This is a genomic window from Pseudomonas sp. WC1 (genome assembly GCF_050586565.1).
GTDB lineage: Bacteria > Pseudomonadota > Gammaproteobacteria > Pseudomonadales > Pseudomonadaceae > Aquipseudomonas.
Genome location: NZ_JBOBDQ010000003.1, coordinates 57,500 through 172,842, shown reverse-complemented (window position 1 = coordinate 172,842; position 115,343 = coordinate 57,500). Strand labels below are relative to the sequence as shown.

Sequence of the window (115,343 nt, the reverse complement as noted above, 5' to 3'; positions counted from 1 at the left end):
CGCAACCTGGTGAAGATCGGCCTGCCCCTGGCCGAGGCCTCCGCGCGCCTGTCCCGCTACCCCGCCGATTACCTCGGTATCGCCGACCGTGGCCGCCTGCAACCGGGCGCCTGGGCCGACGCGGTGCTGCTCGATCGCCAACTGAACCTGACCGCCGTGATGGTCGAAGGAGAAACCGCATGAGCTCAAGGATGCTCGAAGAAGCCCGCAGCTGCGCCGATGTCGTCGAACGACAGAACCAGGCGCTGGACCCGCGCCTGGAAACCCTGAGCGAACAGCTGCGCCGGCTCGACCCGCAGGTGGCGCTGACCGTGGCCCGCGGCAGTTCGGATCACGCCGCCAGTTACTTCGCCTATGTCGCCATGCAGCAACTCGGCCTGCCAGTGGCCTCGCTGCCGATGTCGGTGGTGACCTTGCAGCAGGCGCCGCTGCGGGTGCGCGGCCAGGTGGCGCTGGGCTTCTCGCAGTCGGGGCAGAGCCCGGACCTGGTCGACAGCCTGCGTCGCCTGAACCAGTGCGGCGCGACCACCGTGTCGCTGGTCAATGCCGAGGGCTCGCCGCTGGAGCAGGCCTGCCAGCACCACCTGCCGCTGGGCGCCGGCCCCGAGCTGTCGGTGGCGGCGACCAAGAGCTTCGTCGCCACCCTGAGCGCCAGCGCCCGCCTGGTCGCCCATTGGTGCCAGGACCGCGCCCTGCTGGCAGCCGGCCTTGCCCTGCCCGCGCAATTGCGTGAAGCCGCCGCCCAGGACTGGAGCCCGGCCCTCGACACCTTGCGCGATGCCGAACGGCTGATGGTGATCGGCCGTGGCGCCGGCTTTGCCATCGCCCAGGAAGCGGCGCTCAAGCTCAAGGAAACCTCGGTGATCCAGGCCGAGGCCTTCAGCAGCGCCGAGGTGCGCCACGGCCCCATGGCGCTGATCGACGCCCAGTACCCGCTGCTGGTGTTCGCCCCGCGCGGCGTCGAGCAGGCCGGCCTGCTGCAACTGGCCGCCGACATGCGCCAGCGCGGCGCTCATGTGCTGCTGGCGGCGCCGGCCGATATCGCCGGGCGCGACCTCACCCTGAGCTGCGCCGAACACCCGGCCCTGGACCCGCTGCTGGCGATCCAGAGCTTCTACGTCATGGCCGCGGCCCTGGCCGAGGCCCGTGGCCTCGACCCCGACCAGCCGCGCCACCTGAGCAAAGTGACCTGCACGCAGTGAAGCCGCGAGGAACAACGCATGCCCGACAATAACAAGATCATCCTCCATGCCCCGCTCGCCGGACCGCTGGTGCCGCTGGAGCAAGTGCCGGACCCGGTGTTCAGCAGCGCCACCCTCGGTGACGGCGTCGCCATTGACCCACTCAACGACGTGCTGCACGCCCCGTGTGCCGGCGAGGTGGTGCAACTGGCCCGCACCGGCCACGCGCTGACCCTGCGCGCAACCAACGGCGCGGAAATCCTCCTGCATATCGGTGTCGACACCGTGCAACTGCAGGGCTGTGGTTTCTCGCCGTTGGTGGCGCTGGGCGACCAGGTCAGCCAAGGCCAGCCGCTGGTGCGCTTCGACATGGACCAAGTGGCGCAGCACTGTGTCAGCCTGGTTACGGTGATGCTGATCAGCAATGGCCCAGGCTTTGGCCTGAAGCGACTGGAGGCAGGCAATGCGCAGCTCGGCGCGGCGCTGCTGGAGGTCGACGCCACGGGTCGTGAAGCGAATGCCCGGCCGGTCAGCCATGAAAGCGCGCGCGGTCATGCCCGGGTCGCTCATCACGGTGGCCTGCACGCCCGCCCCGCCGCCTTGCTGCGCCAGACTGCGCAAGGTTTCCAGAGCCGCGCCATGCTGCGCTTCGCCGAGCGCGAGGCCGACCTCGACAGCCTGGTGGCGGTCATGGGCCTGGGTGTTGGCGAAGGTGCCGAAGTCGAACTGATCTGCACCGGGCCGGACAGCCAGGCCGCGCTGCAGGCGTTGATCGCCGCCGTGCAGACGGCCTCGGTAGGTGAGCGCCATGCCGCGCATGCGCCAACCAGCACCACCATGGCCAAGCCCGCTGCCGGGCCCGGCATGCTTACCGGTGTCTGCGCCGCCCCCGGCCTGGCCCAAGGGCCACTGGCCCGGCTGGACGGGGTCAGCCTGCCGCCCGACAACGGCGACAACGACCCCGCCGCACAGCACCAGGCGTTGAACACGGCCTTGGCCGAAGTGCGCCACGCCATCGACCGCGACTGGCGCCACCTGCCGCGCGGCCAGGAGGACGCGGCGGCGATCCTCGAGGCACACCTGGCCTTGCTCGACGATCCGGCCCTGCTCGGTGACGCCCGCCAGCATATCGCCAACGGCGTCGCCGCCAGCCATGCCTGGAGCCGTGCCATCGATGCCCAATGCCAGATCCTGCGTAGCCTGGGCAACCCGTTGCTGGCCGAGCGCGCCAACGACCTGTACGACCTGCAGCAGCGTGTTCTGCGGGCCTTGCTTGGTGAAACCCGGCAACTGCGCCTGCCGCCCTCGGCCATTGTCGTCGCCCATGAACTGACGCCCTCCGACCTGCTGCTACTCGCCCGCCATGAGGTCGCCGGGCTGTGCATGGCCGCTGGCGGCGCCACCTCGCACGTCGCCATCCTTGCCCGCGCCCGCGGCCTGCCGTGCCTGGTGGCCGTAGGCGAAGCGCTGCTGGAACTGCCCACCGGCACGCCGCTGGTGCTGGACGCCGACTTGGGCCGCCTGGAAACCGAGGCTGATGCGCAGCGCCTGGCCGAGGTGCAGCGTCATGTGCAACAGCGCCGCGAAACCCGCCAGCGCCAGCAGGCCGCCGCCCAGCAGAGCGCCCGCACCCGTGATGGCCAAGTGATCGAGGTCGCTGCCAATGTCGCCAGTGCCGAGGAAGCCGCCGAGGCCCTGGCCCAAGGTGCCGACGGCATCGGCCTGCTGCGCAGCGAGTTCCTGTTCATCGACCGCCCCACCGCGCCGGACGAGACGGAGCAGCGCAGCGCCTACCAGGCCGTGCTTGATGCCATGGGCGAGCGTCCGGTGATCATCCGTACCATTGATGTAGGCGGCGACAAGCAGCTCGACTACCTGCCCCTGCCGGCCGAGGCCAACCCGGTGCTGGGCCTGCGCGGCATCCGCCTGGGCCAGGTGCGCCCGGAGTTGCTTGACCAGCAGTTGCGCGCGCTGCTGCAAGTCAGCCCGCAACAGCGTTGCCGGATCATGCTGCCGATGGTGACCGAAGTCGACGAGCTGATCGCCATCCGCCAGCGCCTGGACCGGCTGGCCGGCGAGCTGGGCATCGCGCAACGCGCCGAGCTGGGGGTGATGATCGAAGTCCCCGCCGCGGCGCTGCTCGCCGAGCGCCTCGCCGAACACGCGGACTTCTTCTCCATCGGCACCAACGATCTGTCCCAGTACACCTTGGCCATGGACCGCGACCACGCCGGCCTGGCTGCGCGGGTGGATGCCTTGCACCCCGCCTTGCTGCGCCTGATCGAGCTGACCTGCCAGGGCGCGGCGAAGCACGGGCGCTGGGTCGGCGTGTGCGGCGCGCTGGCCTCCGACCCGCTGGCCACGCCGGTGCTGGTCGGGCTTGGGGTGGCCGAGCTGTCGGTCAGCGCGCCGCAGATCGGCGAGATCAAGGCGCAGGTGCGCCAGCTCGATGCCACCGCCTGCCGCCGCTTCAGCCAAGGCCTGCTGGGCTTGTCCAGCGCCGCCGCGGTGCGCCAGGCCTGCCGCGACTTCACCGCCCAGTCCCACGCCCAACCGGCCGCCGCCGCGGCCCTACAACAATAATCGGAGCGCACCATGTACCAGCACTTCATCCAGGGCCTGCAACGGCTCGGCCGCGCCTTGATGCTGCCCATCGCCATCCTGCCCATCGCCGGCCTGCTGCTGCGCCTGGGCGACACCGACCTGCTCGACATCGCCCTGGTGCACGACGCAGGGCAAGCGATCTTCGCCAACCTGGCGCTGATCTTCGCCGTCGGCATCGCCGTGGGCTTCGCCCGCGACAACAACGGCACCGCCGGCCTGGCCGGGGCCATCGGCTACCTGGTGCTGGTGGCGACGCTGAAGGTGATCGATGCGAAGATCGACATGGGCATGCTCGCCGGGATCATCTGCGGTCTGCTCGGCGGTGGCCTGTACAACCGCTTCAAGGACATCCAGCTGCCGGACTACCTGGCGTTCTTCGGCGGCCGGCGCTTCGTGCCGATTGCCACCGGGGTGTCGGCGGTGTTCCTCGGGCTGCTGTTCGGACTGATCTGGCCACCGATCCAGCATGGCATCAACGACCTTGGCCAACTGATGCTGGAGAGCGGCAGCATCGGCGCGTTCTTCTTCGGTGTGCTCAACCGCCTGCTGATCATCACCGGCCTGCACCACATCCTCAACAACCTGGTGTGGTTCGTCTTCGGCAGCTTCCAGGCGGCCAGCGGCCAGGTGGTGACCGGCGACCTGGCGCGCTTCTTCGCCGGTGACCCGAACGCCGGGCAGTTCATGGCCGGCATGTTCCCGGTGATGATCTTCGGCCTGCCCGCCGCGTGCCTGGCCATGTACCGCCACGCCCTGCCGGCCCGGCGCAAGCTGATCGGTGGCGTGCTGTTGTCGATGGCACTGACCTCGGCGCTGACCGGGGTGACCGAGCCGATCGAGTTCGCCTTCATGTTCCTCGCGCCGCTGCTGTACCTGATCCACGCGCTGCTCACCGGAGTGTCCATGGCGGTCTGCGACCTGCTGGGCATCCGCCTGGGCTTCACCTTCTCCGGCGGCGCCATCGACATGGCCCTGGGCTGGGGGCGCTCCAGCAACGGTTGGCTGGTGTTCCCTGTAGGCCTGCTGTATGCGGTGGTCTACTACTTCGTGTTCGACTTCTGTATCCGCCGCTTCGACCTCAAGACACCAGGGCGCGAGGAGCAACCCGGCAACGAAGCGGCGGCCGGCGCGGATGCGCCCAGGGCGCGGCGCTTTATCGACGCACTGGGCGGCGCCGCCAACCTGCAAGGCGTTGATGCCTGCACCACGCGCCTGCGTCTGGTACTGGCCGATCGCGGCCTGGCCCAGGACCAGGCCTTGAAAGCCCTCGGCGCCATGGCGGTGGTACGGCCTGGCAGCGGCGGCAGCCTCCAAGTGGTGGTGGGGCCGATGGCTGATGCGCTGGCCGATGAGATCCGTGGTGAGCTACCCCATGCGCGGGTGACGGCACCGGTGGCCGAGAAGACCGCCGTGGTCACCGAGGCGGTCGTCGTGGATGAATGGCTGCAGGCCCTGGGCGGGCGCGACAATCTGCTGGAAGCGCGGTGCGTGGCCTCGAGCCGGGTGCGGGTGCAAGTCAGGGATGAGAGCAAGGTGGCACAGGATCACCTGGCCGCCTTGGGATGCCTGGGAGTGAGTCCGCAGGCTGGTGGCGTGTGGCATCTGCTGGTAGGTGGCAAGGCGCCTGCGCTGGGCGCCGCCTTGCAAGGCTGAAAAGCATCGCGGGGCAAGTCGCATCGGCGCACCGCGATGTGATTCAACGCTTTCCTAGAAATCGGCCAGCGGCCAGACCTCATAGGCAGGTGTTTCATACGGGTGGCTCTGCTTGAGCGCAGCGACCACCTGGGCGATCAGCGCATCAGCCACCACCAGCTCCACCTTCCATTCCTCGACCACCTCGACCTGACCGGTCTGCCCGAGGTACGGCTGGCTGCCGTGCAACGGGCGGAACTGGCCCTGGCCGAGGGTCTGCCAGGCGCAGTGGTCATAGTCGCCAATGCGCCCGCCTCCAGCGGCGAACACGGCGGCCTTGACCACTTCGACATGGCTGTCGGGGACGAAGAAGGCGAGCTTGTACACGCCTTAGTTCACCCACACCCGCGCGTTGCGGAACATGCGCATCAGGGCTGCGTCTTCCTGCCACTCATCCGGGCGCCAGGAGTTCTGCACGGCGCGGAACATACGCTCCGGGTGCGGCATCATGATGGTCACTCGGCCGTCGCGGCTGGTCAGGCCGGTGATCCCGCGCGGCGAGCCGTTCGGGTTGGCCGGGTAGGCTTCGGTGACCTTGCCGTGGTTGTCGACGTAGCGCAAGGCCACGCAACCGGACAGGTCGGCTTCCAGCAGTGCCTCTTCGCTGGCGAACTCGGCATGGCCTTCACCGTGGGCGATGGCGATCGGCATGCGCGAACCAGCCATGCCCTGCAGGAAGATCGAGTTGGACTTCTGCACCTCGACCATGGCCACACGGGCTTCGAACTGCTCCGAGCGGTTGCGCACGAAGTGCGGCCAGTACTCGGTGCCCGGGATCAGCTCGTGCAGGTTGGACATCATCTGGCAACCGTTGCACACGCCCAGGGCGAAGCTGTCGGTACGCTCGAAGAAGGCCTGGAAGGCATCGCGGGCACGGGCGTTGAACAGTGCAGACTTGGCCCAGCCCTCACCGGCACCGAGCACGTCGCCGTAGGAGAAGCCGCCGCAGGCCACCAAGCCCTTGAACGCTTCGAAATCGACACGACCAGACAGGATGTCGCTCATGTGCACGTCGACGGCGGCGAAGCCGGCGCGGTCGAAGGCCGCGGCCATCTCGACCTGGCCATTGACGCCCTGCTCGCGCAGGATCGCCACTTGCGGGCGCACGCCTTTCTTGATGTACGGCGCGGCGATGTCTTCGTTGACGTCGTAGCCGAGCTTGACCGACAGGCCTGGGTTGTCTTCCTCGAGCAGCGCGTCGAACTCCTGGTCAGCGCAGTCGGCGTTGTCGCGCAGGCGCTGGACCTGGTAGCTGGTCTCGGCCCACTGGCGCTGCAGCAGGCGACGGTCGCCCTTGAACAGCTCTTCGCCTTCGAACTTGATCAGCACTTCACCGTTGTTGATCGGCTGGCCGATCACCGCGACGCAATCCTCGCCCAGGCCTGCGGCGCTGAACTGCGCCAGCACATCCGGCGTGGCGTCCTGACGGACCTGGATCACCGCGCCCAGCTCTTCGTTGAAGAGGATGGCCGCAACTTTCTCGCGCTTGCTGGTCAGGGTGCCCAGCTCCACATCCAGGCCGCAGTGGCCGGCGAAGGCCATCTCCAGCACGGTGGTCAGCAGGCCGCCGTCGGAACGGTCGTGGTAGGCCAGCAGGTGGCCGTCTTCGTTCAGGCCCTGGATCACCGCGAAGAACGCCTTGAGGTCCTCGGCGTCGTCGACATCCGGCGCCTGGGCGGCCAGCTTGCCGTGGGTCTGCGCCAGGATCGAGGCGCCCATGCGGTTCTTGCCGCGGCCCAGGTCGATCAGGATCAGGTCGGTCTCGCCCTTGTCCATGCGCAGCTGCGGGGTCAGGGTCTTGCGGATGTCGGTGACCGGGGCGAAGCCGGTGATGATCAGCGACATCGGCGAGGTAACGCTCTTCTGCTCGCCCGCTTCGCTCCACTGGGTCTTCATCGACATCGAGTCTTTACCGACCGGGATGGTGATGCCCAGTTCCGGGCACAGCTCCATGCCGACGGCCTTGACGGTGTCGTACAGGCGGGCGTCTTCGCCCGGGTGGCCGGCGGCGGACATCCAGTTGGCCGACAGTTTGATGTCGGACAGCTTCTCGATGCGCGAGGCAGCCAGGTTGGTCAGGGTTTCGCCAATTGCCATGCGCCCGGACGCCGGGGCATCGAGCAGGGCCAGCGGGGTACGCTCGCCCATGGCCATGGCTTCGCCGGTGTAGACGTCGAAGCTGGTGGCGGTGACGGCGCAGTCGGCCACCGGTACCTGCCACGGGCCGACCATCTGGTCGCGGGCCACGAGGCCGGTGATGGTGCGGTCGCCGATGGTGATCAGGAAGCTCTTGCTGGCCACGGCCGGGTGACGCAGCACGCGCTCGACCGAGTCGGTCAGGTCCAGCGTGCTCGGGTCGAACTCATCGCCCAGCTCCGCTTCGCGAGTGACCGAACGGTGCATGCGCGGCGGCTTGCCCAGCAGCACGTCCAGCGGCATGTCCACCGGGGTGTTGTCGAAGTGGCTGTCGGTAACGGTCAGGTGTTGCTCTTCGGTGGCCTCGCCGACCACTGCGAACGGGCAACGCTCGCGCTCGCAGATGGCCTGGAAGCGCTCGAAGTCCTCGGCGCTGACCGCCAGCACGTAGCGCTCCTGCGATTCGTTGGACCAGATTTCGTGCGGGGCCATGCCCGGCTCGTCGTTGGGCACGTTGCGCAGCTCGAAGCGACCACCACGGCCACCGTCGTTGACCAGCTCGGGGAAGGCGTTGGAAATGCCACCAGCGCCGACGTCGTGGATAAAGGCGATGGGGTTCTTGTCACCCAGCTGCCAGCAGCGGTCGATGACCTCCTGGCAACGACGCTCCATTTCCGGGTTCTCGCGCTGCACCGAGGCGAAGTCCAGGTCGGCGGAGCTGGCGCCGGTGGCAACCGACGAAGCGGCGCCGCCACCCAGGCCGATCAGCATGGCCGGGCCGCCAAGCACGATCAGCTTGGCGCCGACGGTGATCTCGCCCTTCTGCACGTGGTCTTCACGGATGTTGCCCATGCCGCCGGCCAGCATGATCGGCTTGTGGTAGCCACGGACTTCCTCGCCGTGCGGGGTGTTGATGCCCTGCTCGAAGGTACGGAAGTAGCCGGTCAGGGCCGGGCGACCGAATTCGTTGTTGAACGCGGCGCCGCCCAGCGGGCCTTCGATCATGATGTCGAGGGCGTCGACGATGCGCTCGGGCTTGCCGTACGGCTTTTCCCAAGGCTGCTCGAAACCGGGGATGCGCAGGTTGGAGACGGTGAAACCGGTCAGGCCGGCCTTGGGCTTGGCACCACGGCCGGTGGCGCCTTCGTCGCGGATTTCGCCGCCGGAGCCGGTGGAGGCGCCGGAGAACGGGGCGATGGCGGTCGGGTGGTTGTGCGTCTCGACCTTCATCAGGATGTGCACCGGCTCCTGCACCGCGCCGTACTGGCGGGTCTCAGGGTTCGGGAAGAAGCGCCCGGCCACCGAACCGACGATCACCGAGGCGTTGTCCTTGTAGGCCGACAGCACGCCTTCGTTGTGCATCTGGTAGGTGTTCTTGATCATGCCGAACAGGCTCTTCTCTTGCGCCTGGCCGTCGATGTCCCAGCTGGCGTTGAAGATCTTGTGGCGGCAGTGCTCGGAGTTGGCCTGGGCGAACATCATCAGTTCGATGTCGTTCGGGTTGCGCGCAAGGTTCTGGAAGGCGGCGACCAGGTAGTCGATCTCGTCTTCGGCCAGGGCCAGGCCCAGGTCGATGTTGGCCTGGGCCAGGGCGGCGCGGCCACCGGCCAGGATGTCGACCGAGGTCATCGGCTTGGGCTGGGCGTGGCTGAACAGGTCGGCGGCGTCTTCCAGCTTGCCCAGCACGCGCTGGGTCATGCGGTCGTGCAGCTCGGCGGCGATGGCCTGGGCGTCGGCGTCATTGATGTTGCCGGCGACGTAGTAGGCGATGCCGCGCTCCAGGCGCTGGATCGACTGCAGGCCGCAGTTGTGGGCGATGTCGCTGGCCTTGGATGCCCAGGGCGAGATGGTGCCCAGGCGCGGCACGACCAGGAACAGGCGGCCGCTCGGCTCCTGTACCGGCACGCTCGGGCCGTACTTGAGCAGACGGCCCAGCACCTGCTGCTGGTCGGCGGTCAGCTCGCCGTCGACGTCGGCGAAGTGGGCGAATTCGGCATACAAACCAGTAACAGCGGGGACTTTCTGGCTCAGTTGCTCGAGTAATTTACCGTGGCGAAAGGCAGAAAGGGCAGGAGCGCCGCGCAGGATCAACATCGTCGGGACAGCCTCAGGAAGGGGTGTGCTTAGAGGCCGTGCATTCTAGCCTAATTCGCAGGCTTTCGGCACCCGCTCTAAGCCAATGCTGCCGGGCGGTGGAACCGGACTTGCGGGTCAAAAAAATCGCGGGTATTTCATCGTGGGAGCGGGCTTGCCCCGCGATGACACCTACCGGCAAAGAGACTGCCTGAGCGGGCGAATCGCGGGGCAAGCCCGCTCCCACGACCTGCTCCGCCCTGTCGCAGGCACAGTGACGTGCTAGCAGACCTGCCAACCATTGTCGAGATATGGCGCCGGCAGTCCTTTGCGTATACTGCACCCTATGTTCGCCCACACTGCTTTGCGCCAGCGTTGCGCCAAATGGCTCTTCGCAACCGGACTCTTCCTGATGCTCGGTGCCTGCGTTGAAAAACCCAGCACCCTCGAGCGCGTCAAGGAGGATGGCGTATTGCGCGTGATTACCCGCAACAGCCCGGCGACCTACTTCCAGGACCGCAACGGCGAAACCGGTTTCGAGTACGAACTGGTCAAGCGCTTCGCCGACGACCTGGGGGTGAAGCTCGAGATCGAGACCGCCGACAACCTCGACCAATTGTTCGACCAACTGGGCAAGCCCTCCGGCCCGGTACTGGCCGCCGCCGGCCTGGTCAGCAGCGAGCGCCGCGCCAGCCAGGCGAAGTTCTCCCACCCGTATCTCGAGGTGACCCCGCAAGTCATCTACCGCAACGGCCGCTCGCGCCCCACCAATGCCAAGGGCCTGGTGGGCAAAAAGATCATGGTGCTCAAGGGCAGCAGCCACGCCGACCAGCTGGCCGAGCTGAAAAAGCAGAATCCGGGGCTGGAATACGAAGAATCCGACGCCGTCGAAGTGGTCGACCTGCTGCGCATGGTCGACGAAGGCCAGATCGACCTGACCCTGGTCGACTCCAACGAACTGGCCATGAACCAGGTCTACTTCCCCAACGTGCGCGTGGCCTTCGACCTGGGCGACACCCGTGACCAGCGCTGGGCGGTGGCCGCCGGCGAAGACAACAGCCTGCTCAACGAGATCAACGAGTTTCTCGACAAGTCGCAGAAGAACGGCACGCTTCAACGCCTGAAGGACCGTTACTACGGCCATGTCGATGTGCTGGGCTACGTCGGTGCCTACACCTTCGCCCAGCACCTGCAGCAACGCCTGCCCAAGTACGAGAAACACTTCAAGACCAGCTCCAAGGTCGAACAGGTGGACTGGCGGCTGCTGGCCGCGATCGGCTACCAGGAATCGATGTGGCAGCCGGAAGTCACCTCCAAGACCGGTGTGCGCGGCCTGATGATGCTGACCCAGCGCACCGCCCAGGCCATGGGCGTGTCCAACCGCCTGGACCCCCGGCAGAGCATCCAGGGCGGCGCCAAGTACTTCATGCTGGTCAAGGACCAGCTCGACGACAGCATCAAGGAGCCGGACCGCACCTGGTTCGCCCTGGCGGCCTACAACGTTGGCAGCGGCCACCTCGAAGACGCCCGCACCCTGGCCAGGCGCGAAGGCCTGAACCCGAACAAGTGGCTGGACGTGAAGAAGATGCTGCCGCGCCTGTCGCAGAAGCAGTGGTACAGCAAGACCAAGTACGGTTATGCCCGGGGCGGCGAGCCGGTGCATTTCGTCGCCAACATCCGTCGTTACTACGACATCCTCACCTGGGTCACGCAGCCGCAGCTCGAAGGCCAGGTGGCCGAGGGCAACCTGCATGTGCCGGCGGTGAACAAGGACAAGCCAGCGGAGCAAGCGGCGCCGATGTGAGTCTTCAAGGCCACTTCACCGGCAAGCCAGCTCCCCCAATCGCCCTTCTAAAGCCGAGCGCCATCCTGTGGGAGCTGGCTTGCCAGCGATGAGGCCGGCGCGGGTTAGCCCTTGGCCCGCCGAGCCTTGAAAAACTCGCTGAGGATCGCGCCGCATTCCTCGGCCAGCACTCCCCCCTCGTACATCACCCGATGGTTGAGAAAACCCTGGGTGAAGAACTGCCCCTGGCTCTGCACGATCCCTGCCTTGGGCTCCAGCGCGCCGTAGACCACCCGCGCCACCCGCGAATGGACGATCAGCCCCGCGCACATGCTGCACGGTTCCAGTGTCACGTACAGGGTGCTGCCCGGCAGGCGGTAGTTGCTGGCGGACTTGGCCGCAGCGCGGATCGCCACCATCTCGGCATGGGCGCTGGGGTCGCTGTCGAGGATCGGCCGGTTGAAGCCCTGGCCGAGCACCTGGCCGTGCTGCACCAGCACCGCGCCCACCGGCACCTCGCCCAGGGCCGCGCCCTGGGCCGCCAGTTCCAGGGCCAGGCGCATGAATTCCTGATCGCGGCTGCGATCGATGATCTGCGGGCGCATCAAACCACCGCGATCGCGGCCATCAGGCCGGTTTCCATGTGGTCGATGACATGGCAATGGAACATCCAGGTGCCTGGGTTATCCGCCACCAGCGCCACCTGCGCCCGCTCGTTCTTGCCCAGCAGGTAGGTATCGGTGAACCACGGCTCGACGATCTTGCGCCGATTGGAGGCGATCACCTTGAAACTCATGCCGTGCAGGTGGATCGGGTGCTGGTACTGGGTCATGTTCTTCAGCTCGAGGATATAGCTCTTGCCCTTCTGCAGCGTGGCGATCGGCCGGTCGGCACAGGTCTTGTCGGTGATGTCCCAGGCCTGGCCGTTGATCTGCCACAGACTCGGCGGTTTGCCGCTCTCGGTGTTCACCGAAACCTTGCCGACCCATTCGAAATTGAAGTTGAGCTTCTCGGCATTCTCCAGGTCCGGCTCGGCAACCGGGTTCGGCGGCAGCGCCTTGGGCCAGTCACCGGGAGCGTCGCTGCTGGCCACCGAGCGCAAGGTCCCCAGGCGCACGAAGCCGTCACGCAACGAGACCTCCTCGCCCGCCTCGGGAATGCGGATCGCCAGGCAGATGCGCATGCCGGGGCCAAGCCAGTACTCCTCGTCCAGCGGGCGCGGGGTGATCGGGTTGCCATCGAGGGCGTAGATCATCGCCTCGCAGTTGCCTTTGAGGTTCAGGCGGTAGGTCCAGGTGTTGTCCAGGTTCAGCAAGCGCACCCGCACCACCTGCCCCGCCGGCAGCTCCGTAACCGACTCGGCCTGGCCATTGATGGTGATCAACCGCCCGGCCGTGCCGTTGCGCGCCGCCTCGCGGGGGATGCTGAACGGCAGCCAGGCGCCCTGCTCGTCCACGTGCCAGTTCTTCAGGCTCAGCGTGCGTTCGTGCTTGAAACCGGTCGGTTCGCGCTCTTCGACGATCAGCGGGCCAACCAGCCCGCGCCCCAGTTCCTCGGAGCTGCTCACGTGGGGGTGGTACCAGTAGCTGCCGGCATCCGGTACACGGAACTTGTAGTCGAAATATTCGCCGGGCTTGACCGGCAATTGCGACACGTACGGCACGCCGTCCATTTCCAGCGGCAGGCGGATGCCGTGCCAGTGGATGGTGGTCTCGACGGGTAGATGGTTGATGAAGCGCACCCGCAACCAGGTACCCTGGCGCACCCGCAGCTCGGTCCCCGGCGCCGACGGGCCGAAGGCCCAGGCCTCGGTCTTGAACCCCGGCACCAGCTCGACGTCCAGCGGTGCGGCGATCAGCTCGTAGTCGTGCCCGGCGTTGTCGTCCTCGACCTTGCCCAGCCAGTAACGCGCCGCGCCACCGGCGCCCAGGCCTACCACCACAAGGCCGGTCAGGCCCTTGAGCATTTGTCGACGGGTAAAGGACATTGGTGCGGGTACCTCGTTTCTGCGCGATCAGCCTGCCGGCAGGGCCGACGATGAAGGGCGAATACGATACACCTGCATTTGCGAAAGATTAAGTGAAGTCTTGTCGCAGGGCTGTAGGTTGCCGAAGCGACGTGATCGTACACTGCACATATGATAAGTAGAGATTTTCCCAGTCGTCGGACAGTGACCAGCTTCCCTATGGCGTGTGTGCTGATAATCAGCGCACTTCTCATCGCCTGCCAATCGCCGCGCGAGGCACTGCAACAACTGGCTCAAGAACACGGCCGACAATGGGAGGTCCTGTCGGGACAAGACTTCCCTCTCATCATCCTTGCGCCGCGCACCGCAGAAAAAATGACTCGCCTGCGTGTCTACCTGGAAGGCGATGGGCATTCCTGGTCGACGGCCACTCAACCCAGCCTGGATCCGAGCCCGCACAATCTGTTGGTGCCACGGCTGGCGGTCAACGATCCGACGCCGAACGTGTATCTCGCGCGTCCCTGCCAGTTCGTCATGGCTGCAGCGTGTCAGACCGCACTCTGGACCCATCGACGCTACGCCCAGGAAGTGATCGACCGCCTCAACCAGGCGCTAGACCAACTGAAACAACGATATGGCAACAGTGAATTCGAACTCGTGGGATATTCGGGTGGCGCCGCACTGGCATTATTGTTAGCGGCGCAGCGCAATGATATTACCCAGGTGCAAACCCTGGCCGGCAACCTTAGCCCGCGTATGTGGGCGACGATGAAAGGACTGTCGCCACTCCACGGATCCTTGGAACCGCTGGACTACCGAGATCGACTCTCCTTGTTACCTCAGCGTCATTTCATTGGAGACGCTGACTCGATCATTCCGAGTGATTTGGCTGCCAGGTATCAACAGGCACTTGGCTCACCATTATCCCAGTGTATTCATGTCCCTGAAGCGAGCCACGACAGTGGCTGGGAAGCAGCATGGAGCCGATGGGCCAAGACTCCATTGGCACATGAACATCCTTGAACCAGGACGGCCACGGCTTGGGAAAACAACTGAAACGGCGCATTTATTTTTTTCGCCATTAGTTGTTTTCATGATGAATATCCTCACCCGCATCGTGTAGATTCGGCGCGCTTGAAACAGCACTTCACTGACAAGCTGACAGGGATGCCGAAAACAGACGCTGACGCGCGCGTTGCCCCTGTCAGTTTCTACCCTGTAAGGATACGGTTTTGAACATCTCCCACCTGCGCCGCTCGTTGTTGGCGCTGTCCGTCACGGCTGCCACAGTCCATGCCGCACCCGACCTCAACCACGACCTGGGCACAGGGGCATACATCAGCTCCGGCGGTGGTTTCAATAACGCCACCTTTACCGGAACGTCACAAAACGCAGGTGTGACGCTGACCAATGTGACGCTGGCGGGCAGCTTGATCAATCAGGGCAAGATCAACCTGACGGCCGCAACACCCAGTGACGTCCCGTCCGGCATCTCCATGACCCTCAACTCCACCGTCGCTGGCAGTCTGGTCAATCAGGGCGATATAACGGTGAGCGGCACCACTGCTATGGGGCTGGACCTGTATCTGGCGAAAATCGCCGGTGAAGTCAGCAACAACGGCAACATCAGGGTAACAGGCGAAGATGCCAATGGCATGATGATCACCTCGACCCAGGCTCGCATCAATAACTCGGGCACCATCACTGCCAGCGGCGTCGGCTCTGCAGGTATCGAGATAGAAAACGCCAGCTTCACCGGTAAAAACACAGGCGACCCTTTCAAGAGTGATATCAACAACAGCGGGACTATCTCCGCCGAGGGCGTCGGTATCCACTTGGTCAACCTCGACCCCTCCGCCGGCTTCAGCATCTTCTCCATCAGGCAGACCGGTGGCCTGATCGAAGGCGGCACCGCGGCAATTCTGGCGGATGACCATTCCTCCCCTTCTTATTTCTACTGGGAGGGTGGCCAGGTCAAGGGTGACCTGCTGGGCCTGAGTGGGGTACTGGTGCAAGGGGATGCACAATTCGACGGCTCGACCATCCGTGCCGGTTACGTCGATATCGACGGTGGCCGCCTGACGCTGCTTCGCCCACAGACCACGATTGTCGGCAACCTCGACCTGGATAGCGAAACTGCTCGCTTGCGCCTGCTGCTGGATAACAACACACTGCCCAACACGCCGATCCTGACAGTCACCGGCGATACCTACTTCTCTCCAGGCAGCCAGGTCGAACTGCAGGCTCGCTCCGACGATTTCCGCACCTCGGCCCAGGGCAACCGCTACACCCTCATCAATTCCGGCACGTGGGAAGATCCACAGAACCTCTCCGTGGTTTCGTCCTCGGCGCTGCTTGAAGTGAAAAGCTTTGGCATTGAAGGCCAGGATGTAAAAGCAACGGTTGCGACCCGCAGTGATGAGGCAGTAACGCAAGACCTGCTGGGCGCCCATGGTTCGCGCAATGCGGTGAACGCCATCCAGCCGCTCAAGAACACAGTCCTGGGCCAGATGGACGAAAGCGACCCGGTATTCCAGCATTTTGCCAACGCCGGCAACCCCGAAGATCTGGCGAAACTGGCCGAAACCTTGGCCCCGGACGTCAGCCGTGGGGTCATCAACGCCGCCACCAACAGCCAAAACCTGGTCGCAGGTGCCATCGAGCACCGCGCCAGCAAAGCACGCAGCGGCCTGTCGTCGGGCGACGTCCTGGCAGAACAAGGGGTATGGCTGCAAGCGCTGTCCAGCGATGCCAACCAGGATAGCCGCCACGGTATCGGCGGCTTTGACGCCAACACCCAAGGCATCGCCTTGGGTGCCGACGGCAAGCTCAACCCCAATACCACCGTGGGCCTGGCGTACAGCTACCTGACCAGCGACGTCAAGTCGGACCTTGGCAACAAGACCGACGTCAGCGGCCATGCACTGACGCTGTACGGCAACTGGGCCCGTGACAACTTCTTTGTCGACACCTCGCTGACCTATGGCTGGAACGACAACGAGTCCAGACGCTACATCGCCGGTACCCGCGCCAAGGCCGATTACGACAGTGCAATCTTCGGCGTCAAAGCACTTGCAGGCTACACGTTCCGGCTAGACAAGCATTGGCTGCTGGAGCCACAGGTCGGTGCGCGTTATGCCAAGGTTTCGATTGATTCGTACCATGAGAAAGGCAGCTCAGCCGCCCTCAACGTTGGCAGCCAGCGCTATGAAATTGGCGAAATGGGCCTGGGCGCCCGTCTGGCGGCCGCTTTTGACGTCGGCGTGGGCAGCCTGGAGCCGGAAGCCAAGCTCATGGCCTGGCACGATTTCATCGGTGACAAGGCCAGCACCACCTCGACCTTCGTGCTCGGCGGTACCCCCTTCACCACCCAAGGCGCCACCCCCGCGCGCGACAACTACGAGCTGGGACTGGGTGCCAACTACCGGGCAGGCGCCTGGAGCGTGGGAGGGATGTACAACTACCTGGCTAGCAGTGGTTTCAACGCCGACACCTTCACTGCCAACGTGCGTTACGACTTCTGACCAACGTCTGCGCGTCAAACAACAAAACCCGCATTGGCGGGTTTTGTTGTTTGGGGCTGAGGGTGAAGCCCATAAGCGTCTGGCTATTTCACCTGCCCGACTGAATGCCAAAAGCCCGCAGTTATGCGGGCTTTTGGGGTGTTTCCTGCCACTCGCTTCCGGTCTACGCCGGACGCAAGATCATTCCCACTCGATAGTGGCCGGCGGCTTGCTCGACACGTCGTAGGTGACGCGGGAGATGCCGTCGATTTCGTTGATGATACGGCCGCTGACGGTTTCCAGCAGTTCGTACGGCAGGTGCGCCCAGCGCGCGGTCATGAAGTCCACGGTCTCGACGGCACGCAGGGCCACGACCCAGGCGTAGCGACGGCCGTCACCGACGACGCCGACCGACTTGACCGGCTGGAACACCACGAACGCCTGGCTGGTCTTGTGGTACCAGTCGGCCTTGCGCAGCTCTTCGATGAAGATGTGGTCGGCGCGACGCAGGATGTCGGCATATTCCTTCTTCACTTCACCGAGGATGCGCACACCCAGGCCCGGGCCCGGGAACGGGTGGCGGTAGACCATGTCGTACGGCAGGCCCAGTTCCAGGCCGATCTTGCGCACTTCGTCCTTGAACAGCTCACGCAGTGGCTCGACCAGCTTGAGGTTCATTTCCTCCGGCAGGCCGCCGACGTTGTGGTGCGACTTGATCACGTGGGCCTTGCCGCTCTTGGCGCCGGCCGACTCGATCACGTCGGGGTAGATGGTGCCCTGGGCGAGGAACTGGATGTTCTCCAGCTTGCTGGCCTCGGCATCGAACACGTCGATGAAGGTGCGGCCGATGATCTTGCGCTTCTTCTCCGGGTCGGCTTCGCCTTCCAGATTGTCGAGGAACTGCTTCTCGGCATCGGCGCGGATCACCTTGACGCCCATGTTCTCCTTGAACATGGCCATCACCTGGTCGCCTTCGTGCAGGCGCAGCAGGCCGTTGTCGACGAACACGCAGGTCAGCTGGTCGCCGATGGCGCGATGCAGCAGCGCGGCAACAACCGAGCTGTCGACGCCGCCGGACAGGCCCAGCAGGACGTTGGCCGAACCGACCTGTGCACGGACCTGGGCGATGGCGTCCTCGACGATGTTCGAGGCAGTCCACAGGGCTTCACAGCCGCAGATGTCCTGGACGAAGCGCGACAGGATGCGACCGCCTTGCTTGGTGTGGGTCACTTCCGGGTGGAACTGCACGCCGTAGTAGCCCAGGGCATCGTCGTACATGCCGGCGATCGGGCAGCTCGGAGTGCTGGCCAGCACGCTGAAGTTGCCTGGCATCTGGGTGACCTTGTCGCCGTGGCTCATCCACACGTCCAGGCCCAGCACGCCGTCATCGTCGACATGGTCTTCGATGCCGTCGAGCAGGCGGCTCTTGCCGACCACGTCGACGCGGGCGTAACCGAACTCGCGCAGGTCGGAACCTTCGACCTTGCCGCCCATCTGCTCGGCCATGGTCTGCATGCCGTAGCAGATGCCCAGCACGGGTACTTTCAGGTCGAACACGGCCTGCGGCGCGCGTGGGCTGTTGGCTTCGTGGACCGACTCGGGGCCACCGGCCAGGATGATGCCGCGCGGGTTGAATTCGCGGATCGCTTCATCGTCCATGTCGAACGGGTGCAGCTCGCAATACACACCGATCTCGCGCACGCGGCGGGCAATCAGCTGGGTGTACTGGGAACCGAAATCGAGGATCAGGATGCGGTGAGCGTGAATGTCGAGGGCCATGACTCAATCTCGTCAGTGGAAATCGGAAACGACGCGGGGCTGTGTATGACAGCCCCGTTCGGTAATTGCTGGAAGCCTTAGCCTACGCGGTAGTTAGGGGCTTCCTTGGTGATCTGCACGTCATGCACGTGGGACTCGGCCATGCCGGCACCGGTGATGCGCACGAACTCCGGCTTGGTACGCATCTCTTCGATGGTCGCGCTGCCGGTGTAGCCCATGGACGAACGCAGGCCGCCCATCAGCTGGTGGATGATCGCGGCCAGGGCGCCCTTGTACGGCACGCGGCCTTCGATACCTTCCGGCACCAGCTTCTCGGCGCCGGCCGAGGAGTCCTGGAAGTAACGGTCGGACGAGCCTTGCGCCTGTGCCATGGCTCCCAGCGAGCCCATGCCACGGTAGGCCTTGTAGGAACGGCCCTGGAACAGTTCGACTTCGCCCGGCGCTTCTTCGGTACCGGCGAACATCGAGCCCATCATCACGCAGGACGCACCGGCGACGATGGCCTTGGACAGGTCACCCGAGAAACGGATGCCGCCGTCGGCGATCAGTGGCACGCCAGTGCCTTCCAGTGCGGCGGCGACGTTGGCGATGGCGCTGATCTGCGGCACGCCGACACCGGCGACGATACGGGTGGTGCAGATCGAGCCTGGGCCGATACCGACCTTGACCGCGTCGGCGCCGGCTTCTGCCAGGGCCTTGGCGGCGGCGCCGGTGGCGATGTTGCCGCCGATCACCTGCACTTGCGGGTAGGTTTCTTTCACCCAACGCACGCGGTCGATCACGCCTTTGGAGTGACCGTGGGCGGTGTCGACCACCACCACGTCAACGCCGGCGGCTACCAGGGCGGCAACGCGCTCGCCGGTGTCCTTGCCGGTGCCGACCGCGGCGCCGACGCGCAGGCGACCCTGGTCGTCCTTGCTGGCCAGCGGGTAGGCCTTGGCCTTCTCGATGTCCTTGACGGTCATCATGCCCTTGAGGGCGAACTTGTCGTCGACGATCAGGACTTTTTCCAGGCGGTGCTTGTGCAGCAGCTCGCGGACTTCGTTCTTGTCGGCGCCTTCGCGGACGGTGACCAGACGCTCTTTGGGGGTCATCACGTCGCGGACCTTGGCGTCCAGGCGGGTTTCGAAGCGCACGTCGCGGGAGGTGACGATGCCGACCAGGTCACCGTTTTCCAGCACCGGAACACCGGAGATGTTGTTCAGGCGGGTCAGGTCGAACAGGTCGCGCACGGTGGCGTCGGCGTCGATGGTGATCGGGTCCTTGACCACGCCAGCCTCGAACTTCTTGACCTTGCGTACTTCGCCGGCCTGCTGCTCGATGGTCATGTTCTTGTGGATGATGCCGATGCCGCCTTCCTGGGCCATGGCGATGGCCAGGCGCGCTTCGGTCACGGTATCCATGGCGGCGGAGACCAGGGGAATGTTCAGCTCGATGCCACGAGTCAAACGGGTCTTGAGACTGACTTCATTGGGCAGTACCTCGGAGTAGCCAGGTACAAGGAGGATATCGTCGAAGGTCAGGGCTTCTTGGCTGATACGCAGCATCGCGGGGGCTCCCGGGAGGGAAAAATGGAAGCGCGCCATTATACCCATCCATGGCGCGCCGCTCAATGCAAAATAAGGGCCTTCGGTCAGCCTTGCGGCAGTTTTACCTGCACCACCGCCACCGACTGGTCCAGCCAGTCGGCGAAGCTGTCGAGGAAGGCCTGGGTAAACCCGGCCTCGCCCCAGTTATTGAAGATGAACCCCAGGTTGGAAAAGGCACACGGCTGCAAATAGAGAAAGCCATTGATGTCGTCTTCGAAGCCGCACAACGGGCAGGTGAAGTTGTCGCTCACCCCCGGCATCCACTCCTCCAGGCTCTCGAACAGCGGCTCGCCGACCTCGCGCCGGCACTCCGGGCAACCGGCTTCTTCGAGAAAACCGTCGGTGGGGGTGTAGATGCAGCGTTTGAGCATCACTTCCAGGCCGTTGACCTGCTCGCCGAACGGCAACCTCTCGGGATGCAGGGCCACCTTGCGCGCCCCCTCCGCCAGGGCATGGCCCATGCGGTTGCCGGTGCGCCCACAGGTGCTCAACTGTTCCTCGACGATTTTTTCGCGCACCAGCCAGCGCAGGATGGCGCGGGCGCGGGCCTCATGGACGGGCACGGTGGACAGTTTGGGGACGATGATGCTCTGGGTATTCATGCGTGAGGCGGGCCTGGGGACTGCGGTAATGGCGCAATTCTAGCGCCTGCTCAGGCGCTCAGGTAGCGGCCGATAAGCGCCAGGCCGCTAGCCAGGACCAACCAGGTGACCAGGCGGATGAAGGCCTCGCGGGACAGTTTCAAGGTCAGTCGCCGCCCCAGCCAGGTGCCGACGAACATCACCGGCAACAGGCAGGCGGCGAGCAGCAGCAAGCTGCTATCGGCATACACCCCGGCGATCAGGAACAGCGACAGGCGCACCACCGTGCTGCAACTGATCAGGGCGACCTGGGTCGCACGCACCTGTTCCTTGGCCTCCAGGCGGGCGCTGAGGTAGATCGCGTAGAGGAAACCACCACTGCCGAACAAGGCGCCGAACAATCCGCCCACCGTGCCCATGGGCACCGCCCAGGCGCCCGACAGGCTAGCCGGGCGCACCTTGACCGCCAGGCCATAGACCGCATAGGCGGTCACGAAGATGCCCATCAGCAACAGCAGCAGATCGGACTTGAGCCGTAGCAGGAACACCACGCCCAGGGTGCAACCCACGGCCATGAACGGCAGCAGGCGCAGCAACTCGCCGCGCACCACATCGCGCCGCGAAGGCAGCAGGTTGCCGAAGGCGGCGACGAAGTCCAGCAGCACCAGCAGCGGGATGATCCGTGACAACGGCATGAAATGGATCAGCACGGGGCCGGCGACCAGCGCGGTGCCGAAACCGGCGATGCCGAAGACGATGTAGGCCACCCCCACTCCCAGCAGGATGGGCAGCCAGTCGGACGTGGAAAACGACAATTGAGCGAGCATCGCGGCAGTTCCTAGGAAGTCCACTGAAGATTAGCCAGCCACAAGCCATGCCGACTAATATGTCTTTTCGCCGCAAGACATCTCGAAAAGGCATGACATGACCTCTATCCGCCAACTGCGCTACTTCGTCGAAATCGCCGAGGTCGGCAGCTTCAGCGCCGCCGCCGAGCGGTTGTACATTGCCCAGTCGGCCCTCAGCCGGCAGATCAAGGAGCTTGAGCTTCAGCTGGGCACCGCCCTGTTCGAACGCACTGCGCGCCTGCCACGCCTGACCGTGGCCGGTCAGGCCTTTCTCGAGCGCGCCCGATGCCTGCTGGTTGACCTGGGCAAAGCCGAGCGCCTGGCCCACGAGATTGGCCAGGGCTTGCGTGGCAGCCTGCGACTGAACCACTCCAGCACCGTGCCACTGACCGGGCAGCTCCTGCAGCGCCTCGGCGGCTACCTCGAGGACAACCCCGGCGTTTCCCTGGAGATCGCCCAGCAATCGTCGGAAGCACAACTGGAGGATATCGCACAAGGCCGCCTGGAAATTGGCCTGCTGCGCCTGCCGGTGCTGCGCCAGCATGAGGGCGTTGAGCTGCATGCGTTGTTCGATGAGCCCCTGCTGCTGGCTGTGGCGGCGAACCACCCACTGGCCGCGGCAGCCAGTGTTCGGTTGGGGCACCTGCGCGAGGAGCGCTTCATTTCCATACCCCACCGCCAGCGCGGCGGGCTGAGCTACCTGTCGGCGTCGTTATGCATGAACGAAGGGTTCTTTCCCCGGGCGGCGCAGGTGGTGTCGCGCAAGACCACCCAGCTGCAACTGATCCAGGCCGGGTTCGGTGTGGCGTTGCTGCCCCTGAGCATGCGCGAGATCGCCCCGCCCTCTGTCACCTTCGTGCCGCTGGCCGAGGCTTGCCAGAGCACCGTGGCCCTGGCCTGCCGACGCGACGCAGCAGCGCTGTCGAGAAAGCTGCTGGACAGCCTGCGCTCGCCACAGGGCGATCAGGGCATGTAGCGCTCCACCAGCGCAAAGACGATCGCCGCGGTCTCGGCATCCAGCACACCGTCATAGTTGCCTGGCCTGAAATGCAGCTGGAACGCCCTGAGCAACGCGCGCACCTGGGCCGGATCGGGGCGGGTCGGGAAGCTGTAACCGTAGGTACGCAGCTTGTCGAGGACGATCTTGAGCTGCGGCAGGCAACCCGCGAACCGCTGCTCGTAGTGCGCCTTGCGCGCCTCGTCATACCAGGCGCCGATACCGGCCTGGTGCAGGGCCTGCCAGGGAAAAGCGGCGCCCGGGTCGCTCTTGCGGCCAATGGCGATGTCGCTATGACCGACCACCTGGGTCGGCGTGATCTCCGGATAGCGCTGCAGGATCGCCTGGCCCAGCTGGATCAAGGCTTCCACCTGCTGGGGGTGATAGGGCGGGAACATGAACTGGCCGTTGCTCACCGACGCCTGGTTGACGATCTCGATGCCGATCGACGTATCGTTCAGGTTGCTGCGTCCTGCCCAGCCGCTGACCCCCGCATGCCAGGCGCGCTCGTTCTCGTCAACGAGGTTGAAGGTGCGCATCGCGTCAAAACCTGCACTCGCGAAGCTCGGATCGGACGGGTCGGGCACCAGGTAGTGGGCGCTGACCTGGGTGCCGTTGACCAGCGCATTGATCGAGCCGTTGAAATTGATGGCTGTGTAATGCAGCACCAGGAATCGCACCCGTCGGTTGAAAGCCTTGGAGCGGTAAGTGTGGGCGTCTATGGGATACATGGCGAATCTCCTCATGGAATCAAGCGCCCAGACTGCATCGCCGGGTGTCGGGGCCGGCAGCCGGAAATACTCCCAAGGTTGGGCGTACCAGCAGCCGGCACAGTGCATCCGCGCGACGGCTCCTTTATGATGCCGCCATGATCAGAGACCCTTTCGAACGACTCGGCCTGGACCGCGAGGTCCTCACCGTCAGCCAGCTCAACGGCCGCGCCCGCGTGCTGCTCGAGGACGTGTTCCGCAGCGTCTGGGTGGAAGGCGAGATTTCCAACCTCGCCCGCCCGGCCTCCGGCCATATGTACTTCACCCTCAAGGACAGCGGCGCGCAGATCCGCTGCGCGCTGTTCCGGCAGAACGCCGCCCGGGTGCGCCAGGCCCTGCGCGACGGCCTGGCGGTACGGGTGCGCGGCAAGGTCTCGCTGTTCGAAGGGCGTGGCGACTACCAGCTGATCCTCGATACGGTCGAGCCGGCCGGCGACGGCGCCCTGCGCCTGGCGTTCGAGGCGCTGAAGGAAAAGCTCGGCGCCGAGGGGCTGTTCAGCACCGAACGCAAGAAGCCGCTGCCAGCGCACCCGCAACGCATCGGCATCATCACCTCGCCCACCGGCGCGGTGATTCGCGACATCATCAGTGTGTTCGGCCGCCGTGCGCCGCAGGTCGAGTTGAACCTGATCCCCACCGCGGTGCAGGGCCGCGAGGCGATCAACCAGATCGTCCGCGCCCTGCAGATGGCCGATCGGCAAGGCTTCGACGCGCTGATCCTGGCCCGTGGCGGCGGCTCGCTGGAAGACCTCTGGTGCTTCAACGAAGAGGCCGTGGCCCGCGCCGTGGCCGCCTGCGTCACGCCTATTGTCAGCGCCGTGGGCCATGAGACCGACGTGTCGATCAGCGACTTCGTCGCCGATGTACGCGCACCCACGCCGTCGGCCGCCGCCGAGCTGCTCGCCCCCGACAGCAGCGGCCTGCAGCAGCGCCTCGACAGCCTGCAACGGCGCCTGCTGCTGCGCATGCAGAACCGCCTGACCCACGACCGCCTGCGCCTCGACGGGCTGGCCCGACGCCTGCGCCACCCCGGCGAACGCCTGCGCCAGCAGGCCCAGCGCCTGGACGACCTGGACATGCGCCTGCGTCGCGCCTTCATGCTCGACATGAACCAGCGCCAGCAACGCCTCGGCCGCCTCGACACGCGCCTGGCCGCGCAACATCCGGGACGCAGCCTGAAACTGCTCAAGCAGCGCCTGGACAGCCTCGCCGAGCGCCTGCCGCGGGCCATGCGCGAGGTGCTCAAGGACCGCCGCCAGCGCTTCCAGGCACAGCTGCAGACCCTGCAGGTGGTCAGCCCGCTGGCCACCCTCGCCCGCGGCTACAGCATCCTCCTGGATGAGCGCGGCCAGGCCATCCGCAGCGCCGCGCAAACCCACAACGGCCAACGCCTGACTGCCCGCCTCAACGAAGGCGAGCTCAAGGTGCGGGTCGAGGACAACCACCAGACCCCGGTCACCCTCTCGCTACTGGACTGACACATGCCTCGCCTGTTCGCGCCCCTGCTTGCCCTCGCCCTGCTGCTGCCGGTCACGGCCGCCCACGCCAGCTACATTACCCGCGCCCTCAACAAGCCCGTGCCCGGCGGCGTGGCGGTGATCGACCTGGGCCCGGGCGCCAGCGCCCCGACCGCGCGCTTCGATGGCAAACCGGTATTGGTGGTCAGGGAGCAGGACAACTGGCTGGCCATCGTCGGCATTCCGCTTACGCAAAAGCCTGGCAGTGCCGTGCTGACCCAGGGTGGGCGCAACATTCCTTTCAGTGTCGGCAGCAAGAAGTACCCCGAGCAGCACATCACCTTGAAGAACAAGCGCCAGGTCAACCCTGAACCGCAGGACCTCAAGCGCATCGACCGTGAACTGGCCGAGCAGATCAAGGCCTACCGCAGCTTCAGCCCTGTGCTGCCGAGCAACCTGGTCCTCGACAAGCCGGTCAACGGGCCGCTGTCGAGCAAGTTCGGCGTGCGCCGCTTCTTCAATGGCGAGGAACGCAACCCCCATGCCGGGCTGGACTTCGCCGTGCCCGCCGGCACGCCGATCAAGACCCCGGCCAATGGCAAGGTGATCCTGGTGGGCGACTACTTCTTCAATGGCCGCACGGTGTTCGTCGACCATGGGCAAGGCTTCATCAGCATGTTCTGCCACATGTCGAAGATCGACGTGAAGCCGGGCCAGGCGCTGCGCCGTGGCGAGGTGGTGGGCCGCGTAGGTTCGACTGGCCGGGCCACCGGGCCGCACATGCACTGGAACGTCAGCCTGAACGATGCGCGGGTGGATCCGGCGATCTTCATCGGCGCGTTCCAGCCCTGAAATCGCAATCGCGGGGCAAGCCCGCTCCCACGCAGCCAACGCTGGCCCCGCGATTTGCGCAATGAAAAAGCTTAAAGCAATAAAATCTCAACAAACCGAAATTAATGGCCATGAAAACTCTGTAAACTCGTTTTTTTAAGCATTCCTCTCAATTTTCCCGCAATGCTTGCCATCCCCCAACCCACTGGTTAGGGTTGAGCATATGAACATCTTCAGCACCCTCCTCCAACAACACCGCAGCCTCTGCCTGGTCAGCGCCCGACTACCAGGGTGAATCGCGTCGCCTCGCCTTTTCATCTCGTACACGTTCGGCAGGCCCGATCACGGCCGCACATAAAAGGATTGCTTCCATGACCATGCTCAAAGACCCATCGAAGAAGTACCGCGCTTTCCCGACCATCGACTTGCCTGACCGTACCTGGCCGTCGAAGGCCATCACCCAGGCGCCGATCTGGTGCAGTTCCGACCTGCGTGATGGCAACCAGTCGCTGATCGAGCCGATGGATGCCGAGAAGAAGCTGCGTTTCTGGAAGACCCTGGTGCAGGTGGGCGTGAAGGAAATCGAAGCGTCGTTCCCGTCCGCATCGCAGACCGACTTCGACTTCGTGCGCACCCTGATCGAAGACGGCCACATCCCGGACGACACCACCATCCAGGTGCTCACTCAGGCCCGTGAAGACCTGATCGCCCGTACCTTCGAATCCCTGCGCGGCGCCAAGAAGGCCATCGTTCACCTGTACAACGCCACCTGCCCGTCGTTCCGCCGCATCGTCTTCAACCAGGACAAGCAGGGCGTCAAGGACATCGCGGTCAATGCCGCCAAGCTGTTCGTCAAGTACGCGGCGCAGCAGCCGGGAACCCAGTGGACCTTCCAGTACTCGCCCGAAACCTTCAGCGCCACCGAACTGGAATTCGCCAAGGAAGTGTGCGACGCGGTAATCGAGGTGTGGAACCCGACCCCCGAGCACAAGATCATCCTCAACCTTCCGGCCACCGTCGAAGTCGCCACGCCGAACGTCTACGCCGACCAGATCGAGTGGTTCTGCCGTAACGTCAACCGCCGCGACAGCGTGATCATCAGCCTGCACACCCACAACGACCGTGGCACCGGCATCGCCGCCACCGAGCTGGGCCTGATGGCTGGCGCCGACCGTGCCGAAGGCTGCCTGTTCGGCAACGGCGAGCGTACCGGCAACGTCGACCTGGTGACCCTGGCACTGAACCTCTACACCCAGGGCATCGACCCGCAGCTGGACTTCTCCGATATCGACGGCGTGCGCAAGGTCGTCGAGGAATGCAACCAGCTGCCGGTGCACCCACGTCACCCGTACGTCGGCGACCTGGTACACACCGCCTTCTCCGGCTCGCACCAGGACGCCATTCGCAAAGGCTTCGCCAAGCAGCAGGACGGCGAGCTGTGGGAAGTGCCATACCTGCCGATCGACCCGGCCGACATCGGCCGTAGCTACGAGGCGGTGATCCGCGTCAACAGCCAGTCGGGCAAGGGCGGCATCACCTACCTGCTCGAGCAGGAATATGGCATCAGCCTGCCGCGCCGCATGCAGATCGAGTTCAGCCAAGTGGTACAGGGCGAGACCGACCGTCTCGGCCTGGAAATGACCGCCGAGCAGATCTACAAGCTGCTGCAGAAGGAATACCTCCAGGCCAACGCGCCATATGCCCTGGTCAGCCACCGCCTGCAGGAAGAAAACGGCAGCAGCCACGTGCAAGTGGAAGTCTCCGGTGAAGGCGAAACCACCCTGCACTGGCACGGCAAGGGCAACGGCGCCCTCGAGGCACTGGTGGCCGGCCTGCCGATCGCCGTGGAGATTATGGACTACAACGAACACGCCATCGGCGCCGGCACCAATGCCAAGGCCGCGGCCTACATCGAGCTGCGCGTGGCCGGCGGGCGTCCGGTGCACGGCGTGGGCATCGACGAGAACATCACCACCGCCAGCTTCAAGGCGCTGTTCAGCGCACTGAACCGGTCGCTGAGCCAGCAGCAGGCCAAGGCGGCGTAAGCCATCGCTGATGACCGAAGCCCGCATCCTCGATGCGGGCTTTTTTGTTGGTTTTCCGACGCTATCGCGGGCTCGTGGGAGCGGGCTTGCCCCGCGATAGGGCCAGAACCGGTTGCACCCAAATCACAGGCAAAAAAAGGGGCGCCGACCAAGCGCCCCACAAGCCGTGTAGCACACAACGAAATCTGTCAGTCCAGCAGCGCCATCGCCTCGGCGCTGCACGCCTCGATCCGCGCCCAGTCACCGTTCTTGATCCAGCTGCTGTCGAGCATCCAGGTGCCGCCCACGCACATCACATTGGGCAGGGCCATGTAGTTGCGCACGTTGGCCGGGTTGACCCCGCCAGTGGGGCAGAAGCGAATGTCGCCGAACGGGCCGCCGAATGCCTTGATCGCCGCCACGCCGCCACTGATCTCGGCGGGGAACAGCTTGAAGCGGCGGTAGCCCAGGGCGTAGCCCATCATGATCTCCGACGGCGTGCTGATGCCCGGCAACAGCGGAATATCGCTGTCCACGCCCGCTTCGAGAATGTCCTGGGTGATGCCCGGGGTAACGACGAACTGCGCGCCCGCCGCCTCGACGGCGGCGAACATGCCGCGGTCGAGCACGGTACCGGCGCCGACGCACAGTTCCGGGCGCTGCTCGCGCAGCACCTGGATGGCCTTCAGGCCGTGTTGCGAGCGCAGGGTCACCTCCAAGGTGCGGATGCCGCCAGCGGCCAGGGCATCGGCCAGGGGCAGGATGTCTTCCTCACGGGCGATGGTGATCACCGGCAGGATGCGCGCCTTGTTGCAGATCGCGTCGATCCGCGCGGCTTTGTCGGCCATCGAGAGCAAAGGCTGTGGGCGTTCGAGGGTGGTCATGACAATGGATCCTTGGCTCATGGGCACCAGTAGATGTCCAGGGGGTCGTGAAGAAAGGCGCGAATCGGCATTTCGGTTGGGTCTTCGGCCGCCAGCGCGGTGCGCAGGGTGGCAAGCTTGCCCACGCCCTGCACCGACAACAGGGTCAGGCCGGCAGTGGCCAGCAGCGCGCGGGTCATGCTCAGGCGCTGGTGCGGCACGCTGGGCGCCAACATCGGCAGGCAGCGGCGCTCACCGACCTTGGCCAGACCCTGGCGCAGGTTGGGGCTGGCCGGGAACAGCGAGGCTGTATGGCCATCGTCGCCCATGCCCAGCACCAGCACATCGATCGGTGGCAGGTCGGCCAGCACCTGGTCGGCCTGCTCGGCAGCGGCTTCGAGGGTAGCGGCGGGTTGGTAGAGCCCGATAAAGCGCGCCTTGGCCGCCGGCCCCTTGAACAGGTGACGAGCCAGCAGGCCGGCGTTGCTGTCGTCGTGCGCCACCGGCACCCAGCGCTCATCGGCCAGGCTCACGGTGACCCGGGACCAGTCCAGCGCCTCGCCAGCCAGCTTCTCGAGGAAGGGCACCGGGCTACGCCCGCCAGACAGCACCAGGCAAGCCTGCCCCTTGCTGGCGATCGCCTGGCGCAGGCGCTCGGCCACGTCGAAGGCCTGGGTCGCCGCCAGGGTTTTCGGGTCGGCCAGCTGATGAACCTTCACGGTCGCCGGCAGTTGCAGTTCAGATATCGCCATACCAGGCCCTCCCATCACGTGTAATCAATGCAATCGAGCTCATCGGCCCCCAGGAGCCGGCCGCATAGGGCTTGGGCGCGTCACCGCTGGTCTTCCAGCCAGCGATCAGCTGGTCGCACCACTTCCAGGCGTATTCGATCTCGTCCTTGCGCACGAACAGGTTCTGGTTGCCGCGCATCACTTCCAGCAGCAACCGCTCATAGGCATCCGGGATCCGCGCGCTGCGCCAGGTGTCGGAGAAATTCAGCTGCAGCGGGCCGCTGCGCAGTTGCATGCCCTTGTCCAGGCCCTGCTCCTTGGTCATCACCCGCAGCGAGATGCCCTCGTCCGGCTGCAGGCGAATGATCAGCTTGTTGCCGATCTGCAAACGCTGTTCCGGGGCGAAGATGTAGTGCGGGGTTTCCTTGAAATGGATGACGATCTGCGACAGCTTCTGCGGCATGCGCTTGCCGGTGCGCAGGTAGAACGGCACGCCCGACCAGCGCCAGTTGCGGATATCGGCACGCAGGGCGACGAAGGTCTCGGTGTCGCTCTGGGCGTTGGCGTTGTCCTCTTCGAGGTAACCCGGCACCGGCTTGCCGTCACTGAAACCGGCGATGTACTGGCCACGCACCACATGGGTGCTCAAGCCCTCGCCGGTGATCGGCGCCAGTGCCTTGAGCACCTTGACCTTCTCGTCGCGGATGCTGTCGGCCGAGAGGTCGCTGGGCGGGTCCATGGCGATCAGGCAGAGCAGCTGCAACAGGTGGTTCTGGATCATGTCGCGCAGCTGGCCGGCCTTGTCGAAGTAGCCCCAGCGGCCCTCGATGCCGACTTTCTCCGCGACGGTGATCTCCACATGGGAGATGGAGTTCTGGTTCCACTGGGTTTCGAACAGGCTGTTGGCGAAGCGCAGGGCGATCAGGTTCTGCACCGTCTCCTTGCCCAGGTAGTGGTCGATACGGTAGACCCGGCTCTCGGGGAAGAACCGCGCCACGGCGTCGTTGACCCGGCGCGACGACTCCAGGTCGTGGCCGATGGGCTTTTCCAGCACCACCCGGGTACGCGACGCCAGGCCGGCCTTGTCGAGGTTCTCGCAGATCGCGCCGTACACCGCTGCCGCCGTGGCGAAGTAGGCGATCAGCGGCTGCCCGCCCGGTGCCTGTTCGGCCAAGGCCTGGTAGCCCTCGGGCTCGACGAAGTCCAGGTGCAGGTAGCTGAGGCGCCCGAGGAAACGCCCCAGGGAAGCGGCATCGATCTCGGCCTCCGGCACGTGGCGGCGCAGATGGGCTTCGATGTTGTTCAGGTGTTCCTGCACGCTGCCCGGCTCGCGGGCCAGGGCCAGCAGGCGGGTGTCGGGGTGCAGGAGGTCGGCGCGGTCGAGCTGGTAGAGCGCGGGGAACAGCTTGCGCAATGCCAGGTCGCCTAGGGCGCCAAAGAGGGCGAAGGTGCAGGGTTCGACACTGATCGCGGCCATAATGTTGGTTCTTTTATAAATGTTGGACTAGGAATACCGGTTTCAACCCTGCTTTTCAAGGGGTAATGTAGTAAAAACCACAACATCCAATACAGCTATTACAGACAAGTGGTGTGACAATCTTACCGACAGTAGGATACACACCAGCGCAAAAAGCCTGCTTCCCGACCCAAGGACACACCATGGACCGCGTGCGAAACCTCCTGGAACAGATCCAGGGCCGCCTCGACGAGCTGAACAAGGCCGAACGCAAGGTCGCCGAAGTCATCCTGCTCAACCCGCAGCAAGCCACCCGCTTCAGCATTGCCGCCCTGGCCCAGGCGGCCAGTGTCAGCGAGCCGACGGTCAACCGCTTCTGCCGCTCGTTCGGCGTCAGCGGCTACCCCGAGCTCAAGCTGCAACTGGCGCAGAGCCTGGCCAGCGGCGCCGCCTATGTCAGCCGCGCGGTGGAGGCCGACGACGATCCGGCCGCCTACACCCAGAAGATCTTCGGCAGCGCCATTGCCTCGCTCGACAGCGCCTGCCAGGCGCTCGACCCGCAGCAGGTCAGCCGCGCCGTGGACATGATGATCCAAGCCCGACAGATCCACTTCTTCGGCCTCGGCGCCTCGGCCCCGGTGGCCCTCGATGCGCAGCACAAGTTCTTCCGCTTCAATCTCGCCGTGTCGGCCCACGCCGATGTGCTGATGCAGCGCATGCTGGCTTCGGTGGCCCACACCGGCGACCTGTTCGTGATCATTTCCTACACCGGGCGCACCCGCGAACTGGTCGAGGTGGCGCGCCTGGCGCGGGAAAACGGCGCCTCGGTGCTCGGCCTGACCGCCGCCGGCTCGCCCCTGGCCCAGGCCTGCAGCCTGAGCCTGCATATCCCGCTGCCGGAAGACACCGACATCTACATGCCGATGACCTCGCGGATCATCCAGCTCACCGTGCTCGATGTGCTCGCCACCGGCATGACCCTGCGCCGTGGCGTGGACTTCCAGCCGCACCTGCGCAAGATCAAGGAAAGCCTCAACGCCAGTCGCTACCCGATCGAGGACGACGACCTCAACTGAGCCGGTGCGCCTGCAAACGCAGGTGCGCCCGCTCGCCCGGCGCCAGGCTCAGACCCTCGCCACTGCCGCTGGCCGCCTCGACGCAGACGAAGCCTTGGCACTCGCGCCCGCTCACGCCCATCAACGGCCGGTTGCCAGGGTGCCAGACCACAGTGTCGTCGCTGTCGCCGGTGTCGATGCACAGTTCGCGCTGCCAGGCCGGGTCCTGCAATTGCACCCGCGGCGTACCGGGATAGACCCGCTGGCAACCGCCCTTGAGGGTCAGCGCGCCGTCTTCGCGGCAGGCCTGGCGATTGAGACGGTCGTAGCCGTCGATGTCCTCCAGCCCAGACAGCGCTATCTTCGACACGTCGCTGATCCGCCAGTAGGCCAGCAGCGCATGGCTCAGCTGGCACGGTTCGCTGTCCTGGTGCTCGGTGCTCAGGCTCAGTTCCATGCTCGCTCCAAGCCGGGCATGCAGGTCGACCTGCCAGTCGCACAGGTCCAGGCGCCATTTCAGGGTCACCCCCTCCTCGTCCTCGCGGCTGTCCACCAGCTTCCAGTCCAGCAGGCGCGCCCAGCCATGGGCCGGCCACAGGTCCTCGCTGGGATGGCGGCCATACCAGGGCCAGCACACCGGCACGCCTCCGCGGATAGCCCCTACCTGCGGCCACTGCTCGGCGCACCACAACCAGGGTTTCTCACCGGCGGGTTGAAAGTGCAGGAGCTGCCCGCCCTGGCGGCTGAACACTGCCTGGCAGCGAGGGTGGTCGATGATCAGCACATCGCGCTGCTGGTAACGCTCCCACTCGAAGGTCGGCCTGGGCCGTTGCGAGGTGAAGAAGCGATGTAGCGGATGTTCGGGCATGGTTCCAAGCTCTTTTGTTGTTCGAGATAGCGCTGTCTCAGCCCGTGCCCGCTAACCACTGCAGACCAGTGGTTAGCGGGAAGGCCGAAATGGATGGCGTAAATTTACAACAATTTTTCTCAGAATGACGACTGAATCTTCAACCCCGCGACCAGCGCGTTGTCCACTTCATCCACACCGCCCGGGCTCTTGATGTACTGCAGGTTCGGGCGCACGGTCAGCCAGTTGGTGACGTGGAAGCCGTAGTAGAGCTCGGCGTTGTACTCGGTACGCTGCAGCGGCGCGAAGCCTGGGTTGTCATAGTCGTTGATGCCGGACTGGGCATTGAGCAGCTCGGCACGCTTCTTCACATCGTCATTGACGTGGATGCGGGCGATGCCGAAGCCGATGTCGTCCTTGGGCCGGGCATCGAAGGCGCCCTTGTAGACCAGGCCGACCTGCTGGTAGTTGTCGACCACGTTGGTGGCCTTGTCGTGCACGGTGAAGTTGGCGAACAGGCTCAGGCCGCGGTTGACGTCGCCGGCATGGGCGGTGACCTGCTGCTGGGCCACGACCCACCAGCCGTGCTTGCTGGAGTGCGACTTGAACGCCGCGCCGGTCAGCGCCTGCGGGTTGCCGTTGATGTCGTCGTACACGTCGTCGGCCTTGGCGGTGCTGTAGTAGTAGCCCAGGCGGTACTCGCCCGGCAGGCCGTTGACCTTCGGCGACCACACCGCCTCCACCGGCAGTATCGCGCCCTTGGTGCCGCTGCCGCTGAGTTTGAAGCCGTTGCCGGTCTCCAGGTTCGACGGGTTCTGCTCGTAGGCGCCGACCTGGACGAAGAATTCCGGGGTGATGTTGTACTTGACCCGCAGCGCCCACTGGCTGACCGGCCAGTTGTACCAGATGCCGCCGACCCAGTTGCCCACTTGCGAGCCGCAGAAGGCCAGGTTCTGGAAGTCGCAGGGGAAGCTGTTGAAGTCCTCGCCCTCGCCGAAGCGGCCGAATTTCACGTCCAGCGCGCCGTCGAAGTACTTCTGCTTGACCCACATCTGCGTCAGGCGCCAGGTCTGGCCGCGCCCCCAAACCTCCTGCACCGAGCTGAACTGCCCGGCACGCGGGTCGCTGATGCGGTCGTTGGACAGGTTGCGGCCGCTACGCTCGGTGATCGCCAGCTTGAACTCGGTGTCCTTCCAGCCGAAGATCTTCTCCAGGTCCAGGTGCGCGCCCAGGGCGAACTGGTCGCTGTAGCGCGCGGTCTTGTCGTCGTTGTAGCCACCGTGCAGGTTGCCGGCCACTTCGCCAACGTAGTCGAGGGTGAAGTCGTAGCCCTTCTCCAGCAGCTCGGTACGGGTGCCGCCCCAGTCGCCGGTCATCCATTTCGATTCCGACGAGAAAGCCTCGGCGGCCTGGGCCCCGCTGCTGCCGATCAGCGCCAGCAAGGCGAGCGATCCCAGGGTCTTGATGCGATTGCGATGTTCCATCCCTTTGCGTCCTCTTTTCTTGTTATGCATTGTTCTAGACGATTCAACGGCCTTTGAAGCGAGTCACGTTGTCCTTGATGGCAGTGCCGCTGGCGGCGAGGTCGAGACGTTCGCCGCTGCCGGCGTCGAACAGCAGCACCCGCGCCGGGTCGAACTGCAGGTTGAGGCTGTCGCCCACCCGGCACGGCACATCCGGCGCCAGGCGGCAGCAGACCTTGGTCTGGTTGAGGGTGACGAACACCAGCAGGTCCGGGCCGGTGGGCTCGGTGACCTGCACTTCGGCGCGGATCGCGGGCATGCCGTTACCCTCGGCGGCCCCCAGCGAGATTTGTTCAGGGCGCACGCCGAGGATAATCTCGCGCCCTTCCAGCTCGTCCGCCGCCACGCCCAGCGGCAGCTCGCAGCGCGCCTGGCCGCTGTCGAGCAGCGCCAGCACCCGCCCGTCCTGCTTCATCAGGCGCACGGGAATGAAATTCATCGGCGGCGAGCCGATGAAACTGGCGACGAACAGATTGGCCGGGTCGTTGTAGATCTGTTGCGGGGTGCCGAACTGCTGAATGATGCCGTCCTTCATCACCGCCACCTTGTCGCCCAGGGTCATGGCCTCGATCTGGTCATGGGTGACATACACCGTGGTGGTCTTCAGGCGCTGGTGCATCAGCTTGATCTCGGTGCGCATCTCCACCCGCAGCTTGGCGTCGAGGTTCGACAGCGGTTCGTCGAACAGGTAGATCTTCGGCCGCCGCGCCAGCGCCCGGCCCATGGCCACGCGCTGCTGCTGGCCGCCGGACAGCTGGCCGGGCTTGCGCCCCAGCAGGTGCTCGATCTGCAGCAGCTTGGCCACCCGCGCCACCTCCTCGTCGATGGCGGCCTGGGACATCTTGCGGATCTTCAGGCCAAAGGCGATGTTGTCGCGCACGTTCATGGTCGGGTACAGCGCGTAGGACTGGAACACCATGGCGATGTCGCGATCCTTGGGGCTCATGCCGCTGACATCCTCGTCGTCGATGAGGATCGCCCCGCCGCTGATGCTTTCCAGGCCGGCGATGCAGTTCATCAGCGTCGACTTGCCGCAGCCCGAGGGCCCGACCAGGATCAGGAACTCGCCGTCCTTGATCGCCAGCTGGATGTCCTTGAGCGTGTCCGGCAGGCCCGCACCATAGGTCTTGTGCACATTGCGAAGTTCGAGTGTTGCCATGACTTACCCCTTGACCGCGCCGGCGGTCAGCCCGCGCACGAAATACTTGCCCGCAATCACGTAGACCAGCAGCGTCGGCAGCCCGGCGATCATCGCCGCGGCCATGTCGACGTTGTATTCCTTGGCCCCGGTGCTGGTGTTGACCAGGTTGTTCAGGGCCACGGTGATCGGTTGCGAGTCGCCGCTGGAGAACACCACGCCGAACAGGAAGTCGTTCCAGATCTGGGTGAACTGCCAGATCAGGCAGACCATGATGATCGGCGTCGACATCGGCAGGATGATCCGCCCGAAGATGGTGAAGAACCCGGCGCCGTCCAGACGCGCGGCCTTGACCAGCGCCTCGGGGATGCTCACGTAGTAGTTGCGGAAGAACAATGTGGTGAAGGCCAGGCCGTACACCACATGCACCAGCACCAGGCCGCTGGTGGTGCTGGCCAGGCCCAGCTTGCCGAGGGTGAACGAGGCCGGCAGCAGCACGGTCTGGAACGGCAGGAAGCAGCCGAACAGCAGCAGGCCGAAGAACAGCTGCGAGCCACGGAAGCGCCACATCGACAGCACGTAGCCGTTGAGCGCGCCAATGGCCGTGGAGATCAGCACCGCCGGCACGGTGATCAGGATCGAGTTGAGGAAGTAGCCGTTGACCGTGGCCCAGGCCTTGGCCCAGCCAATGCCGGTGAACACCGCAGGCCAGCTCAGCAGGTTGCCGGTGCTGATGTCCTCGGGGGTCTTGAAGCTGGTCAGCAGCATGACCACCAGTGGCACCAGGTACAGCAACACCGCCAGCAGCAGCACCGCGTGGATGGCGATGCGGCTGAGGTTCAGCGCGGGTTTGTCGACAGGACTAGTCATGGCGTTTGCCCCGCAGCTCGGAGTACAGGTAGGGGACGATGATCGCCAGGATCGCGCCCAGCATGAGGATCGCGCTGGCCGAGCCCATGCCCATCTGCCCACGGCTGAAGGTGAACGAGTACATGAACATTGCCGGCAGGTCCGAGGAGTAGCCCGGCCCCCCCGCGGTCATCGCCGCCACCAGGTCGAAGCTTTTGATCGCGATGTGCGCGAGGATCATCAGCGAGCTGAAGAACACCGGGCGCAGACTGGGCAGCACCACGGTCCAGTAGATGCGCGGCAGGCTGGCGCCATCGAGCTGTGCGGCGCGGATGATCGACTGGTCGACGCCGCGCAGGCCGGCGAGGAACATCGCCATGATGAAGCCCGAGGCCTGCCACACGGCAGCGATCACCAGGCAGTAGACCACCCGGTCGGGGTCGATCAGCCAGTCCAGGCGAAAGCCTTCCCAGCCCCAGTCACGCAGCAGCTTGTCCAGGCCCATGCCTGGGTTGAGCAGCCACTTCCAGGCGGTACCGGTGACGATCATCGACAGCGCCATGGGGTACAGGTAGATGGTGCGGATGAAGCCTTCGCGGCGGATGCGCTGGTCGAGCAGCACGGCAAGGAACACGCCGATGGCCAGGGTGATGCCGATGAACAGACCGCCGAACAGCAGCAGGTTCTTGCTCGCCACCCACCAGCGGTCGTTGTCGAACAGCCGGGCGTACTGGGCCAGGCCCGCCCATTTGTAGGTGGGCAGGAAAGTAGAGGTGGTGAACGAGAGGACGAAGGTCCACAGGATGTAGCCGTAGAAGCCCACCAGGACGATGAACATGCTCGGCGCCAGCACCAGTTTCGGCAGCCAGCGCTGCAGCGCGTCCAGGGGGGAGGCCCGCAGGCGGGCGGTTGCTGTAGTCATGATCTGGGTTCCCGATACGAGATTGCCTGCGCGGGCCTTATCGCTGGCAAGCCAGCTCCCACAGGTACAGGTGTGCTCAGGCTGATCGCTGTACCTGTGGGAGCCGCGGTTCGCCGCCGCGACTTGCCGGCGATAGGGCCGTCAGCCCCTTACTTGGCCGCTTTGACAGCTGCGTTCAGCTTCTTCGCCGCGTCGGCCGGATCGGCCTTGGGATCGTTGATGTAGTTGGTCACCACATCGAAGAACGCCCCCTGTACCGCCAGGGTGGTGGCCATGTTGTGCGCCATGCTCGGTTGCAGGCCGCCGGACTTGGCGTCGGCCAGGAAGTCCTTGGCCGCCGTCTGGGCGCAGCTGTCGAAGCCGTACTTGCCCATGTCGGCAAGCATGTCGTTACGCACCGGGATCGAGCCCTTGTTGATGCTGAAGACCTTCTGGAAGTCTTCGCCCAGGACCTTGCGGGCGATGTCCTGCTGGCCTGCCGCGGTTCCCTTGTCCTTTTGCTTGAACACCACCAGCGAGTCGATGTTGTAGAGGAAGGCCTGGTCGGTGCCGGGGAAGGCCACGCACTGGTAGTCCTTGCCAGCGGTCTTCTTCGCCAGGGTCCATTCGCTCTTGGCCCAGTCGCCCATGATCTGCATGCCGGCCTTGCCGTTGATGACCTTGGCCGCTTCAAGGTTCCAGTCCTGGCCCTTGCCGTCCGGGTCCATGTAGGTGGCGACCTTCTTAAGCTCGGTGAGCGCCTTGACCATCTCGGGGCCGGTCAGGGCCTTTTCATCCAGCTCGACCAGGGCCTTCTTGTAGCCCTCGACGCCCATCACCGAGAGCACCACATTCTCGAACACAGTGCTGTCCTGCCACGGCTGGCCGCCGTGGGCCAGTGGGATGAAGCCAGCAGCCTTGAGCTTGTCGGCAGCGGCGTAGAATTCATCGAGGGTAGTCGGGGCCTTGTCGATACCAGCCTTCTTGAACACTTGCGGGTTGATCCACAGCCAGTTGATACGGTGGATGTTCACTGGCACGGCCACGTAGTCGCCGTCGTACTTCACGGTGTCGGCGACCTTCTTGTCGAGCAGGCCGTCCCATTTCTCGTCCTTGGCCACGCCCTTGAGCACGTCGGGATCGAGCAGCCCGGTGGCGGCCCAGTCCTGGATATCCGGGCCCTTGATCTGCGCGACTCCGGGCGGGTTGCCGGCCACGGCGCGGCTCTTGAGCACGGTCATGGCGGTAGAGCCACCGCCGCCGGCAACGGCGCCGTCCTTCCAGGTGAAGCCGTCCTTCTCGACCTGCGCCTTGAGCACGTCGACGGCGGCCTTCTCGCCGCCGGAGGTCCACCAATGGACGACTTCCACGCTGCCTTTGGAGTCGGCGGCCTGGGCACTGAGGGAGAACAGGGAGGCGAAGGAGATCGCGGCGGCGAGACGAAGCGTCGGATGCATGGGATTACCTTTCTTGTTGTTATGCGAGGCAAGACTGTCGCTTGCATGGCATGAAGTGTAGGGAGGTCGCGCCCGGCGCCAGGTAACGAACGGATGCGCGAATGTCATCGTCTGGTTACAAAGCCAGGGCCGTCGCCAAGCTCGGCGCCAGCGGCAGGCGTGGCAGCAGCAGGGCCTGGTAGGCGTGGTAGAGGTCGGGCTTGCCGCCCCAGATGCGCGCACTGGGCAGCAGTGCCGGGTCGAGTTCGTGGTGCCAGCTGCCATGGACGCGGTCGATGAAGTGACTGGCGATGAAGTCCCAGAAGCAGCGGTACCAGTGTTCGTACTGGGCTTCACCGGTACGTCGCAACAGCGCCGCGGCAGTGGCACAGGCCTCGGCATGCACCCAGTGCAGGCGCTCGCGCACCACCGGGCGGTTGTGCCAGTCCAGGGTGTAGACCAGCCCCGGCGCGCCGTCTGCCTGCCAGGCGTGGCGACAGGCGCTGTCGAACAGGCTCCGGGCGGCGGGCAGCAAGGACTCGGGCGCAGGTAGTTGCGCCCTTTGCAGGGCCGCCTCCAGGTGCAACACCAGGCGCGCCCATTCGAAGGCGTGGCCGGGCGTGGTCCCGTAAGGACGGAAGCCATCGGCGGGGTTGTCGCGGTTGTAGTCGGGGAGCGCCTGCCACTGCGCATCGAAATGTTCCGTGACGCGCATACCGTCGGCGGCGGCGTGGGTCAGGATCAAGCGCTCGACGATCCGTTGGGCGCGCAGCAACCACTGTGTGTCGCCGGTCACGTCAGCCACGGCGAGGAAGGCTTCGACGCCGTGCATGTTGCTGTTGGCGCCCCGGTAGGCCTCCGCCTGCCGCCAGTCGCGGGAGAACGACTCGCGCAGGGCGCCCTCCTCTTCGCACCAGAAGCGCTGCGCGATGACCTGGGTTACCGCCTCCAGCAACGCCGACGCCTGGCTGATGCCCACCACCACCGCCGAGCTGGCGGCGAGGGCGACGAAGGCGTGCAGGTAGGCGGCCTTGCCGGTGTCGCCATGACCTTCGGGCTGCGCGTACCAGCCGTCATGTTCCTGGTCGCGCAACGGGCCTTGCAGGGCGCCGACGCCATGCTCGACCAGCTCGCGGCAACCCGGAACGCCCTGGATATGCGCCAAGGCGAAACTGTGGGTCATGCGCGCGGTGTTCATGGTCTCGGCCAGGGCGCAACGGGGCAGGCGGCCTTCGTCATCGAGGTTGCCGAACCCCTGGGGCAGGCGCGAAGCCCTGGCGAAGGCGATCAGGCGCAGGGCCTCGGCGACGAGCCAGGCATGGTGTGTCGGGGAGTCGAGCCAGCTGATGGCCATGGGTGCACCTTCCTTGTTGTTGTCAGCCGATTCTAGTCAGCCATCCTGGCTGGCATGTCACGAAGCCCGGCTCGATTGTCACCGCATCGTTACATCCAAGCCCTTATCGCGGGGCAAGGGCTCATTCGGCTGTACGCGGCAGGTACAAGGTCACCCGCAACCCACCCTCGCGCAGGTTCAACAGGCTCACCTCGCCGCCATGGCTATGGGCGATGTTGCGCGCGATGCCCAGCCCCAGCCCATACCCCTGCTGCTGCCCGGCCAGGCGGAAGTGCGGCTCGAACACCTGTTCCAGGCGCTGTTCCGGCACCCCCGGGCCCTGGTCGTCCACCTGCAGCACGAAGCTCTCGGCGGTATCGATGATGCGCAGCTGCGCCCGCTCGCCGTACTTGATGGCGTTGTCGATCAGGTTGCCGATGCAGCGGCGCAAGGCCAGCGATTTGCCGGGGTACGGTGCCAACGCCTGCCCCTCCACGGTGATGCGCCCATCGCCGAGATAAGGCTCGGCCAGCAGCTCCAGCACCTGATTGAGGTCGATCGGCTCGATATTTTCGTGGATATCGGTGTCCTTGACACATTGCAGCGCACCCTTGACCAGCAGCTCCAGTTCATCGAGATCGCGGCTGAACTTGGCCTGCAGCTTCTCGTCCTCGAGCAGCTCCACTCGCAGGCGCAGGCGCGTGATCGGTGTGCGCAGGTCATGGGAAATGGCGCTGAACAGCTGGGAACGCTCGGTCAGGTAACGGCTTATCCGATCACGCATGTTGTTGAACGCCCGCCCCACCTCGACCACTTCGCTGCCTCCGCCTTCGGCCACCGGGGCCACGTCCGCCCCCAGCGACATTTCCCGCGCCGCCCGTGCCAGGCGTTTGAGCGGCCGGCTCTGCCAGTGCACCAGCAGGCCGATGAACAGCAGCAACAGCACGGTGGTCAGGGCAATGAAGCCGATCTGCTGACGCGGCAAGCGTTCGGCCTCAAGGCTGGTGTAGGGCTCGGGCAGCAGCGAGGCGATGTACAGCCACTCGCCTTCGCCGAGGCGGATCTGGGTCACCAGCACCGGCGGATTGAGCGGCTCGAGGGTCAACGAATAGTGCGCCCACGAGCGGGGCAGCTCATCGAGTTTCAGGCCGCTGTTGAAAATGCGCAGATCGTCGGGGCTGACGAACTCCACGGAAATCTCCATCTGCTGGCCAAGACGCTCGTGCAGCACCTCCTGGAATACGTCGATCACCGCCTGCTTGCGCGGGGTGATCGGTAACACCGGCATTTCCAGAGGCTTGACGTTGAGCGAGACGAAGAAGCGCGTGCCGCCCATGCTGCGCAACTGATCCAATACCATGGGCCGGTAGGCCACCGGCAGCGAGCGGAAGTAGCTGACACTGGCACTCATCGAGTGCGCGAGGCTGCTGGCGCTGGCGCGCAAGCCCTGCAGCTGGCTGGCGCGCAATTGCGCGACCCAGATCACGCTGGACAGGCCCTGAGCCAGCAATACCACCAGCAAGGTAAGCAGCAGCATGCGCCCCAACAGCGAGCGCGGCAGCAGGCGCCAGCGACGCTCGTCAGGCCGGGCAGACATTGGCCGCCAGCAGGTAGCCGCTGCCACGCACGGTGCGGATCAGCCGGGGTGGTTTTTCCGTGTCGCGCAGGCGCTGGCGCAGGCGACTGACCGCCATGTCGACGATACGGTCCAGCGGCATCGGTTCGCGACCACGGGTGGCGTTGCCGATGGTGTCGCGGTCGAGGATCTGCTGCGGGTGATCGAGAAACAGTTTGAGCAGGGCGAAGTCGGCGCCGGAGAGGATCACTTCTTCGCCGTCGCGGTGGAACAGACGGTGGCTGATCGTGTCCAGGCGCCAGTCATCGAAGGCCAGCACCGCACTGGCCAGCGTCGCCTGGCCGAAATCGGCACGGCGCAACAAGGCCTTGATCCGTGCCTGCAGCTCTCGCGGGCTGAAGGGTTTGCCGAGGTAGTCGTCGGCGCCCAGCTCCAGGCCGATGACCCGATCGGCTTCATCGGAACTGGCGGTGAGCATGATGATCGGCACCCGCGCCTGGCGCGGGTGCTGGCGAACCCAGCGACACAGGCTGAAGCCGTCTTCGTCGGGCAGCATCACGTCGAGGATCACCAGGTCGTAGGGGTTGGCGTCCAGGGCGCGGCGAAAGCCCTGGCCGTCAGGTTCGGCGTGCACCTGCAGGCCGCAGCGGGCGAGGTAGGTCTGCAGCAGTTCGCGGATGTCCTGGTCGTCGTCGACCATCAGGATCGATTTGCCGGCAGTGGTCACAATGGTCAGTCCTCTTGTTATGCGCAGATCTTTGTGTCTGCTGTTTGGGGCTGCTGCGCAGCCCTTTCGCTGCGGTTCGTCGCCACGACAAGCCAGCTCCCACAGGGGCCGGGTGGGAGCTGGCTTGCCAGCGAAAGGGCCGCAAAGCGGCCCCAACGATCACCGATCCAGCGCTTGCTGCAGCGCCACCCCCGCCCCCAGCAACCCGGAAAACTCCGCCGTCACCAGCCATACCGGCACCCCGGCGAAGTAGCCGCTCATGCAGCCCTTGTCGGCGAAGCTCGCGGCAAAGCCGCTGCGCAGGAACAATTCGGCGAAACGGGGAATCACGCCACCGACAATGTAGACGCCACCCCGCGCCCCGAGGGTGAGCACATTGTTGCCCGCCACCCGGCCGAGGAACCGGCAGAACTGCTCGACCACCGCCAGCGCCCGTGGCTCGTTGGCCAGCGCCGCGTCGGTGATCTGCGCCGGGGTCTTGTGCGTCGGCGCAGCACCATCGAGCGCACAGATGGCCTGGTACAGGCGCACCAGCCCACCGCCACTGAGCACGGTCTCGGCACTGACATGGCCGATCTGCCGATGGATTTCCTGATGAATCGCCGCTTCGCGGGCATTGCCCACCGGCAGGTCGACATGCCCGCCCTCCCCCGGCAGTGCCAGCCAGTGCTCACCGTGGCGCAGCAAGCTGCCCACGCCGAGGCCGGTACCGGGGCCGATCACCAGCGCCGGGCGCGATGGATCGGCGAGGCCTGCGCAGACTTCACGAAATTCGCCTGCGCGCAGGCGAGTCATGCCCAGCGCCATCGCGGAAAAGTCGTTGATCAGCAGCAGGCGGTCGACCTGCAGCGTCTGGCAGAACGCGCTGCGGCTCAGGCGCCAGTGGTTGTTGGTAAAGCGGAATTCGTCGCCGTCCACGGGGCCTGCCACCGCCAGGCACACCGCCGCCAGGCCGCCACGGGCGATGCTCTGGTCGGCCAGATAGGCCTCGATGGCCTGTTCAGGGCTGGTGTAGTCGGCGGTGGCCAGCACCTGCACCGCCTGCAGTTCATTGTCGCGCCACACGGCAAAACGCGCGTTGGTGCCACCGATGTCGCCGACCAGCAAGGCCTTCATTCGAGGTTCTCCAGGGCCGAGGTGAAGGCGCTCGCGCCTTGCTCGGCGGAACTGAACGCCACACGCATGAAGCCGAACAGCTCACGCCCGCACCCCAGGTCGTTGCCCTTGGGTGGCGCAGGCAGTTCACGGTCGGCCAGTTCCTCGGCCGAGACCATGATCCGCAGCGTGCCTTCGGCACCATCGACGCGCACGATATCACCATCGCGCACCCGCGCCAGCGGGCCACCATCAAAAGCCTCCGGGCAGACGTGGATAGCCGCCGGGATCTTGCCCGAGGCACCGGACATGCGCCCGTCAGTGACCAGCGCCACCTTGAAGCCGCGATCCTGCAGCACGCCGAGGAACGGCGTCAGCTTGTGCAACTCGGGCATGCCGTTGCAGCGCGGCCCCTGGAAGCGCACCACGGCGACGAAGTCCCGCTCCAGCTCGCCGGCCTTGAATGCATCGGCCAGAGACTGCTGGTCGTGGAACACCCGGGCAGGCGCCTCGACCACCCGGTGCTCGGGCGCCACGGCGGAAACCTTCATCACGCCACGGCCAAGGTTGCCTTCCATCACCCGCAAACCGCCCTCGGCGGAGAACGGCCGCGCCACCGGGCGCAGGATGCTTTCGTCGAGACTGTCCTTCGGCCCCTCGCGCCAGACCAGGCGGCCATCCTCCAGGAACGGCTCCTGGGTGTAGCGGCGCAGGCCATGCCCGGCCACGGTATTGACGTCCTCGTGCAGCAGGCCCGCGTCGAGCAGCTCGCGAATGAGGAAGGCCATGCCGCCGGAGGCCTGGAAGTGGTTGATGTCGGCCTTGCCGTTGGGATAGACGTGGGACAGCGTCGGCACCACATCGGACAGGTCGGCCATGTCCTGCCAGGTCAGCTGGATGCCGGCGGCCTGGGCGATGGCCGGGATATGCAGGGTGTGGTTGGTCGAGCCGCCGGTGGCGTGCAGGGCGACGATCGAGTTGACCAGCGCCTTTTCGTCGACGATCTGGCCAATGGGCATGAAGCTGCCACTGGCCTTGGTCATGCGCGTGACCTGGCGCGCGGCCTCGGCTGTGAGGGCATCGCGCAGCGGCGTGTAGGGGTTGACGAACGAAGCGCCCGGCAGGTGCAGGCCCATGACCTCCATCACCAGCTGGTTGGTGTTGGCGGTGCCGTAGAAAGTGCAGGTGCCGGGGCCGTGGTAGCTCTTCATTTCCGATTCGAGCAGTTGCTCGCGGGTGGCCTTGCCCTCGGCGTAGCGCTGGCGCACATCGGCCTTTTCCTTGTTGGAAATGCCCGAGACCATCGGCCCGCCCGGCACGAAGATCGTCGGCAGGTGGCCGAAACGCAAGGCGCCCATCATCAGCCCGGGGACGATCTTGTCGCAGATGCCCAGCATCAGCGCGGCATCGAACATGTTGTGCGACAGGGCGATGGCGGTGGACATGGCGATCACTTCACGGCTGGCGATGGCCAGCTCCATGCCCGGCTCGCCCTGGGTGACGCCGTCGCACATTGCCGGCACGCCGCCGGCGAACTGGCCGACCGAACCGACTTCGCGCAGCGCCTGTTTGATCTGTTCGGGGAAGTGCTGGTACGGCTGGTGCGCCGAGAGCATGTCGTTGTAGGCCGAGACAATGGCCACGTTGGCCGCGTTCATCAGCCGCAGGGTCTGCTTGTCGTCCCCACCGCAGCCGGCCACGCCATGGGCGAAGTTGGCGCACTGCAACTGGGCGCGCATGGGTCCGTCACTGGCCGCCCCACGGATCAGCTCAAGGTAGCGTTCACGGGTACGGCGGCTGCGGGCGATCAGCCGTTCGGTGACCTCAAGGATGCGCGAATGCATGTACTGGACTCCAGGCTAACTGTGGGGCGGCTTTACTGGGGCATTTTCCCTCCAAACGATTGCGACCTAGTCTCTAGGAAAAGGCGCATGGACCGCTCGACAGGGGGATAACCCAACCACTCGTTGTATGTTTAAACAAAATACTGCCAGCAAAAAGGCTTGTTTTCTATCTCTCGGTGAATAATCTTGTAATTCCAACAACAAAACCGTTTCAGTGAAGCTGTCCTTTGTGCCACAGGCTTCACCCGACTGCCAGAGGTAATACCATGACCCTACGCATCGCCATCAACGGATTCGGCCGCATCGGACGCAACGTCCTGCGCGCACTGTACACGCAGGGCTACCGCCAGGACCTGCAGGTCGTCGCCATCAACGACCTGGGCGACAGCGCGATGAACGCCCACCTGCTCAAGTACGACAGCGTCCACGGCACCTTTGACGCCACTGTCGAGGCCGACCACGAAAGCCTCACCGTCAATGGCGACCGCATCGCCGTCAGCGCCATCCGCAACCCTGCCGAGCTGCCCTGGAAGACCTTGGCCATCGATGTGGTGTTCGAATGCACCGGGCTGTTCACCGAACGTGCCAAGGCCGCCGCGCACCTGAGCGCCGGGGCCGGCAAGGTGATTGTCAGCGCCCCGGCCAAGGGTGTCGACGCCACCGTGGTCTACGGGGTCAACCACGATGTGCTGCGCGCCTCGCACCAGATCATCTCCAACGCCTCGTGCACCACCAACTGCCTGGCACCGATCGCCCAGGTGCTGCACCGCGAGTTCGGCATCGAGCAAGGCCTGATGACCACCATCCACGCCTACACCAACGACCAGGTGCTCACCGACGTCTACCATAGCGACCCGTACCGCGCCCGCTCGGCCACCCAGTCGATGATCCCGAGCAAGACTGGCGCCGCCGAGGCCGTCGGCCTGGTACTGCCGGAACTGGCCGGCAAGCTCACCGGCATGGCCGTACGAGTGCCGGTGATCAACGTGTCGCTGGTCGACCTCACCGTCAACCTGCAGCGCGAAACCAGCGCCGAGGAAGTCAACCAGCTGTTCCTCGAGGCCAGCCGTCATTCCCGGGTGCTGGGCTATAACGCCCTGCCGTTGGTGTCGTGCGACTTCAACCACAACCCACTGTCGTCGATCTTCGACGCCAACCACACCCGTGCCAATGGGCGGATGCTCAAGGTACTGGCCTGGTACGACAATGAGTGGGGTTTCTCCAACCGCATGCTGGATAACTGCCTGGCGTTGTTCAACGCACGCTGAGGCAGGGAACACGCCCAGGCGGCATTCGACTTGTGTGGGAGCGGGCCCCCTGCTCCCACAAGCTTTACTCTTTCATGACATTTCCATGCTTGACCTTGGCTAGTGATGATAAGCATTATCATTAACCCCAAAGCGCCCAGGTTCCCCCGTGAGTCAGTCCCGGTTCAACTCAGTGTTCCTCACTCAGCGTCTCACTCTGCTGCGCACGCTGCAGCGCATGGTGGGCAACCCCAGCACCGCCGAGGACCTGCTGCAGGAAACCTACCTGCGGGTCACCCGCGCCCTGGGCGAGCGCCCGATCGAGCACCTGGAACCTTTCGTGTTCCAGACCGCCCGCAACCTTGCCCTGGACCACCTGCGCACGCGCCGGGTGCAGGCGCGCACGCTGGTGGACGACGTGCCCGAGCAAGTCCTGCATAACGTCGCGGCGCCTGCCGCGAGCAGCGAGGACGCCGCCCACGCCGAGCAACTGCTCAAGCACCTGAGCGTCAGCCTCGGCCAGTTGAGCGAACGCCAGCAACGCATCTTCATCCTCAGCCGCCTGCACGGCGCCAGCTACCTGGAAATCGCCGAGCAGTTGAGCGTCTCGGCCAGCACCGTGCAGAAGGAGCTGAAACTGATCATGGCCATCTGCATGGGCGTGGCCGATCGTCACCAGTGACGCGACCGCTCGCCGCGGGTCAGCGCAAAGCCCTTGCCATGGGCAAGGTCTGCACTGATCATGCGCAAAAAATGCCCGATGCAAGGATCCCCCGTGACCGACCACCCCACCCCTCGCCCGTCACCCGCCGAGCCTGATGCCCGCGCCCGTGCCCGCGAAGAGGCGCTGGACTGGTTGATCCGCCTGCAATGCGCCAGCGAAGACGACACCCGCGCGTTCGAGCACTGGCTGGGCGCCGAGCCGGAAAACGCCGAGGCCTATGTCGAGGCCGAAGCGCTGTGGAACGGCGCCTCGCTGCGCCAGGCCGCCGGCCAGTTGCAGCACAGGCGCAAGCGCTCGCTTGCCGGGCGCCTGCGCAGCCACTGGAAACCGCTGGCTACCGCCGCGGTGCTGCTGGTCGGGTTGTTCACTTTCGGCAACCTGCCGGTGCGCCTGCAGGCCGACCACCTGACCGTGGTCGGCGAGCGCCAGCGCCTGGAGCTGGACCACGGCGCCAAGGTGCTGCTCAACACCAATTCGGCCTTTGCCAGCGACGAACGCGATGGCCGCAAGGTTGCCCGCCTGTTGCAGGGCGAGGCGTATTTCCAGGTGTCCAACGCCAGCCAGCCGCCGCTTGAAGTCCAGGCCGGCCCACTGCGCGCCAGCGTGCGCGACACCGATTTCGCCGTGCGCTACCTCGATGGCGAAGCCCAGGTGCGGGTGCAGCGCGGCGACGTCGACCTGCAGGCCGCGAGCGACCAGCGCATCCGCCTGAGTGCCGGTGACAGCATCAGCGTCGGCCCCACGGGCTTCGGTCAGCGCCAGCGCCCCGACATGAGCAAGGACCTGGCCTGGATCGAAGGCCGCCTGGTGTTCGAGAACTGCCCGCTGAGCCAGGTGCTCGCCGAGGTCCGCCGCTACTACCCGGGATGGATCATCAACCGCAACGCGCACCTGGAGCAGGTCGCGGTCACCGGCAACTACCGCCTCGACCAGCCGCTGGAAACGCTACGTGCCCTGGCCCATATCACCTCGGCGCAACTGCATGAGTACCCTGCCGTGGTAATCCTCAACTGACCTTGTATTTTTTTTACGCGATCCCCCTGCCTCGCCCGTCTCGTTATAGCCAATACGATTGATTCTCGTTCGAAAACGAGAACAAACACTGTCTATGACTTACGCGCGACAGGGAGCGCTTTCGATGCCCACAGGTCAAACCCGCCCGTCCTCTTCTTCCCGCCGCCGCGGGCAATTGTCCCTGTTGACCTTGGCCCTGCTCGCCAGCGGCGCCTGCAGCCTGCCCGCGCTGGCCGTGGAACCGGCCCAGGCGAGCAGCCCGCGCATGGGCGACTACCGCTTCGCCATCGCCCAGCAACCGCTGGTCGAGGCCATCAATGCCTTCAGCCAGGTCACCGGCTGGCAGGTCGGCTTCAGCGCCGAGCTGGCCGACGGCGTGGCCTCGCCGGGCGTACAGGGCTCGCTGGCCCCGGAAGCGGCGCTGCAGCGCCTGCTGCGCGGCACCGGCCTGGGCTACCGCAAGATCGGCAACGGCAACGTGGTGCTCGAACGCCAGGCCGCCGGCAACGCCATCGCCCTGCAGCAGGTGACCGTCAGCGCCACCCGTAGCGCCCAGGACGTCAGCCAGGTGCCGAGCACCGTCAGCGTGCAGACCCGCGAGCAACTGGACCGGCAGAACGTCAACGACATCAAGGAACTGGTGCGCTATGAGCCGGGTGTTTCCGTCGGTGGCGTCGGCCAGCGCAGCGGCCTGAATGGCTACAACATTCGCGGCATCGACGGTGAACGCATCTTGACCCAGGTCGACGGCGTGTCGATCCCCGACAGTTTCTTCTATGGCCCCTACGCCCAGACCCAACGCAACTATGTCGACCCGGAAATCGTCAAGCGCGTCGAGATCCTCCGCGGCCCAGCCTCGGTGCTGTATGGCAGCAATGCCATCGGTGGCGCGGTGAGTTACTACACCCTCGATCCCGAGGACATCATCAAGCCGGGCAAGGATGTCGGCGCGCGTCTGAAGACCGGCTACAGCTCTGCTGACGAAAGCTGGCTGACCTCGGCCACCGTCGCCGGTCGCCAGGGCGACTTCGATGGCCTGCTGCACCTGAGCCAACGCAACGGTCATGAAACTGAATCGTATGGCGAACACGGCGGCACCGGCCTGAACCGCAGCAAGGCCAACCCGGAGGACGTACGCACCACCAACGTCCTGGCCAAGCTTGGCTGGAACTACGCCGACGATGCCCGCTTCGGCTTCACCTACGAGCACTACAAGGACGACCGCGACCAGAACATCCTGAGCGCTGTCGGAGGCCCCTTCATTCCGGGCCGCGGCGCCTCGAACATGTATCGGATGCGCCAGGGCGACGACACCGTTACCCGCGAGCGCTTCGGCATCAACCATGAATTCGGCCTCGAAAGCCTGGTCGCCGACCACGTGAAATGGAGCCTGAACTACCAGATCGCCAAGACCGACCAACGCACCGATGAGCTTTATTTCGCCAGTGGCCGCCAGGTGCTCCGCGATCGCCAGACCACCTACAAGGACCGCCAGTGGGTATTCGACGCCCAGCTGGACAAGGCTTTCAGCCTCGGTGCCACCGACCACCTGCTGACCTACGGCACGACGCTCAAGCATGAAAAGATCACCGGTTCACGCAGCGGTACCGGCACCTGCCTCAACGTCGGCGGCAGCTGTACGGCGATCGGCCAGAACAGCCCCGGCGACGGCCAGGTAAGGGTCAGCGACTTCCCCGACCCGACGGTCAACACCTACAGCCTGTTCGCCCAGGACGAAATCCGCTGGAACAACTGGACCTTCCTGCCGGGCGCGCGGTACGACTACACCCGCATGGAACCGAAGATGACCAGCGAGTTCCTGCGCGGGGTCCAGGGCAACGGTGCGGCGCCGGGGGCCATCGACGACGCTGACAAGAAGTGGCACCGCGTATCGCCGAAGTTCGGCGTGACCTATGCCTTCGACGACCACTACACCTGGTACGGTCAGTACGCCGAGGGCTTCCGTACCCCGACCGCCAAGGCCATGTTCGGCCGCTTCGACAACCCGACCCTGGGCTACAGCGTCCAACCCAACCCGGACCTCGAGCCAGAGAAGAGCAAAAGCTACGAAACCGGCCTGCGCGGCAACTTCGAGGCCGGCAACTTCGATGTCGCGGTGTTCTACAACAAGTACCGCGACTTCATCAACGAAGACGCCGTGCAGTCGGCCAACCTGGGTTCGACCTTCCAGGCCAACAACATCAAGCACGCAACCATCAAGGGCGCGGAGTTCAAGGGCCGCCTGAACCTCGACCTCTTCGGCGCTGCCCAGGGCCTGTACACCCAAGGCTCGCTGGCCTATGCCCGCGGTCGCAACGACGACAACGGTCAGCCACTGAACAGCGTCAACCCGCTGACTGCGGTCCTCGGCCTGGGCTACGAGCAACAGAACTACGGGGGCCTGCTGAGCTGGACCCTGGTCAAGCGCAAGGACCGCGTCGACGACTCCACCTTCTTCGCCCCCGATGGCGCCAGCAAGCAGTTCCGCACCCCTGGTTACGGCGTGCTGGACCTGACCGGCTACTACAAGGTGACGGACGACATCACCGTCAACGCAGGCCTCTACAACCTGACTGACAAGAAGTACTGGCAGTGGGATGACGTACGTGGCTACGACGCGCTTGGCGAAGCGGGAGTGACCCAGCCGGCCAATCTCGACCGCCTGACCATGCCGGGCCGCAACTTCGCCATCAACCTGGTGTGGGACATCTGACGGGGCGAGATCGCCATCGCCGGGCAAGCCCATTCCCCCAGGTCGTCTGTGGGAACGGACTTGCCCGGCACTGTGTCGAGCCCTGTGCGAATGATTTCACTTCGCAGGTGAGGTTTTTTTACTGTCCCGCGTCTTCTCCTTCGTCTTGTCACTAGACAGCCCCATTTTCCAAGGATGCCCCCATGACCGCCCCTTCCACCGAACGCGCCAACCTGCGCTCCCAGCGCCTGAACCAGGTCACCCACGCCCCGCACACCGAGCTGGACGCCCTGGTCAAGTCGCACAAGCCGTTCGACAGCCGCGAGAGCTTCGCCCGCTTCGTGGTCGCCCAGTACCTGTTCCAGTCCGAGCTGCAGGCGCTGTACTCCGACCCGCAACTGATCGCCATCGTGCCGGATCTGGCCGAGCGCTGCCGCGCCGAGCAGGCCCGCCTGGACCTGGCCGACCTCGACACCGAAGTGCCCGCGCCCTTCGCCGGCGCCCTGGGCAAGCCAAGCCTGGGCGAAGCCCTGGGCTGGATCTTCGTCTCCGAAGGCTCCAAACTGGGCGCCGCGTTCCTGATCAAGCGCGCCGTGGCCCTGGAACTGTCCGAAACCTTCGGCGCCCGTCACCTGGGCGAACCGGCGGGTGGTCGCGCCGAAGGCTGGAAACAGTTCACCCGCATTCTCGACAGCCTGGACCTGTCGCCCGAGGAAGACGCCGCCGCCGAACGTGGCGCGGTAGCCGCCTTCGAACGCTTCACCGAGCTGCTCAAGCATGCCTATGCCGCCGACGCGGCGCTGGCCTGACACGCTTTACCCGGCCGCCCGCGGGCGGCCGCACCGTTGCAGTGAGACCATGACCCGAATCGCCCGCTCCAAAGTATCCCGCCTGCTCTACGCGATCCTGGCCTACGTCAGCCTGGGGATTGGCCTGGTGGCCATCGTCATTCCCGGGCTGCCCACCACCGAGTTCGTCCTCCTCGCCGCCTGGGCCGCCACCCGCAGCTCGCCGCGCCTGTCCGCCTGGCTGGAGAACCACCGGCTGTTCGGCCCGATCCTTTTCAACTGGCGCAACGGCAAGGTGATCCAGCGCCGCGCCAAGGTCAGCGCCACCCTCAGCATGCTGCTGTGCGCGAGCCTCATGCTGATCGTCCTGGAGCACCACTGGCCCGTGTTCCTCGCCATCGGCGGCATGGCGCTGGGCAACCTGTGGATCTGGTCGCGCCCGGAACGGCCTATTCCTCAAGGCAGCGTCGAACTGCAAAATTGATTCAATCGCGCCCGACATGAGCCGTCAGAGGCTAAGCAACCCCGAATACAGCGCATACGCCGCCAGCCCGGCGCCCACCAGCACCGCCGCGAAAATCAGCTTCTCCCATGTGGTGAACAGCACCTGCCCCTGCTCACGCTTGGCCCGGGCGAACAGGACCACCCCAGGCGCGTAGAGCAACGCCGACAGCAGGATGTACTTGAGCCCACCGGCATACAGCAACCACACCGCATACAACAGCGCGATCACTGCGACCAGCATGTCCTTGCGCCGCAGCCCCGCCTGCCCCTGGTAGCTCTCGCCACGCACGGTCAGCAACACCGCATAGGCTGCCGACCAGAAGTAAGGCACCAGGATCATCGACGACGCCAGGTAGATCAGGCTGGTATAGGTCCCGGCCGAGAACAGGGTGATCAGCAGGAAGCCCTGGATCATCACATTGGTCAGCCACAGTGCGTTGGCCGGCACATGGTTGGCGTTTTCCCGCGCCAGGAACCGCGGCATGGTCTTGTCGCGGGCGGTGGCGAAGAGGATCTCGGCACACAGCAGCGCCCACGACAGCAACGCCCCGATCAGCGACACCGCCAGGCCGATGCTGATCAGCAAGGCGCCCCAGGGCCCGACGATATGCTCCAGCACCGAGGCCAAAGAGGGGTTCTGCAAGCCGGCCAGCTCCGGCTGGGTCATCACCCCCAACGACAACACGTTGACCAGCACCAGCAGCGCCAGCACACCGAGAAAACCGATCACCGTGGCCTTGCCCACGTCCGAACGGTGCAGCGCTCGCCCCGAATAGACACTCGCCCCCTCGATGCCGATGAACACGAACACTGTGACCAGCATCATGTTGCGTACCTGCTCCAGCACACTGCCAAACTGCGGGTTGCTCAGCCCCCAGATGTCGCGGGTGAAGATATCGGCGCGAAAGGCGAACGCGGCGATGACGATGAACATCAGCAATGGCACCACCTTGGCCACGGTGGTCACCTGGTTGATGAACGCCGCCTCCTTGATGCCGCGCAGCACCAGGAAGTGCACCGCCCACAGCAGCAACGAGGCGCAGCCGATGGCCACAGGCGTGTTGCCCTGGCCGAACACCGGGAAGTAGAAGCCAAGGGTACTGAACAGCAGCACGAAATAGCCGACATTGCCCAGCCAGGCGCTGATCCAGTAGCCCCAGGCCGAGGAAAAGCCCATGTAGTCGCCGAAACCAGCCTTGGCGTAGGCATACACCCCCGAGTCCAGCTCCGGCTTGCGGTTGGCCAGGGTCTGGAACACGAAGGCCAGCGCCAGCATGCCCACTGCGGTGATGCCCCAGCCGATCAGCACCGCCCCGACATCGGCGCGTGCCGCCATGTTCTGCGGCAACGAAAAGATCCCCCCGCCGATCATCGAACCGACCACCAGTGCGATCAGCGCGCCAAGGCGCAGCTTCTGTCCCGGTTCGCTCATGGGGCTCCTCGTGCGCGGGTGCGCGTAAACGTATTTGGCAACATGAATGTTACAAGTTTCTTATTGAATCGAGCCATTAAAGCTATAGCACTCATAACCGGACTGTCTATAGCCCGCGACCGATAAAAGTGGCAGTTGCGAACTATCTCAACCCTCACCTAAATGCGTCGCTATTTACTGTGAAAAATTTGCGAAACCCCCAAAAGAGACTAACTTCATGGTTCGCAGGCAGAACGGGGCGTTTGCTCCAGAAGGACATGGAGGTGCCAGCGCACAAGGCCTGCAACGAAGCTGTCGGCATCCTCCAGGAGACGCATGAGGGAATTTTCTTACCTTCATGCTGGCATGAACTGATCTAAGTCAGCGAATGATCCAGGCGTCAGATTTATTCTGAGGTCAACTTTCTCCTGGTACGGAGTCGATAAATGTCTGATTCTCCCGGAAAACTAAAACTGGGTGCGCTTGTTGCACTAGTAGTGGGTTCGATGATCGGTGGCGGGATCTTCTCGTTACCGCAAAACATGGCCGCCAGCGCCGGTGTCGGCGCCGTGCTGATCGGCTGGGCCATCACCGCGGTGGGCATGCTCACCCTCGCCTTCGTGTTCCAGACCCTGGCCAACCGCAAACCCGACCTAGACGGCGGTGTGTACGCCTACGCCAAGGCCGGTTTCGGTGACTACATGGGCTTTTCCTCGGCCTGGGGCTACTGGATCAGCGCCTGGCTGGGCAACGTCGGCTACTTCGTGCTGCTGTTCAGCACCCTGGGCTATTTCTTCCCAATCTTCGGCGAGGGCAACACCCCGGCGGCAGTGATCGGCGCCTCGGTCCTGCTGTGGGCCGTGCACTTCCTGGTGCTGCGCGGCATCAAGGAAGCCGCGTTCATCAACCTGGTCACCACCGTGGCCAAGGTCGTGCCGCTGGCCCTGTTCGCCCTGATCTGCCTGTTCGCCTTCAAGCTCGATGTGTTCACCGCGGATATCTGGGCCGTGGGCACACCGGAGCTGGGCAGCGTGATGAACCAGGTGCGCAACATGATGCTGGTCACGGTGTGGGTGTTCATCGGCATCGAGGGCGCGAGCATCTTCTCGTCCCGTGCGGAAAAACGCTCCGACGTCGGCAAGGCCACGGTCATCGGCTTCGTCACCGTGCTGCTGTTCCTGGTGCTGGTCAACGTGCTGTCGCTGGGCGTGATGACCCAACCCGAGTTGGCCAAGCTGCAGAACCCGTCGATGGCCGCCGTGCTTGAACATGTGGTGGGCCACTGGGGCGCGGTGCTGATCAGCGTCGGCCTGATCATCTCGCTGCTCGGCGCCCTGCTGTCGTGGGTGCTGCTGTGCGCCGAGATCATGTTCGCCGCCGCCAAGGACCACACCATGCCGGAGTTCCTGCGCCGCGAGAACGCCAACCATGTACCGGCCAACGCCCTGTGGCTGACCAACGCCATGGTGCAGATCTTCCTGGTCATCACCCTGTTCTCCAACAGCACCTACCTGTCGCTGATCTACCTCGCCACCTCGATGATCCTGGTGCCTTACCTGTGGTCGGCGGCCTATGCCTTCCTGCTCGCCTGGCGCAACGAAACCTACGAACAGGCCCTGGCCGAACGCAAGAAAGACCTGATCATCGGCGGCATCGCCCTGCTCTACGCGATCTGGCTGCTGTACGCCGGTGGCGTCAAGTACCTGCTGCTCTCGGCGCTGCTCTATGCCCCTGGCGCGATCCTGTTCGCCAAGGCCAAACGCGAGGTCGGCCAGCCAATCTTCACCAGCGTGGAAAAACTGATCTTCGCCGCCGTGGTCGCGGGCGCCCTGGTGGCTGCCTACGGCTTGTATGACGGCTTCCTGACGCTCTGAACCCATGTCTTCGCATTACAGGAGGATTCACCATGTCCACTGAGAAACAGAAATACGGCGTACATTCCGAAGCCGGCAAGCTGCGCAAAGTGATGGTCTGCAGCCCGGGCCTGGCGCACCAACGGCTGACCCCAAGCAATTGCGACGAGCTGCTGTTCGACGACGTCATCTGGGTCAACCAGGCCAAGCGCGACCATTTCGACTTCGTCACCAAGATGCGTGAACGCGGCATCGAGGTCCTGGAAATGCACAACCTGCTGACCGAGACCGTGCAGAACCCCGAAGCGCTGAAATGGATCCTCGACCGCAAAATCACCGACGACACTGTTGGCATCGGCCTGAAGAACGAAGTGCGCAGCTGGCTCGAAGGGCTTGAGCCACGCAAGCTGGCCGAGTATCTGATCGGCGGCGTGGCAGGCGAAGACCTGCCCGACAGCGAAGGCGCGAGCGTGATCAAGATGTACCGCGACTACCTCGGCCACTCCAGTTTCCTGCTCGATCCGCTGCCCAATACCCAGTTCACGCGTGACACCACTTGCTGGATCTATGGTGGCGTCACCCTCAACCCGATGTACTGGCCGGCGCGACGCCAGGAAACGCTGCTGACCAGCGCCATCTACAAGTTCCACCCAGAGTTCACCCATGCCGACTTCGAAGTCTGGTACGGCGACCCGGACAAGGACCATGGCAAGGCCACCCTTGAAGGTGGCGATGTGATGCCGATCGGCAACGGTGTCGTGCTGATCGGCATGGGTGAGCGCAGCTCGCGCCAGGCAATCGGCCAACTGGCGCAATCGCTGTTCGCCAAGGGCGCGGTGGAGAAGGTGGTGGTCGCCGGACTGCCGAAATCCCGCGCCGCCATGCACCTGGACACCGTGTTCAGCTTCTGCGACCGCGACCTGGTCACCGTCTTCCCCGAAGTGGTCAAGGAAATCGTGCCGTTCGTGATTCGTCCGGATAGCAGCAAGCCTTACGGCATGGACGTGCGCCGCGAGAACAAATCGTTCATCGAAGTGGTGGCCGAATCGCTCAACCTCAAGAAACTGCGCGTGGTCGAGACCGGCGGCAACAGCTTCGCCGCCGAGCGCGAACAATGGGATGACGGCAACAACGTGGTGGCCGTGGAGCCCGGCGTGGTCATCGGCTATGACCGCAACACCTACACCAACACCCTGCTGCGCAAGGCCGGGGTCGAAGTCATCACCATCAGCGCCGGCGAACTGGGCCGGGGCCGCGGCGGCGGTCACTGCATGACCTGCCCGATCGTGCGCGACCCTATCGACTACTAAACGTCCATCACCCCGGCCGTGCTCACCCAGCGGCGGCCGGGGGATTACCGAACTCAAGGAGAATCATCATGGCGTTCAACATCCACAACCGTAACCTGCTCAGCCTCGAACACCACACCACCCGCGAGCTGCGTTACCTGCTGGACCTGTCCCGCGACCTCAAGCGCGCCAAGTACACCGGCACCGAGCAGCAGCACCTGAAGGGCAACAACATCGCCCTGATCTTCGAGAAGACCTCGACCCGCACCCGTTGCGCCTTCGAAGTCGCCGCCTACGACCAGGGCGCCAACGTCACCTACATCGACCCCAACTCCTCGCAGATCGGCCACAAGGAGAGCATGAAGGACACCGCCCGCGTGCTCGGGCGCATGTACGACGCCATCGAGTATCGCGGCTTCAAGCAGGAGATCGTCGAGGAACTGGCCAAGTTCGCCGGCGTGCCGGTATTCAACGGCCTGACCGACGAGTATCACCCGACCCAGATGATCGCCGACGTGCTGACCATGCGCGAAAACAGCGACAAGCCACTGCACGACATCAGCTACGCCTACCTGGGCGATGCCCGCAACAACATGGGCAACTCGCTGCTGCTGATCGGCGCCAAGCTCGGCATGGACGTGCGCATCGCCGCGCCCAAGGCGCTGTGGCCGCATGACGACCTGGTCGAGCGTTGCAAAAAGTACGCAGAAGAAAGCGGCGCGCGCATCACCCTGACCGAAGACCCGAAAGCTGCGGTCAAGGGCGTCGACTTTGTCCACACCGACGTCTGGGTATCGATGGGTGAGCCGGTCGAGGCCTGGGGCGAGCGTATCCAGCAACTGCTGCCCTACCAGGTGAACAAGGAGCTGATGAAGTCCACCGGCAACCCGCGCACCAAGTTCATGCACTGCCTGCCGGCGTTCCACAACTCCGACACCAAGGTCGGCAAGCAGATCGCCGAACAGTACCCGCACCTGGCCAACGGCATCGAAGTGACCGATGACGTGTTCGAGTCGCCGGCGTGCATCGCCTTCGAGCAGGCGGAAAACCGCATGCATACGATCAAGGCGATCCTGGTGTCGACCCTGGCTGATCTGTAACCCCCGACCAAGGGCTTTTGTGGGAGCGGCGGTGCGCCGCTCCCACGGGTCCGCCCCATAGTCTTTCTGAAGGACATTCCCCATGCGTATCGTTGTTGCATTGGGCGGCAACGCCCTGCTGCGCCGCGGCGAACCGATGACCGCCGACAACCAGCGCGCCAATATCCGCACCGCCACCGAACAGATCGCCAAGATCCATCCCGGCAACGAACTGGTCATTGCCCACGGCAACGGGCCGCAGGTCGGCCTGCTGTCGTTGCAGGGGCTGTCGTACAAGCCAGATGAAGCCTATCCGCTGGACGTGCTTGGCGCTGAAACCGAAGGCATGATCGGCTACATGATCGAACAGGAACTGGGCAACCTGCTGGACTTCGAGGTGCCGTTCGCCACGCTGCTCACCCAGGTTGAAGTGGACGCCAACGACCCGGCGTTCAAGGACCCGACCAAGTTCATCGGCCCCGTGTACGCCAAGGACGAGGCCGAGCGCCTGGCCAAGGACAAAGGCTGGGTGGTCAAGCCAGACGGCGACAAGTACCGCCGGGTGGTGGCCAGTCCGAAACCCAAGCGCATCTTCGAGATCCGCCCGATCAAGTGGCTGCTGGAAAAAAGCAGCATCGTGATTTGCGCCGGCGGCGGCGGCATCCCCACCATGTACGACGAAAACCGCAAGCTCAAGGGCATCGAGGCGGTGATAGACAAGGACCTGTGCTCGGCGCTGCTGGCCGAACAGCTGGAAGCCGACCTGCTGATCATCGCCACCGACGTCGATGCGGCGTACATCGATTTCGGCAAGCCGACCCAGAAGGCCATCGCCCAGGCGCACCCCGACGAGCTCGAGAAGCTGGGCTTTGCCGCCGGCTCCATGGGGCCGAAGGTGCAGGCCGCCTGCGATTTCGCCCGGCATACCGGCAAGGTCGCGGTCATCAGCTCGCTGGAGAACATCGAGGACATCGTCAAAGGCACCGCCGGTACCCGCGTTTCCACCGCCAAGCCGGGAATCAGCTACCGTTGAACGCAGTTGGCCGGTGCCTGGCACCGGCCGTTTTCAACCTTCCGGAGGACCTCGCCATGGCCCAGTATCAACCCGGTCACGTGCATATCGAGCGCACCGCGCTGAACACCAACGACCACAGCTACGACCTGTGCATCGACTACGAGGCCGTGTCGGATCCCAGCGAAGGCCGCGGCATCCAGTTCCGCATGCATGGCCACATCGAGGGCAAGGCCGTCGATGAGAAGTTCTTCCTGGCCAAGGACCAGGTGCTGCCGAGCTTTCTGATGCAGTTGAGCCGCAAGGCCCAGTCGTACCTGCCAGCGCCGAAGAAGTTCGAGAGTCTCGGTTCGCCGCACAAGCTCTACGACTACATGTTCGAAGACATTCGCCAGAAGCTCGATGTGAAATCAGGCGATTCGATCAAGCCTGAGCATCTGGGCTGAGTCCAATCGCGGGGCTTCGTGGCAGCGGGCTTGCCCCGCGATTGGGTTTAGCGCCCTTCCCAAGGCATACTGGCGCACTCGCTTGGCCACTGCCCCGATCTCCCCATGCGCATCCACGTCAGCTTCATCGACCGCGTCGGCATCACCCAGGAAGTCCTGGCCCTGCTCGGCGCCCGCAACCTCAACCTTGATGCCGTGGAGATGGTCCCGCCGAACGTCTACATCGACGCCCCGACCCTGAGCCCCGCCGTGCTCGAAGAGCTGCACGACGCGTTGTTCGAGGTACGCGGCGTGCAATCGGTGGAAGTGGTCGACATCCTCCCCGGCCAACGCCGGCACCTGCAACTCGACGCCCTGCTCGCCGCCATGAGCGACCCGGTGCTGGCGGTGGACAGTGCCGGCAAGGTGCTGCTGGCCAACCCGGCGCTGATCGCCCTGTGCGGACGTGAGTCCGCCGGGCGTTCGGTGGGCGAGCTGTTCGGCGACCCCGACCTGCTCCAGGCCCTGCTGGACAACAATTTCCACCTGCCCATGCGCGAAATGCAGTTGAACGGCCAGAGCCTGCTGCTCGACGCCACACCGATCACCCATGCCGGCGGCCTGCTGACGCTGTACCCACCGAACCGCATGGGCGAGCGCCTGTCGGCCCTGCACCACGACCACGCCGAAGGCTTCGACGCCATGCTCGGCGACTCCCCGACGATTCGCACCCTCAAGGCCCGCGCCCTGCGCGTGGCGGCCCTCGACGCGCCGCTGCTGGTCAATGGCGAAACCGGCACCGGCAAAGAGCTGGTGGCGCGCGCCTGCCACGCCATCAGCAGCCGCCATGCCGCGCCGTTCCTCGCCCTCAACTGTGCGGCACTGCCCGAGAGCCTGGCCGAGAGCGAGCTGTTCGGCTACGCCCCGGGCGCCTTCACCGGCGCGCAGCGCGGCGGCAAGCCTGGGCTGATGGAGCTGGCCAACCAGGGCACGGTGTTCCTCGACGAGATCGGCGAGATGTCGCCGTACCTGCAGGCCAAACTGCTGCGTTTCCTCAGCGACGGCAGCTTCCGCCGCGTCGGCGGCGACCGCGAGGTGAAGGTGGATGTGCGCATCATCAGCGCCACCCACCGCGACCTCGAGCGCATGGTCGCCGAGGGCACCTTCCGTGAAGACCTGTTCTACCGCCTCAACGTGCTCAACCTGCAGGTGCCGCCACTGCGCGAGCGCGGCCAGGACATCCTGTCGCTGGCGCAATTTTTCATGCAGCAGGCCTGCACCCAGATCCAGCGCCCGCCCTGCCGGCTCGCACCCGCTACACACCCGGCATTACTGGCCAACCCTTGGCCTGGCAACGTGCGCCAGTTGCAGAACGTGATCTTCCGCGCCGCGGCCATCTGTGAAAGCAATGTGGTGGATATCGGCGATCTGGACATCGCCGGCACCTCGGTCGCGCGGGGGCAGGATGGCGAGGTAGCGAGCCTGGAACAGGCAGTGGGGGATTTCGAGCGGGAGTTGCTGCAACGCCTGTATGCCAGCTATCCCTCGACGCGGCAGTTGGCGGGGCGCTTGCAAACCTCGCATACCGCGATAGCCCAGCGCTTGCGCAAGTACGGTATTCCAAACAAGGCCTGATGCCGCTTCGCCGGACCAGTCTTGCCCCCGGAAGCAGGCCGTATTGAAATCATTACATCGTACCGAATTCGCTACACATCCATCTGGGTGCCTGTGCACAAGGGTTTGATCCCACAACGCTTTTGAATCACCCTCCTCCTGTATCGATTTCATTCCACAAAAATGACAAATCGATTGCATTCATAAACTAACTATCTGATTTATAAGTCTTTTTAAGACTGGCCGCATTATTGCTAAGGGAATTCCAACCTTAAGAGCGCGGAACCTACCGCGCCCAACGCCCCTGCTTCCCGAGGAATTCCCATGAGCGAGTTGCGTTTCACCGAAGATCACGAATGGCTGCGCGTCGAAGCCGATGGCAGCGTCACAGTGGGCATCACCGCCTACGCCCAGAACGCCTTGGGTGATGTGGTCTATGTGCAACTGCCGGAGCTGCAGCAGTACGACAAGGGCGCCGAAGCCTCCACCGTGGAGTCGGTCAAGGCCGCCAGCGGCGTATACATGCCACTGACCGGTGAAGTGGTCGCGGTCAACGAAGGCCTCAACGATAGCCCCGAGCTGGTCAACGAAGACCCGCTGGGCGAAGGCTGGTTCTTCCGCTTCAAGCCTGCCGACATGGCTGAAGTCGGAGCCCTGCTCGACCAGAATGCCTACGACCGCCTGCTCAAAGCCAACGACGACGCCTGAGGAATCGCCATGACCATCAACCTCGGCACCGCCAACGAATTCATCGCCCGCCACATCGGCCCACGCGCCGCTGACGAGCAGGCCATGCTCACGACCCTGGGCTTCGACTCGCTGGAAGCCATGACCGCCGCGGTCATCCCCGACAGCATCAAGGGCACCAGCGTGCTCGGCAGCCACGACGGGCAGAGCGAGGCCGATGCCCTAGCCGCATTGAAAGCCATCGCCGGCAAGAACCAGCTGTTCAAGAGCTACATCGGCCAGGGGTACTACAACACCCACACCCCGGCACCGATCCTGCGCAACCTGCTGGAGAACCCGGCCTGGTACACCGCCTACACCCCGTACCAGCCGGAGATTTCCCAAGGCCGCCTGGAAGCGCTGCTGAACTTCCAGACCCTGATCAGCGACCTCACCGGCCTGCCGATCGCCAACGCCTCCCTGCTCGACGAGGCCACCGCCGCCGCGGAAGCCATGACCTTCTGCAAGCGCCTGTCGAAGAACAAGGCCAGCCATGCCTTCTTCGCCTCCGTGCACTGCCACCCGCAGACCCTCGACGTGCTGCGCACCCGCGCAGAACCCCTGGGCATCGAAGTGGTGGTGGGCGACGAGCGCGAACTGGGCGACGTCAGCGCCTTCTTTGGCGCCCTGCTGCAGTACCCGGCCAGCAACGGTGACGTGTTCGACTACCGCGAGGTGGTGCAGCGCTTGCACGGCGCAGGCGCCCTGGTGGCCGTGGCCGCCGACCTGCTGGCCCTGACCCTGCTCACCCCGCCGGGCGAGTTCGACGCCGACGTGGCCATCGGCAGCGCCCAGCGCTTCGGCGTGCCGCTGGGCTTCGGTGGCCCGCACGCGGCCTACTTCGCCACCCGCGACGCCTTCAAGCGCGACATGCCGGGCCGTCTGGTCGGGGTATCGATCGACCGCTTCGGCAAGCCGGCCCTGCGCCTGGCCATGCAGACCCGCGAGCAGCACATCCGCCGCGAGAAGGCCACCAGCAACATCTGCACCGCCCAAGTGCTGCTGGCCAACATCGCCAGCATGTACGCCGTGTACCACGGCCCTTCCGGCCTCAAGCGCATTGCCGAGCGCACCCATGCGCTGACCGCGATCCTCGCTACCGGCCTGACCAAGCTGGGCATCAAGGTCGTCACCGGTGATTTCTTCGACACCCTGACCCTGGCCACCGGTGACAGCACCGGCGCGCTGCACGACAAGGCCCGCGCCCAGGGCATCAACCTGCGCCAGGTCGACGCCGCCCAGCTGGGCCTGTCGCTGGACGAAACCAGCACCCAAGCCGATGTCGAGGCCCTGTGGCAGCTGTTTGCCAACGGCCAGGCCAGCCCTGACTTCACCGCCCTGGCCAACACCGTCGCCGTGCGCCTGCCGGCCGGCCTGCTGCGCCAGTCGGCGATCCTCGAGCACCCGGTGTTCAACCGCTACCACAGCGAAACCGAGCTGATGCGCTACCTGCGCCGCCTGGCCGACAAGGACCTGGCCCTGGATCGCAGCATGATCCCGCTCGGCTCGTGCACCATGAAGCTCAACGCCGCCAGCGAGATGATCCCGGTGACCTGGGCCGAGTTCGGCAACCTGCACCCGTTCGCCCCGGCCGCGCAAAGCCAGGGCTACCTGCAGATGACCAGCGAGCTGGAAGCCATGCTCTGCGCCGCCACCGGCTATGACGCCGTGTCGCTGCAGCCCAACGCCGGTTCCCAAGGCGAGTACGCAGGCCTCCTGGCGATCCGCGCCTACCACCGCAGCCGTGGCGACAGCCACCGCGACATCTGCCTGATCCCGTCCTCGGCCCACGGCACCAACCCGGCCACCGCGCACATGGCCGGCATGCGCGTGGTGGTGACCGCCTGCGACGCACGCGGCAACGTCGATATCGACGACCTGCGCGCCAAGGCCATCGAACACCGCGAACGCCTGGCAGCGATCATGATCACCTACCCGTCGACCCACGGCGTGTTCGAGGAAGCCATCGGCGAGATCTGCGCGATCATCCACGACAACGGCGGCCAGGTGTACATCGACGGCGCCAACATGAACGCCATGGTCGGCCTGTGCGCCCCCGGCAAGTTCGGCGGCGACGTCTCGCACCTGAACCTGCACAAGACCTTCTGCATCCCCCACGGCGGTGGCGGCCCGGGCGTCGGCCCGATCGGCGTCAAGGCGCACCTGGCGCCGTTCCTGCCGGGCCATGCCCAGCTGGAAAACACTCAGGGCGCGGTATGCGCCGCACCGTTCGGCAGCGCCAGCATCCTGCCGATCACCTGGATGTACATTCGCATGATGGGTGGCGCGGGCCTCAAGCGCGCCTCGCAGATGGCGATTCTCAACGCCAACTACATCGCCCGTCGCCTGGAAGAGCACTATCCTGTGCTGTACACCGGCGGCAACGGCCTGGTGGCGCACGAGTGCATCCTCGACCTGCGTCCGCTCAAGGACACCAGCGGCATCAGTGTCGACGACGTCGCCAAGCGCCTGATCGACTTCGGCTTCCACGCCCCGACCATGTCCTTCCCGGTGGCCGGCACGCTGATGATCGAACCGACCGAAAGCGAGTCGAAAGAGGAACTGGATCGCTTCTGCAACGCCATGATCCAGATCCGTGAAGAGATTCGCGCGGTCGAGAACGGCAGCCTGGACAAGGACGACAACCCGCTGAAGAACGCCCCGCACACCGCGGCGGAACTGGCCGGCGAATGGGCCCACGGCTACAGCCGTGAGCAGGCGGTGTACCCACTGCCGAGCCTGGTGGAAGGCAAGTACTGGCCACCAGTCGGCCGCGTCGACAACGTGTTCGGCGACCGCAACCTGGTCTGCGCCTGCCCGTCGATCGAGAGCTATCAGGACGTCTGATCGGGTGGGGCCGCTGCGCGCCCCAATGGGCTTACTGGCCATCATCAGGAGGAAGCAGCATGTCTTTGAGCGTCTTCGACCTGTTCAAGATCGGCATCGGCCCCTCCAGCTCGCACACGGTCGGCCCGATGCGTGCCGCCGCGCGCTTCGCCGAAGGCTTGCGTCGTGATGGCCTGCTGGCCAGCACGGCCACGGTCAAGGTCGAGCTGTATGGCTCGCTCGGTGCCACCGGCAAGGGCCACGGCAGCGACAAGGCCGTGCTGCTTGGCCTGGAAGGCGAGCATCCGGACACCGTCGATACCGAAGCCATCCCCGCACGCCTGCAAGCCATTCGTGAAAGCGGTCGGCTCAGCCTGCTCGGTGAACACGACATCGCCTTCGTCGAAAAGCAGCACCTGGCGATGATCCGCAAACCGCTGGCCTACCACCCCAACGGCATGATCTTCCGCGCCTTCGATGCCGCCGGCCTGCAGATCCGCAGCCGCGAGTACTACTCGGTGGGCGGTGGCTTCGTGGTCGACGAGGATGCGGCGGGCCATGACCGCATCGTCGAGGACAGCACCGTACTGCCCTACCCTTTCAAGACCGGCAAGGAATTGCTCGGCCACTGCACCGCGCAGCACCTGCCGTTCAGCCAGGTGATGCTGGCCAACGAGGCCGCCTGGCGCCCCGAAGCCGAGACCCGTGCCGGCTTGCTGCACATCTGGCAGGTGATGCAGGACTGTGTGGAGGCCGGTTGCCGGCACGAAGGCATCCTGCCTGGCGGGCTGAAGGTCAAGCGCCGGGCTCCGGCGTTGTACCGCCAGCTCAGCCGGCATCCGGAAGCCAGCCTGCGTGATGCGCTGTCGGTGCTCGACTGGGTCAACCTGTACGCCCTGGCGGTGAACGAGGAAAACGCCTACGGCGGTCGCGTGGTCACGGCACCGACCAATGGCGCGGCCGGCATTGTCCCCGCGGTGCTGCACTACTACATGCGCTTCGTGCCCGGCGCCAACGAGGACGGGGTGGTGCGCTTCCTGCTCACTGCCGCGGCGATCGGCATTCTCTACAAGGAGAACGCGTCGATCTCCGGGGCCGAGGTGGGCTGCCAGGGCGAGGTCGGCGTGGCCTGCTCCATGGCCGCAGGCGCCTTGTGCGAAGTGATGGGCGGTACCCCGCAGCAAGTGGAGAACGCCGCCGAGATCGGCATGGAACACAACCTGGGCTTGACCTGCGACCCCATTGGCGGGCTGGTCCAGGTGCCCTGCATCGAGCGCAACGCCATGGGCTCGGTGAAAGCGATCAACGCGGTGCGCATGGCCCTGCGCGGCGACGGGCAGCACTACGTTTCCCTCGACAAGGTCATCCGCACCATGCGCCAGACCGGCGCCGACATGAAAAGCAAATACAAAGAGACCGCCCGCGGCGGTCTGGCCGTCAACATCATCGAATGTTGACCCGAATAAAAACCGAGGAGTCACCGATGTCCGAAACACTGCACAAGACCCCGCTGCACGCCCTGCACCTGGAACTGGGCGCGCGCATGGTGCCGTTCGCCGGCTACGACATGCCCGTGCAATACCCCTTGGGCGTGCTCAAGGAGCACCTGCACACCCGCGAGCAGGCCGGCCTGTTCGACGTTTCGCACATGGGCCAGATCATCCTGCGCGGCAACGACGCCGCCAAGGCCCTGGAAACCCTGGTGCCGGTGGACATCATCGACCTGCCGGTAGGCATGCAGCGCTATGCCATGTTCACCAATGCCGAGGGCGGCATTCTCGACGACCTGATGGTCGCCAACCTCGGCAACGACACCCTGTTCCTGGTGGTGAACGCCGCCTGCAAGGACCAAGACCTGGCCCACCTGCGCCAGCACATCGGCAGCCGCTGCGAGATCCAGCCGCTGTTCGAGGAACGCGCCCTGCTGGCCCTGCAAGGTCCGGCGGCGGTCAAGGTGCTGGAGCGCCTGGCACCTGCGGTGGCGAAGATGACGTTCATGCAGTTCCAACCTGTTCAACTGCTCGGCGCCGACTGCTATATCAGCCGCTCGGGCTACACCGGTGAGGACGGATTCGAGATCTCCGTGCCGGCCGACAAGGCCGAAGCGCTGGCGCGCGGTCTGCTGGCCGAGCCAGAGGTACAGCCAATCGGCCTTGGCGCACGCGACTCACTGCGCCTGGAAGCCGGCCTGTGCCTGTACGGTCACGACATGGACACCACCACCACGCCGATCGAGGCCAGCCTGCTGTGGGCCATTTCCAAGGTGCGTCGGGCCGACGGCGCGCGTGCCGGTGGTTTCCCGGGCGCCGAGACCGTGTTTGCCCAGCAACAGGCAGGCGTGGCACGCAAGCGTGTCGGCCTGCTGCCCCAGGAGCGCACCCCGGTGCGTGAAGGCGCGCAGATCGTCGACGCGGCAGGCGAAGTGGTCGGTGAGGTGTGCAGCGGCGGCTTCGGCCCGACGCTCGGCGCGCCGGTCACAATGGGTTATGTCGATAACGAACACGCCACGCTGGACACCCCGCTGTTTGCAATGGTGCGCGGCAAGCAAGTTGCCATGAAAGTCAGCAAAATGCCTTTCGTGACACAGCGTTACTACCGTGGCTGAATGAGTGGTTTGGGCAGGCTCGACATATTCGTTTTCGAACCTGCCCAATAACTTCTGAACATAGCGCCAGGCCAGGCGCCACGGCGTTTCCGACAAATCGGTCGGTGATCGGAAAAAGCCTGATTTTCGCTCGTCGCGAGGGCTTGTTTTTCGCTCGGCAGTTGGCGTAGAGTCACTGCACTGTGTTTGCATGGGTCGCAACAGTTCGTGACCTGGGCCAGTAGCCGCAATCTGCTACAACCCGTTCGACGTCTCTTACTTTCCTGCAACCCAGCCCAGTAGTCTTTCACTTACAAAAAGTGTGAAAGAAACTGTCATCAATATTTAAGCTTCATAGGAAATAAGACAATGGCTGAGCGTCAGAACGGTACCGTCAAGTGGTTCAATGACGAAAAAGGTTACGGCTTCATCACCCCAGAAAGCGGTGCTGATCTGTTTGTTCACTTCCGTGCCATTCAAGGCAACGGCTTCAAGAGCCTCAAGGAAGGCCAGAAAGTGACCTTCATCGCTGTGCAAGGCCAGAAAGGCATGCAAGCTGACGAAGTCATTCCAGAAGCGTGACTTCCTGAAAAAAGCCCCTGTGTTGACGCACAGGGGCTTTTTTGTGCGCGCAATTCCATAGAATGGGCCTTTGCCATCTGGAGCTGTCATGCATGTCCAAGCCACTGCTCAACCCCCAGGGTGATTTCCCGCCGGTCGGCCTGGGCCGTCGCCTGGCCGCGATGTTCTACGACTTCCTGCTGTGCACCGCCCTGCTGATCGTGACTGCCGGCGCCTACAAGATGATCCAGATGGCGATCATCGGCGAGGCGCGCATGCGCGAGCTGACCGAGGCCGGTGCCTTGGACGGCGACCCGCTGCTGTCGACGATCCTGCTGTTCGCCCTGTTCGGCTTCTTCGCCAAGTTCTGGACCCACGGCGGCCAGACCCTCGGCATGCAGGTGTGGGGCATGCGCGTGCAGAACGCCGATGGCAGCGCCATCAGCCTCTGGCAGGCGTTGCTGCGTTTCGTGGTGTCGATCGCCTCATGGCTGTGCCTGGGGCTGGGTTTCATCTGGTCGTTGTTCGACAAACGTAAACGCAGCTGGCACGACATCTATTCCGAGACCCAGCTGGTACGCCTGCCCAAGCGCAAGAAGTGAGCTGCGCGGGCATCAGGCCTGCGCGAAAAGCACCCATGAAAAAGCCGACCCTGAGGTCGGCTTTTTCATGGGTTCCGGCCTATCAGCCGGCCCGGCGCATCAACCACAAGCCCGCCAGCGCACAGATACCGGCCGGGATCACCACCGCCAGCAGCGGCGGGAAGCCAAACACCTGGCTCGATGGGCCCAACAGCTCCCCGGCAATGCGGAACACGAAGCCCACCAGCACACCGGTGAACACGCGCTGGCCCAGGGTGACCGAACGCAGCGGACCGAAGATGAACGAAATCGCCATCAGCACCAGTGCCGCGGTGACCACCGGCTGCAGGACCTTGGTCCAGAACGCCAGCCAGTAGCGCGCGTTGTTCAGCCCCTGATCGGACAGGTAGTGGATGTAGTCCCACAGCCCGGTGATCGACAGCGACTCCGGTGCCAGCACCACGGTGTTGAGCAGCTCAGGGGTCACCGACACGTCCCACACCTCTTCGGGGCTCTTGACCACTTCGGTATGGTCACCGCGGAAGTAGGTGGTGGCCACGTCGTTGAGCATCCATTTGCCATCGACGTACTGCGCCCGGCGGGCGAAGCTGGAGGTCTGGATCTTGCGCTCGCTGTCGAACCGGTAGCGGGTCACACCCAGCAGCAGGCCATTGGGCTGCACCGAGTTGATGTGCACGAATTCCTCGCCCTGGCGGTGCCACATGCCGCGCTTGGAGCTTTGCGCCTCGCCTCCGCCCTGGGCCAGCGAACGGTCAGCCTGGGCCTTGTTCTCGGTCACCGGGGCCACGTATTCGCCGATCAGCAAGCCGACCAGCATCAGCACCAGCATCGGCTTCATCACCGCCCAGACGATGCGACCGATGGACACGCCGGCGGCGCGCATGATGGTCAGCTCGCTGCTGCTGGCCAGGCTGCCCAGGCCGATCAGGCAGCCGATCAGCGCCGCCATAGGCAGCATGTCGTAGAGCCGGCGCGGCGCGGTGAGCAGCACGAAGCTGCTGGCGTCCATGACCGTGTAGGTGTCGCTCAGGTCGCCCATCTCATCGATGAAGGCGAACAACGAGGCCAGGCCGAGGATGATGCCCAGCACGGCGAGAATGGCCAGCAGCACGCTCTGGCCGATGTAGCGATCGAGTTTAACCACGGGCCACCTCCGCACGGCGAGCGGCGCGCTTGAGACGCAGCGGCTCCCAGTACATCAGCGCCAGGCCGATCAGCAGGAACAGGCCATGGACCCACCAGATACCCAGCGAGAGAGGCAACTTGCCCTTCTCCAGGGCGCCACGCACGGAAATCAGCATTGTCAGATAGGCCATGTACAGGAGAATCGCCGGCAGCAGCTTGAGGAAGCGGCCCTGGCGCGGGTTGACGCGGGACAGCGGCACCGCCAGCAAGGTAACCACGAACACCAGCAGCGGCAGCGACAGGCGCCATTGCAGCTCGGCGCGCTCACGCAGCCCTTGGTGCCCGAACAGGTCGGAGGTCGGGATGGCCTCGCGCTCGGTCACCTCCTCGGCGACCTCCGGCTTTGGCAGCAGCACGCCATAGGTGTCGTACTTGATCGCACGGTAGTCGGCCTGGCCGGGATTGCCGTCGTAGCGGTAACCGTTCTGCAGCACCAGGTAGCGGTTGCCGTCGGCCTGCACTTCCTGGTGGCCCTTCTCGGCGACCAGGACCGAAGGCGCGCGGTCCTTGGTCTTGTCCTGGTTGAAGCGCTTCTCGGAGATGAACACGCCCGCCAGGTTGATGCGGTCATCGGACAGCTGCTCGGTGTAGGTCACCCGGGAGCCATCGCGCAGGGTCTGGAAACGGCCCGGCACCAGGGTGTCGAACTCGGTCAGGGTGTCCTGCTGGGCGATGATCTTCTGCACCTGGGCAACCCCCAGGGGGGCCAGGCTCAGGCTCAGCCAGGCCACCAGCAGGGCGACCAGTGCCGCCGGCACCATGGTCACGGCCAGCAGGCGCTGTTGGCTCATGCCAGTGGCCGAGAGCACGGTCATCTCGCTTTCGAGATACAACCGGCCATAGGCAAGCAGAATACCGAGGAACAGCCCCAGCGGCAGGATCAGTTGCAGGAAGCCCGGCAGGCGGAACCCCATGATCATGAACAGCACGCCCGGGTCGAGCATGCCTTGGGCCGCCTGGGCCAGGTACTTGATGAAGCGCCCGCTCATGATGATCACCAGCAGCACAGCGCTGACGGCGCTCAAGGTCACAAGGACCTCGCGGGACAGATAACGAAAGACGATCAAACCAGACACTCCTGGGTTGTCAGGGGCTCAAAGCCAGACGAACGATTCGGACAGCCAAGACCAATGCCGGTTCGCCAAGGCGAACCTCCATGTAAAAGTGCGCGCATTATCCTGTGATTGACGGCGCCTGTCACTTGGCCGCGCAGCATGGCGCATATCGGGGTTGTCATCGTGGTCGCGGCGGGCTCAAACTGGCAGCTTTTCCGCTGGCAGGCAGCGCCCGTCAGCCGCGAATTCCGAGCGCCTGCGAAAGACAGCGCCCACTGACAGACAGATCATTCGGGGACCCCAGACATGGAATTGGTTGTAAAAAGCGTAGCCGCTGTATCCGTCAAGACCGCGACGTTGGTCGTACCCGTCGGTGAAGGCCGCAAGCTCGGCGCCACCGCCAAGGCCGTCGACCAGGCCACCGAAGGCGCCATCAGCGCGCTGCTCAAGCGCGGCGACCTGGCCGGCAAGCCGGGCCAGACCCTGCTCCTGCACAGCCTGCCGGGCCTGAAGGCCGAGCGCGTGCTGCTGGTCGGCAGCGGCAAGGACGAAGCCCTCGGCGACCGCGCCTGGCGCAAGCTGGTGGCCAGCGTCGCCGGCGTGCTCAAAGGCCTGGGTGGCGGCGACGCCGTGCTGGCCCTGGACGACATCGCCGTTACCGGCCGCGATGGCCACTACGGCAAATACCGCCTGCTGGCCGAGACCCTGCTCGACGGCAACTACGTGTTCGACCGTTACAAGAGCCAGAAGGCCGAACCGCGCGCCCTGAAGAAAGTCACCCTGCTCACCGCCAAGGCCGGCCAGCCCGAGGCCGAGCGCGCCGTCAAGCATGCCAGCGCCATCGCCACCGGCATGGCCTTCACCCGCGACCTGGGCAACCTGCCGCCGAATGTCTGCCACCCGAGCTTCCTCGCCGAACAGGCCAAGGACCTGGGCAAGGCGCACAAGGGCCTCAAGGTCGAGGTGCTGGACGAGAAGAAGATCAAGGACCTGGGCATGGGCGCGTTCTACGCCGTGGGCCAGGGCAGCGACCAGCCTCCGCGGCTGATCGTGCTCAACTACCAGGGCGGCAAGAAGAGCGAAAAACCGTTCGTGCTGGTCGGCAAGGGCATCACCTTCGACACCGGCGGCATCAGCCTCAAGCCCGGTGCCGGCATGGACGAGATGAAGTACGACATGTGCGGCGCCGCCAGCGTGTTCGGCACCCTGCGCGCCGTGCTCGAGCTGCAGCTGCCGATCAACCTGGTGTGCCTGCTGGCCTGCGCCGAGAACATGCCGAGCGGCGGCGCCACCCGCCCCGGCGACATCGTCACCACCATGAGCGGGCAGACCGTCGAGATCCTCAATACCGACGCCGAAGGCCGTCTGGTGCTGTGCGACACCCTCACCTACGCCGAACGCTTCAAGCCGCAGGCGGTGATCGACATCGCCACCCTGACCGGCGCCTGCATCGTCGCCCTGGGCAGCCACACCTCCGGCCTGATGGGCAATGACGACGCGCTGGTCGGCCAACTGCTCGACGCAGGCAAGCGCGCCGACGATCGCGCCTGGCAACTGCCGCTGTTCGATGAGTACCAGGAGCAGCTGGACAGCCCGTTCGCCGACATCGCCAACATCGGTGGCCCGAAGGCCGGCACCATCACCGCCGGCTGCTTCCTGTCGCGCTTCGCCAAGGCCTACCATTGGGCGCACCTGGACATCGCCGGCACCGCCTGGATCAGCGGCGGCAAGGACAAGGGCGCCTCGGGCCGCCCGGTACCGCTGCTCACCCAGTACCTGCTGGACCGCGCCGGCGCCTGATGGCGCGCAGCCGGTGGCGCCCACGCGCCACCGGCTGGCACTGAACAATCATGAGCAAAGTCGATTTCTACATCCTGCCCAGCGACTCGCTGTCGGTGCGCCTGGATTTCGCCTGCAAGCTGTGCGAAAAGGCCTGGCGCCTCGGCCACCGGGTCTATCTGCACTGCCAGGACGAGATGCAGCGCAGCGAACTCGACCTGCGCCTCTGGCAGTTCAAGGGCGAGGCCTTCGTACCCCACGACCATGCCGAACAGCACCCGGACGCCGTTGTCGCGCTGGGTGTCGGCAACGATGCTGGCCAACACCGCGACCTGCTGATCAACCTGGGAAGCGAGGTTCCGGCCTTCGTCGGCCAGTTCGAACGGGTCGCCGAAATCGTCGTCGAGGAGCCGGCCATCCGCCTGGCCGCTCGCGAGCGATTCCGTTTCTACCGCGAACAGGGCTATGCTCTGCAAGACCACCGCTTACAGCGACTCTGACGACGATGGACAAGCAGCTGAACTCCCTCACCCATTCCGCCCACCTGCTCGACGACCTCGAGTCGATCCGCGAGCTGCTGGGCGACGCCGACCTGCAACCGCCCCTGCTCACCGAAACCGTGGAGCAGATTCCCCTTTTGCTCGACGAGCCGAGCGCCGCAGCGCCTGCTGCAGCACCGGCACCGGCACCGACTCCGGCACCTGAAGAGGATGCCCAGACCCGCCGCCAGGACACCCTGCTGCATCTGGACGCCGAACTGCGCGCCGCGGCGCAGTCGATCATGCAAGACGTGATCAACGACTTCACCCCGCACATCGAGACCGAGATCAAGCGCCGCCTCGACGCGCGGCTGGAGCGGTTGCTCAAGCGTTCCGAGTAACCCTTCGTCCGCATCGCGGGGCAAGCCCGCTCCCACCAGCGGGCTTGCCCGCTACACCTGTCTTGAAACGCGCAGCTTGGTTATACTTCCCGGCTTTCCCGAATTAATGCCTAAGGGTCCCGCCGCGCATGGATAAGACCTACCAGCCGCACGCCATCGAAACTTCCTGGTACAACACCTGGGAGTCCGAGAACTATTTCGCCCCACAAGGTGCAGGCGAGTCCTACACCATCATGATCCCGCCGCCGAACGTGACCGGCAGCCTGCACATGGGCCACGGCTTCAACAACGCGATCATGGACGCCCTGATCCGTTTCCGCCGCATGCAAGGGCGCGACACCCTGTGGCAGCCGGGCACCGACCACGCCGGTATCGCCACCCAGATGCTGGTCGAGCGCCAGCTCGAGGCCAAGGGCCAGAACCGCCATGACCTGGGTCGTGAGCAATTCCTGGAGAAAGTCTGGGAGTGGAAGGACCAGTCGGGCGGCAACATCAGCCGCCAGATCCGCCGCCTGGGCTCGTCGGTGGACTGGAGCCGCGAGCGCTTCACCATGGACGACGGCCTGTCCGAAGCGGTCAAGGAAGCCTTCGTGCGCCTGCACGAAGACGGCCTGATCTACCGCGGCAAGCGCCTGGTCAACTGGGACACCAAGCTGCACACGGCGATCTCCGACCTCGAAGTGGAAAACCACGACGAGAAGGGCCACCTGTGGAACCTGCGCTATCCGCTGGCCGACGGCGCCAAGACCGCCGACGGCAAGGACCACCTGGTGGTTGCCACCACCCGTCCGGAAACCCTGCTCGGTGACGTCGCCGTTGCCGTCAATCCGACCGACGAGCGCTACCAGGCCCTGATCGGCAAGTTCGTCAAACTGCCGCTGGTCGGCCGCCTGATCCCGATCGTCGCCGATGACTACTGCGACCCCGAATTCGGCACCGGCTGCGTGAAGATCACCCCGGCCCACGACTTCAACGACTACGAAGTCGGCAAGCGCCACAACCTGCCGCTGCTGAACATCTTCGACAAGAACGCCACCGTGCTGGCCGCGGTGCAGGCGTTCAACCTCGACGGCAGCGTCAACGAGCAGCTCGACACCTCGCTGCCAGCCCAGTACGCCGGCCTCGACCGCTTCGTCGCGCGCAAGCAGATGGTTGCCGACCTGGACGCCCAAGGCCTGCTGGTCAGCATCGACGACCACGCCCTGAAGGTGCCGAAAGGCGACCGCTCCGGCACCGTCATCGAGCCATGGCTGACCGACCAGTGGTACGTCTCTACCAAGCCGCTGGCCGAGCCTGCCATCGCTGCCGTCGAAGACGGCCGCATCCAGTTCGTGCCCAAGCAGTACGAGAACATGTACTTCTCATGGATGCGCGACATCCAGGACTGGTGCATCAGCCGCCAACTGTGGTGGGGCCACCGCATCCCAGCCTGGTACGACGAGGCCGGCCAGGTCTATGTCGGCCGCGACGAGGCCGAAGTGCGCGCCAAGCACAACCTGGGCAGCGATGTGAAGCTGCGCCAGGACGACGACGTGCTCGACACCTGGTTCAGCTCGGGCCTGTGGACCTTCTCCACCCTGGGCTGGCCGGAACAGACCGAGTTCCTGAAGAAGTTCCACTCCACCGACGTGCTGGTCACAGGCTTTGACATCATCTTCTTCTGGGTCGCCCGGATGATCATGCTGACCATGCACCTGATCAAGAACGAGGACGGCACCCCGCAGGTACCGTTCAAGACCGTCTATGTGCACGGCCTGGTACGTGATGGCCAGGGCCAGAAGATGTCCAAGTCCAAGGGCAACGTCCTCGACCCGCTGGACATCGTCGACGGCATCACCCTCGACGCCCTGCTGGAAAAACGCACCAGCGGCATGATGCAGCCCAAGCTCGCCGAGAAGATCGCCAAGCAGACCAAGGCCGAGTTCCCTGAAGGCATCGCCAGCTACGGCACCGACGCCCTGCGCTTCACCTTCTGCTCGCTGGCCTCCACCGGCCGTGACATCAAGTTCGACATGGGCCGCGTCGAAGGCTACCGCAACTTCTGCAACAAGATCTGGAACGCCGCCCGCTACGTGCTGGACAAGGGCGAGGACTGCGGCCAGAACGGCGAGGCCTACGAGCTGTCGCTGGCTGACCGCTGGATCATCTCGCAGCTGCAGCGTACCGAAGCCGAGGTCACCCGCCAGCTCGAGCAGTTCCGCTTCGACCTGGCCAGCCAGGCCCTGTACGAGTTCATCTGGAACCAGTACTGCGACTGGTACCTGGAGCTGTCCAAGCCGGTATTGTGGGACGAGAACGCCCCGGTCGAGCGCGCCCGTGGCACCCGCCGCACCCTGGTGCGCGTGCTGGAAGTGGCGCTGCGCCTGGCCCACCCGTTCATGCCGTTCATCACCGAAGAGATCTGGCAGCGCATCGCGCCGCTGGCCGGCATCGACGGCAAGACCATCATGCTGCAGCCATGGCCTGAAGCGAACGAGAGCCGCATCGACGCCGCCGCCGAAGGCGACATCGAGTGGCTCAAGGAACTGATGGTCGGCCTGCGCAACATCCGCGCCGAGATGAACATCGGCCCGGGCAAGCCGCTGCCACTGTTCCTGAAAAACGCCAACGCCGACGACCAGCGTCGCCTGCAGGAAAACGAAGCCCTGCTCAAGAAGCTGGCCAAGGTCGAGTCGTTCACCGTGCTCGGCGAGCAGGACGAAGCACCGCTGTCGGCCACCGCCCTGGTGGGTGACCTGCAAGTGCTGGTGCCGATGGCCGGCCTGATCGACAAGGACGCCGAGCTTGCGCGCCTGAGCAAGGAGATCCAGCGCTTGCAAGGTGAAGTCCAGCGCGTCGGCGGCAAGCTGTCCAACGCCGCCTTCGTCGACAAGGCCCCGCCTGCGGTGATCGAGAAGGAACGCGCCAAGCTGGCCGAATCGGAGCAGGCCCTGGCCAACTTCACCGAACAGCATGCGCGGATTGCTGCGCTGTAATTCAAACGTGAAGCCATAGGGGGCTGCTTCGCAGCCCATCGCCGGCAAGCCGGCTCCCACAGGTACTGCACTATCCTGCGGGAGCCGGCTTGCCGGCGATGCTTTTTCAGGACCCCACCATGACCCAGAAACCCACCCTGCACCCGCGCAACCGCCACCAGGGCCGCTACGACTTCCCCGCCCTGATCAAGGCGCATCCGGACCTGGCCCGCTTCACCATCACCAATCCCTACGGCAAACCCAGCATCGACTTCGCCAACCCTGAAGCCGTGCGGGTGTTCAACCGCGCCCTGCTCAAGGCCCAGTACGGCATCCAGCACTGGGACATCCCCGCCGACTACCTGTGCCCGCCGATTCCCGGCCGCGCCGACTACATCCATGTGCTGGCCGACCTGCTGGGCGAAGACAACGGCGGCGAAATCCCCCGCGGCGCCCAGGTGCACGCCCTGGATATCGGCGTCGGCGCCAACTGCATCTATCCCCTGCTCGGGCACAGCGACTACCGCTGGCGCTTCACCGGCTCCGACATCGACAGTGTGGCACTGGCCTCGGCCAAGGCCATCGTCCAGGCCAACAAGCTCGACAAGGCCATCGGCCTGCGCCTGCAAGCGGATCGCAAGCACATCCTCAGCGGCCTGCTGCAGGCCGACGAGCGCTTCGACCTGACCCTGTGCAACCCGCCCTTCCACGCCTCGCGCGAGGAAGCCACGCGCGGCAGCCAGCGCAAATGGAAGAACCTCGGCAAGCAGGACCCCAAGCGCAAGCTGCCGGTGCTGAACTTCGGCGGGCAGAATAATGAACTGTGGTGCGAAGGTGGCGAGATCCGCTTCGTCTCCCAGTTGGTCGCCGAAAGCGCGCAGTACGCGGCCCAGGTGCTGTGGTTCACCAGCCTGGTGTCCAAGGCCAGCAACCTGCCGGGTATCGAGGCAGCCTTGAAAAAGGCCGGGGTGAAGGCCCTGCGCATCGTCGAGATGGGCCAGGGGCAGAAGCAGAGCCGCATGGTCGCCTGGAGCTTCCAGGACGATGGCACACGCCAGCAATGGCACGCCCTGCGTAAATCACGGGCATGAAAAAACCGCGCCCGGGCAAGCCGGGCGCGGTTTCGTCAAATCAACAATTACTTGTTGATCGAGTCGGTCAGCACTTTGGCTGGAACGAACTTGACGACTTTCTTGGCAGCGATTTCGATGGCAGCGCCAGTCGAAGGGTTGCGGCCGGTACGGGCAGGACGCTCGGTGACTTTCAGTTTGCCGATGCCTGGCAGGGTGATTTCGGCGCCGTTTTCCAGTTGGTCGGCGACGATCTGGCCCAGTTGCTCCAGGGCGTTACGCGCGGTGGTTTTCGGCGCGTCGATGGCTTCAGCGATATCGGCAATCAGTTGGTCTTTGGTCAGTGCCATGGTGGTGTTCCTTCCCTATCAAATTCAGTGGTTGTGCAGCGTGCTTGGTCGGTGGTCGGGCCAGCCCGGGACAATCCAGAGGCCGCGTCGATCGCGTATGTAGATACGCAAATCGGCGTTTGGTTCGACACCGCGCAAGCGATCTGCCAGCAATGCGCCACCCAAGGGGCGCAAGACCGCGCAAAGCTACCACAGGAATCGATAAATATCCGCTGCCGACCGCGTTTTTGTTCAGGTTTTTCGGGGGTTTTCAGAAAAATCGCAAATATTTGAACAAAAAACGAACAACCGACATATACGCCAACATCTGGCCACTGCACCACCCTCGCCCTGGGTTAAACTGAACGCCTTTTGCAGCGCGGCTTTTCACCGCTCCTATCACCGAGAATTCCATGCCAATCCGTCATTGCATCGTTCACCTGATCGACAAGAAGCCCGATGGCAGCCCCGCCGTGCTCCATGCTCGCGACAGCGAACTGGCGGCCTCCGACGCCATCGAAAACCTGCTGGCCGACCTCAACGACAGTTACAACGCCAAGCAAGGCAAAGCCTGGGGCTTCTTCCACGGCGAGTCCGGGGCCTATCCGTTCAGCGGCTGGCTCAAGCAATACCAGGACGGGGAGAAAGACTTCGCCACCTTCAGCCGCGTGGCCGTCGAGCACCTGCAGAAGCTGATGGAAGAGTCCAACCTGTCCACCGGCGGCCACGTGCTGTTCGCCCACTACCAGCAAGGCATGACCGAATACCTGGCCATCGCCCTGCTGCACCATAGTGAAGGCGTGGCGGTCAACGCCGAGCTCGACGTGACGCCCTCGCGCCACCTGGACCTGGGGCAGTTGCACCTGGCGGCGCGGGTCAACCTGTCCGAGTGGAAGAACAACCAGAACTCCAAGCAGTACATCTCGTTCATCAAGGGCAAGAACGGCAAGAAAGTCTCGGATTACTTCCGCGATTTCATCGGCTGCCAGGAAGGCGTGGATGGCCCGGGCGAGACCCGCACCCTGCTCAAGGCCTTCAGCGACTTTGTCGAGAAAGAGGACCTGCCGGAAGAATCCGCCCGCGAGAAGACCCAGACCCTGGTCGACTACGCCACCACCCAGACCAAGCTGGGCGAGCCGGTAACGCTGGAAGAGCTCTCCAGCCTGATCGACGAAGACCGCCCCGAGGCGTTCTTCGACCATATCCGCAACAGCGACTATGGGCTGTCGCCGGAGATCCCGGCCGACAAACGCACCCTCAACCAGTTCCGCCGCTTCACCGGGCGTGCCGAGGGGTTGTCGATCAGCTTCGAGGCGCACCTGCTCGGCTCGAAGGTCGAGTATGACGAAGAAGCCGGGACGCTGGTCATCAAAGGCCTGCCGACCCAGCTGATCGATCAGCTGAAACGGCGCAAGGACTGAGAAGGTCGGGGGCGCATTGCGCCCTCCGGCGACCAGGGACAGATCGTCTGTTTATAAGACTTTCCCCATTCCCTGTAGTCCATTTCCCAAACATACTTCCAACCCCTTTCAAGCCATTGCGGTGCTCTGGGTTGGCCTCTAGTCTCGGACGGTCGCTGCACATTCAGCGACCGGCTTTGACAGGCCGCTGAGAACCTTCCGCATGGCTCGCTCTATGGCGGTTGTGCGTGGGGCACCTCGTGTGCGCCGGGTCAGGTTCTCTCACCGGTCTGTCAACCCACGCATAGCTGCCACCCACTTGTTTGACAGCAGTTGGTGGTGGCCCTTCTGAGAGAGCCAAGCCAATGCTTAAGATTGTCCCCGATCCACCCCACAACCCTCATTCCCTTGAAGACACCCTCATCCAGGCCACCGAGTACGCCCTGTGCGCCTTGACCGTGGCCCATCATGCCGTGCAGCTAAAACCCAGGTCGCCGGCTGCCGTGCTGATGATGGCGTCGATGCATGAGATGGAGTCGCTGCGTGTGTTGCTCGAAGCGGCGTTGATCCAGGTGCAGATGCCGGCGCAAGCGCCAACGTTGCATTAAGCCCAATCGCGGGGCAAGTCGCAGCGATGGCGCCCGCACAGGCACCGACCATTTCAGGGAGAACAACCATGACCACAGACAACACCCCGACCACCGCCGGCAAGACCAAGTTCTACCAGGGCGAAGGCATGACCGACCCGCTGTTCTGCATCGAGCCCGGCATCCCCTGCCAGCACGCCCGCGACCAGGCCTCGGAACTGATGGGCTGCGTACGCGACCTGACCATCACCGGGATCATGGAAGAAAAGCCCCAGCTGCTCTGGGCGTCGTATTACCTGAGCGCCCTGGCCAAGGCGCTGATGGATGATGCCGAACTCGGCATGAAGCACTAGAAATATCGGGGGCTATGTGGCGCCAGGGGTATGCATGGCCAAGGCCCCGCAACGTGTCATGGGGCCCTGGCGACACCAATATAGGAGGCCACCAACGCCTCCTTCGCCGCCTTGCGCAGTTTCTTCACCAAACGCTCCTGGCGCAGCGCCTCGCCTTTGTCCGGCCACTGCTCCACATACACCAGCGCCTGCGCCGGGCTGGTCTTGAAATACCGCGCGCCCTGCCCTTTCTGGTGCTTGATGAAGCGCCGCTGCGGATCGTCGCTGATACCGCAGTACAGCGAGCCGTTGGCGGCACGCACCAGATAGACGTACCAGGGTTTGCAGTCGGGGGAAGGCGCTGTTTCGCTCACGGCTCGGTTCGGTGCAACGGAAGAAGGCCGCCAGCTTAACGCCTCAGCGCGCCTGCTGGAATGCGCGAAGCCCCTTGAACGCCTGCTGGCGCACCTTGTTCTGCAACATCGGCGACCAGCCCAGCAGCACGCCCGGCATGCCCAGGGCCTGACGCGTCCAGCGCCACAGGTCGAAACTGTCGTCGTGCTGGCAGATCAGCCCGTCACGAATCACGAAGCGCGCCTGGATATCGTTGACCACCACCCGCCCGGTCTGGCTGAACAGATAGGTTGCCACCCAATGCGCGCCGCCGCCGCGTTCGTCACTGCGCACGTTGTCGAAGGTGAGGGTGAAATCCTTGGCGCGGCGGGTGAGCATGCGCCACATGTCCCCGGCATCCTGCCCGCGCAAGGTGCCGAAGACCGGATCGCTGAAAACGATGTCGTCGCTGTAGCAGGCCACCATGGCCTCGGCGTCCAGGCGCTGGAAGGCCTGGTAGAAACGGGTGATCAGGGCGCTGTTGGCATCGCTCATTGGCGGTTATCCATGCTTGGGCTCGAGAAGCGCAAGATAGTCCGGGCCCGGCTTTGGCGCCACAGCCATTTGCGCCATGAATGGTGCCGAAGCCCGAACCAGCTGCCAGTAGACCTCAGACCCGCTCGCTGACCACACCCACATGCAACGCACGCCCGGCACCCAGCCCGAACGCAATGGCGCCGATCCCCAGTACCGCGAAGATCCAGCCCACCGCACCCCAGCCCCCGGTCAGGTCATGCACCAGCCCCACCGCGAACGGCCCCATGGAGGCCAGGGTGTAGCCGACCCCCTGGGCCATGCTCGACAGGTTGGCCGCCACATGGGCATCCTTGGAGCGCAGCACGATCAAGGTCAACGCCAGGGCAAAGGTGCCGCCCTGGCCCAGCCCCAACAGGATCGCCCAGCCCCACAGCCCTTCCAGCGGCGCGTACAGGCAGCCGAACAACCCGCCCAGGGTCACCAGCATCACCACCACGATGGCCAGGCGCTGATCCTTGCCGCGCGTCGCCAGCCATGGCGCGCTCAGCGAACTGACCAGTTGCACGATCACCGAGCCGGACAGCACCAGCCCCGCCTCGGTCGGGCTCAGCCCACGGCCGATCAGGATCGACGGCAACCAGCCGAACACGATGTAGGCCAGCGACGACTGCAGGCCCATGTACAGGGTCACCTGCCATGCCAGCGGGTCACGCCACAGGCCCTGCACCCGGTAGGCCACCTTGTGCACGCCATGCCCCTGGTGGGACTGGGGTAGCCACACCAGCATCGCCAGCAGCGCCGGCAGCATCCAGAAGCCCAGCCCCAGCGCCCAGCTGTCATCGAAGTGGCGGGTCAAGGGCACCGTGGCACCCGCGGCCATTGCAGCGCCCAGGCACAGCGCCATGGTGTAGACGCCGGTCAGGGTGCCTGCATGTTGTGGGAAATCACGCTTGACGATGCCAGGCAGCAGCACGCCGATGATGCCGATGCTCGCACCCGCCATCAGGCTGCCGAGGAACACGCCGGTGGCGCCCAGGGTACTGCGCACCAGGATGCCCAGCGCCAGGGTCAGCAAGATACCGAGGATGACCCGTTCGCTACCGAAACGTCGTGCCAGGACCGGTGCCAGCGGCGCGAAAAGCCCCAGGCACAGCACCGGCAAGGTGGTCAGCAGCCCCGCCTGCGATGCGCTGAGCCCCAGCCCTTCGGACACCTGCCCAAGTACGGGCGACATGCTCGACAGCGCCGGGCGCAGGTTCAGCGCCACCAGCACCAGGCCCAGCAACAACAGCCAGGGCCGGCGCAGCACCACAGGCTGTTGCTGGACTTGCTCATCGTCGGCCTCGGCGTCGATCAGCAGTTCTTCGAGGTCCGCCTCGCGGGGCGCGGTGTTGCGGGTCAGTTGTTCGGCCATGGCCTTCTCGTGGTCAGGATTCGATAAGGGTCCGGCTCAGGTGCTTGGCCCGCTCCGGATCGCGTTGTTCGAGGGCGTCGAGGATCTGCCCGTGCAGGTCGAACACGGCCTGGCAACGGGGGACGGTCGTCATGTTGTGCTGCAGGGCCGCGCCGACCACGCCGGAAAAGTAGCGGTACAGCTCGCTCAAGGCGGGGTTGTGGGCGGCATCCACCAGGCGCTGGTGGAAGACCAGGTCGCATTCGACATAGGCATCCACATCGCCGTGGTAGTGCTGCGCGCTGTGTTGCAGGGCTTCGCGCAGCGCCTGCAGGTCGGCGTCGGTGCGGCGCGACGCGGCCAGGCCGATGGCTTGTGTTTCAAGAATATGGCGGGTTTCGCGGGCGTGTTCGACGGCGCAGCGCGACATCACCTGCACGGCCTGCAGCGGGTCCACGGCGGTGCGCAGGTAGCTGCCGTCGCCCTGGCGGATTTCCACCAGGCCGCTGAAAGCCAGAACGCGCATGGCCTCACGCACGGTGTTGCGGCTTATGCCCAGGTCGCTGGCCAGCTCTGGTTCGGTGGGCAGGCGCTGGCCTACTGACCAGGTGCCCTGAGCGATGCGCGCGCGGAGCTGGTCTACGGCTTGTTCTACCAGGCTGCGTTTGATGAGCGGGGTCACGGGCGGCTTACGTCCAGTCATCGGATGAATTGCTTGACGATAGCGGGTTGGTAAACAGGGAGCAAGGTGCGGTTGTTGTCTTATTGGCTTCAGGGGGCCTTGTGACAGCACCTTGAAGCCCATCCCTTCCAAGGTCTTTCGGGCGCAAAGGTTGTTGAGCGCATCACGGCCGCCAGGTGCCCGCCGTAACTCTTGCAGCGCCTATGAGATCGAGCGCCGCCCGCGCGGCGCATCGCTGGCAAGCCAGCTCCCACATCTGTTTCGGGCCAGTCTGTCCTGTGAAGTCGTCGCTGCCCGCCTTGACGCGTGCCTTGAGACAGGTGGGACATCAATGGTGCCTACGCTGAAACCGCGTCGTACCCACAAGGCGTACAGCCGCGGCGGCGCAGGCATAACTGGCCCGAAACAAATGTGGGAGCTGGCTTGCCAGCGATGCGCCGCGCGGGCGGCGCTCGATCTCATAGGCACTGCAAAGCTCGCGGCGGACACCTGGTGGCCCTGATGCGGTCAACAATCCTCGCATCCAAGGCCGTAAAAGAGATGCCCCTGAAACCGCAACAGGCCGAATCAGGCCTGACGTGCCTTCTTCATCCGGAACGCCACCCACAGCACGGCGATCCACGCCGGGATCAGCATCACCGAGATACGGATTGGCGGGGTGAGGTACATCACCACCAGGATCAGCACGATGAACGCCAGGCACAGGTAGTTGCTCAGCGGGTGCCATAGGCTCTTGTAGAACGGCGTGATGCCGGCCGCCAGCTTGGCCTTGCGGAACTTCAGGTGGGTGATGCTGATGCTCGCCCAGTTGATCACCAGCGCCGACACCGCCAGGGCCATCAGCAGGCCAAAGGCCTCGCCCGGCATCAGGTAGTTGATCAACACGCACAGGCCGGTGGCGAACGCCGATACACCCAGCGCGGTGAGCGGCACGCCACGGCGACTGACCTTGAGCAGCTGGCGCGGCGCGTCACCCTGCGTGGCCAGGCCGAACAGCATGCGGCTGTTGGCGTACACGCAGCTGTTGTAGACCGACAGCGCGGCGGTCAGCACCACGATGTTGAGGATGGTCGCCACCAGGTCGCTGTCCAGTTCATGGAAGATCATCACGAACGGGCTGCCGCCCTGCACCACCTTCTGCCAGGGGTACAGCGACAACAGCACGGCCAGCGCGCCGATGTAGAAGATCAGGATGCGATAGACCACCTGGTTGGTCGCCTTCGGGATGCTCTCACGCGGGTTGGCCGCTTCGGCGGCGGTGATACCCACCAGCTCCAGGCCACCGAAGGAGAACATGATCACCGCCAGGGCCATGATCAGCCCGGTGACGCCATTGGGGAAGAAGCCGCCGTACTGCCACAGGTTGGCGACGCTGGCATCCGGCCCGCCGTGGCCGCTGCTCAGCAGCCAGGCGCCGAAGCCGATCATGCTGACGATGGCCACCACCTTGACCAGGGCGAACCAGAACTCCATTTCGCCATATACCTTCACCTGGGTCAGGTTGATGGCGTTGATCACCACGAAGAAGATCGCCGCAGTGGCCCAGGTGGGGAAGTCCGGCCACCAGTACTGCACATAGATCCCCACGGCCGTGAGTTCGGCCATGCCGACCAGCACATACACCACCCAGTAGTTCCAGCCCGAGACGAAACCGGCGAACTCGCTCCAGTACTGGTGCGCGAAGTGGCTGAAGCTGCCGGCAACCGGCTCCTCGACCACCATCTCGCCCAGCTGGCGCATGATCAGGAAGGCCATCAGGCCGGCGATGGCGTAGCCCAGCAGCACCGACGGGCCGGCCAGCTGGATGGTCTGGGCGATGCCCAGGAACAGCCCGGTGCCGATGGCCCCGCCCAGCGCGATCAGCTGGATATGACGATTCTTCAGCCCGCGCTGCAAGCGCTCGGGCGTGCTCTGGTCTTGCATGAAGTGTCCTTTAGGTGAGGCAGTGTTATTGGTTTTGCTTGCAATGGGCTAGTGTGGTGTTTCACAAATAACGACCATAACTCGCGGCGCTTTTTGCGCTCATGCGGCGTTGTCGCTCCTCGCCGTAGCTGGGCTACGACTCGTCGCGATGCCTTGCCTGAGCGCAAAAATCGCTCGCGATTTATTGGTCGTATTTGCAAAACACCACACTAGATCCATCCACCCCATTGCAAGAAGAAAATCCCGATGTTCGTGGTGACGGCGGCCATCAGTGTAGTGATCACGATGATTGACGCCGCCAGTTCATGGTTACCGTTGGCCTCCCGCGCCATCACATAGCTGGCCGCCGCAGTGGGGCTGGCGATGTAGAGGAACAGGATGCCCAGTTCGGCACCACGGAACCCGCACAGCCAGGCACCCAGGGTGCCCAGCAGCGGCAGCCAGACCATCTTCACCAGGCTGACATCGACGGCCAGCCTGCCGCTGTCGCGCAGGACCGCCAGCGACAGGGTGCCGCCGATGCAGATCAGCGCCAGCGGCAGGGTCATCTGGGCCAGGTAGTCACCGGAGGTCAGCAGCCAGTTGGGCAGCGGCACCTGGCCGTAGGCCATGGGTGTTGCCACCAGCACGCTGAGGATCAACGGGTTGCTGAAGATGCTCTTGCAGATGCTCCACGGGTCGGACTTCAGGTCCGGGCTGTACACCGCCAGTACCACCGCCGACAGCGAGTTGTACATGAGGATCACCAGCCCGGCCAGCACCGCGCCGAGGGATATACCGTAGTCGCCATACAGGCTGGCCGCCAGTGCCAGGCCGATCACGCCGTTGTTGCCGCGAAACGCGCCTTGCGTGTAGACGCCGCGGTCGGCCCGCGGGCAGCGCCAGATCGCCAGGCCCCAGGCCAGGCCGAAGCACGCCAGCGTCGCGCCGACGAAGTAGAGCATCACCCCTGGTTTTACCGCCGACGCCAGGTCGGCGTGGTAGATGCCGAGGAACAGCAGCGCCGGCATGCACACGTTGAACACCAGCTTGGAGGCGACCCGGTTGAAGTTGTCGTCGATCAAGCGGATGCGCTTGAGCAGCACGCCCATGAACAGCATGGCGAATACAGGTGCCGTGATGTTCAGTGTCTGGATGAGAAGGGCGAGCATGCAACGTGGTCCCGGGAAATGCGGTTAGGAGGGCAATCATACGTGAGAGCCGGGGGCTTGCGCCCGCCACAGCTGCCAGATGCCAGCACAAAGGGGGCTTGACGTAGGAAATTTCCTGCATATGATGCATATCACTGTATATATATACAGTATAAAAATGGATTATCCAGACATTGCAAGGAGCAAATCATGTCAGGAATGCAAACAGCGCCTGCGGCCATGAAAGCCCAGGCCACGCTGGTGGTCGCTGACCTCGACCAGTTGTTCGATGAGCACGGCATCGCCCTACCCGGCCCCGACAGCCATCTGGTGCTGGTCATGCACGGCCACCACACCCTCAAGTATCACCGCCCTGCGCCACCGTCGGCTGGCGGCAATGCTGCGCAGCGCGGCCCGGAGCTGTTCTTCGAAGGCGCAGAACACACCGCTATCGGCGACAACACCCTGTTGCGTTACGAGACAGGCCAACCAGGCACCCCCGCCCATCAGTCGCCATTCCCGCTGCCCAACGGCCTGAACCTGACCTATGGCCAGGTGATCGCCCTGGGCGGCGACTTCTATGGGGTGCCCGAGCGCCCGATTGCCGATGGCGGCAACGACGCCGAACGAGTCGAGCGCTTCATCCAGGCGTTCGACTCCCTGGCGCGCCTGCCGGCGGCCAAGGCGGAAGCCGAACAGATCCTCGCGGTCATGCAGGAAGAAATCCGCGCCGCCAACCAGGCCCTCAAGGACGGCCGTCAGCCCCATGAAGCCTATGACGCACTGGGCGACAGCCTGTCGGCACGCTGGAACCGCATCACCGGCGGCGGCAGCTTCGCCTCTGACCTGTTCCCCCTGGGCCGCTACCTGAAGCTGGCCGCCAGCAACTGGGACCACTTCGGCCCCTGGGCGCTGCTGGCCTACCAGGCCGGCCACGCCGCGGCCTTGCAACAGGCGCTGAAAGCCCGCGCCAGCGGCGCCGAACGCGACCTGCAACTGGCCTATGCGATGAACGCCTTCGCCGACCACTTCCTCACCGACCTGTTCTCCGCCGGCCACCTGCGGGTACCGCGCAAGGCCCTGGCCGACACCGTCACGCCGAGCGACGTTGGCTCGCTGATCTCGCGCTTCATGCACGACGAGGACAGCAAGTACGGCCTGGCCGTGCGCAATGCCGAGGGCGAGCAATGGCGCGCCTACGGCGACAAGCGCTACTTCGACAGCGTCGATGTGGCCAACCGTCGTCAAGTGGCGCGCGCCGTGCAGCGCTCGGCCGATGAAGTGTTCCAGGCCTTCGCCGAGGGCCACGTACCCCAGGCCAAGGACTTTTCGGCCCTGCGCCTGGCGCCCGACCTGCACGCCGCCGAACAGGACCTGGTGCCCGGCAACTTCGCCCCGCTGTACTTCCAGGACGGCAAGGCGGTGCTGCGGCGCAAGGACGTCAACGACCTCAACGACCGCAACCGCATCGGCGACTGGTGGGGCTGGAGTACCTACCTGCTGCTCAAGGACTACAAGCCGAACAAGCCCACCGGCTTCATCGATGCCCCTGCCACCTCGCCGGTGATCACCGGCTGGGAGCGTCGTGAACCCGATGGCCTGAACTGGCAACGGGGCAATGCGGTGCGCTATGCCTTCAGCATCACCGACCACCTCAACGAGTCGTACATTGGCCCTTGGAGCGGCTATGCGGAGCTCACCGACCAGTTCTACCCGAGCGTGCAGGTGCCGGCGGACGGCAAGCAACGCGGACGCAACCTGTTCCGCCAGTTCCGCGGAGGTTCACCGGAGCTGATTGCCAGCCTGGACGGCAAGACCACTCTCTATATCGATCGCAACGCGTGACAAGGAGGTCACCGATGAATATCAAGGTCAAACTGGAACTGGCTTCGGGCCAGTCGATGGAAGGCATGCCGCTGGAATTGCTGCGTGATGGCAAGGTGATTGGCCGGGCGAAAGTGCCGGCAGGCGGACAGGTGGCGTTCGAGGCACCATCAGGAGCAGGACAGCTGGCGGTACGGGTTGACCGCTCGGGAGAAAAAGCCTGACAAAACGCAGGGGGCCACTACGTGGCCCTTTCGTCGCGGTTCGTCGCCACGACAAGCCGGCTCCCACAGGGCATCGATGATCCTTGTGGGAGCCGGCTTGCCGGCGATGGGCGCGCAGCGCCCCCAGTGGACTTCAGCGTCGGACCGGACGCTTCTGCAACTTGCGCTGCAAGGTGCGCCGGTGCATGCCCAGCGCCCGCGCCGTGGCGGAGATATTACCCTCGTGCTCGCCCAGCACGCGCTGGATGTGCTCCCACTGCAGGCGGTCCACCGACATCGGGTTTTCCGGCACCAGCGTGTCCAGGTCGGTATGCTCCGAGAGCAGCGCCGCCAGCACATCGTCGGCGTCGGCCGGTTTGCACAGGTAGTTGCAGGCCCCGCGCTTGACTGCCTCGACCGCCGTGGCGATGCTCGAGTAACCGGTCAGGATCACCACGCGCATCTCCGGGTCCAGCTCCAGCAGCTTGGGCAACAGCACCAGGCCCGAGTCGCCCTCCATCTTCAGGTCCAGCGTGGCGTAGTCGGGCAGGTCCTGCTCGGCCAGTTTCAAGCCTTCCTCGGCGGAACCCGCGGTGCTCACACGGAACCCACGACGCGACATCGCCCGGGCCATCACCCGGGTGAAGGTGGCGTCGTCATCCACCAGCAGCAGGTGCGGCAGCTCTTCGCCTTCGACCTGGTTTTCTTCGCTCATCATGCATCTCCTCGCTTGCCATGGGGCAGGCGCAATTCGGTCAGGGTGCCACCCTGCTCATGACTATAGAGTTTCACCGAACCGCCCGCACGCGTCACGCTGGCCTTGCTCAAGAACAGGCCCAGGCCGAAGCCTTTGCCCTTGGTGGTAATGAAAGGTTTGCCGATCGCTTCGGCGATGGCCGGCGGCACGCCGGGGCCATGGTCGCGGATGCTGATGACGATGTCCTGGGCGTCCCAATCCAGGCGCACCTCCAGGTCGTCCGGGCAGGCATCGGCGGCATTGTTCAACAGGTTCAGCAGGGCCTGGGTCAGGTCCGGCGGCGGCGTCAGCCGCGGCACCACGCCGTCGCGCAGGCGCTGGAAGCGGTAGCTGGCTTCCGGGCGCATCAGGTGCCAGCGGTTGAGCGCCTCGTCGAGCCAGGCGGTGACATCCTGCTCAACGATCGCCAGGCGCCGGTTGGCCTCGGCAGCGCGCACCAGTTGCTGCAAGGTTTCCTTGCACAGCTTGACCTGGTCCTGAAGGATCTGCAGGTCTTCCTGCAACAGCGGGTCGGCGTGGTCCTGGCGCATTTCGTTGAGCAGCACGCTCATGGTCGCCAGCGGCGTGCCCAGTTCGTGGGCGGCACCGGCGGCCTGGGTGGCCACGGCCAGCAACTGCTCGTCGCGCAGGCTTTCTTCCCGACGCTCGGCGCGCAGGTTCTCTTGCTGGCGCAACTCCTCGGCCATGCGCGCGGCAAAGAAGGTGATCACCCCGGCGGCCAGGGCGATGCTCAGCCACATGCCGTAGACCTGCATGGTATCGCGCGCCAGCGGCAGCGTTTCCAGCGGGTAGTACTGCACCAGCAACAGGCTATAGGCAACCAGGGCGATGCCCGAGAGCACCAACGAGTAGATCCACGGCAGGGTGACCGCGGCGATGGCCAACGGCACCAGGTAATAGGAGACGAAGGGGTTGGTCGAACCGCCCGAGTAATAAAGCAGGGCACTGTGGATCAGCAGGTCGCAGGCCAGTTGCAGGGCGTACTCTAGTTCGGTGACCGGCAGCGACAGGCGCAGGCGCAGGGCGGTGAACGCGCACAGCAGCGACGACAGGGCCAGCGTGACTGCCAGCGAGAACCACGGCAGCGGCAGCAACTCGGTCCAGTAGGCCACGCCTACCGAGCCGGCCTGGGCCGCCAGGACGAGAATGCGGATGAAGGTCAGGCGCCAGAGGTTCTGGCGTGTGGCGGACAACGGATGTGCGACGGCGAGCATGAGCTCTCCCAATTGAGTGCTCCAGGAAAATCGGCTGGAGTATACCGAAGCCGGGCGCTCCACTGCAGCGATGCGGCAAAGCGCCACACTTTGTCATAGATTCATCATGGCACTTTTGAACCCTCTACACTGTCACCGGTCTGATCGGCCATGCGTGGAACGGATCTGCTCACCACGCCTTACCCTGCCAAGGAGTTCCACATGCACATTACCCGTCGCGGCGCCGCCGCCGTTGCCCTGTCCTGCGGCATGCTCGCCAGCCTGCCGGCCCTGGCGGCCGACGAGCCACGCTACAACCAGGTGTCGCTGCGTGCCGAAGTCAGCAAGGAAGTGGCACGCGACCTGATGGTCGTGACGCTGTACAGCGAAGCGCAGAACACCGACCCGGGCAAGCTGGCCAAGGAGATCACCGAAACCATGAACAAGGCCGTGCAGCAGGCCCGCCAGGTCAAGGACGTGAAAATCAGCCAGGGCAGCCGCAACAGCTATCCGATCTACGACACCAAGGGCCAGAAGATCACCGGCTGGCGCGAGCGCGCCGAACTGCGCCTGGAAAGCGCCGACTTCCCGGCCCTGTCCAAGCTCACCGGTGACCTGCTGCAAGACCTGAAGATGGGCGGCATGGACTTCTCCATTGCCCCGGCCACACGCAAGTCCAATGAAGACGAGTTGCTCAAGGATGCCGTCGCCGCCTTCAAGGCGCGTGCCCAACTGGCCACCGATGCCCTGGGCGGCAAAGGCTACAAGGTGGTCAGCCTGAACCTCAACAGCAGCGGTTACCCGCGCCCTTACCTGCGTAACGCGCCAATGGCGATGATGGCCAAGGGCGCCGCCGATGAATCCGCGCCGGCGCCGGATATCGAAGCCGGAACCAGCGAAGTGAGCATGAGTGCCGATGGCCTGATCGAAGTCCAGGTGCCCTGACTCACTCAACCGGATGTCAGAGGCGGTCAAAACCGTCTCTGACAGCAGTTTCAGACCTTTCCTACGCACCAAACGGGTGCGTCTGCTTGTCACATAAAGTGCGAAATATCCTGAAATTTTCGCCCTTTTCCCCCTCGCAAACGATCAACATTCGCCAAAGTTATATGGATGCGACATCCATGTACGTCCGTACCACGTTTTTGCCGTCAACCATCCTGCTGAGTGTTGCATTGGGAATACCCCCTGCATAAGATCCGCAGGTCGGCTCACGAGGCCGCCTCAATTCGAAAAATGACAACAATGAGGCCACCATGCTCAAACACGCAGTCATTCCGTTCCTGGTAGGTGCAGGCTTGCTAGCCGGCGCTCCCTCCGCCCTCGCCGCATCCAACCTGGTGTTCTGCTCCGAAGGCAGCCCGGCCGGGTTCGACCCGGGGCAATACACTACCGGAACCGACTTTGACGCCTCCGCCGAGACCATCTTCAACCGCCTGACGCAATTCGAACGCGGCGGCACCAAGGTCATTCCGGGCCTGGCCACCAGCTGGGACGTCTCCGATGACGGCAAGACCTACACCTTCCACCTGCGTGAAGGCGTCAAGTTCCATACCACCGATTACTTCAAGCCGACCCGCGACTTCAACGCCGACGACGTGCTGTTCACCTTCAACCGCATGCTCGACAAGGACCAGCCCTTCCGCAAGGCCTACCCCACCGAGTTCCCCTACTTCACCGACATGGGCATGGACAAGAACATCGCCAAGGTGGAAAAACTCGACGACCACACGGTGAAGTTCACCCTCGCCCAGGTCGACGCCGCGTTCATCCAGAACATGGCCATGCACTTCGCCTCGATCCAGTCAGCCGAATACGCCGACCAGTTGCTCAAGCAGGGCAAGCCCGCCGACATCAACCAGAAGCCGATCGGCACCGGGCCGTTCGTGTTCAAGAGCTACCAGAAAGACTCGAACATTCGCTTCACTGGCAACAAGAGCTACTGGAATCCTGAAGAAGTGAAGATCGACAACCTGATCTTCGCCATCAGCACCGACGCCTCGGTGCGCATGCAGAAACTCAAGAAGAACGAGTGCCAGGTGACGCTGTTCCCGCGTCCGGCCGATATCAAGCCGCTGCAGGAAGACAAGAAGCTGCAGATGCCCGACCAGGCCGGCTTCAACCTCGGCTATATCGCCTACAACGTGATGGACAAGATCAAGGGCAGCAACGAAGCGAATCCCCTGTCCCAACTCAAGGTCCGCCAAGCCCTGGACATGGCGGTCAACAAGCAGCAGATCATCGAATCGGTGTATCAGGGTGCCGGCCAGCTGGCGGTCAACGCCATGCCGCCGACCCAATGGTCCTATGACGACACCATCAAGGACGCCGCGTACGACCCAGAGAAGGCCAAGCAACTGCTCAAGGAAGCCGGCATCAAGGAGGGTACCGAGATCACCCTGTGGGCCATGCCGGTGCAGCGCCCCTACAACCCCAACGCCAAGCTGATGGCCGAGATGCTCCAGTCCGACTGGGCCAAGATCGGCATCAAGGCCAAGATCGTCAGCTACGAATGGGGCGAGTACATCAAGCGTTCCAAGGGCGGCGAGCAGGGCGCCATGCTGATTGGCTGGAGCGGCGACAATGGTGACCCGGACAACTGGCTGGGCACGCTCTATGGCTGCGATGCCATGGATGGCAACAACTTCTCCAAGTGGTGCTACAAGCCCTACGACGACCTGATCAAGCAAGCCAAGGCGACCTCGGACCAGGCCAAGCGCACCGAGCTGTACAAGCAGGCGCAACATATCCTCAAGGAGCAGGTGCCGATCACCCCGATCGCCCACTCCACCGTGTATCAGCCCATGAGCGCGAAAGTGAAGGACTTCAAGATCAGCCCCTTCGGCCTGAACTCCTTCTACGGGGTCAGCGTGGACAAGTAACGGTCGTGACCGCCCCGCCAACGTTTGGCGGCGGGGCGGTGACATGATCGGGCGATACGCAGGGCAATTCCCTAGTGTTCGCCGGAACGCTCCCGCACCCAAATCAGTAGCGAACCCTGGTTCCCGCATTCTGGCGCATCTATCGTCAGGACCGGGATGCAGCAGCCGCGTTTTGCCTGCCGCTGCCTGAAAACACGGACAAAGGACCTGCCATGCGCCTGACCACACTGAGCTCCACCCTGCTTGCCCTCGGCCTGCTGAGCCAGGCTCCCGCGAGCCTCGCCAACAACCTGGTGTTCTGCTCCGAAGGCAGCCCGGCGGGCTTCGACACCGCCCAGTACACCGCGGCCACCGACAACGACGCCGCCGAACCGATCTACAACCGCCTGGTCGAGTTCGAGCGTGGCGGCACCGCCGTGCAGCCGGGCCTGGCCACCGACTGGCAGGTGTCCGAGGACGGCCTGAAGTACACCTTCCACCTGCGACCCGGGGTGAAGTTCCATGGCAACAAGGACTTCAAGCCCAGCCGCGACTTCAACGCCGACGACGTGCTGTTCACCTTCAACCGCATGCTCGACAAGGACCACCCCTTCCGCAAGGCCTACCCCACCGAATTCCCGTACTTCATCAGCATGGGGCTGGACAAGAACATCGCCAAGGTCGAGAAGACCGACCCGCTCACCGTGGTCTTCACCCTCAACAAGGTCGACGCCGCGTTCCTGCAGAACATCGCCATGGCCTTCGCCTCGATTCTCTCCGCCGAGTACGCCGACCACCTGCTGGCTGGCGGCAAGGCCAGCGATATCAACCAGAAGCCGATCGGCACCGGCCCCTTCGTGTTCCAGCGCTACCAGAAGGATTCGCAGATCCGCTTCAAGGGCAACAAGGACTACTGGGCACCTGACCGGGTGAAGATCGACAACCTGGTGTTCTCGATCAACGTCGACCCGTCGGTGCGCATCCAGAAGCTGCGCCGCAACGAATGCCAGATCACCCTGCATCCACGCCCGGCCGACCTGCCCGCGCTCAAGGAAGACGGCAAGCTGCAGGTAATGACGCAACCCGGTTTCAACCTTGGCTACATCGCCTACAACACCCAGCACCCACCCTTCGACCGGCTGGAAGTGCGCCAGGCCATGGACATGGCGGTGAACAAGCAGGCGATCATCCAGGCGGTCTACCAGGATGCCGGTCAGACCGCCGTCAACGCCATGCCGCCAACCCAGTGGTCCTACGACAAATCGATCAAGGACGCTCCCTTCGACCCGGAAAAAGCCAAGCAGTTGCTCAAGCAGGCCGGGGTCAAGGAAGACACAGAGATCACCCTGTGGGCCATGCCGGTACAGCGCCCCTACAACCCCAACGCCAAGTTGATGGCCGAAATGCTCCAGTCCGACTGGAGCAAGCTCGGTTTCAAGGTGCGCATCGTCAGCTACGAATGGGGCGAATACCTCAAGCGCATGAAAAGCGGCGAGCATGACATCGCCCTGATCGGCTGGACCGGCGACAACGGTGACCCGGACAACTGGCTCGGCACCCTGTTCAGCTGCGACGCCATCGGCAGCAACAACTACTCCTTGTGGTGCGATTCGCAATACGACGCGCTGGTGAAAAAAGCCAAGCAGGTCACCGACCGAGACCAGCGCACCAGCCTCTACGAACAAGCCCAGCAACGTCTCAAGCAACAGGTGCCGATCACCCCGGTCGCGCACTCCACGGTCAACCAGCCGCTGAGCATCAGCGTGAAAGACTTCAAGGTCAGCCCCTTCGGACGCAACGTTTTCTCCGGCGTCAGCATCGATTGACCCTGCAACGCCCGGACGGGAGTGCGACCCACTCCCGCGCCAGCGTGCAGCCCGGATTTGCCTGGCAACCCCCAGGCAGACACTGCAGTACCGCGTCACCGTGACAAGCCCGGCTCACAAGGCCGGGTGATAACTAGAAAAATATCAGGGAGCTTTCATGTTGATTCGTACCACAACCACCGCACTGGCCTTGTCCGTCGGCGCCTTCTGCGCCCTCGCCCAGGCCGAACCCGCAAGCCAGGACTTCGTGCCGTTCGCGCTCAAGTCCAGCAGCGAACAGGCCGAAGCCAAAGGCTTCATCGATGGCCAGAGCCTGTCCGGCAGCACCCGCAACTGGTATGCCCGCGAACGCGCCACCCGCGCGCCGCTGTGGAAATACACCAAGGGCGACGGCACCCGCCACGACACCCACAGCCGTGACAACTGGGTGCAGGGCACCATCCTCAACTACAGCTCGGGCTTCACCGAAGGCACCGTCGGCTTTGCGGTGGAGGCCGCCGCCTACAATGCCATCGCCCTCGAGCAGGGCCGCGCCGCCGTGGCCGGCCCGAACAACCGTACCCTGACCCACAGCGACGGCGACCCGATCGGCCAGTGGAGCAAGATGGGCCTGGGCAACGTCAAGGCGCGCATCTCCAACACCACCCTGACCGTCGGTCGCCAGTCGGTCGACACGCCGATGATCGCCTACATCGGTAACCGGGCCTTGCCATCGAGCTTCCAGGGCGCGTTCCTGCACAGCGCCGAGTTCGAGAACCTGTCGTTCGACGTGGGTACCTTCGACCGCGTCTCGCCGCGTACCGAGCAGAGCCTGAGCAAGTTTCGCAGCGAATACGGCGCCGCCGGGGTCGAGACCGACCGAGCCAGCACCGTCGGCATCAACTACCAGCCGCTCAAGAGCCTGACCACCAGCCTCTACGCGACCAAGGTCGACGACTTCTGGAACCAGTACTACTTCGGCGCCAACCACGTGCTGGGCGACAGCGCGGTGCTGAGCCTGACCACCGGTCTGAACTACTACAAGACCGTGGACGAAGGCAGCAAGAAGATGGGCGAGATCGACAACGACACCTACAGCCTGTCGTTCGGCCTGACCCACCAGGCCCACACCCTCACCGCCTCCTGGCAGCAGGTCAACGGCAACGAGTACTTCGACTACCTGCATGAGACCAACGGCATCTACCTGGCCAACTCCCTGCTGTCGGACTTCAACGGCCCGAACGAGAAATCGCTGCAGATCAGCTATGTGCTGAACATGGCGCCCTATGGCGTGCCAGGCCTGAAGTTCAACGTCTACAACGCCCGCGGCTGGGATATCGACGGTACCCACTACAAGGGCACCGCCTATGACGTCCGGGGCCAGGACGGCGAGAACCACTACGAGTGGGGCATCGGCACCAGCTACGCGGTGCAGAGCGGCATGCTGAAGGACACCACCATCCGCGCCACCTATACCGCCCACCGTGCCAGCAAGGCGCAGAGCGACGGCAGTCTCGACGAGTTCCGTGTCGTCACCACCATTCCGTTCAACATCCTCTGACCGTTGGCGCCACGGCCCGCCTCCCCACGGGCCGTGGCGGCTACGCTGGAACTAGCACTGCAGGGAGGTTCCATGAAATCGCTACCGCTACGCGCTGCCCTGGCAGCCGTCATCCTGGGCGCCGCATCGAATCTGGCGGCCAAGCCGCTGGTGGTGTGCACCGAAGCCAGCCCGGAAGGCTTCGACATCGTCCAGTACACCACCGCCGTCACCGCCGACGCCACGGCCGAGGCCATCTTCAACCGCCTGGTCGACTTCAAGCCCGGCACCACCGAGATCCAGCCGGCCCTGGCCACCAGTTGGGACGTCAGCCCCGACGGCCTGGTCTACACCTTCCACCTGCGCGAAGGCGTCAAGTTCCACACCACCGACTACTTCAAGCCCACCCGCGACTTCAATGCCGATGACGTGCTGTGGAGCCTGAACCGTCAGCTGAAGAAAGACCATCCGTGGCACGACAAGACCAGCGTCGGCTACCCCTACTTCGAGAGCATGGCCTTCAAGGACCTGCTCAAGTCGGTCGAGAAGACCGACGATCACACCGTGGTGATCACCCTGACCCGCCCGGAAGCGCCTTTCCTGCGCGACCTGGCCATGGCCTTCACCTCGATCTACTCCGCCGAGTACGGCGACCAGCTGCTCAAGGCCGGCAAGACCGGCGACCTCAACAGCAAGCCGGTCGGCACCGGCCCGTTCGTGTTCCAGCGCTACAACAAGGACGCCAACGTCCGCTACAAGGCCAACCCGGACTACTTCCGTGGCAAGCCGCCCGCCGACGCGCTGATCTTCGCCATCGCCACCGACAGCAACGTACGCCTGCAGAAACTGCGCGCCAACGAATGCCAGATCGCCTTGTATCCCAAGCCTGACGACGTGCCGGGGATCAAGACCGACCCGAAACTCAAGGTCGCCGAGATCGAGGCGCTGGTTACCGGCTACATCTCGATGAACACCCAGCACAAGTACCTGAGCGATGTGCGCGTGCGCAAGGCGATCGACATGGCCTTCGACCGCCAGACCCACGTCGACCAGCTGTTCGGCAAGGGCAACGCCCTGGTTGGGGTCAACCCGTATCCGCCGACCATGATCGGCTACAACACCGACAACAAGAACCCGCCCCACGACCTCGACAAGGCCCGCGCCCTGCTCAAGGAAGCCGGTGTGCCGGAGGGCACGGTGATCACTCTGTTCACCCGCAACGGCGGTGGCCCGACCAACCCCAACCCGCGCCTGTCCGCCGAAATGCTGCAGTCGGACCTGGCCAAGATCGGCATCAAGCTCGACATCCGTGTGATGGAGTGGGCCGAAATGCTGCGTCGCGCCAAGAAGGGCGAGGCCGACCTGGTGTCGGCGGGCTGGGCCGGCGACAACGGCGACCCGGACAACTTCCTCACGCCGATGCTCAGCTGTGACGCGGTGAAAAGTGGCGAGAACTATGCGCGCTGGTGCAACCAGAAGTTCCAGGACCTGATCACCCGCGCCCGCGAAGTGATCGACAACGACGAACGCGCCAGGCTCTATAACGAGGCCTTGGCGGTGTACGATGAAGACCAGCCGTGGATCAGCATGGCCCACCCGAAAATGTTCACCGCCATGCGCGAGAACGTCGAAGGCTATGTGATCAACCCACTGACCAACAACAACTTCGCCACCACCAAGGTGAAGTAGAACAACAACAGCCGCCGGACCTTGTGCAAGAGGCCCCGGCGGCGCGCCGTTTCCGGCTGATGAGGTACCCCTGACAATGTTGAGTTTTATTGCCCGACGCCTGGGTCTGCTGATTCCGACCTTCTTCGGTATCACCCTGCTGACCTTCGCGCTCATACGCCTGATCCCCGGCGACCCCGTCGAAGTGATGATGGGCGAACGCCGGGTCGACCCCGAAATGCATGCCCAGGCCATGGAGCGCCTGGGCCTGAACAAACCGCTGCCGGCCCAGTACCTGGACTATGTCGGCAAGCTCGCCCAGGGCGACCTGGGCGAATCCCTGCGCACCCGTGAAAGCGTATGGAACGAATTCCTCACCCTGTTCCCGGCCACCCTGGAGCTGGCCATGGCCGCCCTGCTGTTCGCCGGGGTCATCGGCCTGCTGGCCGGGGTGATCGCCGCGCTCAAGCGCGGCTCGCTGTTCGACCACGGGGTGATGGGCATCTCGCTCGCCGGCTACTCGATGCCGATCTTCTGGTGGGGCCTGATCCTGATCATGTTCTTCTCGGTGAGCCTGGGCTGGACGCCAGTCTCCGGGCGCATCGACCTGCTCTACGACATCGAACCGAAGACCGGCTTCATGCTCATCGACACCCTGCTCAGCGACGAGGAAGGCGCGTTCAAGGACGCGGTGATGCACCTGATCCTGCCGGCCATCGTGCTGGGCACCATTCCGCTGGCGGTAATCGCCCGCATGACCCGTTCGTCGATGCTTGAGGTGCTGCGTGAGGACTACATCCGTACCGCCCGCGCCAAGGGCCTGTCGCCGTCGCGCGTGGTGTTCATCCACGGCCTGCGCAACGCGCTGATCCCGGTACTCACCGTGTTCGGCCTGCAGGTCGGCACACTGCTGGCCGGCGCCGTGCTCACCGAAACCATCTTTTCCTGGCCGGGCATCGGCAAATGGCTGATCGAGGCCATCGGTGCCCGTGACTACCCCGTGGTCCAGAACGGCATCCTGTTGATCGCCTGCCTGGTGATCCTGGTCAACTTCGTCGTGGATATCCTCTACGGCCTGGCCAACCCACGCATCCGTCATCAGCGCTGAGGACTACGCCATGACCAGCCCGATTCCAAAATCCGTCACCCCGCCCAGCGTGGTCGACCAAAGCTTGCTCTACCCCTCGCCGTACAAAGAATTCTGGCAGGCCTTCTCGCGCAACAAGGGCGCGGTGGCCGGCCTGGCGTTCATGTGCCTGGTGGTGTTCTGCGCCCTGTTCGCCCCCTGGGTGGCGCCGCACAACCCCAGCGAGCAATACCGCGACTTCCTGCTCACACCGCCGGTATGGCTCGAAGGCGGTACCTGGCAGTTCATCCTCGGTACCGACGAACTGGGCCGCGACCTGCTCTCGCGGCTGATCCAGGGCGCCCGACTGTCGCTGTTGATCGGCCTGTCGTCGGTGGTGATGTCGCTGATCCCAGGCATCCTGCTGGGCCTGCTGGCCGGATTCTTCCCGCAGATCCTCGGCCCCTCGATCATGCGCCTGATGGACGTGATGCTGGCGCTGCCCTCGCTGCTGCTGGCCGTGGCCATCGTCGCCATCCTCGGCCCAGGCCTGATCAACACCGTGATCGCCATCGCCATCGTCTCGCTGCCGTCCTACGTGCGCCTGACCCGCGCCGCGGTGATGGGCGAACTGAACCGCGACTACGTCACCGCCGCGCGCCTGGCCGGTGCCGGGCTGCCGCGGCTGATGTTCGTCACCGTGCTGCCCAACTGCATGGCGCCGCTGATCGTGCAGGCCACCCTGAGCTTCTCCTCGGCAATCCTCGACGCTGCGGCCCTGGGCTTCCTCGGCCTCGGCGTGCAGCCGCCAACCCCCGAGTGGGGCACCATGCTGGCCTCGGCCCGCGACTACATCGAACGCGCCTGGTGGGTGGTGAGCCTGCCCGGCCTGACCATTTTGCTCAGTGTGCTGGCAATCAACCTGATGGGCGACGGCCTGCGCGACGCGCTGGACCCGAAACTCAAGAACGCCGCCTGAGGAGATCGCCATGTCACTGTTGCAGATCAACAACCTGAACGTGCGCTTCGGCGACGCCAATGCCGTGCCCGTGGTGGACGGCCTCGACCTGAGCGTGGATGCCGGCGAGATCCTCGCCATCGTCGGCGAGTCGGGCTCGGGCAAGTCGGTGACCATGATGGCCCTGATGGGGCTGATCGAAGCCCCCGGGCGCATCACCGCGGACGTGCTCGACTTCGCCGGCACCAACATGCTCAAGCTCAGCGGCCGCCAGCGCCGCAAGGTGGTGGGCAAGGACATCGCCATGGTCTTCCAGGACCCGATGACCGCGCTCAACCCCAGCTATACCGTGGGCTACCAGATCGAGGAAGTGCTGCGCCAGCACCTGGGCCTCAAGGGCAAGGCAGCGCGTCAGCGCGCGCTGGAGCTGCTGAAGAAGGTCGAGATCCCGGCAGCCGAAAGCCGCCTCGACGCCTACCCGCACCAGCTGTCCGGCGGCATGAGCCAGCGCGTGGCCATCGCCATGGCCATCGCCGGCGAGCCAAAACTGCTGATCGCCGACGAACCGACCACCGCGCTGGACGTGACCATCCAGGCGCAGATCATGGAGCTGCTGGTCAACCTGCAAAAAGAGCGCAACATGGCGCTCATTCTCATCACCCACGACCTGGCCGTGGTCGCCGAAACCGCCAAGCGCGTGTGCGTGATGTACGCAGGGCAAGCAGTCGAAGTCGGCCAGGTGCCGGAGCTGTTCGACATCCCCGCCCACCCGTACAGCGAAGCGCTGCTGGCGGCCATTCCCGAGCACAGCATCGGCGCCGAACGCCTGGCCACCCTGCCCGGCATCGTCCCGGGGCGCTATGACCGCCCGCAGGGTTGCCTGCTGTCGCCACGCTGCCCCTATGTGCAGGAAAACTGCCGCCGGCAGCGCCCGGCCCTTGATCCCCAGGCCCACAGCCTGGTGCGTTGCTTCTATCCGCTGAACCAGGAGGTGGCGTGATGGCCGTCGTACTTTCCGCTCGTGAGCTGACCCGCCACTACGAAGTCTCCCGCGGCCTGTTCAAGGGCCATGCGCTGGTGCGGGCGCTCAACGGCGTGTCGTTCGAACTGGAGGCCGGCAAGACCCTGGCCGTGGTCGGTGAATCCGGCTGCGGCAAGTCGACCCTGGCGCGTGCCCTGACCCTGATCGAGGAGCCGTCCTCAGGTTCGCTGCAAATCGCCGGCCACGAGGTCAAGGGCGCCAGCAAGGACCAGCGCAAACAGCTGCGCCGTGACGTGCAGATGGTGTTCCAGAGCCCCTACGCCTCGCTCAACCCGCGGCAGAAGATCGGCGACCAGTTGGCCGAACCGCTGTTGATCAACACCTCGCTGAGCAAGACCGAACGCCGCGAGAAAGTGCAGAAGATGATGGAGCAGGTGGGCCTGCGCCCCGAGCACTACCAGCGTTATCCGCACATGTTCTCCGGCGGCCAGCGCCAGCGTATCGCCCTGGCCCGGGCGATGATGCTGCAACCCAAGGTACTGGTGGCCGACGAACCCACCTCTGCGCTGGACGTGTCGATCCAGGCCCAGGTGCTGAACCTGTTCATGGACCTGCAGAAGGAATTCAACACCGCCTACGTGTTCATCTCCCACAACCTGGCGGTAGTGCGCCATGTGGCGGACCAGGTGCTGGTGATGTACCTCGGCCGGCCGGCGGAAATGGGGCCCAAGCAGGACATCTACGACAAGCCGCTGCACCCGTATACCCAGGCGCTGCTATCGGCCACCCCGGCGATCCACCCGGACCCGCTGAAGCCGAAGATCCGCATTGCCGGTGAGTTGCCCAACCCGTTGAATCCGCCGGACGGTTGCGCGTTCCACAAACGTTGCCCGTACGCGACCGAGCGATGCGCCAAGGAAGTACCGGCGTTGCGCCAAGTGAGTACGCGGCAGGTGGCGTGCCACTACGCCGAGCAGTTCCTGTAGCTGTATGCGCCAATGAAAACGCCGCCCTTTCGGGCGGCGTTTTCATTTCTCAGTGCATGAACAATGCAATCAGGATGATCACCGGAATAGGGACCCCGAGCATCCACAGCAATAATGAGCGCATGACAATTCTCCTTGTTCCTGTGCGGGTTATCGGATCGGTGCAGAGGCGTGGCGCGGGTTGTAGTCCGCCGGACTGGCTTCGAGCCACTGCACCCGATCACGCTGCCGGCCGCCGAACAGTGCCGCCAGGCTGGCGAAGAAGGCGCCGCAAAGCAGGGCGACGAAAGTCCACAACGCCGTCCAGGCGGCGGCCTTGGTCGCAGCGTCCGCGGCTTGCTTGGCCTCGACCTTGGCCTGCTGCAGTTGTGCATAGACCTGATCAACGCGTGCTTCGGCCTCGGGCTGTGTCAGGCGAGTGCGCTGGGCCACTACCTGGGCCAGGTAGGTCCGGTCCTCCGGCGAGAGCGCGCCGCCCTGGGCCAGCGAGCGAGTCAGAATGCGGGCTGCCACACCATTTGCCGCATCGTCACTGACCGCCACCGGGCCTTGACCGCGGAACAGGCTATCGACGAAGTAGCCCATCGGGTTCTTGCCCTGGCTATCGCTGCCAGCCACACCAGCAGCCGCGGTGGTAGCCACCCCGGACGCAGCGGTGGCGCCGGCACCCAGCAAGTTGCCAGCGGTACCCAGCACCAGCATGGCGGCCACTAGCGTGGCAACCGCCCAGGCCAGGAAGCCATGGGCAGTGTCCCGGAAATACACTTCGTCACCGTGCAGGTTGGCCCATTTCACCCGCAGGCGACCGGCGATGTAACCACCCAGGCCCGAGGCCAGTATCTGTGTGATCAGTAGCCAGATGATGGTCGAAATCCCAAGCGCCTTGGCGCTCGCGCCTTCGTCGGCCCAAGGCGAGGTAGCGGCCAGGCCCAACCCTGTCCCCAGTACCACCAGGATCAGGGACAAGGCCGCCGCCGCTGCTGCGCCTGCGAAGATCGCGGCCCAGGAAACTCCGGAGCGATTGGGGTCGTTGGTGGGGTAGTCGGCAGGTGTGATCATGATTCGACGCCTTTATCTGAGGGGGAGGTCCGTTCTCAGGTAAGGCCGTGCAGGGGCTGTGCCACTTTGTGTCAAAACATGACTTCCTTATAAATCAGTCGGTTGGCTTGTAGACAACGTCTGAGCATCATGCAAAATGCCAGATCGGTGCGGAAACGGCAGGGCCTTCTGCAACCCGGGATGCGGCCTGTGCGCACGGGCAGGTTCTTGTCAGACCGGGACATGACGAGGCACCATCCACGGCATGTCTATCGCCACCGTCCCCGACGGCCCCGGGCAAACCCCGCTCACCGCCGCCACCGTCATGCGCTACCACCTGTGCTGGAAGCATCGCGACCTGGACGGGGTGATGGCCCTGTACCACCCGGATATCCAGTACCACGACTTCTTCCAGAACCGCGTGCTCGGTTTCGACGAGCTGCGCGACTACGTGCGCGCAAGCTTGCCCCATGAAGCCGGCGAGGACATCGTCCACAGCGACCGCATCCGCGTCGATGGCTGCACCGCGTTCATCCAGTACCAGGTCACGGTGCAGGGTGGCGACGGGCTGGTGGCGTTCCAGTCCAGCGAGGCGATCACCGTGCTGGACGGACTGATCTGGCGGGTCAACGAGTACGCCACGCTGGTCCATGGCAACGGAAAGGGCCTGCGCTCCAGCGGGCCGCGCCCAGCCACCAGTCGGCTCGGCCTGTCTCCCCGCCAGCTATCGACCATGGCCCAGGACCTGGAGCATTATTTCCAGGCCCAGCGCCCGTACCTGGACCCCGAGTTGGACCTGCAGCGGGTCGCCGACGAAAGCGGCTACAGCCGCAACCAGATTTCCTACCTGCTCAACCAGGTGCTTGGCCAGAGCTTCTACCGCTACGTCAACCAGGCACGCCTGCAACACCTGATGAGCAGCCTGGACAATAGCTGCGTCGCGGCGCCCGTCGATGAACTGGCGTTCAACGCCGGCTTCAATTCGCTGTCGGCGTTCTACAAGTGCTTTCGCGAGCATACCGGCCTGTCGCCCAAGGCTTACCTCAAGCAAATTTCCCTGCGTGCACGCACGTAAGACAGCCCACGCCACGCTTCACTAGGATCGCCACAGACCCTCAGTGGATGTGGAGCACGACCCGATGCAACCTTTGCGCACGATCAGCCTGTGGATGGACCAGCTCGACGAGCCGTTGTGCGCGCGCCCGGCCCTGCGCCAGGACCTGGACCTCGACGTGTGCATCATCGGTGCCGGCTATACGGGGCTGTGGACGGCCTACTACCTCAAGCGCCAGGCGCCGCAGCTGAACATCGCGGTGATCGAGGCCAACATCGCCGGCTTCGGCGCCTCCGGACGCAATGGCGGCTGGCTGATGGGCAACCTGCTGGGCGAGGACCACCTGCTGGCCACGCTCTCGCCGCAGCAACGGCGTGAAAGCATCGACCTGCTGCACGGCATCCCCGACGAAGTCCACGACGTGCTCCTGCGCGAAGGCATCGCCTGCGACTACCGCAAAGGCGGAGTGCTCTACTGCGCCGCCCGCTACCCGGAACAGGAACGCAGCCTGCGCGCCTGGCTCGACGACCTCTACCGCCAGGGCATGAATGAAGACGATTACCGCTGGCTGCGCCCCGAACAACTGGATGCCCAGCTGAAGGTAAGCAACCCCTACGGCGCCCTCTACAGCCCGCACGTCGCCACGATTCAACCGGCCAGGCTGGTGCGTGGCCTGGCACGGACGGTCGAGGCCATGGGCGTGCCGATCTACGAGAACACGCCAGCCATTGACTGGCAGACCGGCGAAGTGCGCACCCCGTTGGCACGTATCCGCAGCCACTGGGTGGTGCCGGCCGTGGAAGGCTACGCCGCCAGCCTGCCACCGCTCGGGCGGCACCAGCTGCCGGTACAGAGCCTGCTGGTGGCCACCGAGCCGCTGCCGGAGTCGACATGGGAGCAGATCGGCCTGAGCCAGGGCCAGGCCTTCAGCGAAAACAGCCGCCAGGTCACCTATGGCCAGCGCAGCGCCGACAACCGCCTGGTGTTCGGTGCCCGCGGCGGCTACCGCTTCGGTGGCCGCCTGCGCGAGGACTTCACCCTGACCACCGACGAGGTGGAGCTGCGCCGCTACCTGTTCGGCGAACTGTTCCCACAGCTCAAGCACGTACGCATCACCCACTCCTGGGGCGGCAACCTCGGCATGGCCCGGCGCTTCCGCCCGCACATGCTCTGCGACCGCCAGCGCGGTATCGCCCTGGCCGGCGGTTATGGCGGCGAAGGCGTCGGCGCCACCAACCTCGGTGGACGTACCCTGGCCGCGCTGATCCTCGGCCAGCACAACGAACTGACCGCGCAGCCCTGGGTGCACGACAACCGCCCGCTGTCGAGCTTGGCCAGCTGGCCGCCCGAGCCGTGCCGCTGGCTGGGCTACAACGCGATCATCCAGAGTTTCGTCCACGAGGACCGGACCCTCGCCAACCCGACCAGCGCCCCCTGGCGGCGGCGCCTGGCCAGTGGGTTGGCCGATTTCATGGAAGGCTTCATGCACTGACTTCCCCTCACCACCACACAGGATACACCGGTCATGAGCATCACCCAGTTCAAACACACCGACAGCGTCATCCTGGACATCAGCACTCCGGTCGCCGTGCCCCTTGGCGAGCCGGTCGCAGTCACCTCGGTCACCTGCGTCGAGCGCAGCGACGGCGTCGAGACCGGCATCTGGGAATGCACCCCGGGGCGCTGGCGGCGGCAGATCGTGCAGCAGGAGTTCTGCCATTTCATCAAGGGCCGCTGCACCTTCACTCCCGACGGCGGCGAGCCCCTGGTCATAGAAGCCGGAGACGCCCTGATGCTACCGGCCAACAGCCTCGGCACCTGGGATATCCAGGAGACCGTGCGCAAGACCTACGTCCTCATTTTCTGATCCGCTGATCGCCTGCCTTCGATAACAACAGACAAAGCAAGGTAACCCCGACATGCGCACCCTCCTTCTCGCTCCCCTGATGCTGGCCGCCGGCATGGCCAGTGCCGCCGACTCGGTGAAGATCTACAACTGGTCGAGCTACATCGCCCCGGACACGCTGAAGCACTTCCAGCAAACCACCGGCATCAATCCCACCTACGACGTGTTCGACAGCAACGAGACCCTCGACGGCAAGCTGATGACCGGCAACTCCGGCTACGATGTGGTGTTCCCCTCCAACCACTTCATGGCCCGGCAGATCCAGGGCAAAGCCCTGAAGCAGCTGGACAAGTCGCAGTTGCCCAACTGGAAGAACCTCAACCCGGTGTTGCTCAAGGCCCTGGAGGTCAACGACCCGGGCAACCAGTACGGCTTCCCGTACCTGTGGGGCAGCACCGGCATCGGCTACAACATCGACAAGGTCAAGGCGGTGCTCGGCGACAATGCGCCCATCGATTCGTGGGACCTGTTCTTCAAGCCCGAATACCTCGCCAAGCTCAAGAGTTGCGGCGTGGCGGTGCTGGACAACGGCCCCGAGCTGCTGCCGATCGCCCTGCACTACCTGGGCCTGCCGCACCATAGCCAGAACACGGCGGACTACGACAAGGCCAAGGCGTTGCTGATGAAGGTGCGCCCGTACATCAGCTACTTCCACTCCTCGAAGTACACCGGCGACCTGGCCAATGGCGACGTGTGCCTGGTGGTGGGTTTCTCGGGCGACGTGCTGCAGGCGAAGAACCGTGCCGAGGAGGCGAAGAACGGGGTGAAGGTGGGCTACTCGATCCCGAAGGAAGGCGCGCCGATGTGGTTCGACATGGTGGCCATGCCGGCCGATGCGCCTGACGAGAAAGCCGGATATGCGTACATGAACTACCTGTTGCAGCCGGAGGTGATGGCCAACATCAGCAACTTCGTGCAGTACGCCAATGGCAACCAGCAGGCGGATGCGCTGGTGGACCCGGCGCTGAAGGGCAACACGATGATCTACCCGAGTGACGACGTGATGGGCAAGTTGTATGCGCTGGAGGCCATGCCGGCGAAGATCGACCGCATCAGGACGCGGATCTGGACCAGCATAAAAGCCGGCAACTGACACTCGGCAGTTACACGCTTGAAGCTGCAAGCGACAAGAAAAAGGCGGGCCTTTCCGGGCCCGCCTCTTCTTGAAGCTCGCAGCTTGCAGCTGCTCTTAGTGGTGCTCGCGGGTCGCGCGGAATTTCACATCCGGCCAGCGTTCTTCCATCAGCGCCAGGTTGACCCGGGTCGGGGCCAGGTAGGTCAGGTGACCACCGCCGTCGATGGCCAGGTTCTCCACCGCCTTGTTCTGGAATTCCTCGAGCTTCTTCTTGTCGTCGCAGCTGATCCAGCGCGCCGACCAGACGGTGATCGGCTCATAGGCGCACTCGACCTTGTACTCTTCCTTCAGGCGGCTGGCGACCACGTCGAACTGCAGCACACCGACCGCGCCGAGGATGATGTCGTTGCTGCGCTCGGGGAAGAACACCTGGGTCGCGCCCTCTTCGGCCAGCTGCTGCAGGCCCTGGCGCAGCTGCTTGGATTTCAGCGGGTCCTTCAGACGCACGCGGCGGAACAGCTCCGGGGCGAAGTGCGGAATACCGGTGAAGCCCAGCGCCTCGCCTTCGGTGAAGGTGTCGCCGATCTGGATGGTGCCGTGGTTGTGCAGGCCGATGATGTCGCCGGCATAGGCCTCCTCCAGTTGCTCGCGCTCGGAGGAGAAGAAGGTCAGGGCATCACCGATGCGCACGTCCTTGCCAGTGCGCACGTGGCGCATCTTCATGCCCTTCTCGTACTTGCCCGAGCAGATACGCATGAAGGCGATACGGTCACGGTGTTTCGGGTCCATGTTCGCCTGGATCTTGAACACGAAGCCGGTGAATTTCTCTTCCACCGGTTCCACGGTGCGCTCGTGGGCGACACGGGCCAGTGGGCGCGGCGCCCAGTCGACAACCGCGTCGAGCACATGGTCGACACCGAAGTTGCCCAATGCGGTACCGAAGAACACCGGGGTCAGCTGGCCATTGATGAACGCGTCCTGGTCGAACTCGTGGCAGGCGCCCTGCACCAGCTCGAGTTGTTCGAGGAAACGGTCGTATTCATCACCGAGGTGGGCGCGGGCTTCATCGGAGTCGAGCTTCTCGATGATCTTCGCTTCGGTGCGCTCGTGGCCATGCCCAGGCGTGTAGACGATGATGTAGTCGCCGGCCAGGTGATACACGCCCTTGAAATCACGGTAGCAACCGATCGGCCAGGTGATCGGCGCGGCCTTGATCTTCAGCACCGCCTCGATTTCGTCGAGCAGTTCGATCGGGTCGCGGATGTCCCGGTCGAGTTTGTTGATGAAGCTGACGATCGGCGTATCGCGCAGGCGGCACACGTCCATCAGGGCAATGGTGCGCGGCTCGACGCCTTTACCGCCATCGAGCACCATCAGCGCCGAGTCCACCGCGGTCAGGGTGCGATAGGTGTCTTCCGAGAAATCTTCGTGGCCGGGGGTGTCGAGCAGATTGATCATATGCTCGCGGTAGGGGAACTGCATCACCGAGGTAGTGATGGAGATGCCGCGCTGCTTCTCCATTTCCATCCAGTCGGAGGTGGCGTGGCGGTCGGACTTGCGCGACTTCACGGTACCGGCGACGGCAATGGCCTTGCCCATCAGCAGGAGCTTCTCGGTGATGGTGGTCTTACCGGCGTCGGGGTGGGAAATGATTGCGAAAGTGCGGCGCTTCGCGACTTCGGCGGCCTGGTTGGTCATGGGAAATCGCCTGACTGGGGATTCAAAAAGGGGCGATATCATACCTGAAGTCGGGGCAGGGGCCAAAATCTGCTGGTGCATGGCGGAAATCTTGTGGCGCCTTTGAGATCGAGCGCCGCCCGCGCGGCGCATCGCTGGCAAGCCAGCTCCCACATCTGTTTCGGGCCAATTATTCCTGTGAAGGTACCGCTGCCCGCCTTGGTGCATGCCTCAAGTCTTGCGAGAGGTCAGCAATGCCCACCTCGAAACCGCGTCATGCCAACAAGGCGGACAGTGGAGATAGGCCAGGAGCGACTGGCCCGAAACAGATGTGGGAGCTGGCTTGCCAGCGATGCGCCGCTCGGGCGGCGCTCGATCTTGAGAACACCGCTAATTTCTCGCCCTACACCTGGCCGTCCGTACTCAATATCAAAAATGCACCTTGCGGCCATCACACACTTGCGAGCGTGTCGAAGCTGAAATCACGATTTGATTACTCAAAATCCCCTCCTGTATCAGCTCGCGGCCTCGCGCTTCCGCTTTCGCTCTGCGTTCCGGCGACAGACTGGCCATGACTTCTTCGAGTGTCTTCACGATTTTCTCCTCTTTGAACGAATTTCCCTGCGCGATCTTGATCGTGCCGACAAACGCCTCGATAGCAGGTACTTCAACGTCTCAACGTAATATTCAAGCTTGATTTTCGCGTGAAATTTCCTACACACCAGTGATTAACACTGGCCAAATGCCGCCCCAGATGGGAACCTTTACGTCCACGGAGACGTCCACTCCCCTGCAAGCCGCTTCGCTTCAGGGCTGGTTTCACTGCTTCACGAGCCCGACGGGGTTCGGCTCATGGCCTGATGCCGCGCATCGGGCTGCTACTCGCGACCACGCTGCCCGCCGCCAGGAATGGCCGGCCGCACGGGGGGTGATCGCCGACTATAAAAAAGGAGTCCGCCTGTGGCTGCACGCTACGGAAAAGGGCTGTTGGGATGGGCCGCCGTGCTCGTCATCCTGGCCCTGCTGATCCACTGGATCGGCATCGACACGATCGCCCGCTACCGCGACGATCTTGGGTTCTACCTGCAAGCGCACCTGGTCCTGGTGCTGGCTTCGATGGCGGCGGCGCTGGCCGTGGGCATCCCCGCCGGCATTGCCTTGAGTCGACCGCACCGGGTCGACAAGGCCGAGCGCTTCATGCAGTTGTTCAACGTTGGCAACACCATTCCTCCCCTGGCCGTTCTGGCCATCGCCCTGAGTATCCTGGGCATCGGCGCAGGTCCTGCGATCTTCGCACTGTTCCTCGCCTCCCTCCTGCCCATCGTGCGCAACACCTACGAGGGCCTGAAAAACGTCCCTGCCTCGCTCAAGGAAGCCGCCACCGGTATCGGCATGACCCCGCGCCAGCAACTCTGGCAGGTAGAGCTGCCAAACGCCGTGCCGATCATCGTCGGCGGCGTGCGCGTGGCCCTGGCACTGAACGTGGGTACCGCGCCCCTGGCGTTCCTGATCGGCGCCAACAGCCTGGGCAGCCTGATCTTCCCCGGCATCGCCCTGAACAACCAGCCGCAGCTGCTGCTCGGCGCCGCCTGCACGGCGTTGCTGGCCCTGGCGCTCGATGCGTTGGTGAGTTTCTCCAGCAAGCGCTGGCTGGAACGTGGCCTGGCCCAATAAGAAGAGGCAAAGCATGAAGAAGACAATCGCCTTGTTCCTGGGCGCGGCCCTGCTTTGCGCAGGCGTTGCCCAGGCCGCGGAAAAACCACAGATCCGCATCGGCGCCCGGGTGTTCACCGAACAGACCGTGCTCGCCGAGATCACCGCCCAGCACCTGCGCGCCAACGGCTTCGAGGTGCGGGTGACTACCGGCCTGGGCAGCAACATCGCCCGCCAGGCCCAGGAAACCGGCCAGCTCGACCTGATGTGGGAATACACCGGCGTATCGCTGGTCTCGTACAACCATATCGACGAGCGCATGCCCGACGCCGCAGCCACCTATGCGCGAGTGAAAGAGCTCGACGCGAAAAAGGGCCTGGTCTGGCTGACTCCGTCGAAGTTCAGCAACACCTACGCCCTGGGCCTGCCAAAGGCAGTCGCCGCGGCCTACCCGCAGATCAACTCGATCAGCGACCTCAACCAGGTGCTGCATGACGAAGCCGACCGCAACCACCTGGTGGCGCTGGACACCGAGTTCGCCAACCGCCCGGATGGCCTGGTTGGCCTGCGCGAGCTGTACGAGCTGCCGCTGGACCGGCGCAACATCCGCCAGATGGACGGAGGCCTGGTGTACACCGCCATGCGCAACAACCAGGTGTTCGCCGGCCTGGTCTACACCACCGACGGGCGCCTGAACGCGTTCGACCTCAAGCTGCTGGAAGACGACAAGCACTATTTCCCCGACTACACCGCCGCCCCGGTGCTGCGCCAGGCCGTGCTCGACGCCCATCCTCAGCTGGCCACCCTGCTCAAGCCGCTGGCCGAACAGCTGGACGACGAGACCATGCGCCAGCTCAACGCCAAGGTCGATGTCGAGCACCAGAGCCCGACGGTGGTGGCCGCCGCGTTCCTGCGTGAGTACCCACTCAGCGAGGTACAGCCATGAACCTGCTCGACACCTTCGTCCACCTCGACTGGGCACAGGTCCTGCAACTGACCTGGCAGCACATCATGCTGGTCGGCATCGCGGTGGGCCTGGCGATCCTTGTCGGCGTGCCGCTGGGCATCCTGATGACCCGCTTCCCGGTGTTCGCCGGCCCGCTGCAGGCCAGCGCCACCGTGCTGCTGACCATCCCCTCGATCGCCCTGTTCGGCTTGCTGCTGCCGTTCTACTCGAAGTTCGGCCAGGGCCTGGGGCCACTGCCGGCGATCACTGCAGTGTTCCTTTATTCACTGCTGCCGATCCTGCGCAACACCTACCTGGCCCTGACCAACGTCGAGCCCGGTATCCGTGAAGCCGCGCGCGGCATCGGCATGACCTTCGGCCAGCGCCTGCGCATGGTCGAGTTGCCCATCGCCGTGCCGGTGATCCTCGCCGGCGTGCGCACCGCCGTGGTGATGAACATCGGCGTGATGACCATCGCCGCGACCATCGGCGCCGGCGGCCTGGGCGTGCTCATTCTTACCTCCATCAGCCGCAGCGACATGTCGATGCTGCTGGTCGGCGCGGTGCTGGTCAGCCTGCTGGCGATCATCGCCGACCTGATCCTGCAAGCCCTGCAACGTGCCCTGACTCCAGAAGGACTGCGCTCATGATCGAACTGAAGAACCTCAGCAAGACCTTCAACGTCAACGGCAAGGACGTCAAAGCCGTCGACGCGGTAAGCCTCACCGTCAACGAAGGCGAAATCTGCGTGTTCCTCGGCCCCTCCGGCTGCGGCAAGAGCACCACGCTGAAGATGATCAACCGCCTGATCACCCCGACCTCAGGGCAAGTGTTCATCAATGGCGAGGACACCACCGGCCTGGACGAGGTGACCCTGCGCCGGCACATCGGCTACGTGATCCAGCAGATCGGCCTGTTCCCCAACATGACCATCGAGGAGAACATCACCGTGGTCCCGCGCTTACTCGGCTGGGACAAGCAGCGCTGCCACGATCGCGCCCGCGAGCTGATGAGCATGATCAAGCTCGAGCCCAAGCAGTACCTGCAGCGCTACCCGCGTGAACTGTCCGGTGGCCAGCAGCAACGCATCGGCGTGATCCGCGCCCTGGCCGCCGAGGCCCCGGTGCTGCTGATGGACGAGCCGTTCGGCGCGGTCGACCCGATCAACCGCGAGATGATCCAGAACGAGTTCTTCGAGATGCAGCGGGCCCTGAACAAGACGGTGATCATGGTCAGCCATGACATCGACGAGGCCATCAAGCTGGGCGACAAGATCGCCATCTTCCGCGCCGGCAAGCTGTTGCAGCTGGATCACCCGGACACCCTGCTGGCACACCCGGTGGACGATTTCGTCAGCAACTTCGTCGGTCAGGACAGCACGCTCAAGCGCCTGCTGCTGGTGCGTGCCGAGGATGCCGCGGACAACGCGCCATCGGTGAGTCCGGAAACACCGGTGAGCGATGCGCTGGAACTGCTGGACGAGCATGACCGCCGTTACGTGGTGGTGACCGATGCGCAGAATCGCGCGCTGGGTTATGTGCGCCGCCGCGACATGCACCGCCAGCAGGGCACGTGCGCGGATTTCCTGCGTCCGTTCAATGCCACGGCGGCGCACGATGAGCACCTGCGCATCCTGCTGTCGCGCATGTACGAGTTCAATCGGGCGTGGTTGCCGGTGCTGGATGCCGAACAGGTGTTCCTGGGAGAGGTGACACAGGAGTCGATTGCGGCGTACCTGAGTTCTGGGCGCTCGCGCGGGGCGAAGACCTCGATCGTGTCGCCGGCCGAGGCAGTGACCTCCTGATAGAAAGCCGGGGGCGCTTTGCGCCCCTTTTCGCCGGCAAGCCGGCTCCCACAGTAGTAGCTGCGGCCAATACCTTGTGGGAGCCGGCTTGTCGTGGCGACGAACCGCGGCGAAAAGGGCTGCAAAGCAGCCCCGGCAATCTTGGATCAGAACCCTACACTGGCCTGCACATAGAACGTGCGCGGCTCACCCACATAGATCCCCGCGTTGTTGTCGCTGGAGCGGGTGAAATACTGCTTGTCGAACAGGTTCTTCACCCCGGCGGCCAGCTTCAGGTTCGACAGCTGCGGCCCGAACGCATAGCCACCCCGGGCATGCCAGGTGACGTAGCCCGGAATGTCGCCATACTGCCCGTCGGCGCTCGGCTGGGTGATGTAGTTGCCGTTGAAGCTGCCATCGGCGTTCATCCCGGTACCCGGCGCGTGCTGCTTCGACTGGGCGTAGGCATCCAGGTTCCAGGTCCAGTGGTTGACCTCGTAGCGCACGCCGGCGGTGGCCACCTGGCGCGAATAGAACGGCAGGTCACGCCCCTTGAAACCAGGGATCTCGCCCTCGTAGGTGGCACGGGTGTAGGTGTAGCCAGCATTCACCGACAGCCCCTGCAGGCGTGGGTCCAGGCCGGACAGGTCGTAGCGCGCCGAGGCCTCGATGCCCTGGTGCTTGGTCGCCCCCAGGTTGGTCCAGCCGACATCGTTGCTGATGTACTGCAGCTCATCGTCGAAGTCGATGTAGAAGGCTGTCAGCTCACCGGCCCAGTTGCCGTTGTCATAGCGCGTACCAATTTCGTAGGTCTTGGCCTTCTCCGGCTCCAGGCCGTTTGCCGTGCTGTCGCCGACGCCGCCCTGGCCCAGCTGGAAGTACTGCAGGCTGCCGAACGAGGTCTCGTAGTTGGCGAACAGCTTCCACGCATCGGACAGGTGGTACATCACGCTCAGCGCTGGCAGCGGTTCGTTGCTGGTGATGCTGCGGTTCTTCTCCGGCACTGGGCGATAGTTGGCGTCCATCACCGGACGGTCGCGCCAGTCGGTGTTGATGTGCTCGAAGCGGATGCCCGGGGTGATGGTCCAGTTGCCGACGTCGATCTTGTCGTCGATGTAGTAGGCGCTGGCCTCGGTGCCACCACTGCGGTCCTGGAACACATGGCCGTCGGAGGTCGGGGTCACGGTCGGCACGTTGTCGACCAGCGCCAGGCGGGTGGACTGCTCGCGCATCGCTTCCTTCAGATAGCGATAGCCGACGCTGACTTCCTGGGTGGTCGGGCCGACGAAGAAGATCCGCGACAGACGTGGCTCGATGGCGAAGGTGTGATAGTTGCGCGGGTACGACGACAGGGTCTTCTGGTCGCGGGCGGCGATGGCGCTGCCACGGAAGCTGTCGGTGTAGTAAGTCAGCACCTCGAACTGGGTGGCGTCGTCGATCTGTCGCTGCCACTTGAACGAGACGTCCTTGCGGCGGCCGCTGAAGTAGTCGTAGTCGCGCACCGACTGGTAGGGGTTGTGATCGTACTGCGCCTGGGTCAGGCCACCCGGCATGTCGGCGCGGCCGTCGTAGTAGTGGAAATTGAGCCAGAACTCGTCGACATCGGTCGGTGCCCAGTGGGTCTTGAGCATCACATCGTCGATATCGTTGTCGTTGTTGCTTTCGCGATAGCCATCGCCATTCACGCCGGTATACAGCAACGCCACGCCCATGCCGTTGTCGGCAGTGCCGCCGACGAAGGCCGACTCGGTGTGCTTCCAGCCGCCATCGCGCGAAGTCTCGAGGGTGGTGGACAGCTCGCCGCTGGCCTTCTCGGGGATCGCCCGAGTGACGAAGTTGATCACCCCACCGACGTTCTGCGGGCCATAGCGCACGGAGCCTGCACCACGGACCACGTCGATGCTGTCGAGGTTGCCCGAGGAGATCGGCGCCATCGACAGCTGTGGCTGGCCGTAGGGGGCGAAGGCCGCCGGAATGCCATCGATCAGCACGGTCGAACGCGGCGACAGGCGCGACGTCAGGCCACGCACGCCGACATTCAGCGACAGGTCGCTGCCACCGGTGCCGTTGGAATCCTGCACCTGCACGCCCGGGATACCGCGCAGGGCGTCACGCACGTTCATCGTGCCCTTCTCCACCATCGCTTCGCGGCGCACCACGGTGCGCGCGCCAGGGTGGTTCTGCACCACGCTCTGGTCGGCGTCGCCCAGCCAGTCCCCGACCACCTTGATATCGGTGGGCGCCAGCTCCAGGCTGCCGGTGGTCAGGGTACCGGCGGCCTGGGCCGGCTTGACCACCACGGTGTCCGCGGACTGCTCGAAGGTCAGCCCGCTACCTTGCAGCAGTTGCTGCAGGGCCTGCTCCGGCGCCAGGTTGCCGGACACCGCCGGGGCCTGCTTGCCGTCCACCAGCTCGGGGCTGAAGAACAGTTGCAGGTTGGTCTGCTGGCCCAATTGCTTGAGTGCGCCCGCCAATGGCTGGGCCTGGATCTGGATGGTATCGGCGTAGCTGTTGCCGGCGGCGGCGCTGACCGCCAGGGCCAGCGCCAGGCGGCGCAGCTGGAGAAGGGGATTATTGTTGTTCACGTCTTCGATGGGTCCTGAGAGTCGGGATAAACGCCAACCGCATGCAAATGGAAATGCTTGGCAGTTGCAGCTGGC

At 64.6% G+C, this 115,343-nt stretch carries 96 protein-coding genes (1 of these 96 cut by a window edge); 57 read left to right on the top strand and 39 right to left on the bottom strand.

The genetic code is table 11. The annotated features are described in order from the left end of the window. The 4 genes in view from nagA to nagE are tightly spaced (at most 18 nt apart) and all read left to right on the top strand, a layout consistent with a single transcriptional unit that may run on beyond the window. A protein-coding gene (gene nagA, locus ACQ4OD_RS02400) for an N-acetylglucosamine-6-phosphate deacetylase (protein WP_198754449.1) crosses the window boundary here: on the top strand, positions 1-183 show its end. It extends 906 nt beyond the left edge of the window; the window shows 183 of its 1,089 coding nt (coding positions 907-1,089); its start codon lies beyond the left edge, outside the window; the stop codon is at positions 181-183. Next, positions 180-1,202 (top strand): SIS domain-containing protein, encoded by a 1,023-nt coding sequence (locus ACQ4OD_RS02395; protein WP_430943822.1) that lies wholly within the window; start codon positions 180-182, stop codon positions 1,200-1,202. Before nagA ends, ACQ4OD_RS02395 begins: the two co-directional genes overlap by 4 nt. An 18-nt stretch (positions 1,203-1,220) precedes the next feature. Next, complete coding sequence (ptsP, locus tag ACQ4OD_RS02390; protein ID WP_258701360.1) at positions 1,221-3,764, top strand: phosphoenolpyruvate--protein phosphotransferase; 2,544 nt, start codon at positions 1,221-1,223, stop codon at positions 3,762-3,764. 12 nt (positions 3,765-3,776) lie between these two features. Further along, positions 3,777-5,438: an N-acetylglucosamine-specific PTS transporter subunit IIBC gene (gene nagE, locus ACQ4OD_RS02385; protein ID WP_258701359.1), complete on the top strand. Its 1,662-nt coding sequence runs from the start codon at positions 3,777-3,779 to the stop codon at positions 5,436-5,438. A gap of 54 nt (positions 5,439-5,492) precedes the next feature. Here the strand turns inward: nagE and ACQ4OD_RS02380 are convergent, their stop codons facing one another. Both ACQ4OD_RS02380 and purL read right to left on the bottom strand, forming a co-directional pair. After that, positions 5,493-5,804, bottom strand: a complete 312-nt coding sequence (locus tag ACQ4OD_RS02380; RefSeq protein ID WP_023632229.1) for an NIF3 1 — start codon at positions 5,802-5,804, stop codon at positions 5,493-5,495. 3 nt (positions 5,805-5,807) lie between these two features. Continuing rightward, positions 5,808-9,707, bottom strand: a complete 3,900-nt coding sequence (purL, locus tag ACQ4OD_RS02375; RefSeq protein ID WP_198754445.1) for a phosphoribosylformylglycinamidine synthase — start codon at positions 9,705-9,707, stop codon at positions 5,808-5,810. 325 nt (positions 9,708-10,032) lie between these two features. Here purL and mltF point away from each other — a divergent pair, with 325 nt between their 5' ends. After that, on the top strand, positions 10,033-11,490 hold the full coding sequence (mltF, locus tag ACQ4OD_RS02370; protein ID WP_110699821.1) for a membrane-bound lytic murein transglycosylase MltF: 1,458 nt from the start codon (positions 10,033-10,035) through the stop codon (positions 11,488-11,490). A 104-nt stretch (positions 11,491-11,594) separates the two neighbouring features. On the opposite strand, the gene tadA is transcribed toward mltF, so the two are convergent. Together tadA and ACQ4OD_RS02360 are read right to left on the bottom strand one after the other, a co-directional pair. Next, on the bottom strand, positions 11,595-12,074 hold the full coding sequence (gene tadA / locus ACQ4OD_RS02365) for a tRNA adenosine(34) deaminase TadA (protein ID WP_046854335.1): 480 nt from the start codon (positions 12,072-12,074) through the stop codon (positions 11,595-11,597). Further along, the gene (locus ACQ4OD_RS02360) at positions 12,074-13,456 is read right to left on the bottom strand and encodes a multicopper oxidase family protein (protein WP_430943821.1); all 1,383 of its coding nucleotides are present in this window, start codon (positions 13,454-13,456) and stop codon (positions 12,074-12,076) included. Before ACQ4OD_RS02360 ends, tadA begins: the two co-directional genes overlap by 1 nt. A 207-nt stretch (positions 13,457-13,663) precedes the next feature. Between ACQ4OD_RS02360 and ACQ4OD_RS02355 the strand changes: the two genes are divergently transcribed. Together ACQ4OD_RS02355 and ACQ4OD_RS02350 are read left to right on the top strand one after the other, a co-directional pair. Further along, the gene (locus ACQ4OD_RS02355) at positions 13,664-14,458 is read left to right on the top strand and encodes an alpha/beta hydrolase (RefSeq protein ID WP_305955882.1); all 795 of its coding nucleotides are present in this window, start codon (positions 13,664-13,666) and stop codon (positions 14,456-14,458) included. A gap of 209 nt (positions 14,459-14,667) precedes the next feature. Beyond that, positions 14,668-16,959: an autotransporter outer membrane beta-barrel domain-containing protein gene (locus ACQ4OD_RS02350; RefSeq protein ID WP_430943820.1), complete on the top strand. Its 2,292-nt coding sequence runs from the start codon at positions 14,668-14,670 to the stop codon at positions 16,957-16,959. A 180-nt stretch (positions 16,960-17,139) separates the two neighbouring features. On the opposite strand, the gene guaA is transcribed toward ACQ4OD_RS02350, so the two are convergent. The 4 genes from guaA to ACQ4OD_RS02330 all read right to left on the bottom strand — a co-directional run bounded on the left by guaA (position 17,140) and on the right by ACQ4OD_RS02330 (position 21,714). After that, positions 17,140-18,717 (bottom strand): glutamine-hydrolyzing GMP synthase, encoded by a 1,578-nt coding sequence (gene guaA / locus ACQ4OD_RS02345; RefSeq protein WP_011535447.1) that lies wholly within the window; start codon positions 18,715-18,717, stop codon positions 17,140-17,142. Between the two features lie 77 nt (positions 18,718-18,794). After that, complete coding sequence (gene guaB / locus ACQ4OD_RS02340; RefSeq protein ID WP_023628475.1) at positions 18,795-20,264, bottom strand: IMP dehydrogenase; 1,470 nt, start codon at positions 20,262-20,264, stop codon at positions 18,795-18,797. 86 nt (positions 20,265-20,350) lie between these two features. Next, the gene (locus ACQ4OD_RS02335; RefSeq protein WP_198754443.1) at positions 20,351-20,908 is read right to left on the bottom strand and encodes a sugar ABC transporter ATPase; all 558 of its coding nucleotides are present in this window, start codon (positions 20,906-20,908) and stop codon (positions 20,351-20,353) included. 50 nt (positions 20,909-20,958) lie between these two features. Further along, entirely contained in the window at positions 20,959-21,714 is a 756-nt protein-coding gene (locus tag ACQ4OD_RS02330; protein ID WP_139669097.1) for a sulfite exporter TauE/SafE family protein, read from the bottom strand. Between the two features lie 97 nt (positions 21,715-21,811). On the opposite strand from ACQ4OD_RS02330, the gene ACQ4OD_RS02325 reads away from it, so the two are divergent. Continuing rightward, the gene (locus tag ACQ4OD_RS02325) at positions 21,812-22,711 is read left to right on the top strand and encodes a LysR family transcriptional regulator (RefSeq protein WP_430943819.1); all 900 of its coding nucleotides are present in this window, start codon (positions 21,812-21,814) and stop codon (positions 22,709-22,711) included. Here ACQ4OD_RS02325 and ACQ4OD_RS02320 read toward each other — a convergent pair. Beyond that, positions 22,699-23,463, bottom strand: coding sequence for an N-acetylmuramoyl-L-alanine amidase (locus ACQ4OD_RS02320; protein ID WP_198754442.1), 765 nt, complete (start codon positions 23,461-23,463; stop codon positions 22,699-22,701). The two genes, ACQ4OD_RS02325 and ACQ4OD_RS02320, sit on opposite strands and share 13 nt — an antisense overlap. A gap of 137 nt (positions 23,464-23,600) precedes the next feature. On the opposite strand from ACQ4OD_RS02320, the gene xseA reads away from it, so the two are divergent. From xseA to leuA, 3 genes are all read left to right on the top strand, one after another. Beyond that, positions 23,601-24,980: an exodeoxyribonuclease VII large subunit gene (gene xseA / locus ACQ4OD_RS02315; RefSeq protein WP_430943818.1), complete on the top strand. Its 1,380-nt coding sequence runs from the start codon at positions 23,601-23,603 to the stop codon at positions 24,978-24,980. Positions 24,981-24,983: 3 nt separating this feature from the next. Next, on the top strand, positions 24,984-25,811 hold the full coding sequence (locus tag ACQ4OD_RS02310; protein ID WP_430943817.1) for a peptidoglycan DD-metalloendopeptidase family protein: 828 nt from the start codon (positions 24,984-24,986) through the stop codon (positions 25,809-25,811). Between the two features lie 350 nt (positions 25,812-26,161). Continuing rightward, positions 26,162-27,835 (top strand): 2-isopropylmalate synthase, encoded by a 1,674-nt coding sequence (leuA, locus tag ACQ4OD_RS02305; protein WP_198754440.1) that lies wholly within the window; start codon positions 26,162-26,164, stop codon positions 27,833-27,835. A gap of 188 nt (positions 27,836-28,023) precedes the next feature. Here the strand turns inward: leuA and ACQ4OD_RS02300 are convergent, their stop codons facing one another. Genes ACQ4OD_RS02300 through zwf form a run of 3 tightly spaced genes read right to left on the bottom strand, consistent with a single transcriptional unit; the run spans position 28,024 to position 30,885 of the window. Beyond that, complete coding sequence (locus ACQ4OD_RS02300; protein WP_046854326.1) at positions 28,024-28,698, bottom strand: bifunctional 4-hydroxy-2-oxoglutarate aldolase/2-dehydro-3-deoxy-phosphogluconate aldolase; 675 nt, start codon at positions 28,696-28,698, stop codon at positions 28,024-28,026. A 17-nt stretch (positions 28,699-28,715) separates the two neighbouring features. Further along, the gene (gene pgl, locus ACQ4OD_RS02295; protein WP_198754439.1) at positions 28,716-29,429 is read right to left on the bottom strand and encodes a 6-phosphogluconolactonase; all 714 of its coding nucleotides are present in this window, start codon (positions 29,427-29,429) and stop codon (positions 28,716-28,718) included. After that, positions 29,416-30,885, bottom strand: a complete 1,470-nt coding sequence (gene zwf, locus ACQ4OD_RS02290; RefSeq protein WP_139669086.1) for a glucose-6-phosphate dehydrogenase — start codon at positions 30,883-30,885, stop codon at positions 29,416-29,418. Before zwf ends, pgl begins: the two co-directional genes overlap by 14 nt. Before the next feature lie 191 nt (positions 30,886-31,076). Here zwf and hexR point away from each other — a divergent pair, with 191 nt between their 5' ends. After that, positions 31,077-31,940 (top strand): DNA-binding transcriptional regulator HexR, encoded by an 864-nt coding sequence (gene hexR, locus ACQ4OD_RS02285; RefSeq protein ID WP_172670918.1) that lies wholly within the window; start codon positions 31,077-31,079, stop codon positions 31,938-31,940. Here the strand turns inward: hexR and ACQ4OD_RS02280 are convergent. The 11 genes from ACQ4OD_RS02280 to edd form a co-directional block, all read right to left on the bottom strand. After that, positions 31,933-32,787, bottom strand: coding sequence for a D-hexose-6-phosphate mutarotase (locus ACQ4OD_RS02280; RefSeq protein WP_046854323.1), 855 nt, complete (start codon positions 32,785-32,787; stop codon positions 31,933-31,935). The genes hexR and ACQ4OD_RS02280 overlap by 8 nt on opposite strands. A gap of 119 nt (positions 32,788-32,906) precedes the next feature. Then, a complete protein-coding gene (locus tag ACQ4OD_RS02275; RefSeq protein WP_372241207.1) occupies positions 32,907-34,280 on the bottom strand; it encodes a carbohydrate porin in 1,374 nt (457 codons plus the stop codon). Between the two features lie 13 nt (positions 34,281-34,293). Next, complete coding sequence (locus ACQ4OD_RS02270) at positions 34,294-35,448, bottom strand: ABC transporter ATP-binding protein (RefSeq protein ID WP_139669080.1); 1,155 nt, start codon at positions 35,446-35,448, stop codon at positions 34,294-34,296. A 3-nt stretch (positions 35,449-35,451) separates the two neighbouring features. Next, positions 35,452-36,297: a carbohydrate ABC transporter permease gene (locus tag ACQ4OD_RS02265; protein WP_110699842.1), complete on the bottom strand. Its 846-nt coding sequence runs from the start codon at positions 36,295-36,297 to the stop codon at positions 35,452-35,454. Continuing rightward, positions 36,290-37,198: a carbohydrate ABC transporter permease gene (locus tag ACQ4OD_RS02260; protein WP_023630395.1), complete on the bottom strand. Its 909-nt coding sequence runs from the start codon at positions 37,196-37,198 to the stop codon at positions 36,290-36,292. Before ACQ4OD_RS02260 ends, ACQ4OD_RS02265 begins: the two co-directional genes overlap by 8 nt. Positions 37,199-37,347: 149 nt before the next feature. Continuing rightward, positions 37,348-38,634 carry an ABC transporter substrate-binding protein gene (locus tag ACQ4OD_RS02255; RefSeq protein ID WP_198754436.1) on the bottom strand — a complete coding sequence of 429 codons (1,287 nt, stop codon included), beginning with the start codon at positions 38,632-38,634 and terminating at the stop codon, positions 37,348-37,350. A gap of 115 nt (positions 38,635-38,749) precedes the next feature. Further along, positions 38,750-39,967, bottom strand: coding sequence for an AGE family epimerase/isomerase (locus ACQ4OD_RS02250; RefSeq protein ID WP_198754435.1), 1,218 nt, complete (start codon positions 39,965-39,967; stop codon positions 38,750-38,752). A 121-nt stretch (positions 39,968-40,088) separates the two neighbouring features. After that, positions 40,089-41,543, bottom strand: a complete 1,455-nt coding sequence (locus ACQ4OD_RS02245) for an ATP-binding protein (RefSeq protein ID WP_250888371.1) — start codon at positions 41,541-41,543, stop codon at positions 40,089-40,091. Further along, entirely contained in the window at positions 41,527-42,222 is a 696-nt protein-coding gene (locus tag ACQ4OD_RS02240) for a response regulator (RefSeq protein ID WP_219730381.1), read from the bottom strand. The genes ACQ4OD_RS02245 and ACQ4OD_RS02240 overlap by 17 nt, the downstream gene beginning before the upstream one ends. A gap of 186 nt (positions 42,223-42,408) precedes the next feature. Next, entirely contained in the window at positions 42,409-43,365 is a 957-nt protein-coding gene (locus ACQ4OD_RS02235) for a glucokinase (RefSeq protein WP_430943816.1), read from the bottom strand. Further along, positions 43,362-45,188 (bottom strand): phosphogluconate dehydratase, encoded by a 1,827-nt coding sequence (gene edd / locus ACQ4OD_RS02230; RefSeq protein ID WP_139669070.1) that lies wholly within the window; start codon positions 45,186-45,188, stop codon positions 43,362-43,364. Before edd ends, ACQ4OD_RS02235 begins: the two co-directional genes overlap by 4 nt. Positions 45,189-45,454: 266 nt before the next feature. Between edd and gap the strand changes: the two genes are divergently transcribed. The 6 genes from gap to ACQ4OD_RS02200 all read left to right on the top strand — a co-directional run bounded on the left by gap (position 45,455) and on the right by ACQ4OD_RS02200 (position 52,137). Continuing rightward, entirely contained in the window at positions 45,455-46,456 is a 1,002-nt protein-coding gene (gene gap / locus ACQ4OD_RS02225) for a type I glyceraldehyde-3-phosphate dehydrogenase (RefSeq protein ID WP_038706743.1), read from the top strand. A 148-nt stretch (positions 46,457-46,604) separates the two neighbouring features. Beyond that, positions 46,605-47,117 (top strand): RNA polymerase sigma factor, encoded by a 513-nt coding sequence (locus ACQ4OD_RS02220; RefSeq protein WP_023632569.1) that lies wholly within the window; start codon positions 46,605-46,607, stop codon positions 47,115-47,117. 93 nt (positions 47,118-47,210) lie between these two features. Further along, entirely contained in the window at positions 47,211-48,173 is a 963-nt protein-coding gene (locus ACQ4OD_RS02215; protein WP_110699855.1) for a FecR family protein, read from the top strand. Between the two features lie 124 nt (positions 48,174-48,297). Beyond that, a complete protein-coding gene (locus ACQ4OD_RS02210; protein WP_430943815.1) occupies positions 48,298-50,886 on the top strand; it encodes a TonB-dependent receptor in 2,589 nt (862 codons plus the stop codon). 182 nt (positions 50,887-51,068) lie between these two features. Continuing rightward, entirely contained in the window at positions 51,069-51,674 is a 606-nt protein-coding gene (locus ACQ4OD_RS02205; protein WP_430943814.1) for a biliverdin-producing heme oxygenase, read from the top strand. A 49-nt stretch (positions 51,675-51,723) separates the two neighbouring features. Continuing rightward, positions 51,724-52,137 carry a YbaN family protein gene (locus ACQ4OD_RS02200; protein ID WP_139669060.1) on the top strand — a complete coding sequence of 138 codons (414 nt, stop codon included), beginning with the start codon at positions 51,724-51,726 and terminating at the stop codon, positions 52,135-52,137. A 24-nt stretch (positions 52,138-52,161) separates the two neighbouring features. Here the strand turns inward: ACQ4OD_RS02200 and arcD (ACQ4OD_RS02195) are convergent, their stop codons facing one another. Beyond that, entirely contained in the window at positions 52,162-53,589 is a 1,428-nt protein-coding gene (gene arcD, locus ACQ4OD_RS02195) for an arginine-ornithine antiporter (RefSeq protein WP_139669058.1), read from the bottom strand. 425 nt (positions 53,590-54,014) lie between these two features. On the opposite strand from arcD (ACQ4OD_RS02195), the gene arcD (ACQ4OD_RS02190) reads away from it, so the two are divergent. The 12 genes from arcD (ACQ4OD_RS02190) to ACQ4OD_RS02135 all read left to right on the top strand — a co-directional run bounded on the left by arcD (ACQ4OD_RS02190) (position 54,015) and on the right by ACQ4OD_RS02135 (position 68,139). After that, positions 54,015-55,442, top strand: coding sequence for an arginine-ornithine antiporter (gene arcD, locus ACQ4OD_RS02190; protein WP_102682957.1), 1,428 nt, complete (start codon positions 54,015-54,017; stop codon positions 55,440-55,442). Positions 55,443-55,474: 32 nt separating this feature from the next. Next, on the top strand, positions 55,475-56,731 hold the full coding sequence (gene arcA / locus ACQ4OD_RS02185) for an arginine deiminase (protein ID WP_139669056.1): 1,257 nt from the start codon (positions 55,475-55,477) through the stop codon (positions 56,729-56,731). Positions 56,732-56,799: 68 nt separating this feature from the next. After that, entirely contained in the window at positions 56,800-57,810 is a 1,011-nt protein-coding gene (locus ACQ4OD_RS02180; RefSeq protein ID WP_046854307.1) for an ornithine carbamoyltransferase, read from the top strand. A gap of 82 nt (positions 57,811-57,892) precedes the next feature. Continuing rightward, a complete protein-coding gene (gene arcC / locus ACQ4OD_RS02175; RefSeq protein WP_102682959.1) occupies positions 57,893-58,822 on the top strand; it encodes a carbamate kinase in 930 nt (309 codons plus the stop codon). 56 nt (positions 58,823-58,878) lie between these two features. Then, positions 58,879-59,247, top strand: a complete 369-nt coding sequence (locus ACQ4OD_RS02170) for a DUF5064 family protein (protein ID WP_031315061.1) — start codon at positions 58,879-58,881, stop codon at positions 59,245-59,247. Between the two features lie 105 nt (positions 59,248-59,352). Further along, entirely contained in the window at positions 59,353-60,861 is a 1,509-nt protein-coding gene (locus tag ACQ4OD_RS02165) for a sigma-54-dependent transcriptional regulator (protein WP_258599948.1), read from the top strand. 303 nt (positions 60,862-61,164) lie between these two features. Next, entirely contained in the window at positions 61,165-61,548 is a 384-nt protein-coding gene (gene gcvH / locus ACQ4OD_RS02160; RefSeq protein ID WP_277501844.1) for a glycine cleavage system protein GcvH, read from the top strand. A 9-nt stretch (positions 61,549-61,557) separates the two neighbouring features. Further along, positions 61,558-64,413: an aminomethyl-transferring glycine dehydrogenase gene (gene gcvP / locus ACQ4OD_RS02155; protein ID WP_430943813.1), complete on the top strand. Its 2,856-nt coding sequence runs from the start codon at positions 61,558-61,560 to the stop codon at positions 64,411-64,413. A gap of 59 nt (positions 64,414-64,472) precedes the next feature. Further along, a complete protein-coding gene (locus ACQ4OD_RS02150; RefSeq protein ID WP_430943812.1) occupies positions 64,473-65,849 on the top strand; it encodes an L-serine ammonia-lyase in 1,377 nt (458 codons plus the stop codon). Positions 65,850-65,875: 26 nt separating this feature from the next. Then, complete coding sequence (gene gcvT / locus ACQ4OD_RS02145; RefSeq protein WP_430943811.1) at positions 65,876-66,997, top strand: glycine cleavage system aminomethyltransferase GcvT; 1,122 nt, start codon at positions 65,876-65,878, stop codon at positions 66,995-66,997. Between the two features lie 348 nt (positions 66,998-67,345). Then, entirely contained in the window at positions 67,346-67,558 is a 213-nt protein-coding gene (locus tag ACQ4OD_RS02140; RefSeq protein ID WP_139669039.1) for a cold-shock protein, read from the top strand. Positions 67,559-67,650: 92 nt separating this feature from the next. Continuing rightward, on the top strand, positions 67,651-68,139 hold the full coding sequence (locus ACQ4OD_RS02135) for an RDD family protein (protein ID WP_046854298.1): 489 nt from the start codon (positions 67,651-67,653) through the stop codon (positions 68,137-68,139). A gap of 82 nt (positions 68,140-68,221) precedes the next feature. Here the strand turns inward: ACQ4OD_RS02135 and lptG are convergent, their stop codons facing one another. Together lptG and lptF are read right to left on the bottom strand one after the other, a co-directional pair. Then, a complete protein-coding gene (lptG, locus tag ACQ4OD_RS02130) occupies positions 68,222-69,283 on the bottom strand; it encodes an LPS export ABC transporter permease LptG (RefSeq protein WP_023632477.1) in 1,062 nt (353 codons plus the stop codon). Next, the gene (gene lptF, locus ACQ4OD_RS02125) at positions 69,276-70,391 is read right to left on the bottom strand and encodes an LPS export ABC transporter permease LptF (protein WP_102682966.1); all 1,116 of its coding nucleotides are present in this window, start codon (positions 70,389-70,391) and stop codon (positions 69,276-69,278) included. Before lptF ends, lptG begins: the two co-directional genes overlap by 8 nt. 294 nt (positions 70,392-70,685) lie before the next feature. On the opposite strand from lptF, the gene ACQ4OD_RS02120 reads away from it, so the two are divergent. The 5 genes from ACQ4OD_RS02120 (at position 70,686) to rlmF (ending at position 77,083) form a co-directional block, all read left to right on the top strand. After that, a complete protein-coding gene (locus tag ACQ4OD_RS02120; protein WP_110699880.1) occupies positions 70,686-72,179 on the top strand; it encodes a leucyl aminopeptidase in 1,494 nt (497 codons plus the stop codon). Positions 72,180-72,229: 50 nt separating this feature from the next. Then, positions 72,230-72,658 (top strand): DNA polymerase III subunit chi, encoded by a 429-nt coding sequence (locus ACQ4OD_RS02115; RefSeq protein ID WP_198754428.1) that lies wholly within the window; start codon positions 72,230-72,232, stop codon positions 72,656-72,658. Positions 72,659-72,663: 5 nt separating this feature from the next. Further along, positions 72,664-73,038 carry a DNA polymerase III subunit chi gene (locus ACQ4OD_RS02110; RefSeq protein WP_198754427.1) on the top strand — a complete coding sequence of 125 codons (375 nt, stop codon included), beginning with the start codon at positions 72,664-72,666 and terminating at the stop codon, positions 73,036-73,038. A 128-nt stretch (positions 73,039-73,166) separates the two neighbouring features. Next, positions 73,167-76,013, top strand: coding sequence for a valine--tRNA ligase (locus ACQ4OD_RS02105; RefSeq protein ID WP_102682970.1), 2,847 nt, complete (start codon positions 73,167-73,169; stop codon positions 76,011-76,013). A 119-nt stretch (positions 76,014-76,132) separates the two neighbouring features. Then, positions 76,133-77,083: a 23S rRNA (adenine(1618)-N(6))-methyltransferase RlmF gene (gene rlmF, locus ACQ4OD_RS02100; RefSeq protein ID WP_139669033.1), complete on the top strand. Its 951-nt coding sequence runs from the start codon at positions 76,133-76,135 to the stop codon at positions 77,081-77,083. A 47-nt stretch (positions 77,084-77,130) separates the two neighbouring features. Here the strand turns inward: rlmF and ACQ4OD_RS02095 are convergent, their stop codons facing one another. Further along, entirely contained in the window at positions 77,131-77,412 is a 282-nt protein-coding gene (locus ACQ4OD_RS02095) for an HU family DNA-binding protein (RefSeq protein WP_004882926.1), read from the bottom strand. Between the two features lie 392 nt (positions 77,413-77,804). On the opposite strand from ACQ4OD_RS02095, the gene yejK reads away from it, so the two are divergent. From yejK to ACQ4OD_RS02080, 3 genes are all read left to right on the top strand, one after another. Beyond that, positions 77,805-78,812, top strand: coding sequence for a nucleoid-associated protein YejK (gene yejK / locus ACQ4OD_RS02090; protein ID WP_110699888.1), 1,008 nt, complete (start codon positions 77,805-77,807; stop codon positions 78,810-78,812). A 344-nt stretch (positions 78,813-79,156) separates the two neighbouring features. Beyond that, positions 79,157-79,399, top strand: a complete 243-nt coding sequence (locus ACQ4OD_RS02085; RefSeq protein ID WP_046854291.1) for a hypothetical protein — start codon at positions 79,157-79,159, stop codon at positions 79,397-79,399. A gap of 68 nt (positions 79,400-79,467) precedes the next feature. Next, the gene (locus tag ACQ4OD_RS02080) at positions 79,468-79,731 is read left to right on the top strand and encodes a DUF3077 domain-containing protein (protein ID WP_102685470.1); all 264 of its coding nucleotides are present in this window, start codon (positions 79,468-79,470) and stop codon (positions 79,729-79,731) included. A 56-nt stretch (positions 79,732-79,787) separates the two neighbouring features. On the opposite strand, the gene ACQ4OD_RS02075 is transcribed toward ACQ4OD_RS02080, so the two are convergent. The 6 genes from ACQ4OD_RS02075 to ACQ4OD_RS02050 form a co-directional block, all read right to left on the bottom strand. Next, positions 79,788-80,084: a GIY-YIG nuclease family protein gene (locus ACQ4OD_RS02075; RefSeq protein ID WP_198755473.1), complete on the bottom strand. Its 297-nt coding sequence runs from the start codon at positions 80,082-80,084 to the stop codon at positions 79,788-79,790. Positions 80,085-80,127: 43 nt separating this feature from the next. Beyond that, positions 80,128-80,598 (bottom strand): nuclear transport factor 2 family protein, encoded by a 471-nt coding sequence (locus ACQ4OD_RS02070; protein ID WP_139669029.1) that lies wholly within the window; start codon positions 80,596-80,598, stop codon positions 80,128-80,130. A gap of 115 nt (positions 80,599-80,713) precedes the next feature. Then, the gene (locus ACQ4OD_RS02065) at positions 80,714-81,994 is read right to left on the bottom strand and encodes a CynX/NimT family MFS transporter (RefSeq protein ID WP_430943810.1); all 1,281 of its coding nucleotides are present in this window, start codon (positions 81,992-81,994) and stop codon (positions 80,714-80,716) included. A 13-nt stretch (positions 81,995-82,007) separates the two neighbouring features. After that, positions 82,008-82,676 (bottom strand): FadR/GntR family transcriptional regulator, encoded by a 669-nt coding sequence (locus tag ACQ4OD_RS02060; protein ID WP_102685474.1) that lies wholly within the window; start codon positions 82,674-82,676, stop codon positions 82,008-82,010. A gap of 546 nt (positions 82,677-83,222) precedes the next feature. Beyond that, entirely contained in the window at positions 83,223-84,578 is a 1,356-nt protein-coding gene (locus ACQ4OD_RS02055; protein WP_046854285.1) for an amino acid permease, read from the bottom strand. A 209-nt stretch (positions 84,579-84,787) separates the two neighbouring features. Further along, positions 84,788-85,729: an AEC family transporter gene (locus ACQ4OD_RS02050; protein ID WP_430943809.1), complete on the bottom strand. Its 942-nt coding sequence runs from the start codon at positions 85,727-85,729 to the stop codon at positions 84,788-84,790. Positions 85,730-85,918: 189 nt separating this feature from the next. Between ACQ4OD_RS02050 and ACQ4OD_RS02045 the strand changes: the two genes are divergently transcribed. Together ACQ4OD_RS02045 and ACQ4OD_RS02040 are read left to right on the top strand one after the other, a co-directional pair. Next, positions 85,919-87,553 (top strand): phospholipase, encoded by a 1,635-nt coding sequence (locus ACQ4OD_RS02045; RefSeq protein ID WP_430943808.1) that lies wholly within the window; start codon positions 85,919-85,921, stop codon positions 87,551-87,553. A 14-nt stretch (positions 87,554-87,567) separates the two neighbouring features. Continuing rightward, the gene (locus tag ACQ4OD_RS02040; RefSeq protein ID WP_102684909.1) at positions 87,568-87,756 is read left to right on the top strand and encodes a hypothetical protein; all 189 of its coding nucleotides are present in this window, start codon (positions 87,568-87,570) and stop codon (positions 87,754-87,756) included. Positions 87,757-87,889: 133 nt separating this feature from the next. Here the strand turns inward: ACQ4OD_RS02040 and ACQ4OD_RS02035 are convergent, their stop codons facing one another. Beyond that, on the bottom strand, positions 87,890-88,450 hold the full coding sequence (locus ACQ4OD_RS02035) for a response regulator transcription factor (RefSeq protein ID WP_023632665.1): 561 nt from the start codon (positions 88,448-88,450) through the stop codon (positions 87,890-87,892). Then, positions 88,450-89,706: an ATP-binding protein gene (locus tag ACQ4OD_RS02030; protein WP_102684910.1), complete on the bottom strand. Its 1,257-nt coding sequence runs from the start codon at positions 89,704-89,706 to the stop codon at positions 88,450-88,452. The genes ACQ4OD_RS02035 and ACQ4OD_RS02030 overlap by 1 nt, the downstream gene beginning before the upstream one ends. A 201-nt stretch (positions 89,707-89,907) precedes the next feature. Between ACQ4OD_RS02030 and ACQ4OD_RS02025 the strand changes: the two genes are divergently transcribed. From ACQ4OD_RS02025 to ACQ4OD_RS01985, 9 genes are all read left to right on the top strand, one after another. Further along, positions 89,908-90,630: an SIMPL domain-containing protein gene (locus ACQ4OD_RS02025; RefSeq protein WP_102684911.1), complete on the top strand. Its 723-nt coding sequence runs from the start codon at positions 89,908-89,910 to the stop codon at positions 90,628-90,630. A 311-nt stretch (positions 90,631-90,941) separates the two neighbouring features. Continuing rightward, positions 90,942-92,567: an ABC transporter substrate-binding protein gene (locus ACQ4OD_RS02020; RefSeq protein WP_102684912.1), complete on the top strand. Its 1,626-nt coding sequence runs from the start codon at positions 90,942-90,944 to the stop codon at positions 92,565-92,567. 212 nt (positions 92,568-92,779) lie between these two features. Beyond that, the gene (locus ACQ4OD_RS02015) at positions 92,780-94,372 is read left to right on the top strand and encodes an ABC transporter substrate-binding protein (protein ID WP_198755469.1); all 1,593 of its coding nucleotides are present in this window, start codon (positions 92,780-92,782) and stop codon (positions 94,370-94,372) included. Between the two features lie 157 nt (positions 94,373-94,529). Then, positions 94,530-95,912 carry an OprD family porin gene (locus ACQ4OD_RS02010; protein WP_371918096.1) on the top strand — a complete coding sequence of 461 codons (1,383 nt, stop codon included), beginning with the start codon at positions 94,530-94,532 and terminating at the stop codon, positions 95,910-95,912. A gap of 72 nt (positions 95,913-95,984) precedes the next feature. After that, on the top strand, positions 95,985-97,580 hold the full coding sequence (locus ACQ4OD_RS02005) for an ABC transporter substrate-binding protein (protein WP_139669017.1): 1,596 nt from the start codon (positions 95,985-95,987) through the stop codon (positions 97,578-97,580). Positions 97,581-97,656: 76 nt separating this feature from the next. Next, complete coding sequence (locus ACQ4OD_RS02000) at positions 97,657-98,667, top strand: ABC transporter permease subunit (RefSeq protein WP_028689623.1); 1,011 nt, start codon at positions 97,657-97,659, stop codon at positions 98,665-98,667. 10 nt (positions 98,668-98,677) lie between these two features. Continuing rightward, positions 98,678-99,604, top strand: a complete 927-nt coding sequence (locus tag ACQ4OD_RS01995; RefSeq protein ID WP_046854276.1) for an ABC transporter permease subunit — start codon at positions 98,678-98,680, stop codon at positions 99,602-99,604. 10 nt (positions 99,605-99,614) lie between these two features. Then, complete coding sequence (locus ACQ4OD_RS01990; RefSeq protein ID WP_046854275.1) at positions 99,615-100,583, top strand: ABC transporter ATP-binding protein; 969 nt, start codon at positions 99,615-99,617, stop codon at positions 100,581-100,583. Further along, positions 100,583-101,551 carry a peptide ABC transporter ATP-binding protein gene (locus ACQ4OD_RS01985; RefSeq protein ID WP_102684915.1) on the top strand — a complete coding sequence of 323 codons (969 nt, stop codon included), beginning with the start codon at positions 100,583-100,585 and terminating at the stop codon, positions 101,549-101,551. The genes ACQ4OD_RS01990 and ACQ4OD_RS01985 overlap by 1 nt, the downstream gene beginning before the upstream one ends. A 150-nt stretch (positions 101,552-101,701) precedes the next feature. Here ACQ4OD_RS01985 and ACQ4OD_RS01980 read toward each other — a convergent pair whose 3' ends face one another. Continuing rightward, the gene (locus tag ACQ4OD_RS01980) at positions 101,702-102,610 is read right to left on the bottom strand and encodes a hypothetical protein (RefSeq protein ID WP_139669015.1); all 909 of its coding nucleotides are present in this window, start codon (positions 102,608-102,610) and stop codon (positions 101,702-101,704) included. Positions 102,611-102,854: 244 nt separating this feature from the next. On the opposite strand from ACQ4OD_RS01980, the gene ACQ4OD_RS01975 reads away from it, so the two are divergent. The 4 genes from ACQ4OD_RS01975 to ACQ4OD_RS01960 all read left to right on the top strand — a co-directional run bounded on the left by ACQ4OD_RS01975 (position 102,855) and on the right by ACQ4OD_RS01960 (position 106,642). Further along, a complete protein-coding gene (locus ACQ4OD_RS01975; protein ID WP_139669012.1) occupies positions 102,855-103,664 on the top strand; it encodes a helix-turn-helix domain-containing protein in 810 nt (269 codons plus the stop codon). Positions 103,665-103,728: 64 nt separating this feature from the next. After that, positions 103,729-105,135, top strand: coding sequence for an NAD(P)/FAD-dependent oxidoreductase (locus ACQ4OD_RS01970; RefSeq protein ID WP_198755466.1), 1,407 nt, complete (start codon positions 103,729-103,731; stop codon positions 105,133-105,135). A 33-nt stretch (positions 105,136-105,168) separates the two neighbouring features. Further along, positions 105,169-105,510 carry a cupin domain-containing protein gene (locus tag ACQ4OD_RS01965; protein ID WP_139669008.1) on the top strand — a complete coding sequence of 114 codons (342 nt, stop codon included), beginning with the start codon at positions 105,169-105,171 and terminating at the stop codon, positions 105,508-105,510. A gap of 52 nt (positions 105,511-105,562) precedes the next feature. After that, complete coding sequence (locus ACQ4OD_RS01960) at positions 105,563-106,642, top strand: polyamine ABC transporter substrate-binding protein (RefSeq protein ID WP_102684920.1); 1,080 nt, start codon at positions 105,563-105,565, stop codon at positions 106,640-106,642. Positions 106,643-106,738: 96 nt separating this feature from the next. Here the strand turns inward: ACQ4OD_RS01960 and ACQ4OD_RS01955 are convergent, their stop codons facing one another. Next, the gene (locus ACQ4OD_RS01955) at positions 106,739-108,322 is read right to left on the bottom strand and encodes a peptide chain release factor 3 (protein ID WP_023629783.1); all 1,584 of its coding nucleotides are present in this window, start codon (positions 108,320-108,322) and stop codon (positions 106,739-106,741) included. Positions 108,323-108,730: 408 nt separating this feature from the next. Next, positions 108,731-108,895: a hypothetical protein gene (locus ACQ4OD_RS01950; protein WP_430943807.1), complete on the bottom strand. Its 165-nt coding sequence runs from the start codon at positions 108,893-108,895 to the stop codon at positions 108,731-108,733. A 366-nt stretch (positions 108,896-109,261) separates the two neighbouring features. On the opposite strand from ACQ4OD_RS01950, the gene ACQ4OD_RS01945 reads away from it, so the two are divergent. Genes ACQ4OD_RS01945 through ACQ4OD_RS01930 form a run of 4 tightly spaced genes read left to right on the top strand, consistent with a single transcriptional unit; the run spans position 109,262 to position 112,704 of the window. Then, complete coding sequence (locus ACQ4OD_RS01945) at positions 109,262-109,975, top strand: ABC transporter permease (RefSeq protein ID WP_111532099.1); 714 nt, start codon at positions 109,262-109,264, stop codon at positions 109,973-109,975. A gap of 13 nt (positions 109,976-109,988) precedes the next feature. Then, positions 109,989-110,900, top strand: coding sequence for a glycine betaine ABC transporter substrate-binding protein (locus ACQ4OD_RS01940; RefSeq protein ID WP_430943806.1), 912 nt, complete (start codon positions 109,989-109,991; stop codon positions 110,898-110,900). Next, on the top strand, positions 110,897-111,550 hold the full coding sequence (locus tag ACQ4OD_RS01935; protein WP_110699925.1) for an ABC transporter permease: 654 nt from the start codon (positions 110,897-110,899) through the stop codon (positions 111,548-111,550). Before ACQ4OD_RS01940 ends, ACQ4OD_RS01935 begins: the two co-directional genes overlap by 4 nt. Further along, positions 111,547-112,704 (top strand): betaine/proline/choline family ABC transporter ATP-binding protein, encoded by a 1,158-nt coding sequence (locus ACQ4OD_RS01930; protein WP_430943805.1) that lies wholly within the window; start codon positions 111,547-111,549, stop codon positions 112,702-112,704. Before ACQ4OD_RS01935 ends, ACQ4OD_RS01930 begins: the two co-directional genes overlap by 4 nt. 146 nt (positions 112,705-112,850) lie before the next feature. Here the strand turns inward: ACQ4OD_RS01930 and ACQ4OD_RS01925 are convergent, their stop codons facing one another. Further along, positions 112,851-115,268: a TonB-dependent siderophore receptor gene (locus ACQ4OD_RS01925; protein WP_430943804.1), complete on the bottom strand. Its 2,418-nt coding sequence runs from the start codon at positions 115,266-115,268 to the stop codon at positions 112,851-112,853. Positions 115,269-115,343 lie beyond the last annotated feature (75 nt).

What these genes read in the sequence shown, in the direction of transcription:
- ACQ4OD_RS02395 (WP_430943822.1), top strand. Translation starts at nt 180, where the DNA reads ATGAGCTCAAGGATGCTCGAAGAAGCCCGCAGCTGCGCCGATGTCGTC.
- ptsP (WP_258701360.1), top strand. Translation starts at nt 1,221, where the DNA reads ATGCCCGACAATAACAAGATCATCCTCCATGCCCCGCTCGCCGGACCG.
- nagE (WP_258701359.1), top strand. Translation starts at nt 3,777, where the DNA reads ATGTACCAGCACTTCATCCAGGGCCTGCAACGGCTCGGCCGCGCCTTG.
- purL (WP_198754445.1), bottom strand. Translation starts at nt 9,707, where the DNA reads ATGTTGATCCTGCGCGGCGCTCCTGCCCTTTCTGCCTTTCGCCACGGT.
- mltF (WP_110699821.1), top strand. Translation starts at nt 10,033, where the DNA reads ATGTTCGCCCACACTGCTTTGCGCCAGCGTTGCGCCAAATGGCTCTTC.
- tadA (WP_046854335.1), bottom strand. Translation starts at nt 12,074, where the DNA reads ATGCGCCCGCAGATCATCGATCGCAGCCGCGATCAGGAATTCATGCGC.
- ACQ4OD_RS02360 (WP_430943821.1), bottom strand. Translation starts at nt 13,456, where the DNA reads ATGTCCTTTACCCGTCGACAAATGCTCAAGGGCCTGACCGGCCTTGTG.
- guaA (WP_011535447.1), bottom strand. Translation starts at nt 18,717, where the DNA reads ATGGCCCTCGACATTCACGCTCACCGCATCCTGATCCTCGATTTCGGT.
- guaB (WP_023628475.1), bottom strand. Translation starts at nt 20,264, where the DNA reads ATGCTGCGTATCAGCCAAGAAGCCCTGACCTTCGACGATATCCTCCTT.
- ACQ4OD_RS02335 (WP_198754443.1), bottom strand. Translation starts at nt 20,908, where the DNA reads ATGAATACCCAGAGCATCATCGTCCCCAAACTGTCCACCGTGCCCGTC.
- ACQ4OD_RS02330 (WP_139669097.1), bottom strand. Translation starts at nt 21,714, where the DNA reads ATGCTCGCTCAATTGTCGTTTTCCACGTCCGACTGGCTGCCCATCCTG.
- ACQ4OD_RS02325 (WP_430943819.1), top strand. Translation starts at nt 21,812, where the DNA reads ATGACCTCTATCCGCCAACTGCGCTACTTCGTCGAAATCGCCGAGGTC.
- ACQ4OD_RS02320 (WP_198754442.1), bottom strand. Translation starts at nt 23,463, where the DNA reads ATGTATCCCATAGACGCCCACACTTACCGCTCCAAGGCTTTCAACCGA.
- xseA (WP_430943818.1), top strand. Translation starts at nt 23,601, where the DNA reads ATGATCAGAGACCCTTTCGAACGACTCGGCCTGGACCGCGAGGTCCTC.
- ACQ4OD_RS02310 (WP_430943817.1), top strand. Translation starts at nt 24,984, where the DNA reads ATGCCTCGCCTGTTCGCGCCCCTGCTTGCCCTCGCCCTGCTGCTGCCG.
- leuA (WP_198754440.1), top strand. Translation starts at nt 26,162, where the DNA reads ATGACCATGCTCAAAGACCCATCGAAGAAGTACCGCGCTTTCCCGACC.
- ACQ4OD_RS02300 (WP_046854326.1), bottom strand. Translation starts at nt 28,698, where the DNA reads ATGACCACCCTCGAACGCCCACAGCCTTTGCTCTCGATGGCCGACAAA.
- pgl (WP_198754439.1), bottom strand. Translation starts at nt 29,429, where the DNA reads ATGGCGATATCTGAACTGCAACTGCCGGCGACCGTGAAGGTTCATCAG.
- zwf (WP_139669086.1), bottom strand. Translation starts at nt 30,885, where the DNA reads ATGGCCGCGATCAGTGTCGAACCCTGCACCTTCGCCCTCTTTGGCGCC.
- ACQ4OD_RS02280 (WP_046854323.1), bottom strand. Translation starts at nt 32,787, where the DNA reads ATGCCCGAACATCCGCTACATCGCTTCTTCACCTCGCAACGGCCCAGG.
- ACQ4OD_RS02275 (WP_372241207.1), bottom strand. Translation starts at nt 34,280, where the DNA reads ATGCATAACAAGAAAAGAGGACGCAAAGGGATGGAACATCGCAATCGC.
- ACQ4OD_RS02270 (WP_139669080.1), bottom strand. Translation starts at nt 35,448, where the DNA reads ATGGCAACACTCGAACTTCGCAATGTGCACAAGACCTATGGTGCGGGC.
- ACQ4OD_RS02265 (WP_110699842.1), bottom strand. Translation starts at nt 36,297, where the DNA reads ATGACTAGTCCTGTCGACAAACCCGCGCTGAACCTCAGCCGCATCGCC.
- ACQ4OD_RS02260 (WP_023630395.1), bottom strand. Translation starts at nt 37,198, where the DNA reads ATGACTACAGCAACCGCCCGCCTGCGGGCCTCCCCCCTGGACGCGCTG.
- ACQ4OD_RS02255 (WP_198754436.1), bottom strand. Translation starts at nt 38,634, where the DNA reads ATGCATCCGACGCTTCGTCTCGCCGCCGCGATCTCCTTCGCCTCCCTG.
- ACQ4OD_RS02250 (WP_198754435.1), bottom strand. Translation starts at nt 39,967, where the DNA reads ATGGCCATCAGCTGGCTCGACTCCCCGACACACCATGCCTGGCTCGTC.
- ACQ4OD_RS02245 (WP_250888371.1), bottom strand. Translation starts at nt 41,543, where the DNA reads ATGTCTGCCCGGCCTGACGAGCGTCGCTGGCGCCTGCTGCCGCGCTCG.
- ACQ4OD_RS02240 (WP_219730381.1), bottom strand. Translation starts at nt 42,222, where the DNA reads ATGGTCGACGACGACCAGGACATCCGCGAACTGCTGCAGACCTACCTC.
- ACQ4OD_RS02235 (WP_430943816.1), bottom strand. Translation starts at nt 43,365, where the DNA reads ATGAAGGCCTTGCTGGTCGGCGACATCGGTGGCACCAACGCGCGTTTT.
- edd (WP_139669070.1), bottom strand. Translation starts at nt 45,188, where the DNA reads ATGCATTCGCGCATCCTTGAGGTCACCGAACGGCTGATCGCCCGCAGC.
- gap (WP_038706743.1), top strand. Translation starts at nt 45,455, where the DNA reads ATGACCCTACGCATCGCCATCAACGGATTCGGCCGCATCGGACGCAAC.
- ACQ4OD_RS02210 (WP_430943815.1), top strand. Translation starts at nt 48,298, where the DNA reads ATGCCCACAGGTCAAACCCGCCCGTCCTCTTCTTCCCGCCGCCGCGGG.
- ACQ4OD_RS02205 (WP_430943814.1), top strand. Translation starts at nt 51,069, where the DNA reads ATGACCGCCCCTTCCACCGAACGCGCCAACCTGCGCTCCCAGCGCCTG.
- ACQ4OD_RS02200 (WP_139669060.1), top strand. Translation starts at nt 51,724, where the DNA reads ATGACCCGAATCGCCCGCTCCAAAGTATCCCGCCTGCTCTACGCGATC.
- arcD (WP_139669058.1), bottom strand. Translation starts at nt 53,589, where the DNA reads ATGAGCGAACCGGGACAGAAGCTGCGCCTTGGCGCGCTGATCGCACTG.
- arcD (WP_102682957.1), top strand. Translation starts at nt 54,015, where the DNA reads ATGTCTGATTCTCCCGGAAAACTAAAACTGGGTGCGCTTGTTGCACTA.
- arcA (WP_139669056.1), top strand. Translation starts at nt 55,475, where the DNA reads ATGTCCACTGAGAAACAGAAATACGGCGTACATTCCGAAGCCGGCAAG.
- ACQ4OD_RS02180 (WP_046854307.1), top strand. Translation starts at nt 56,800, where the DNA reads ATGGCGTTCAACATCCACAACCGTAACCTGCTCAGCCTCGAACACCAC.
- arcC (WP_102682959.1), top strand. Translation starts at nt 57,893, where the DNA reads ATGCGTATCGTTGTTGCATTGGGCGGCAACGCCCTGCTGCGCCGCGGC.
- ACQ4OD_RS02170 (WP_031315061.1), top strand. Translation starts at nt 58,879, where the DNA reads ATGGCCCAGTATCAACCCGGTCACGTGCATATCGAGCGCACCGCGCTG.
- ACQ4OD_RS02165 (WP_258599948.1), top strand. Translation starts at nt 59,353, where the DNA reads ATGCGCATCCACGTCAGCTTCATCGACCGCGTCGGCATCACCCAGGAA.
- gcvH (WP_277501844.1), top strand. Translation starts at nt 61,165, where the DNA reads ATGAGCGAGTTGCGTTTCACCGAAGATCACGAATGGCTGCGCGTCGAA.
- gcvP (WP_430943813.1), top strand. Translation starts at nt 61,558, where the DNA reads ATGACCATCAACCTCGGCACCGCCAACGAATTCATCGCCCGCCACATC.
- ACQ4OD_RS02150 (WP_430943812.1), top strand. Translation starts at nt 64,473, where the DNA reads ATGTCTTTGAGCGTCTTCGACCTGTTCAAGATCGGCATCGGCCCCTCC.
- gcvT (WP_430943811.1), top strand. Translation starts at nt 65,876, where the DNA reads ATGTCCGAAACACTGCACAAGACCCCGCTGCACGCCCTGCACCTGGAA.
- ACQ4OD_RS02140 (WP_139669039.1), top strand. Translation starts at nt 67,346, where the DNA reads ATGGCTGAGCGTCAGAACGGTACCGTCAAGTGGTTCAATGACGAAAAA.
- ACQ4OD_RS02135 (WP_046854298.1), top strand. Translation starts at nt 67,651, where the DNA reads ATGTCCAAGCCACTGCTCAACCCCCAGGGTGATTTCCCGCCGGTCGGC.
- ACQ4OD_RS02120 (WP_110699880.1), top strand. Translation starts at nt 70,686, where the DNA reads ATGGAATTGGTTGTAAAAAGCGTAGCCGCTGTATCCGTCAAGACCGCG.
- ACQ4OD_RS02115 (WP_198754428.1), top strand. Translation starts at nt 72,230, where the DNA reads ATGAGCAAAGTCGATTTCTACATCCTGCCCAGCGACTCGCTGTCGGTG.
- ACQ4OD_RS02110 (WP_198754427.1), top strand. Translation starts at nt 72,664, where the DNA reads ATGGACAAGCAGCTGAACTCCCTCACCCATTCCGCCCACCTGCTCGAC.
- ACQ4OD_RS02105 (WP_102682970.1), top strand. Translation starts at nt 73,167, where the DNA reads ATGGATAAGACCTACCAGCCGCACGCCATCGAAACTTCCTGGTACAAC.
- rlmF (WP_139669033.1), top strand. Translation starts at nt 76,133, where the DNA reads ATGACCCAGAAACCCACCCTGCACCCGCGCAACCGCCACCAGGGCCGC.
- ACQ4OD_RS02095 (WP_004882926.1), bottom strand. Translation starts at nt 77,412, where the DNA reads ATGGCACTGACCAAAGACCAACTGATTGCCGATATCGCTGAAGCCATC.
- yejK (WP_110699888.1), top strand. Translation starts at nt 77,805, where the DNA reads ATGCCAATCCGTCATTGCATCGTTCACCTGATCGACAAGAAGCCCGAT.
- ACQ4OD_RS02085 (WP_046854291.1), top strand. Translation starts at nt 79,157, where the DNA reads ATGCTTAAGATTGTCCCCGATCCACCCCACAACCCTCATTCCCTTGAA.
- ACQ4OD_RS02080 (WP_102685470.1), top strand. Translation starts at nt 79,468, where the DNA reads ATGACCACAGACAACACCCCGACCACCGCCGGCAAGACCAAGTTCTAC.
- ACQ4OD_RS02070 (WP_139669029.1), bottom strand. Translation starts at nt 80,598, where the DNA reads ATGAGCGATGCCAACAGCGCCCTGATCACCCGTTTCTACCAGGCCTTC.
- ACQ4OD_RS02065 (WP_430943810.1), bottom strand. Translation starts at nt 81,994, where the DNA reads ATGGCCGAACAACTGACCCGCAACACCGCGCCCCGCGAGGCGGACCTC.
- ACQ4OD_RS02060 (WP_102685474.1), bottom strand. Translation starts at nt 82,676, where the DNA reads ATGACTGGACGTAAGCCGCCCGTGACCCCGCTCATCAAACGCAGCCTG.
- ACQ4OD_RS02055 (WP_046854285.1), bottom strand. Translation starts at nt 84,578, where the DNA reads ATGCAAGACCAGAGCACGCCCGAGCGCTTGCAGCGCGGGCTGAAGAAT.
- ACQ4OD_RS02050 (WP_430943809.1), bottom strand. Translation starts at nt 85,729, where the DNA reads ATGCTCGCCCTTCTCATCCAGACACTGAACATCACGGCACCTGTATTC.
- ACQ4OD_RS02045 (WP_430943808.1), top strand. Translation starts at nt 85,919, where the DNA reads ATGTCAGGAATGCAAACAGCGCCTGCGGCCATGAAAGCCCAGGCCACG.
- ACQ4OD_RS02040 (WP_102684909.1), top strand. Translation starts at nt 87,568, where the DNA reads ATGAATATCAAGGTCAAACTGGAACTGGCTTCGGGCCAGTCGATGGAA.
- ACQ4OD_RS02035 (WP_023632665.1), bottom strand. Translation starts at nt 88,450, where the DNA reads ATGAGCGAAGAAAACCAGGTCGAAGGCGAAGAGCTGCCGCACCTGCTG.
- ACQ4OD_RS02030 (WP_102684910.1), bottom strand. Translation starts at nt 89,706, where the DNA reads ATGCTCGCCGTCGCACATCCGTTGTCCGCCACACGCCAGAACCTCTGG.
- ACQ4OD_RS02025 (WP_102684911.1), top strand. Translation starts at nt 89,908, where the DNA reads ATGCACATTACCCGTCGCGGCGCCGCCGCCGTTGCCCTGTCCTGCGGC.
- ACQ4OD_RS02020 (WP_102684912.1), top strand. Translation starts at nt 90,942, where the DNA reads ATGCTCAAACACGCAGTCATTCCGTTCCTGGTAGGTGCAGGCTTGCTA.
- ACQ4OD_RS02015 (WP_198755469.1), top strand. Translation starts at nt 92,780, where the DNA reads ATGCGCCTGACCACACTGAGCTCCACCCTGCTTGCCCTCGGCCTGCTG.
- ACQ4OD_RS02010 (WP_371918096.1), top strand. Translation starts at nt 94,530, where the DNA reads ATGTTGATTCGTACCACAACCACCGCACTGGCCTTGTCCGTCGGCGCC.
- ACQ4OD_RS02005 (WP_139669017.1), top strand. Translation starts at nt 95,985, where the DNA reads ATGAAATCGCTACCGCTACGCGCTGCCCTGGCAGCCGTCATCCTGGGC.
- ACQ4OD_RS02000 (WP_028689623.1), top strand. Translation starts at nt 97,657, where the DNA reads ATGTTGAGTTTTATTGCCCGACGCCTGGGTCTGCTGATTCCGACCTTC.
- ACQ4OD_RS01995 (WP_046854276.1), top strand. Translation starts at nt 98,678, where the DNA reads ATGACCAGCCCGATTCCAAAATCCGTCACCCCGCCCAGCGTGGTCGAC.
- ACQ4OD_RS01990 (WP_046854275.1), top strand. Translation starts at nt 99,615, where the DNA reads ATGTCACTGTTGCAGATCAACAACCTGAACGTGCGCTTCGGCGACGCC.
- ACQ4OD_RS01985 (WP_102684915.1), top strand. Translation starts at nt 100,583, where the DNA reads ATGGCCGTCGTACTTTCCGCTCGTGAGCTGACCCGCCACTACGAAGTC.
- ACQ4OD_RS01980 (WP_139669015.1), bottom strand. Translation starts at nt 102,610, where the DNA reads ATGATCACACCTGCCGACTACCCCACCAACGACCCCAATCGCTCCGGA.
- ACQ4OD_RS01975 (WP_139669012.1), top strand. Translation starts at nt 102,855, where the DNA reads ATGTCTATCGCCACCGTCCCCGACGGCCCCGGGCAAACCCCGCTCACC.
- ACQ4OD_RS01970 (WP_198755466.1), top strand. Translation starts at nt 103,729, where the DNA reads ATGCAACCTTTGCGCACGATCAGCCTGTGGATGGACCAGCTCGACGAG.
- ACQ4OD_RS01965 (WP_139669008.1), top strand. Translation starts at nt 105,169, where the DNA reads ATGAGCATCACCCAGTTCAAACACACCGACAGCGTCATCCTGGACATC.
- ACQ4OD_RS01960 (WP_102684920.1), top strand. Translation starts at nt 105,563, where the DNA reads ATGCGCACCCTCCTTCTCGCTCCCCTGATGCTGGCCGCCGGCATGGCC.
- ACQ4OD_RS01955 (WP_023629783.1), bottom strand. Translation starts at nt 108,322, where the DNA reads ATGACCAACCAGGCCGCCGAAGTCGCGAAGCGCCGCACTTTCGCAATC.
- ACQ4OD_RS01940 (WP_430943806.1), top strand. Translation starts at nt 109,989, where the DNA reads ATGAAGAAGACAATCGCCTTGTTCCTGGGCGCGGCCCTGCTTTGCGCA.
- ACQ4OD_RS01935 (WP_110699925.1), top strand. Translation starts at nt 110,897, where the DNA reads ATGAACCTGCTCGACACCTTCGTCCACCTCGACTGGGCACAGGTCCTG.
- ACQ4OD_RS01930 (WP_430943805.1), top strand. Translation starts at nt 111,547, where the DNA reads ATGATCGAACTGAAGAACCTCAGCAAGACCTTCAACGTCAACGGCAAG.